General features: G+C 56.4%; 104 protein-coding genes, 1 tRNA gene and 2 pseudogenes (2 of these 107 running past the window's edge). 48 read left to right on the top strand and 59 right to left on the bottom strand.

Going from position 1 to position 115,343, the window contains the following annotated elements:
* The 4 genes from ACLPGZ_RS03900 to lysS all read left to right on the top strand — a co-directional run.
* Positions 1-547, top strand: the 3' end of a protein-coding gene (locus ACLPGZ_RS03900) for a methyl-accepting chemotaxis protein (RefSeq protein WP_239055489.1). The gene continues 1,163 nt to the left of window position 1, outside the view; only the last 547 of its 1,710 coding nucleotides appear in the window; its start codon lies off the left edge, out of view; its stop codon occupies positions 545-547.
* A 111-nt stretch (positions 548-658) separates the two neighbouring features.
* A protein-coding gene (gene prfB / locus ACLPGZ_RS03895; protein WP_115635138.1) for a peptide chain release factor 2 occupies positions 659-1,763 on the top strand; the annotation gives its coding sequence in 2 pieces (ribosomal slippage) (positions 659-739 and positions 741-1,763; 1,104 coding nt in all).
* A gap of 1 nt (position 1,764) precedes the next feature.
* Complete coding sequence (locus tag ACLPGZ_RS03890; protein ID WP_026482834.1) at positions 1,765-2,502, top strand: SDR family NAD(P)-dependent oxidoreductase; 738 nt, start codon at positions 1,765-1,767, stop codon at positions 2,500-2,502.
* Positions 2,503-2,513: 11 nt separating this feature from the next.
* Entirely contained in the window at positions 2,514-4,037 is a 1,524-nt protein-coding gene (gene lysS / locus ACLPGZ_RS03885) for a lysine--tRNA ligase (RefSeq protein ID WP_035268111.1), read from the top strand.
* A 199-nt stretch (positions 4,038-4,236) separates the two neighbouring features.
* Here the strand turns inward: lysS and ACLPGZ_RS03880 are convergent, their stop codons facing one another.
* The 8 genes from ACLPGZ_RS03880 to uvrB all read right to left on the bottom strand — a co-directional run bounded on the left by ACLPGZ_RS03880 (position 4,237) and on the right by uvrB (position 11,842).
* Positions 4,237-5,253 (bottom strand): Bug family tripartite tricarboxylate transporter substrate binding protein, encoded by a 1,017-nt coding sequence (locus tag ACLPGZ_RS03880; protein ID WP_239055488.1) that lies wholly within the window; start codon positions 5,251-5,253, stop codon positions 4,237-4,239.
* Between the two features lie 290 nt (positions 5,254-5,543).
* Positions 5,544-6,422: a methylglyoxal synthase gene (locus ACLPGZ_RS03875; RefSeq protein ID WP_026482837.1), complete on the bottom strand. Its 879-nt coding sequence runs from the start codon at positions 6,420-6,422 to the stop codon at positions 5,544-5,546.
* Between the two features lie 6 nt (positions 6,423-6,428).
* Positions 6,429-6,752: a HesB/IscA family protein gene (locus ACLPGZ_RS03870; RefSeq protein WP_003801383.1), complete on the bottom strand. Its 324-nt coding sequence runs from the start codon at positions 6,750-6,752 to the stop codon at positions 6,429-6,431.
* Between the two features lie 54 nt (positions 6,753-6,806).
* Positions 6,807-7,190, bottom strand: coding sequence for an iron-sulfur cluster scaffold-like protein (locus ACLPGZ_RS03865; protein WP_035268113.1), 384 nt, complete (start codon positions 7,188-7,190; stop codon positions 6,807-6,809).
* A complete protein-coding gene (locus tag ACLPGZ_RS03860) occupies positions 7,187-8,380 on the bottom strand; it encodes an IscS subfamily cysteine desulfurase (RefSeq protein ID WP_035268115.1) in 1,194 nt (397 codons plus the stop codon). The genes ACLPGZ_RS03865 and ACLPGZ_RS03860 overlap by 4 nt, the downstream gene beginning before the upstream one ends.
* A 33-nt stretch (positions 8,381-8,413) precedes the next feature.
* Positions 8,414-8,890 carry a Fe-S cluster assembly transcriptional regulator IscR gene (iscR, locus tag ACLPGZ_RS03855; RefSeq protein WP_021446710.1) on the bottom strand — a complete coding sequence of 159 codons (477 nt, stop codon included), beginning with the start codon at positions 8,888-8,890 and terminating at the stop codon, positions 8,414-8,416.
* A 141-nt stretch (positions 8,891-9,031) separates the two neighbouring features.
* Positions 9,032-9,523: a low molecular weight protein-tyrosine-phosphatase gene (locus ACLPGZ_RS03850; RefSeq protein ID WP_429640988.1), complete on the bottom strand. Its 492-nt coding sequence runs from the start codon at positions 9,521-9,523 to the stop codon at positions 9,032-9,034.
* A 297-nt stretch (positions 9,524-9,820) separates the two neighbouring features.
* Positions 9,821-11,842 carry an excinuclease ABC subunit UvrB gene (gene uvrB, locus ACLPGZ_RS03845; RefSeq protein WP_060185976.1) on the bottom strand — a complete coding sequence of 674 codons (2,022 nt, stop codon included), beginning with the start codon at positions 11,840-11,842 and terminating at the stop codon, positions 9,821-9,823.
* A gap of 84 nt (positions 11,843-11,926) precedes the next feature.
* On the opposite strand from uvrB, the gene ACLPGZ_RS03840 reads away from it, so the two are divergent.
* From ACLPGZ_RS03840 to lexA, 3 genes are all read left to right on the top strand, one after another.
* On the top strand, positions 11,927-13,129 hold the full coding sequence (locus ACLPGZ_RS03840; protein WP_239055487.1) for an amino acid aminotransferase: 1,203 nt from the start codon (positions 11,927-11,929) through the stop codon (positions 13,127-13,129).
* A gap of 71 nt (positions 13,130-13,200) precedes the next feature.
* Positions 13,201-13,761, top strand: coding sequence for a GNAT family N-acetyltransferase (locus ACLPGZ_RS03835; RefSeq protein ID WP_239055486.1), 561 nt, complete (start codon positions 13,201-13,203; stop codon positions 13,759-13,761).
* A 105-nt stretch (positions 13,762-13,866) separates the two neighbouring features.
* Positions 13,867-14,526 (top strand): transcriptional repressor LexA, encoded by a 660-nt coding sequence (gene lexA, locus ACLPGZ_RS03830; protein ID WP_026482844.1) that lies wholly within the window; start codon positions 13,867-13,869, stop codon positions 14,524-14,526.
* A gap of 441 nt (positions 14,527-14,967) precedes the next feature.
* Here the strand turns inward: lexA and lon are convergent, their stop codons facing one another.
* From lon to tig, 4 genes are all read right to left on the bottom strand, one after another.
* A complete protein-coding gene (lon, locus tag ACLPGZ_RS03825; protein WP_060185978.1) occupies positions 14,968-17,433 on the bottom strand; it encodes an endopeptidase La in 2,466 nt (821 codons plus the stop codon).
* Positions 17,434-17,706: 273 nt separating this feature from the next.
* Positions 17,707-19,008: an ATP-dependent Clp protease ATP-binding subunit ClpX gene (gene clpX / locus ACLPGZ_RS03820; protein ID WP_060185979.1), complete on the bottom strand. Its 1,302-nt coding sequence runs from the start codon at positions 19,006-19,008 to the stop codon at positions 17,707-17,709.
* Positions 19,009-19,108: 100 nt separating this feature from the next.
* Positions 19,109-19,762, bottom strand: a complete 654-nt coding sequence (gene clpP, locus ACLPGZ_RS03815) for an ATP-dependent Clp endopeptidase proteolytic subunit ClpP (RefSeq protein ID WP_021446711.1) — start codon at positions 19,760-19,762, stop codon at positions 19,109-19,111.
* A complete protein-coding gene (gene tig, locus ACLPGZ_RS03810) occupies positions 19,762-21,072 on the bottom strand; it encodes a trigger factor (protein WP_009459092.1) in 1,311 nt (436 codons plus the stop codon). The genes clpP and tig overlap by 1 nt, the downstream gene beginning before the upstream one ends.
* Positions 21,073-21,245: 173 nt before the next feature.
* On the opposite strand from tig, the gene ACLPGZ_RS03805 reads away from it, so the two are divergent.
* Together ACLPGZ_RS03805 and ACLPGZ_RS03800 are read left to right on the top strand one after the other, a co-directional pair.
* Positions 21,246-22,457 (top strand): CaiB/BaiF CoA transferase family protein, encoded by a 1,212-nt coding sequence (locus tag ACLPGZ_RS03805; protein WP_254003042.1) that lies wholly within the window; start codon positions 21,246-21,248, stop codon positions 22,455-22,457.
* A gap of 123 nt (positions 22,458-22,580) precedes the next feature.
* Positions 22,581-22,665, top strand: a tRNA-Leu gene (locus tag ACLPGZ_RS03800).
* Positions 22,666-23,193: 528 nt separating this feature from the next.
* On the opposite strand, the gene ACLPGZ_RS03795 is transcribed toward ACLPGZ_RS03800, so the two are convergent.
* Positions 23,194-23,322, bottom strand: a complete 129-nt coding sequence (locus ACLPGZ_RS03795) for a hypothetical protein (protein WP_268380419.1) — start codon at positions 23,320-23,322, stop codon at positions 23,194-23,196.
* Between the two features lie 809 nt (positions 23,323-24,131).
* On the bottom strand, positions 24,132-25,565 hold the full coding sequence (locus ACLPGZ_RS03790; RefSeq protein ID WP_239055485.1) for an MFS transporter: 1,434 nt from the start codon (positions 25,563-25,565) through the stop codon (positions 24,132-24,134).
* Between the two features lie 113 nt (positions 25,566-25,678).
* Here ACLPGZ_RS03790 and soxR point away from each other — a divergent pair, with 113 nt between their 5' ends.
* Positions 25,679-26,167: a redox-sensitive transcriptional activator SoxR gene (gene soxR / locus ACLPGZ_RS03785; protein WP_239055484.1), complete on the top strand. Its 489-nt coding sequence runs from the start codon at positions 25,679-25,681 to the stop codon at positions 26,165-26,167.
* A gap of 161 nt (positions 26,168-26,328) precedes the next feature.
* Here the strand turns inward: soxR and ACLPGZ_RS03780 are convergent, their stop codons facing one another.
* From ACLPGZ_RS03780 to ACLPGZ_RS03770, 3 genes are all read right to left on the bottom strand, one after another.
* On the bottom strand, positions 26,329-26,865 hold the full coding sequence (locus ACLPGZ_RS03780) for an AmiS/UreI family transporter (protein ID WP_239055483.1): 537 nt from the start codon (positions 26,863-26,865) through the stop codon (positions 26,329-26,331).
* A 379-nt stretch (positions 26,866-27,244) separates the two neighbouring features.
* Complete coding sequence (locus ACLPGZ_RS03775; protein WP_052159226.1) at positions 27,245-28,153, bottom strand: arsenic resistance protein; 909 nt, start codon at positions 28,151-28,153, stop codon at positions 27,245-27,247.
* Between the two features lie 104 nt (positions 28,154-28,257).
* Positions 28,258-28,500 (bottom strand): hypothetical protein, encoded by a 243-nt coding sequence (locus ACLPGZ_RS03770; protein WP_009455761.1) that lies wholly within the window; start codon positions 28,498-28,500, stop codon positions 28,258-28,260.
* Between the two features lie 131 nt (positions 28,501-28,631).
* Here ACLPGZ_RS03770 and ACLPGZ_RS03765 point away from each other — a divergent pair, with 131 nt between their 5' ends.
* Positions 28,632-29,057 (top strand): hypothetical protein, encoded by a 426-nt coding sequence (locus ACLPGZ_RS03765; protein ID WP_026482853.1) that lies wholly within the window; start codon positions 28,632-28,634, stop codon positions 29,055-29,057.
* Between the two features lie 34 nt (positions 29,058-29,091).
* On the opposite strand, the gene ACLPGZ_RS03760 is transcribed toward ACLPGZ_RS03765, so the two are convergent.
* Together ACLPGZ_RS03760 and ACLPGZ_RS03755 are read right to left on the bottom strand one after the other, a co-directional pair.
* Positions 29,092-30,015: a DNA/RNA non-specific endonuclease gene (locus ACLPGZ_RS03760; protein ID WP_239055482.1), complete on the bottom strand. Its 924-nt coding sequence runs from the start codon at positions 30,013-30,015 to the stop codon at positions 29,092-29,094.
* Positions 30,016-30,201: 186 nt separating this feature from the next.
* Positions 30,202-30,600, bottom strand: coding sequence for a DUF1090 domain-containing protein (locus tag ACLPGZ_RS03755; protein ID WP_083053741.1), 399 nt, complete (start codon positions 30,598-30,600; stop codon positions 30,202-30,204).
* A gap of 392 nt (positions 30,601-30,992) precedes the next feature.
* Here ACLPGZ_RS03755 and ACLPGZ_RS03750 point away from each other — a divergent pair, with 392 nt between their 5' ends.
* Positions 30,993-31,289 carry a hypothetical protein gene (locus ACLPGZ_RS03750; RefSeq protein WP_239055481.1) on the top strand — a complete coding sequence of 99 codons (297 nt, stop codon included), beginning with the start codon at positions 30,993-30,995 and terminating at the stop codon, positions 31,287-31,289.
* Positions 31,290-31,385: 96 nt separating this feature from the next.
* Here the strand turns inward: ACLPGZ_RS03750 and ACLPGZ_RS03745 are convergent, their stop codons facing one another.
* The 3 genes and pseudogenes from ACLPGZ_RS03745 to ACLPGZ_RS03735 form a co-directional block, all read right to left on the bottom strand.
* Positions 31,386-32,228 carry an SLC13 family permease gene (locus ACLPGZ_RS03745; protein WP_338001556.1) on the bottom strand — a complete coding sequence of 281 codons (843 nt, stop codon included), beginning with the start codon at positions 32,226-32,228 and terminating at the stop codon, positions 31,386-31,388.
* 90 nt (positions 32,229-32,318) lie between these two features.
* Positions 32,319-33,173 (bottom strand): annotated as a pseudogene (locus ACLPGZ_RS03740) (SLC13 family permease); the annotation flags it as partial.
* A gap of 154 nt (positions 33,174-33,327) precedes the next feature.
* Complete coding sequence (locus tag ACLPGZ_RS03735) at positions 33,328-34,134, bottom strand: sulfite exporter TauE/SafE family protein (RefSeq protein WP_009455740.1); 807 nt, start codon at positions 34,132-34,134, stop codon at positions 33,328-33,330.
* 106 nt (positions 34,135-34,240) lie between these two features.
* Between ACLPGZ_RS03735 and ACLPGZ_RS03730 the strand changes: the two genes are divergently transcribed.
* A complete protein-coding gene (locus tag ACLPGZ_RS03730) occupies positions 34,241-35,008 on the top strand; it encodes an AraC family transcriptional regulator (protein ID WP_239055479.1) in 768 nt (255 codons plus the stop codon).
* A 120-nt stretch (positions 35,009-35,128) separates the two neighbouring features.
* On the opposite strand, the gene ACLPGZ_RS03725 is transcribed toward ACLPGZ_RS03730, so the two are convergent.
* Positions 35,129-36,034, bottom strand: a complete 906-nt coding sequence (locus ACLPGZ_RS03725) for a hypothetical protein (RefSeq protein WP_009455739.1) — start codon at positions 36,032-36,034, stop codon at positions 35,129-35,131.
* Between the two features lie 869 nt (positions 36,035-36,903).
* Here ACLPGZ_RS03725 and dapD point away from each other — a divergent pair.
* The 4 genes from dapD to ACLPGZ_RS03705 are packed head-to-tail and all read left to right on the top strand — an operon-like array spanning position 36,904 to position 41,700.
* Positions 36,904-37,722: a 2,3,4,5-tetrahydropyridine-2,6-dicarboxylate N-succinyltransferase gene (gene dapD, locus ACLPGZ_RS03720; protein ID WP_026482863.1), complete on the top strand. Its 819-nt coding sequence runs from the start codon at positions 36,904-36,906 to the stop codon at positions 37,720-37,722.
* 2 nt (positions 37,723-37,724) lie between these two features.
* Positions 37,725-38,861, top strand: a complete 1,137-nt coding sequence (dapE, locus tag ACLPGZ_RS03715) for a succinyl-diaminopimelate desuccinylase (RefSeq protein ID WP_226349273.1) — start codon at positions 37,725-37,727, stop codon at positions 38,859-38,861.
* Complete coding sequence (gene prmB / locus ACLPGZ_RS03710) at positions 38,855-39,778, top strand: 50S ribosomal protein L3 N(5)-glutamine methyltransferase (RefSeq protein ID WP_429640987.1); 924 nt, start codon at positions 38,855-38,857, stop codon at positions 39,776-39,778. Before dapE ends, prmB begins: the two co-directional genes overlap by 7 nt.
* Positions 39,775-41,700: an ABC-F family ATP-binding cassette domain-containing protein gene (locus ACLPGZ_RS03705; protein ID WP_239055478.1), complete on the top strand. Its 1,926-nt coding sequence runs from the start codon at positions 39,775-39,777 to the stop codon at positions 41,698-41,700. The genes prmB and ACLPGZ_RS03705 overlap by 4 nt, the downstream gene beginning before the upstream one ends.
* Positions 41,701-42,043: 343 nt before the next feature.
* Here the strand turns inward: ACLPGZ_RS03705 and ACLPGZ_RS03700 are convergent, their stop codons facing one another.
* On the bottom strand, positions 42,044-42,685 hold the full coding sequence (locus ACLPGZ_RS03700) for a TetR/AcrR family transcriptional regulator (RefSeq protein WP_239055477.1): 642 nt from the start codon (positions 42,683-42,685) through the stop codon (positions 42,044-42,046).
* A gap of 85 nt (positions 42,686-42,770) precedes the next feature.
* On the opposite strand from ACLPGZ_RS03700, the gene ACLPGZ_RS03695 reads away from it, so the two are divergent.
* Positions 42,771-43,985: an arabinose transporter gene (locus ACLPGZ_RS03695; RefSeq protein WP_115635125.1), complete on the top strand. Its 1,215-nt coding sequence runs from the start codon at positions 42,771-42,773 to the stop codon at positions 43,983-43,985.
* Between the two features lie 117 nt (positions 43,986-44,102).
* Here the strand turns inward: ACLPGZ_RS03695 and ACLPGZ_RS03690 are convergent, their stop codons facing one another.
* The 3 genes from ACLPGZ_RS03690 to ACLPGZ_RS03680 are packed head-to-tail and all read right to left on the bottom strand — an operon-like array spanning position 44,103 to position 47,200.
* The gene (locus ACLPGZ_RS03690) at positions 44,103-44,486 is read right to left on the bottom strand and encodes a DUF4148 domain-containing protein (protein WP_239055475.1); all 384 of its coding nucleotides are present in this window, start codon (positions 44,484-44,486) and stop codon (positions 44,103-44,105) included.
* A gap of 42 nt (positions 44,487-44,528) precedes the next feature.
* Positions 44,529-46,055 carry an MFS transporter gene (locus ACLPGZ_RS03685; RefSeq protein WP_239055474.1) on the bottom strand — a complete coding sequence of 509 codons (1,527 nt, stop codon included), beginning with the start codon at positions 46,053-46,055 and terminating at the stop codon, positions 44,529-44,531.
* A 2-nt stretch (positions 46,056-46,057) separates the two neighbouring features.
* Positions 46,058-47,200, bottom strand: a complete 1,143-nt coding sequence (locus ACLPGZ_RS03680) for an HlyD family secretion protein (protein WP_060185989.1) — start codon at positions 47,198-47,200, stop codon at positions 46,058-46,060.
* Between the two features lie 98 nt (positions 47,201-47,298).
* Here ACLPGZ_RS03680 and ACLPGZ_RS03675 point away from each other — a divergent pair, with 98 nt between their 5' ends.
* The 3 genes from ACLPGZ_RS03675 to ACLPGZ_RS03665 all read left to right on the top strand — a co-directional run bounded on the left by ACLPGZ_RS03675 (position 47,299) and on the right by ACLPGZ_RS03665 (position 50,363).
* A complete protein-coding gene (locus ACLPGZ_RS03675) occupies positions 47,299-47,946 on the top strand; it encodes a TetR/AcrR family transcriptional regulator C-terminal domain-containing protein (protein ID WP_239055473.1) in 648 nt (215 codons plus the stop codon).
* A 23-nt stretch (positions 47,947-47,969) separates the two neighbouring features.
* Positions 47,970-48,347, top strand: a complete 378-nt coding sequence (locus ACLPGZ_RS03670; RefSeq protein ID WP_083053752.1) for a hypothetical protein — start codon at positions 47,970-47,972, stop codon at positions 48,345-48,347.
* Positions 48,348-48,470: 123 nt separating this feature from the next.
* Entirely contained in the window at positions 48,471-50,363 is a 1,893-nt protein-coding gene (locus tag ACLPGZ_RS03665; protein WP_239055472.1) for an alkaline phosphatase D family protein, read from the top strand.
* 32 nt (positions 50,364-50,395) lie between these two features.
* Here ACLPGZ_RS03665 and sorU read toward each other — a convergent pair whose 3' ends face one another.
* From sorU to purN, 6 genes are all read right to left on the bottom strand, one after another.
* Positions 50,396-50,707, bottom strand: coding sequence for a SorU family sulfite dehydrogenase c-type cytochrome subunit (gene sorU / locus ACLPGZ_RS03660; RefSeq protein ID WP_239055471.1), 312 nt, complete (start codon positions 50,705-50,707; stop codon positions 50,396-50,398).
* A 54-nt stretch (positions 50,708-50,761) separates the two neighbouring features.
* On the bottom strand, positions 50,762-51,982 hold the full coding sequence (gene sorT / locus ACLPGZ_RS03655; protein ID WP_239055470.1) for a SorT family sulfite dehydrogenase catalytic subunit: 1,221 nt from the start codon (positions 51,980-51,982) through the stop codon (positions 50,762-50,764).
* Between the two features lie 391 nt (positions 51,983-52,373).
* A complete protein-coding gene (locus ACLPGZ_RS03650) occupies positions 52,374-54,668 on the bottom strand; it encodes a UvrD-helicase domain-containing protein (protein WP_239055469.1) in 2,295 nt (764 codons plus the stop codon).
* Positions 54,665-55,891 carry a DesA family fatty acid desaturase gene (locus ACLPGZ_RS03645; RefSeq protein WP_026482877.1) on the bottom strand — a complete coding sequence of 409 codons (1,227 nt, stop codon included), beginning with the start codon at positions 55,889-55,891 and terminating at the stop codon, positions 54,665-54,667. Before ACLPGZ_RS03645 ends, ACLPGZ_RS03650 begins: the two co-directional genes overlap by 4 nt.
* 101 nt (positions 55,892-55,992) lie before the next feature.
* Positions 55,993-57,258, bottom strand: a complete 1,266-nt coding sequence (locus ACLPGZ_RS03640; protein WP_045931823.1) for an RsmB/NOP family class I SAM-dependent RNA methyltransferase — start codon at positions 57,256-57,258, stop codon at positions 55,993-55,995.
* A 173-nt stretch (positions 57,259-57,431) separates the two neighbouring features.
* On the bottom strand, positions 57,432-58,088 hold the full coding sequence (gene purN / locus ACLPGZ_RS03635) for a phosphoribosylglycinamide formyltransferase (RefSeq protein WP_026482878.1): 657 nt from the start codon (positions 58,086-58,088) through the stop codon (positions 57,432-57,434).
* A 49-nt stretch (positions 58,089-58,137) separates the two neighbouring features.
* Between purN and ACLPGZ_RS03630 the strand changes: the two genes are divergently transcribed.
* From ACLPGZ_RS03630 to rlmF, 6 genes are all read left to right on the top strand, one after another.
* A complete protein-coding gene (locus tag ACLPGZ_RS03630; RefSeq protein ID WP_009455719.1) occupies positions 58,138-59,103 on the top strand; it encodes a bifunctional riboflavin kinase/FAD synthetase in 966 nt (321 codons plus the stop codon).
* Entirely contained in the window at positions 59,093-61,933 is a 2,841-nt protein-coding gene (gene ileS, locus ACLPGZ_RS03625; RefSeq protein WP_239055468.1) for an isoleucine--tRNA ligase, read from the top strand. The genes ACLPGZ_RS03630 and ileS overlap by 11 nt, the downstream gene beginning before the upstream one ends.
* Positions 61,926-62,459, top strand: coding sequence for a signal peptidase II (gene lspA / locus ACLPGZ_RS03620; RefSeq protein WP_035268158.1), 534 nt, complete (start codon positions 61,926-61,928; stop codon positions 62,457-62,459). Before ileS ends, lspA begins: the two co-directional genes overlap by 8 nt.
* Before the next feature lie 20 nt (positions 62,460-62,479).
* On the top strand, positions 62,480-63,664 hold the full coding sequence (gene coaBC / locus ACLPGZ_RS03615) for a bifunctional phosphopantothenoylcysteine decarboxylase/phosphopantothenate--cysteine ligase CoaBC (protein ID WP_239055467.1): 1,185 nt from the start codon (positions 62,480-62,482) through the stop codon (positions 63,662-63,664).
* A gap of 72 nt (positions 63,665-63,736) precedes the next feature.
* Positions 63,737-64,198 carry a dUTP diphosphatase gene (gene dut / locus ACLPGZ_RS03610; protein ID WP_035268160.1) on the top strand — a complete coding sequence of 154 codons (462 nt, stop codon included), beginning with the start codon at positions 63,737-63,739 and terminating at the stop codon, positions 64,196-64,198.
* A gap of 136 nt (positions 64,199-64,334) precedes the next feature.
* Positions 64,335-65,330: a 23S rRNA (adenine(1618)-N(6))-methyltransferase RlmF gene (gene rlmF / locus ACLPGZ_RS03605; RefSeq protein ID WP_239055466.1), complete on the top strand. Its 996-nt coding sequence runs from the start codon at positions 64,335-64,337 to the stop codon at positions 65,328-65,330.
* Positions 65,331-65,449: 119 nt separating this feature from the next.
* On the opposite strand, the gene ACLPGZ_RS03600 is transcribed toward rlmF, so the two are convergent.
* Together ACLPGZ_RS03600 and ACLPGZ_RS03595 are read right to left on the bottom strand one after the other, a co-directional pair.
* A complete protein-coding gene (locus tag ACLPGZ_RS03600) occupies positions 65,450-66,094 on the bottom strand; it encodes a DJ-1/PfpI family protein (RefSeq protein ID WP_239055465.1) in 645 nt (214 codons plus the stop codon).
* 32 nt (positions 66,095-66,126) lie between these two features.
* Positions 66,127-66,869: pseudogene (locus ACLPGZ_RS03595) on the bottom strand (SDR family oxidoreductase).
* A gap of 731 nt (positions 66,870-67,600) precedes the next feature.
* Here ACLPGZ_RS03595 and ACLPGZ_RS03590 point away from each other — a divergent pair.
* Positions 67,601-68,341: a hypothetical protein gene (locus ACLPGZ_RS03590; protein ID WP_239055464.1), complete on the top strand. Its 741-nt coding sequence runs from the start codon at positions 67,601-67,603 to the stop codon at positions 68,339-68,341.
* 144 nt (positions 68,342-68,485) lie between these two features.
* Here ACLPGZ_RS03590 and ACLPGZ_RS03585 read toward each other — a convergent pair whose 3' ends face one another.
* The 11 genes from ACLPGZ_RS03585 to clpS form a co-directional block, all read right to left on the bottom strand.
* A complete protein-coding gene (locus ACLPGZ_RS03585) occupies positions 68,486-69,223 on the bottom strand; it encodes an ABC transporter ATP-binding protein (protein ID WP_239055463.1) in 738 nt (245 codons plus the stop codon).
* A complete protein-coding gene (locus ACLPGZ_RS03580) occupies positions 69,220-70,056 on the bottom strand; it encodes an ABC transporter ATP-binding protein (protein WP_009455710.1) in 837 nt (278 codons plus the stop codon). Before ACLPGZ_RS03580 ends, ACLPGZ_RS03585 begins: the two co-directional genes overlap by 4 nt.
* Complete coding sequence (locus tag ACLPGZ_RS03575) at positions 70,053-71,159, bottom strand: ABC transporter permease subunit (RefSeq protein ID WP_021446748.1); 1,107 nt, start codon at positions 71,157-71,159, stop codon at positions 70,053-70,055. The genes ACLPGZ_RS03580 and ACLPGZ_RS03575 overlap by 4 nt, the downstream gene beginning before the upstream one ends.
* The gene (locus tag ACLPGZ_RS03570; protein ID WP_021446749.1) at positions 71,156-72,088 is read right to left on the bottom strand and encodes a branched-chain amino acid ABC transporter permease; all 933 of its coding nucleotides are present in this window, start codon (positions 72,086-72,088) and stop codon (positions 71,156-71,158) included. Before ACLPGZ_RS03570 ends, ACLPGZ_RS03575 begins: the two co-directional genes overlap by 4 nt.
* A 128-nt stretch (positions 72,089-72,216) precedes the next feature.
* Positions 72,217-73,374: a branched-chain amino acid ABC transporter substrate-binding protein gene (locus ACLPGZ_RS03565; protein WP_035268173.1), complete on the bottom strand. Its 1,158-nt coding sequence runs from the start codon at positions 73,372-73,374 to the stop codon at positions 72,217-72,219.
* Between the two features lie 129 nt (positions 73,375-73,503).
* On the bottom strand, positions 73,504-77,277 hold the full coding sequence (putA, locus tag ACLPGZ_RS03560; protein WP_429640986.1) for a trifunctional transcriptional regulator/proline dehydrogenase/L-glutamate gamma-semialdehyde dehydrogenase: 3,774 nt from the start codon (positions 77,275-77,277) through the stop codon (positions 73,504-73,506).
* Between the two features lie 111 nt (positions 77,278-77,388).
* The gene (locus ACLPGZ_RS03555) at positions 77,389-78,003 is read right to left on the bottom strand and encodes a PqiC family protein (protein ID WP_009455706.1); all 615 of its coding nucleotides are present in this window, start codon (positions 78,001-78,003) and stop codon (positions 77,389-77,391) included.
* Complete coding sequence (locus ACLPGZ_RS03550) at positions 78,000-79,652, bottom strand: PqiB family protein (protein ID WP_060185999.1); 1,653 nt, start codon at positions 79,650-79,652, stop codon at positions 78,000-78,002. The genes ACLPGZ_RS03555 and ACLPGZ_RS03550 overlap by 4 nt, the downstream gene beginning before the upstream one ends.
* 10 nt (positions 79,653-79,662) lie before the next feature.
* The gene (locus ACLPGZ_RS03545) at positions 79,663-80,862 is read right to left on the bottom strand and encodes a paraquat-inducible protein A (RefSeq protein ID WP_115635107.1); all 1,200 of its coding nucleotides are present in this window, start codon (positions 80,860-80,862) and stop codon (positions 79,663-79,665) included.
* 93 nt (positions 80,863-80,955) lie between these two features.
* Positions 80,956-83,277, bottom strand: a complete 2,322-nt coding sequence (gene clpA / locus ACLPGZ_RS03540) for an ATP-dependent Clp protease ATP-binding subunit ClpA (protein WP_035268183.1) — start codon at positions 83,275-83,277, stop codon at positions 80,956-80,958.
* A 93-nt stretch (positions 83,278-83,370) separates the two neighbouring features.
* Positions 83,371-83,694 (bottom strand): ATP-dependent Clp protease adapter ClpS, encoded by a 324-nt coding sequence (gene clpS / locus ACLPGZ_RS03535; protein ID WP_026482895.1) that lies wholly within the window; start codon positions 83,692-83,694, stop codon positions 83,371-83,373.
* A gap of 165 nt (positions 83,695-83,859) precedes the next feature.
* Between clpS and ACLPGZ_RS03530 the strand changes: the two genes are divergently transcribed.
* Positions 83,860-84,105, top strand: coding sequence for a cold-shock protein (locus ACLPGZ_RS03530; protein ID WP_003801483.1), 246 nt, complete (start codon positions 83,860-83,862; stop codon positions 84,103-84,105).
* A 46-nt stretch (positions 84,106-84,151) separates the two neighbouring features.
* Positions 84,152-84,622, top strand: a complete 471-nt coding sequence (locus tag ACLPGZ_RS03525; RefSeq protein ID WP_060186000.1) for a DUF192 domain-containing protein — start codon at positions 84,152-84,154, stop codon at positions 84,620-84,622.
* Here ACLPGZ_RS03525 and pcaF read toward each other — a convergent pair whose 3' ends face one another.
* Positions 84,623-85,828: a 3-oxoadipyl-CoA thiolase gene (pcaF, locus tag ACLPGZ_RS03520; RefSeq protein WP_239055462.1), complete on the bottom strand. Its 1,206-nt coding sequence runs from the start codon at positions 85,826-85,828 to the stop codon at positions 84,623-84,625.
* 384 nt (positions 85,829-86,212) lie between these two features.
* Complete coding sequence (locus tag ACLPGZ_RS03515) at positions 86,213-87,034, bottom strand: acid phosphatase (protein WP_239055461.1); 822 nt, start codon at positions 87,032-87,034, stop codon at positions 86,213-86,215.
* A 254-nt stretch (positions 87,035-87,288) separates the two neighbouring features.
* Here ACLPGZ_RS03515 and bfr point away from each other — a divergent pair, with 254 nt between their 5' ends.
* A complete protein-coding gene (gene bfr, locus ACLPGZ_RS03510; protein WP_239055460.1) occupies positions 87,289-87,753 on the top strand; it encodes a bacterioferritin in 465 nt (154 codons plus the stop codon).
* 138 nt (positions 87,754-87,891) lie between these two features.
* Here bfr and sodB read toward each other — a convergent pair whose 3' ends face one another.
* Both sodB and xseA read right to left on the bottom strand, forming a co-directional pair.
* Positions 87,892-88,470: a superoxide dismutase [Fe] gene (gene sodB / locus ACLPGZ_RS03505; protein WP_009455685.1), complete on the bottom strand. Its 579-nt coding sequence runs from the start codon at positions 88,468-88,470 to the stop codon at positions 87,892-87,894.
* A 54-nt stretch (positions 88,471-88,524) separates the two neighbouring features.
* Positions 88,525-89,871, bottom strand: coding sequence for an exodeoxyribonuclease VII large subunit (gene xseA / locus ACLPGZ_RS03500; protein WP_239055459.1), 1,347 nt, complete (start codon positions 89,869-89,871; stop codon positions 88,525-88,527).
* A 425-nt stretch (positions 89,872-90,296) separates the two neighbouring features.
* On the opposite strand from xseA, the gene ACLPGZ_RS03495 reads away from it, so the two are divergent.
* The 10 genes from ACLPGZ_RS03495 (at position 90,297) to ACLPGZ_RS03450 (ending at position 97,911) form a co-directional block, all read left to right on the top strand.
* Positions 90,297-90,902: a MotA/TolQ/ExbB proton channel family protein gene (locus tag ACLPGZ_RS03495; protein WP_239055458.1), complete on the top strand. Its 606-nt coding sequence runs from the start codon at positions 90,297-90,299 to the stop codon at positions 90,900-90,902.
* Positions 90,902-91,306: an ExbD/TolR family protein gene (locus ACLPGZ_RS03490; protein WP_009455679.1), complete on the top strand. Its 405-nt coding sequence runs from the start codon at positions 90,902-90,904 to the stop codon at positions 91,304-91,306. Before ACLPGZ_RS03495 ends, ACLPGZ_RS03490 begins: the two co-directional genes overlap by 1 nt.
* Positions 91,303-92,382 (top strand): tetraacyldisaccharide 4'-kinase, encoded by a 1,080-nt coding sequence (gene lpxK / locus ACLPGZ_RS03485; RefSeq protein ID WP_239055457.1) that lies wholly within the window; start codon positions 91,303-91,305, stop codon positions 92,380-92,382. The genes ACLPGZ_RS03490 and lpxK overlap by 4 nt, the downstream gene beginning before the upstream one ends.
* The gene (locus ACLPGZ_RS03480; RefSeq protein WP_009455665.1) at positions 92,382-92,567 is read left to right on the top strand and encodes a Trm112 family protein; all 186 of its coding nucleotides are present in this window, start codon (positions 92,382-92,384) and stop codon (positions 92,565-92,567) included. Before lpxK ends, ACLPGZ_RS03480 begins: the two co-directional genes overlap by 1 nt.
* 1 nt (position 92,568) lies before the next feature.
* Positions 92,569-93,333 (top strand): 3-deoxy-manno-octulosonate cytidylyltransferase, encoded by a 765-nt coding sequence (gene kdsB, locus ACLPGZ_RS03475; protein WP_035268199.1) that lies wholly within the window; start codon positions 92,569-92,571, stop codon positions 93,331-93,333.
* A gap of 102 nt (positions 93,334-93,435) precedes the next feature.
* The gene (adk, locus tag ACLPGZ_RS03470) at positions 93,436-94,092 is read left to right on the top strand and encodes an adenylate kinase (protein WP_009455661.1); all 657 of its coding nucleotides are present in this window, start codon (positions 93,436-93,438) and stop codon (positions 94,090-94,092) included.
* A gap of 63 nt (positions 94,093-94,155) precedes the next feature.
* Complete coding sequence (locus tag ACLPGZ_RS03465; protein WP_060186008.1) at positions 94,156-94,920, top strand: 3-hydroxyacyl-CoA dehydrogenase; 765 nt, start codon at positions 94,156-94,158, stop codon at positions 94,918-94,920.
* 18 nt (positions 94,921-94,938) lie between these two features.
* Positions 94,939-96,492 (top strand): murein biosynthesis integral membrane protein MurJ, encoded by a 1,554-nt coding sequence (murJ, locus tag ACLPGZ_RS03460; protein ID WP_083053773.1) that lies wholly within the window; start codon positions 94,939-94,941, stop codon positions 96,490-96,492.
* Between the two features lie 56 nt (positions 96,493-96,548).
* Complete coding sequence (gene rpsT, locus ACLPGZ_RS03455) at positions 96,549-96,812, top strand: 30S ribosomal protein S20 (RefSeq protein ID WP_009455654.1); 264 nt, start codon at positions 96,549-96,551, stop codon at positions 96,810-96,812.
* Positions 96,813-96,969: 157 nt separating this feature from the next.
* The gene (locus tag ACLPGZ_RS03450) at positions 96,970-97,911 is read left to right on the top strand and encodes a 2-hydroxyacid dehydrogenase (RefSeq protein WP_203144872.1); all 942 of its coding nucleotides are present in this window, start codon (positions 96,970-96,972) and stop codon (positions 97,909-97,911) included.
* 55 nt (positions 97,912-97,966) lie between these two features.
* Here ACLPGZ_RS03450 and ACLPGZ_RS03445 read toward each other — a convergent pair whose 3' ends face one another.
* Entirely contained in the window at positions 97,967-98,281 is a 315-nt protein-coding gene (locus ACLPGZ_RS03445; protein WP_009455652.1) for a DUF3579 domain-containing protein, read from the bottom strand.
* A 252-nt stretch (positions 98,282-98,533) separates the two neighbouring features.
* Between ACLPGZ_RS03445 and argF the strand changes: the two genes are divergently transcribed.
* Positions 98,534-99,475, top strand: coding sequence for an ornithine carbamoyltransferase (gene argF, locus ACLPGZ_RS03440; RefSeq protein ID WP_021446751.1), 942 nt, complete (start codon positions 98,534-98,536; stop codon positions 99,473-99,475).
* A 239-nt stretch (positions 99,476-99,714) separates the two neighbouring features.
* On the opposite strand, the gene ACLPGZ_RS03435 is transcribed toward argF, so the two are convergent.
* From ACLPGZ_RS03435 to ACLPGZ_RS03405, 7 genes are all read right to left on the bottom strand, one after another.
* On the bottom strand, positions 99,715-100,422 hold the full coding sequence (locus ACLPGZ_RS03435) for a response regulator (RefSeq protein ID WP_115635094.1): 708 nt from the start codon (positions 100,420-100,422) through the stop codon (positions 99,715-99,717).
* Positions 100,419-103,088, bottom strand: a complete 2,670-nt coding sequence (locus tag ACLPGZ_RS03430; RefSeq protein WP_239055456.1) for a sensor histidine kinase — start codon at positions 103,086-103,088, stop codon at positions 100,419-100,421. The genes ACLPGZ_RS03435 and ACLPGZ_RS03430 overlap by 4 nt, the downstream gene beginning before the upstream one ends.
* Before the next feature lie 45 nt (positions 103,089-103,133).
* Positions 103,134-105,218, bottom strand: a complete 2,085-nt coding sequence (kdpB, locus tag ACLPGZ_RS03425; RefSeq protein WP_239055455.1) for a potassium-transporting ATPase subunit KdpB — start codon at positions 105,216-105,218, stop codon at positions 103,134-103,136.
* Positions 105,219-105,232: 14 nt separating this feature from the next.
* The gene (gene kdpC, locus ACLPGZ_RS03420; protein ID WP_239055454.1) at positions 105,233-105,907 is read right to left on the bottom strand and encodes a potassium-transporting ATPase subunit KdpC; all 675 of its coding nucleotides are present in this window, start codon (positions 105,905-105,907) and stop codon (positions 105,233-105,235) included.
* A 12-nt stretch (positions 105,908-105,919) separates the two neighbouring features.
* Positions 105,920-107,623 carry a potassium-transporting ATPase subunit KdpA gene (gene kdpA / locus ACLPGZ_RS03415; RefSeq protein WP_239055453.1) on the bottom strand — a complete coding sequence of 568 codons (1,704 nt, stop codon included), beginning with the start codon at positions 107,621-107,623 and terminating at the stop codon, positions 105,920-105,922.
* Between the two features lie 136 nt (positions 107,624-107,759).
* The gene (gene kdpF, locus ACLPGZ_RS03410) at positions 107,760-107,855 is read right to left on the bottom strand and encodes a K(+)-transporting ATPase subunit F (protein ID WP_022983188.1); all 96 of its coding nucleotides are present in this window, start codon (positions 107,853-107,855) and stop codon (positions 107,760-107,762) included.
* A gap of 76 nt (positions 107,856-107,931) precedes the next feature.
* The gene (locus tag ACLPGZ_RS03405; protein WP_239055452.1) at positions 107,932-108,684 is read right to left on the bottom strand and encodes a type 1 glutamine amidotransferase; all 753 of its coding nucleotides are present in this window, start codon (positions 108,682-108,684) and stop codon (positions 107,932-107,934) included.
* A 205-nt stretch (positions 108,685-108,889) separates the two neighbouring features.
* On the opposite strand from ACLPGZ_RS03405, the gene ACLPGZ_RS03400 reads away from it, so the two are divergent.
* The 6 genes from ACLPGZ_RS03400 to ACLPGZ_RS03375 all read left to right on the top strand — a co-directional run bounded on the left by ACLPGZ_RS03400 (position 108,890) and on the right by ACLPGZ_RS03375 (position 114,612).
* Positions 108,890-109,948: a LacI family DNA-binding transcriptional regulator gene (locus ACLPGZ_RS03400; RefSeq protein ID WP_239055451.1), complete on the top strand. Its 1,059-nt coding sequence runs from the start codon at positions 108,890-108,892 to the stop codon at positions 109,946-109,948.
* A gap of 149 nt (positions 109,949-110,097) precedes the next feature.
* Positions 110,098-111,060: an ABC transporter substrate-binding protein gene (locus tag ACLPGZ_RS03395; protein WP_238441787.1), complete on the top strand. Its 963-nt coding sequence runs from the start codon at positions 110,098-110,100 to the stop codon at positions 111,058-111,060.
* Between the two features lie 22 nt (positions 111,061-111,082).
* The gene (locus ACLPGZ_RS03390) at positions 111,083-111,889 is read left to right on the top strand and encodes an ABC transporter permease (protein WP_026482917.1); all 807 of its coding nucleotides are present in this window, start codon (positions 111,083-111,085) and stop codon (positions 111,887-111,889) included.
* Between the two features lie 7 nt (positions 111,890-111,896).
* Positions 111,897-112,709, top strand: a complete 813-nt coding sequence (locus ACLPGZ_RS03385) for an ABC transporter permease (protein WP_239055450.1) — start codon at positions 111,897-111,899, stop codon at positions 112,707-112,709.
* Positions 112,699-113,763 carry an ABC transporter ATP-binding protein gene (locus ACLPGZ_RS03380; protein WP_035268231.1) on the top strand — a complete coding sequence of 355 codons (1,065 nt, stop codon included), beginning with the start codon at positions 112,699-112,701 and terminating at the stop codon, positions 113,761-113,763. Before ACLPGZ_RS03385 ends, ACLPGZ_RS03380 begins: the two co-directional genes overlap by 11 nt.
* A gap of 15 nt (positions 113,764-113,778) precedes the next feature.
* Positions 113,779-114,612, top strand: coding sequence for a phosphodiesterase (locus ACLPGZ_RS03375; protein WP_239055449.1), 834 nt, complete (start codon positions 113,779-113,781; stop codon positions 114,610-114,612).
* 254 nt (positions 114,613-114,866) lie between these two features.
* On the opposite strand, the gene argG is transcribed toward ACLPGZ_RS03375, so the two are convergent.
* Positions 114,867-115,343 carry the 3' portion of an argininosuccinate synthase gene (argG, locus tag ACLPGZ_RS03370; RefSeq protein WP_239055448.1) on the bottom strand. It continues 858 nt past the right edge of the window, so 477 of the gene's 1,335 nt are visible here — the last part of the coding sequence; its start codon lies beyond the right edge, outside the window — the gene reads right to left on this strand; the stop codon is at positions 114,867-114,869.

Raw genomic sequence — 115,343 nt, 5'->3', positions numbered from 1 at the left:
CCAGACCAATATCCTGGCCCTGAATGCCGCGGTGGAAGCCGCCCGCGCCGGAGTCCATGGTCATGGCTTTGCGGTTGTTGCTGCCGAAGTGCGCAACCTGGCTTTGCGCTCCACCGACGCCTTGCAACAGATTTCCACCCTGATTTCCAGCTCAGTCGAACAAACCGAGCAAAGCTCGGCTGCCGCCCGAGGTATGGCGCAAGTCATGGCCAACACACAACACAAGGTCAATGAAATGCGCAGCATTGTGGCCGATATTGCCCAAGCCTCTCAGGAGCAGGCGACGCATATCGACTACGTGAACCAGGTCATGACGCGCCTGGACCAGCAAGGCCAGTCCAACCGCCAACTGCTTGAACACAGCGCCCACACCGCTCAGGAGCAGCTGGAGCAAACCACTTTGCTGGCCCAGGTGGTGGCGCATTTCAGCCTGGATAGCGATCTTTCCCAGCCCGATGCTCCCGCCCTGCCCGCCGCCCCCACGCAGCCTTCTTACCGATCCGTGTCCGCCTATCGCACAGCCACGTGCACAATGTCCGGTTCCTGAGCGGCCAATACGTGCCATAGACCTCCGATAAGGGTAAAATCGGAAGTTTGCCGCGCGCCGCCTTGCTGGCTGGCGTGGGTGGCACATCAAATATAGGAAAGCCGCTGAATCATGGAATCGGAACGACTTAATCAACTGGAAGCCCGCCTTGCCGATTATTCGGAGCGGGAAAATGCCTTACGGAGGTATCTTTGACTACGATGACAAAGCTCATCGTTTGCACGTAGTCAATGCCGAACTCGAGGATCCCAACGTCTGGAACGATCCTCAGCACGCTCAGGATCTGGGCCGCGAAAAGAAAAGTCTGGAAAACGTGGTGCATGTGCTGGACGCCTTGCACACGGGTTTGAAAGATTCGCAGGACCTGTTTGAGCTTGCCGCGATGGACGATGACGATGCCACTATCGCCGCCATCGAAGAAGATTGTGCCGCCATGGCCAGCCGTATTGAAGAGCTGGAATTCCGCCGCATGTTCTCCAACCCTGCCGACCCGCTGAATTGCTTTATGGATATTCAGGCCGGTGCGGGTGGTACCGAAGCCCAGGACTGGGCCTCCATGCTGCTACGCATGTATGTGCGTTATGCCGAACACAAGGGCTTCAAGGCTGAGATCCTGGAACAGTCTGACGGCGACGTGGCGGGTATCAAATCGGCCTCCATCAAGATTGAAGGCGATTACGCCTACGGTTTTCTGCGCACTGAAACCGGCGTGCACCGTCTGGTTCGCAAAAGTCCCTTTGACTCCTCCAACGGCCGCCACACGTCTTTCACCAGCGTGTTCGTCTACCCGGAAATCGACGACTCCTTTGAAGTCGAAATCAACCCGGCCGACTTGCGTATCGACACTTACCGCGCCAGTGGTGCCGGTGGTCAGCACATTAACAAAACCGACTCGGCCGTTCGTATCACGCACGAACCCAGCGGCATTGTGGTGCAGTGTCAGAACGACCGCTCGCAGCACCGTAACCGTGCCGAAGCCATGCAGATGCTGAAATCCCGCCTGTACGAGCTGGAAATGCGCAACCGCATGGCCGAGCAGCAGAAACTGGAAGACTCCAAGAGCGATGTGGGTTGGGGTCACCAGATCCGTTCCTACGTGCTGGACCAAAGCCGCATCAAGGACTTGCGTACCAACTACGAAAGCTCCAATACCCAGAAGATTCTGGATGGCGACCTGGATGCCTTTATTCAAGCCAGCCTGAAACAAGGTATTTAATATGCACACTTCCACGCTGACTGTTCTAAGCGGTGCCTCTCGCGGTCTGGGCTTGTCCCTGGCACGTCAGGCACTGGCCGCTGGCCATCAGTTGATCACTTTGGCCCGCAGCGAACTGCAACTGGATGCGCCCCAAGGGGCTCATCAACATCTGCAAGTGGATCTGGCCAGCGCGGAAGGCGCACAACAGGCTGCCAAGGCTCTGCAAGCCTTGATCAGCCAGACACAGGCTCAACGCTACGTCCTCATTAATAATGCGGGCACGGTTGATCCCGTTGGGCAGGCCAGCCACCTGCTCGATGCCCAGGCCATTACACAGGCGCTGCAATTGAATGTCGCCAGTGTCATGAGCCTGACCGCCGCCTTCTTGCAAGGCGCCCCCAAGGATGCCCAACGCCAGGTGCTCAATATATCCTCTGGTGCTGGCCGCAAACCCGTCTCGGGCTGGGCCGTGTACGGCTGCAGCAAGGCAGCACTGGATTTTTATACGCAAACCCTGAAGCTGGAGAATCCCGAGCTGGCCGTTTGCTCTCTGGCCCCTGGCGTGGTCGATACCGATATGCAAGGCCATATCCGTAGCCAATCCCGCGACCAGTTCCCGAACCTGAGCCGCTTTATCGACCTGCATCAACAAGGTCAGCTAAGCAGCCCGGACGATACAGCCGAGCGCATTTTGCGCCACCTGAACAGCCCGGATTTTGGCCAGCACGTCCTGGATGACATCCGCCACTACGAATAAGTACTGACACAATGACTGAACCGCTAGACACTTCCGCACCCGTCGTAGACGAAAACCGCCTGATCGCCGAGCGTCGTTCCAAACTGGACCGCCTGCGCGAAAACGGCATCGCCTACCCCAACGATTTCCGCCCTGACGCGCACGCTGCCGAGCTGCACAGCCAGTACGGCGAGCAGGACAAGGATGCCCTGGCTGCAACCAATAAAGTCGTGAAAGTAGCTGGCCGCATGATGCTCAAGCGTGTCATGGGTAAAGCCAGTTTTGCCACACTGCAAGATGCTTCCGGCCGCATCCAGATCTACCTGGACAAAGCCGCACTGGGCGAAGAAAACTACGCGGAATTCAAGGGCTGGGATATCGGTGACATCCTGGCCGTGGAAGGCACAGTCTTCAAAACCAATAAGGGCGAGCTGTCCGTACATGCTTCCAGCGTGCGCCTGCTGGCCAAGTCCCTGCGCCCCCTGCCCGACAAATTCCACGGTCTGGCTGACCAGGAATTGAAGTACCGTCAGCGCTACGTAGACCTGATCATGGGTGAAGACACCCGTCAAACCTTCCTGGCCCGCAGCAAGGTCATGAGCAGCCTGCGCCAGCACATGGCCCAGGCCAACTTCCTGGAAGTGGAAACCCCCATGCTGCACCCCATTCCGGGTGGCGCATCGGCCAAACCCTTTGTGACCCACCACAATGCGCTGGACATGGAAATGTACCTGCGTATTGCTCCCGAGCTGTACCTGAAGCGTTTGATCGTGGGCGGTTTCGAGCGCGTGTTCGAGATCAACCGCAACTTCCGTAACGAAGGCGTCAGCCCTCGTCACAACCCCGAATTCACCATGATGGAGTTCTACGCAGCCTACACGGATTACCAGTGGCTGATGGACTTCACCGAAAACCTGATACGCGAAGCCGCGATCAGCGCCCGTGGTACCGCTACCCTGCAGTACCAGGAACGCGAACTGGATCTGAGCCTGCCTTTTGATCGCCTGACCATTACCGGCGCCATCATGAAGTACGCTCCTTCCTACCAGATCGAGCAACTGGAAGACATCCAGTTCTTGCGTACCGAACTGGCTCGCCTGAAAGTGGACGTGAACTCGCCGCCACTGCGTGATGCCGGCCTGGGTGCCTTGCAACTGGCTCTGTTTGAAGAAACTGCAGAATCCAAGCTGTGGCACCCTACCTTCATCGTGGACTACCCCGTGGAAGTGTCGCCACTGGCACGCGCTTCGGACACCCAGGAAGGCATTACCGAGCGCTTTGAGCTGTTCATTACTGGTCGCGAAATTGCCAATGGTTTCTCGGAGTTGAACGATCCTGAAGACCAAGCCGCACGTTTCCAGGCCCAGGTTCAGGCCAAGGACGCTGGCGACGAAGAGGCCATGTTCTATGACGCGGACTACATCCGTGCGCTGGAATACGGCATGCCCCCTACAGGCGGCTGCGGTATCGGTATCGACCGACTGGTCATGTTGCTGACCGATAGCCCTGCTATCCGTGACGTAATCCTGTTCCCGCACCTGCGTCGCGAGGACTAATCAGTCTCAAGACAGAAAAACGCGCGGTCAAGACCGCGCGTTTTTTTATGCATCCTCGACCCCGCATACACATACACATACACATACACAGATACGCAGATACGCAGATACGCAGATACGCAGCTATTCTTCCCGGTCCCTGAACAAACCCCCGCTCCAATCTCATCATTAGCCAGCCCTACACTTGTAAGGGCAGACTTCATTCGGGCTTGATGCCAGCAGTTGCCGCCACTTTACGAAACAGGGCAATATCACGTGCCACGATCTGATCCAGAGACTCAGCCGAATCAGGCGCGATCACAAAGCCCTGCTCCTCCAATGGCTCAGCAAATTCGCGTGAACGCAGTACAGCCGTGATATCGCGATTCAGCACGGCAACCACCTCATCGGGCGTGGCACGTGGCACAAAGACGCCCTGCCAGCTTTCGATCACGAAATCAGAAACACCCAACTCATGAAAAGTAGGAACATCCGGTAAAACCTTCGAGCGCTCCGGCGAGGTCACCGCCAGAGGGATGAGCTCACGCTTCTGAATGTTCTGGATTGTTCCAGAGATATCAATAAGTGCTCCGTCAACATGCCCGCCCAGTATGTCCAACATAGCGGGGGCCCCTCCCGCGTAGGGAATGTTATTGGTTTGCGTACCCAAACGCTGGTTAAGCATCTCGACGGCCAGATGATAAATACTGCCGTAACCAATCGGCAGCGCTGCAGATACTTCGCCAGGCTGACGTTTAAGAAGTGCCACGTAGTCATCAAAGTGCTTAACGCCCAGACCGGGACGCACCACCAGCACCTGCGAATTAACAATAGTGCGGGTCACACCACGGACCTCCGTCTCGCTATAGGGCAGCTTGCGACCGAGGGCAGCGTTGATCGCAAGCTGATCGCCGCTAGACAAGAGGGTATGCCCGTTTGGGGCTGCACGAACTACCCGGTTGACGCCAAGGCTGGTGTGAGCGCCGGGCACATTATCCACGATCACCGTTTGTTGCCACAATTTGGCAAGATTTTGCGCGAGCATCCGTGCGATACGGTCAGCGTTGCCACCCGGATTCACCGGAACAACAATACGCACAGGCCCGGAGGGAAACGTATCGGCCTGCTGCGCACGTGCCGGAGCCGTGGCAAACATAGCACCCAGAGAAGAAACAGGAACACCAAGCCGGGCGGCGATACCCGCGCCGGTCACTTTCAAGATCATGCGTCGATTCAAGCCTACCTCCAGTATCCACAGACTGCCCCATTGATCGGGCGACATTGTGTTTGCAGTGCTTGCCAATCACGAACTGTAGTCTAGAGAGCCCCCATGCGCGAATCAAGCAGCCCCCGTCCCGACCGCTGCTAAAGCAGCTATCAACGACTTTCGCGCAGTCTGACAACTTGCTCAGCAACACGTCATGCCGAAACAAAAAAGGACGCTCGAAAGCGTCCTCTTTTTATTGCGAATCCAGGTTCATAGCTTCACCGTGTTGCACCTGTGCTGCGAGTACGATTTGCAGGCAATTAATCCACCGGCAAACGCATCACCGCCTGTGCCCATTTATGAGCTACCTCAGGCGAAGAAAAACACGAAGCCTTGTCTGCCACCACGCGCACCGCACGCTCCAGCAGCTGGATGTCAGCCTCGTGCTGACGCGCAACGTGCGGGTCTTCAAAGAAGATGACGCGTTGACAACGATTTTCCAGCACCAGCTCGGCAATTTGCGCATCGCCACCCAAAGGACCACTCAGGTAAGACTGAATCCAGGGAGTGTCCTTGGGCCAGCCTTTAGACCAGGCCAGCTCATTCAACAAGCGGCTTGTCGTCCCGGTTCCCACGCGTTGACCAAAGCGAGACAGCAGATCAAAGTGCTTGTCGGCAAACTCAATCATCTTATCCTTGAGTGCATCGTGCGCAATCATGGCCAAGGTTTGATTAGGGAAGTCAAAAATACGTTTGCAGCTGGAATCGGGCCACAAACCGCGGCTGACACGCTCCACTTCAATCCATTCAATTGCACCCATCAAGGTAGAAATGAAAGGACGGCCATGCGTGATGCATTGGCGCTTGAGCGCCAGTGCTTCCGGAAAAATGGAGGAAGGGTCTACCGGGTCAATCAGGTAAATGGCGCCATCAAAAGGCGGTGTACCATCCGGGCTTTGCGTGACCCGGGCCACCAGCTTCATCAAACCGCCATCACGACCATAGGGATAGCGAACCAGGCCGCCATAGCCTTCCAGCAGGCCCGACCGCTCGATGGCATTACAGGTACGACCGACCGTGTAAAGCTCAACTTCCAATTCGCGAATACCGCTGGCTGAGCGCCGCAACCACTGAAACAAAGCCGCATCTGCCGAATCATGGTGCAATTGATTGGCCGCCAAACCGAAACGTAATGACATGAGTTCCTACACGGTAAACGATTCGCCACACCCGCAGGAGGCTTTCTCGTTTGGATTGATGAACTTGAAACCTTCATTGAGGCCATCACGGCCATAATCCAGACGCGTGCCGTCAATAAAGGGCAGGCTTTTGGGATCAACAAACAGTTTAACGCCGTGCTCTTCAAACAGTTGATCGCCTTCAACCGGCTCATCAACAAAATCCAGCTTGTAGGCCAGACCCGAGCAACCGGTCAGACGTACACCCAAACGTAGCCCCAAACCGCCCCCGCGTTTTTTCAAATGACGCTGGATATGTTCTGCGGCGGGCTGAGTAAGAGAAATAGACATAATCTTTTCCTTTCTATAAACCTGAAAGAATATTCAGCCTTCAGGCTTGGACAACTAAAACGCGCCTTTGTTCTGTACCGAGGCAATAGCGGCCTGAACCGCCTCCTGGGCCAACAAAGCACAATGCACTTTGACCGGCGGCAATTCCAGCGCTTGCTGCACATCTGTAGACGAGAACTGAGCTGCCTGCTCCAGACTGCGGCCTTGCAGCCACTGTGTCGCAAACGAGGCGGAAGCGATGGTACAGCCACAGCCATAAGCCTTGAAACAGCTATCCTGAATCTGGCCCTGCTCCGATACCTTGAGCTGGATGCGAATCAAGGCCCCGGTTTCGTGACTTCCCGCTTCCCCTGTACCTACGTCAGCATCACTGCTGTTCATGACACCCACATGACGCGGGTGCAGGAAATGCTCCATGACAGCGTCACTATATATCATTGCGCGAACTGCTCCGAAGCAGGCTCGCTCCACAAGGGAGAGATGGCCCGCAATTGTTCAACCACACGACGGATGGCCGCAATCGTGTCATCAATATCCTGCTCGGTCGTGAAACGGCCCAGACTCAAGCGCAGGGAACTGTGCGCCAACTGATCACTACGACCCAGAGCCGTCAATACGTAGGACGGTTCCAGGCTGGCCGAGGTACAGGCCGAGCCACTGGACACTGCCAAATCTGTCAGAGCCATCATCAGAGCTTCGCCCTCGATGTGATCCACGCTGATGTTCAGGTTGTGGGGCACGCGCTGATCCAAGGTGCCATTCAGGAACAGATCAGGGATAGACTGCAGGCCGGCCCATAGACGATCTCGCAGCGCGGTGATGCGCTGATTGTCTAGGTCCATTTCCTGCGCAGCCAGTTCAAAAGCACGCCCCATGCCCACGATCTGATGAGTGGCCAGCGTACCGGAGCGAAACCCGCGTTCGTGGCCGCCACCGTGAATCTGCGCTTTCAGGCGCACCGCCGGTTTACGACGGATATACAAGGCACCGATTCCCTTGGGACCATAAGTCTTGTGGGCAGACATGGACATCAAATCCACCGGCCATTCCTGCAGATTGATCGCCACCTTGCCGGTAGCCTGGGCGGCGTCCACATGGAACAGCACCTTGTGCTCCCGGCACATTGCCCCCAGGGCCTGCACATCTTGAATCACGCCAATTTCGTTATTCACCAACATGACCGAGGCCAGGATGGTGTCGGGACGAATGGCTTGTTCAAACGCCTGAGGATCAATCAGACCACTGGGCAGGACATCCAGAAAGGTGACTTCAAACCCTTCGTCCTGCAAGGCCAGACAGGTATCCAGCACGGCCTTGTGTTCCGTACGGACGGTAATAATATGGCGGCCCTTGGACTGATAAAACTGCGCGGCACCTTTTAACGCCAGATTGATGGCTTCGGTAGCACCGGAGGTCCAGACAATTTCACGCGGCTCTGCCCCTACCAAAGCGGCAACCTGACGGCGCGCCTGGTCCACGGCCTCTTCCGCATCCCACCCATAGGGATGGCTGCTGGAGGCCGGATTGCCAAATCGTTCCGTCAACCAGGGAATCATGCTGTCGGCCACACGCGGGTCTACCGGTGTAGTGGCGGCATAATCCATATAGATACGCTGAGCGCGACTCATACAAAACTCCGGGTCAGTAGCGGATCTTGCCCACTACAAAGTACATTCTTCTGGCTGGCCGGCTTCCTGAGCGGCCAACTTGAGCTGACGCAGACGCTGCTGATCAACCAAGTCCTGTAGCGAGACAGAATCCAGATAATCGACCATTTTACGACTAAGCGTCGCCCAAAGCTCGTGAGTCATGCACTCGCCTTTCTGCCCGTTTGTGCCCTGCTTGCAATTACCCTTGCCACCGCATTGGGTGGCATCAACGGGCTCATCGACCGCAAACACAATGTCAGCAACGGTGATGTGGCGAGCCAGACGCGCAAGCGTATAGCCACCACCCGGACCACGCACACTATCGACCAGTTCATGGCGGCGCAACTTGCCAAACAACTGTTCAAGATACGAGAGCGAGATACCCTGTCGCTGGCTGATGCCTGCGAGCGTCACCGGTCCACTTTGCTGGCGCAGCGCAAGATCGATCATCGCGGTTACGGCGAAACGCCCTTTTGTCGTCAAACGCATGATAGTTTCCTTGCCAAAGGCGAAAGCGGCCGGACTGCCAACGGCAAATCCGACCAATTTGGTCCAGTATAGCAAATACAGGGGAAACTACCGTGCTTGAGCGTGTGTTTTTACACTTATACTGAAGTGTTATGTAGCCACTCAGGCAGCACGGTAATTGGGGACGCGCTTGCGAACCAGTTCGAACACGCCCTGGCAGGCATCTTCGATATAGTCCATGACCTTATTAAAGCCATCCTGGCCGCCATAATCAGGATCGGGCACGGTAGCCGCTTCATAGTCAGTGGCAAAGCGCATCAGCAGCATGAGCTTGTGACGATAAATGGGAGGACACATTTGCTGCAAGGCAGCGTGGTTTTCCCAGTCCATGCTCAAGATAAGGTCGAAGTTGCGAAAGTCCTCGCGCTGGACCTGTCGGGCCTGATAGGTAGAGATGTCATAACCGCGTTTACGAGCGGCTATCTGTGCGCGTGTGTCAGGATGCTCGCCAACATGAAAGCCATGCGTGGCGGCTGAATCCACCAAAATAGCCTCCGACAAACTGGCCTGGTCGACCAGTTGGCGCAAGACACCTTCGGCGCTGGGGGAGCGGCAAATATTCCCTGTACAGACAAACAGAACCTTACTCATAATGCGTCAAAGTCTGCGGGAAAACCCCAAATAAGGCAAGATGAAACCGGGGTGAAAACAGACCCCGAAAATCGCCTTGAAAACAGCAAATCCGTATCGTTTGGGAGCTGCCAATAAGAACCGGTCGCAGCTGCTTGAAGTTTGGAATAAACCAAAGGCGCAGCAACCTTTGCTTAGCGGATACACCACTTTCTCGAGATGAGATAAATCAAGCAATACACCCGAGTGATGAAAGCCGGTAGCAGAACGGTGTTTTTTCTGAGCTTTCGTCCAGCTTTAGTTGCAAATACACAACAATCATCAAGCCATCAGCAGTTTGGCCTTCAGTCTTTGCAACTTGTCGCGCGCGGCTGCCGCTTGCTCGAACTCCAGGTTGCGGGCGTGGTCCATCATCTCTTTTTCCAGACGCTTGATCTCGCGTGCAGCGGCCTTCTCGTCGCGAATCAACTCGTCCGGCACATCCTCGCGCAAGCTGGCAGTTGGATCCGAGGCAACAACACCATCAATCAACTCACGGACGGCCTTGTTCACGCCGCGCGGCGTAATACCGTGCTCTTCGTTAAAGGCGATCTGCTTGGCACGACGGCGCTCGGTTTCTTCGATAGCGCGGTGCATGGAGTCCGTCATTCTGTCGGCATACAGAATGGCTTTACCGTTCAGGTTACGCGCTGCCCGACCTATGGTTTGAATCAGGCTGCGCTCCGAACGCAGGAAGCCTTCCTTGTCCGCATCAAGAATCGCCACCAGAGACACTTCGGGCAAATCCAGCCCCTCACGCAGCAGGTTGATCCCGACCAGCACATCGAAGACGCCCAGACGCAGATCCCGGATGATCTCGGCCCGTTCCACCGTATCAATGTCCGAGTGCAAGTAGCGCACGCGAATACCGTTCTCTGACAAGTATTCGGTCAGATCCTCTGACATGCGCTTGGTCAGCGTCGTCACCAATACACGGTCTTCCTGCGCAGTACGCAGCTTGATTTCACCCAGCAAGTCATCGACCTGCGTGGTAGCCGGGCGCACCTCGATTTCCGGGTCCACCAGTCCGGTAGGTCGCACCACCTGTTCAACCACATTGTCTGCATGCTCTTGCTCGTAGGCAGCGGGAGTAGCCGACACGAACACGGTTTGCGGCATACGGCGTTCGAACTCTTCCAGTTTCAAAGGCCGGTTATCCATGGCCGAAGGCAGGCGGAAACCGAACTGCACCAGGGTTTCTTTACGCGAGCGGTCACCGCGATACATGGCGCCCAACTGCCCGATAGTGACGTGGCTTTCATCGATAAACATCAGGGAGTTACGCGGCAGGTAGTCGATCAGTGTCGGCGGCGGATCGCCAGGCGCTGCTCCTGACAAGTGGCGAGAGTAGTTCTCGATGCCTTTGCAAAAGCCCAGCTCCTGCAGCATTTCCAGATCAAAACGGGTGCGCTGCTCCAGGCGTTGAGCTTCAACCAAATGCCCTTCCCGTGTCAGAAATTCCAGACGCTCGCGCAGTTCGAGCTTGATGGTTTCAATCGCCCTCAACACGGTTTCGCGTGGCGTCACATAATGCGAGCTAGGGAACACGGTAAAGCGGTTCAGCTTCTGCACGACCTTGCCTGTCAGCGGATCGAACAACTCCAGCTCTTCAATCTCGTCATCAAACAGGCTGACTCGCAAGGCCAGCTCCGCGTTTTCTGCCGGGAAGATATCGACCACTTCACCACGAGCGCGGAACACACCCCGCTGGAAATCCAGGTCGTTGCGCTCGTACTGCATGGCGACCAGACGCGCCAGCAGCTCCTGCCGGGCAATACGGTCGCCCTTGCGCAAGGTCAGCACCATCGCATGATAGTCGCCGGGATTACCGATACCGTAAATGCAGGACACAGTGCCCACAATAATGGTGTCTGGCCGCTCCAGCAGGCTTTTGGTGGCCGACAAACGCATCTGCTCGATGTGTTCATTGATGGACGAGTCCTTTTCAATAAACAGATCGCGCGATGGCACATAGGCCTCGGGCTGGTAGTAATCGTAGTAAGACACGAAGTACTCCACAGCGTTGCGTGGAAAGAACTCGCGCATCTCGGCGTACAACTGCGCCGCCAGGGTTTTATTGGGCGCCAGAACAATGGCCGGACGCCCGGTGCGAGCAATAATGTTCGCCATCGTATAGGTCTTGCCCGAGCCCGTTACCCCCAAAAGGGTCTGGTACATCAAGCCATCATCAATCCCCTCAACCAACTGCTCAATCGCCGCAGGCTGGTCGCCAGCAGGCAAATAAGGTTGGAAAAGTTTGAAGGAACTCCCCGGAAATTCTTGAAAGGCAGGCTCAAATTTCATGCTAGACACACTTTAGGGTAAGCCCGTATTATCACATTAATGCTTTGTTTTTCTACCTTTCTGCACTAACGCCCCCATATCATCATGACATCGCTCTTCGAAACCGTCGAACTGGCTCCACGCGACCCTATTTTGGGTTTGAACGAACAATACAATGCCGACGAACGCAGCGGCAAAGTTAATCTGGGGGTCGGTGTTTACTACGACGATCAAGGGCGTATCCCGATTTTGCAGGCTGTTCAAAAGGCTGAGGAAGCCATGATGAGCAAAGCCGCCGCGCGCAGCTACCTGCCTATTGAAGGGATCAATACCTACAATCTGGGTGCTCAAACCCTGTTGCTGGGTGCCGACTCCCCCATCATTGCCGAAGGCCGCGCCTTGACCGTGCAATCCCTGGGCGGTACCGGTGCGCTGAAAATCGGTGCTGACTTCCTGCAGCAACTGCTGCCCCAGTCCGAGGTTTACATCAGCGATCCAAGCTGGGAAAACCACCGCGCCCTGTTCGAGCGCGCCGGCTTCAAGGTCAACACCTACGCTTACTACGATGCCGCTACGCATGGCCTGAACTTTGACGGCATGATCGCCTCGCTGCGCGCCATGCCGGCCCAGTCCATCGTGGTCCTGCACGCTTGCTGCCACAACCCGACCGGCGTGGACCCCAGCATGGAACAATGGGCCCAGATCGCCGAGCTGATCAAAGAACGTCAACTGGTTCCTTTCCTGGACATCGCTTACCAAGGCTTTGGCGCCGGTCTGGAAGAAGACGCCAGCGTAGTGCGTCTGTTTGCCAAGCTAGGCCTGTCCATGTTCATCAGCTCCTCGTTCTCCAAGTCCTTCTCGCTGTACGGCGAGCGCGTTGGCGCCCTGACCCTGGTTACTTCCAGCAAGGACGAAACTTCCCGCGTACTGAGCCAGGTCAAGCGTGTGATTCGCACCAACTACTCCAACCCACCCACACACGGTGGCAAGGTTGTGGCCACAGTACTGAACTCGCCTGAACTGTTCCACACTTGGGCGACTGAACTGGCCGGCATGCGTGATCGCATCCGCGAAATGCGCGCCCAACTGGTTGCCAAGCTGAAAGAGCACGGCGCTACCCAAAACTTTGACTTCGTGCTGCAACAGCGCGGCATGTTCTCCTACTCCGGCCTGACTGCCGAGCAAGTCGAACGCCTGCGCCAGGAACACGGCATTTACGCTGTCAGCAGCGGCCGTATTTGCGTTGCTGCATTGAACAGCCAGAATATTGACGTCGTGGCCAAGGCCATCGCTCAAGTCCTGAAGTAAGCTGTCCCTCAGTACAGCCCCAACGCCCTTCTTCGGAAGGGCGTTGTCGTTCCAGCCCTTGGAGCACTACCATGACAGACACGATTTCCCTGAACACCGAACGCCTACTCCTGCGCCCCTGGAAAGCTTCCGACCTGGAGCCCTTTTTCCGCTTGAACAGCGATCCCCACGCTCTGCGTTTTTATCCGGCCACCCTGGACCGTGAGCAAAGCGATGCCATCGCCCAGCGCAGCCAAAACCTGATCGACGAACATGGTTGGGGTCCCTGGGCAGTCGAGCTGAAAGAAAACGGGGCCTTCATTGGCATGGTGGGCTTGAACCGCCCTACCGCCGATCTGTACTTTCAGCCTTGCGTGGAAGTTCTTTGGCGTTTGCTGCCTGAGTACTGGGGCAAGGGCTATGCCACCGAAGCGGCACGAGCCTGCATGGACTTTGGTTTTGACGAACTGGGCCTGGATCAAATTGTGGCGTACACCGCTCAATTGAACTTGCCTTCGCAGACCGTCATGCAACGCCTGGGCATGACAGAGCAAGCTGGTACCTTTGATCACCCCGGTGTAGCGGCGGGCCACAAACTCGCCCCCCATGTGCTGTACACCCTGGACCGCAAGGATTGGCCCCAGTCAGCCTGAGCAGCCCGAAGGGTCAAAAATTAAGCCTTTAGGGCCCTCACCGCTTGCAAAAACGCCAACTGTAACGCACAATCTTTACTGTATATATATTCAGCAGACAATACTATGACCGCCAAGCTCACTGCACGCCAACAACAAGTGCTGGACATCATTCGTTCTGAAATCGAACGGACGGGTTTCCCTCCCACTCGAGCAGAGATTGCTCAGGTGCTGGGTTTCAAATCCGCCAATGCGGCCGAAGATCATTTGAAAGCTCTGGCCCGCAAAGGCGCTATCGAGCTGACTGCCGGCGCCTCGCGCGGCATACGCCTGCTCGGTACGGATACCCGCGAAAGTGCTGCTCCCAGCAGCAACGCATTGGCCAATCTGGCTGACGCCCTCTTGCTGCCCATTATTGGTCGCGTGGCTGCCGGTAGCCCTATTTTGGCCACCGAGCATATCGAGCGCGAGATTGGCGTCGCCCCTACCCTATTCACCCAAACGCCTGATTACCTGCTGCGCGTACGCGGCCTGAGCATGAAAGACGCGGGCATTTTTGACGGCGACCTGCTGGCCGTCAAGAAAGCCAGTGAAGCGCGTAATGGGCAGATCGTGGTGGTGCGCATTGGCGACGATGTCACCGTCAAGCGCCTGTCGCGCTCCAGCAATCAAGTGGTCCTCTTGCCCGAGAACCCGGACTTTGAACCCATCATCGTCACCGACCCGGATTCCCTGTCTTTGGAGGGCATTGCTGTCGGTCTGATTCGCACCAGCCCGCTGCATTAAGCTGTCCCTCTCTAGGCCACCAGAGCTGTTTTGTAAGGTTGGTGCTTCTGATAAGAGAAAAACCCCATGCACCAAACGGTACATGGGGTTTTTTATTGGTCCGAGTGCATGCTCGCTATACAGGTTTGAACAGATTAACGGCGATAGTCACTTTGACCATGATTTTCGCGGTATGTCTGCAGTTGCTGTCATGACTGCAATCGCGGGTATAGCCATACCTAGCCCCTACGTACCTACATGCCTACAGCACGAATTGAACAAACGTAAACCTCTCGCGCAAGCTTGTATCACCACCCGCGTCACCATCATCACCCAAAAGTCTGGCTCTCGTTGCAGTCACTATGACTGACTTCAAACGCACGATCAGTCTGGCCAAAATGTAAACAGGCTACCTTGAACCCAAGGCAGCCTGTTTCACTGCTTGCTGACTACTGCTGATGCTTAGTGCTTGAAGGACTCGGAACCCGCCCCAGCAGCACGCGTGGCTGCCAAGGCCTCAGCGGCCAGGCGAGCTACTTCTTCGTCGCTCAGGGGCGTTACAGCGTCTTGCAGGGCCACTTCCAGTACACGGTCAATCCAACGCACCGGGATGATCTCCAACGTGTTTTTCACGTTATCTGGAATATCGGCCAGGTCCTTGATGTTTTCTTCCGGGATCATCACGGTTTTGATGCCGCCGCGTTGCGCTGCCAACAGCTTCTCTTTCAAGCCGCCGATAGGCAAAACTTCGCCGCGCAAGGTGATTTCACCCGTCATGGCCACATCAGCACGAACCGGAATACCCGTCAGGCTGGACACGATAGCGGTCGTAATGGCGATACCGGCCGATGGACCATCCTTGGGCGTAGCGCCTTCTGGAAAGTGCACGTGCAGGTCACGCTTTTCAAACACGCTATTGGCAATGCCCCACTTCTGAGCACGCGAACGCACAACCGTACGAGCCGCTTCGACCGATTCTTTCATCACATCGCCAATCGAGCCGGTGCGCAGCACATTGCCTTTACCGGGCATATCCGCGACTTCGATGGTCAGCAATTCACCGCCCACCTCGGTCCAGGCCAGACCCGTCACCAGGCCAACCTTGTTCTCTTTTTCGGCCAGGCCGAAGGAGAAACGACGTACGCCCAGGTAATCGTTCAGATTCGCCGCATTCACGACCAAGGTTTCCTGGGTCAGTGTCTTGTTGCGAGCTGCACGCGTACCGGCTTGTGGATTGGCCACCAACAGCTTGCGAACAACCTTGCGGCAGATCTTGCTGATTTCACGTTCCAGGGAACGTACACCCGCTTCACGGGTGTAGTAACGCACGATGTCGCGCACGGCATCTTCAGTCACTTCCAGCTCGCCATCGCGCAAGCCGTTGTTCTTCATCAGCTTGGGCAAGAGGTAATCGAAAGCAATACGCACCTTCTCATCTTCGGTGTAACCCGACAGACGAATCACTTCCATACGGTCCAGCAGGGCCGGTGGAATGTTCAAGGTGTTGCTGGTTGCCACGAACATCACATCGGACAAGTCATAGTCCACTTCCAGGTAGTGATCCTGGAAGGTGTGGTTTTGTTCAGGGTCCAGAACTTCCAGCAGTGCCGAGGATGGGTCGCCACGGAAATCCGCGCCCATCTTGTCGATCTCGTCCAGCAGGAACAGCGGGTTACGTACACCCACCTTGCTCATGTTCTGAACCACCTTGCCCGGCATGGAGCCGATGTAGGTACGACGGTGACCGCGAATCTCGGCCTCGTCACGTACACCACCCAAAGCCATACGAATGAACTTGCGGTTCGTTGCCTTGGCAATGGACTGTCCCAGCGAGGTTTTACCCACGCCTGGAGGGCCAACCAAACACAGGATTGGAGCCTTCAGTTTGTCGACACGTTGCTGAACCGCCAGGTACTCGACAATACGTTCCTTGACCTTTTCCAGACCAAAGTGATCCGCATCCAACACTTCCTCGGCATTGCTCAAGGAGTTGTTGATACGGCTCTTTTTGCGCCAAGGCAGGCCAACCAGCGTTTCAATGTAGTTACGCACCACGGTTGCTTCGGCTGACATCGGCGACATCAGCTTGAGCTTCTTCATTTCCGATTCGGCTTTCTTGAGCGCTTCCTTGCTCAATTGAGCCTGCTCGATGCGTTTTTCCAGCTCTTCAACATCAGCGCCGTCTTCGCCTTCGCCCAGCTCTTTCTGAATCGCCTTGACCTGCTCGTTCAGATAGTAGTCGCGCTGGCTCTTTTCCATCTGCTTTTTCACACGGCCGCGAATGCGCTTCTCGACCTGCAAGATGTCAATTTCGCCTTCCAGTTGCGACAGCAGGCTTTCCAGACGCTCCAAAGCCTTGGGCGTTTCCAGCATGCCCTGCTTTTGTTCCAGCTTCAAAGGCAAATGAGCGGCGATGGTATCGGCCAGACGGCCAGCATCGTCAATCCCGGTCAGGGAAGTCAGAATTTCCTGAGGGATTTTTTTATTCAGTTTGACGTACTGCTCGAACTGACCCAGCACCGCACGACGCAGGGCTTCGGTTTCAGCAGCATCACCGGAGTCGCCGGGCACTTCGACCACCGAGGCCATGAAGTGGGTTTCGGCATCCTGTACCTGGGTGATTCGAGCGCGCTGCAAGCCTTCCACCAGCACTTTTACCGTGCCGTCGGGCAGCTTGAGCATTTGCAAAATACTGGCCGCACACGCAATTTCGTAGAGATCCTCGGGAGCGGGATCGTCCTTGCCTGCGGACTTTTGCGCCACCAACATAATGTTGTTGCCGGACTCCATTGCCAGCTCAAGGGCTTTGATCGAGCGAGGCCGGCCAACAAAAAGCGGAATCACCATGTGAGGGAACACCACTACATCGCGCAAGGGAAGCAGCGGCAGCTCAATAGGTTCCGTAGAAAGAATCTGGCTCGCAGACATAGTCATTTCCTATAAATGTCCTTAGACGCAAAAGGGAAGCCTGGGCTTCCCTTTCACGGTTTAACCTGTTGTAGCTCAGATTGTGGCGAATTTTGATATTTCAAGTAGGCCGAACGAACATTAGAACAGAACTTTACAGAGTTAAAGAGAGACAAGCCCTTATGCCTGGTGGTCTTCATAGGTCCACTCCTTTCTCTTTACCTTCGCCTGTCGCCCTGTCCCGCCTGCGCCTGTCCGACCAAAGCCAGACAGTGCACAAACGAGGAGATATCTCTAAGCTACTGCGTTTTTCAAGGGCGACTCAGTGTCACTGGCTTCACTATCGGACAAAGGACGACCCAAAATCAATTCGGGTTTACTCTTTCCGACAATGGCGTCCTTGGTCAGCACCACTTTGCTGACGTCTTTACGCGAAGGCAGTTCGTACATGGTGTCCAGCAGCGCTTGCTCGACAATACTGCGCAGGCCACGAGCGCCGGTACGACGCTTGATGGCACGCTGGGCCACCGCACGCAGGGCTTCGGGCTGAACTTCCAGCTCTACGCCTTCCATGCTCAGCAGCTTCTGGAACTGCTTGACCAAGGCATTGCGCGGCTCGGTCAAAATGCGGATCAGTGCGTCTTCGTGCAGCTCTTCCAGAGTGGCGACCACAGGCAAACGCCCCACCAGCTCGGGAATCAGACCAAACTTGATCAGATCCTCGGGCTCGGCCTCAGAGAATAGCTCACCCACGCCTCGTTCGGACTTGGCTTTCACGGAAGCAGAAAAACCGATACCGGATTTTTCTGTACGGTCGCGAATCACCTTTTCAAGGCCATCAAAAGCACCGCCCACGATGAACAGAATGCTGGTGGTATCCACCTGCACAAAGTCCTGGTTCGGGTGCTTGCGACCACCTTGCGGAGGCACCGAAGCGACTGTACCTTCGATCAGCTTGAGCAGCGCCTGTTGCACGCCCTCGCCCGACACGTCGCGGGTGATCGAAGGGTTATCCGACTTGCGGGAAATTTTATCGATTTCATCGATGTAGATAATGGCGCGCTGCGCTTTTTCCACATCGTAATCGCAGTTTTGCAGCAGTTTTTGAACGATGTTCTCGACGTCCTCACCCACGTAACCGGCTTCGGTCAGTGTGGTGGCGTCTGCCATCACAAAAGGCACATCCAGCATGCGGGCCAGTGTTTGAGCCAGCAGCGTTTTGCCCGAACCCGTAGGCCCGATCAGCAAAATATTACTTTTGGACAGTTCCACATCGTCACGGCCTGCCTTGCCGCTACGAATTCGCTTGTAGTGGTTGTACACCGCTACGGCCAAGGTGCGCTTGGGCATTTCCTGGCCAATGACATACCCATCCAGAAACTCTTTGATTTCCTGGGGGGTGGGCAATTCTTTACGTTCACCATCAGGAGTGGCGCCCGCAGCTTCGTCACGAATGATATCGGTACACAGATCAATACATTCGTCGCAGATGAACACGGACGAAGGTCCAGCGATCAGTTTCTTGACCTCATGCTGGCTTTTATTGCAAAACGAGCAATGCAGAACTTTCTCGTCGGCCGATTTCTTTTCGGACATAAATTTAAATTTCACTTCAGGATGGTAAAAGGACGGGAACAAGTCCCGCCCCCGAACAGCCATAGTACTGCGTCAGATCGATCCCTGTAGGGACAGATGATTACTCGTCACGAGTGTTCATCACCTTGTCGATCAGGCCATAGGCCACAGCGTCTTCAGCTGCCATGAAGTTGTCACGCTCGGTATCCAGCTCGATACGCTCGACAGGCTGGCCGCAGTTTTCGGCCAGGATCTTGTTCAAGCGTTCACGCAGGCTCAGGATTTCCTTGGCCTGAATCTGGATATCGGAAGCCTGGCCTCGCGCACCGCCCGAAGGCTGATGGATCATGATGCGCGAGTTAGGCAAGGCAAGACGCTTGCCCTTGACGCCCGAAGACAGCAAGAAAGCGCCCATGCTGGCAGCCATGCCGGTACACAATGTCGAGACTTCCGGCTTGACGAACTGCATCGTGTCGTAGATGGCCAGGCCTGCATAGACCGAACCACCGGGCGAGTTGATGTAGAGCGAAATATCCTTTTCAGGATTTTCCGACTCCAGAAACAGCAGCTGGGCCACAATCAGGTTGGCCGAGTTGTCATGAACCGGGCCCACCAGAAAGATGATGCGCTCGCGCAGCAGGCGGGAGTAGATGTCGTAAGACCGCTCACCACGACCGGACTGCTCGATCACGATAGGCACGTAGCCCAAACCCGTAGGGGCAACGGATTGCCCCCCATGCATTGAGGCGTAGAAGTCGACAAAGGTTGACGACATTAGTTGGTTCCCATGATTTGGTCGAACGCCACCTCCTCGTCGGACACCTTGGCCTGGGACAGTACGTGCTCGACGACGTTATCTTCGAGTACCACTGCCTCAATCTCGGCGCGACGCTGGCGATCGGACAAGTAGTAGGCCACCACTTGGGCGGGCTGTTCGTAGTTCTGGGCAAATTCTTCGATGCGGGCACGAACCTGTTCGGGCTTGGCTTGCAGTTCAGCAGCCTTGACCAGTTCGGAGACCAGCAGACCCAGACGCACGCGGCGAGTGGATTCTTCCTTGAAGGCCTCGGCAGGGATAGGCATCTTGTCTGCGTCAGGCACGCCGCGCTCTTTCAGTTCGGCGCGAGCCGAAGCGATGCGACCTTCCACGTCGTTGTCCACCAGAGCGTTAGGCACGTCAAATTCGCTGGCAGACAGCAAGGCGTCCATCACAGCGGATTTGTTACGGGCGTGCACACGAGCCTTGATTTCGCGTTCGATGTTGGCACGAATGTCGGCCAGCAAAGCGTCCACATCACCTTCAGCCTGACCCAGGGACTTGGCAAACTCAGCATCCAGCTCGGGCAGAACAGGCTGGGCCACGTCTGTCACGGTGATCTTGAATTCGGCAGTTTTGCCAGCCACTTCCTTGCCGGTGTAGTCGGCAGGGAATTCCAGAGGGAAGGTTTTGGTTTCGCCTGCTTTCATGCCGGCAACGGCAGTCTCGAACTCGGGCAGCATGCGGCCACGACCTTGCAGGTACTGGAAACCTTCAGCGCTACCGCCTTCAAAGGCGACGCCGTCAATGGTGCCCACAAAGTCCAGAGTGATGCGGTCATCTTCCTGTGCTTGGCGATCAGCGCTGGATTCGTAGTTGGCGCGTTGCTTGCGCAGCACATCTACGGTGCGCTGGATGTCTTCGTCGGTCACAGGCGTGTTGGCACGCTTGATTTCCAGTTTGGACAGATCAGGCAGAGCCACTTCTGGGTAAACTTCGAAAGTTGCGGTAAAGGCCATGGTGCCTTCAGCAGGCTCGCCTTCTTTGGCTTCCAGATTAGGAGTGCCGGCTACGCGCAATTTGGAGTCCTGGATCACTTTGTCCAGGGCTTTGCCGATTTCTTCGTTGATGGCGTCGTAACGGATACCAGGGCCGTGACTGCGCTCGACAACGGACAAAGGCGCTTTACCGGGACGGAAGCCCTGTACCTTGGCCGTACGAGCCACACGCTTGAGCTGGGCCTGGACTTGTTTTTCTACGTCGGCCACCGAAACGACCACATCGACTCGGCGCTCCAAGCCGGACAGAATTTCAACCTCGGGCTGCATTGAAGACCTATATTAAATTGAGTAATTGATAAGAGTAATCCGGCATTTTACCGGAAACTGGCACGGTAAATCCAAACAAACGTATTTTGAATCATAATTTCCTGTCAAGACAATACAGCCGTGCCGGACTATGATCCCTTACTTTACCTTCCCTACGCAAGACTGATATGCACATGAACTCCCCTTTAGGCGGCATCCGGGTCCTGGAACTGGGCCAATTGATCGCCGGCCCCTTTGCCGCCAAGATCCTGGGCGAATTTGGCGCGGACGTCATCAAGATCGAATCCCCCAAAGGCGGTGACCCCTTGCGTAAATGGCGTTTGCTGCATGACGGTAACTCGGTCTGGTGGGAGGTGCAATCCCGTAACAAGAAGTCTCTGGCCCTGGATCTGCGACAGGCGGAGTGTCAGGACGTGGTGCGCGCACTGGTAAAAGAATGTGACATTCTGATCGAGAACTTCCGCCCCGGCGCCCTGGAAGAATGGGGGCTAGGCTGGGAAGACCTGAAAGCCATCAACCCCGGTCTGATCATGTTGCGTGTATCGGGCTACGGCCAGACCGGCCCTTACAAGGACAAGCCCGGTTTCGGCGTGATTGGCGAGGCCATGGGCGGCTTGCGCCACCTTAGCGGTGAGGCCGGACGGCCGCCGGTACGGGTTGGCGTGTCCATTGGAGACTCTCTGGCAGCCTTGCATGGTGTCATCGGCATCATGATGGCCCTGCGCCAGCGTGAACAGAACAAGGGCGAAGGTCAATATATTGACGTGGCCCTGTATGAATCCGTGTTCAACATGATGGAAAGTCTGTTGCCCGAATACTCCGCCTTCGGCGCCATTCGGGAGCCTGCCGGCAGCAGCCTGCCCGGCATTACGCCCAGCAATGCCTACGTCTGCAAGGATGGCAAGTACGCCTTGATCGCCGGCAATGGCGACAGCATTTTCAAGCGCTTGATGAACGCCATTGGGCGCGCTGATATGGCTGACAATCCCGACTACGCGCACAATGATGGTCGCGCCCGAAATGCAGGCGTGATCGATGCCGCCATTGGCCACTGGGCCAGCGCTCTGGAACTGGACAAGGTACTGGAAATTCTGGACCAGGCTGGCGTTCCCGCAGGGCGGGTTTATGACATTGCCGATATCGCAGCAGATCCCCACTATCAGGCCCGTGACATGCTGCTGGACAGCAGTCTTCCAGACGGCACACCGCTTAAAGTACCCGGCATCGTTCCCAAGCTGAGCCACACCCCTGGCGCCATCTACCGCCCTGCTCCGCACCTGGGCCAGGACACCCAGGAAATCCTGGATAACCTGGGGATCAGCGCCGAACAACAAGCCGACTGGCAAGCACGCGGCCTGATCGCCAAGAACCCAAAACGCAAGTAAAACAAAGCAGTACAAAAGCACCTGGGGGCCAGTACAAGATGGCGCCTAATCTATTTGTTTTTCATACGGAGCAAGCACTTGCCGAGGATGAAAATCCAAGCTAGAATCTACTTCTTTCGTGCTGCGAACGTGGCGGAATTGGTAGACGCACCAGATTTAGGTTCTGGCGCCGAGAGGTGTGAGAGTTCGAGTCTCTCCGTTCGCACCAGAGCATGAAAACCGTTGATTCAGAAAAATCAATTTTAAGCAAAATCAACGGCTTAACTTTCATACCCTAACAGCTTTTAATAGCCTGTTTTCAAGTATTCAACATCGTAGGCCCCATAAAGGCCCCACGAATTCCTCAAAAAAACAAAAATAGCCACATCGCCTAGGTATTGAGTCCAGTTCAATGCTGTGAGCGATGCACATGACTGCGAGTGCGTCTATTGATTTGGTTCCCTTGTAATTGTTTGGCCGCTAATAATTGCCACTCAATCAACTCGCTGCACGTCTTGTATGGTTGCGTACGGAAGCTAGCCCATTCTCACAATCATTAGTTAAAGCTTGTCCGCGCTAACAAAGTTATTTTCAGGTAACAGCCCACCAAAGCTGCGCTATATAGATCTGATAAATCCAACGGTATTTACTGAAATCGACCTCGAGACAGCTGAGAAAAAGCACGTGCCGGGGGGGGCAGAATCGCAAGCCCCCCGCTGGGCACTGTGCTTTTCTCCTGAACACCTCTACTTAAACATCAGTTGTAGCGATCGTGCTTTCCAGGAAAGTCACTGGGCCAGCGCATGGGTTGCGGCTCGGGCTTGGGAGCCGGATCAGGACTTGGGCTGGGAGCCGGATTTGGGCTTGGCTTTGGATTGCGATTCATCCCCATCTTTCCTTTATAAAAAATCAATAATGACAATCATTCGCAAGTAATTATATTATCTAGTCACATTTGACAATAAATAACATTTATTCCTGTTTTTTACTCGATAACTACATTTTTCATGCATAAAGAGGTCATAAATTTGCCTTAAAGACCAATAAACCGAAGAATATTTGTTACTTTATGCTACATTGATGAGCTGAAAGGGAGTATGGACATCGTTCTATAGACGTAGGTCAAAGTCGGTTTGAAACCGGCCCAAGAGGAAGGGATCTTGTCGTCAGGGAGTCTCAGGGGAGGACTTCAACACGGCCAGCCAGACAAGACAAAAACCATGCCCTGCATAAAGAGAAAGTCGGCACAGAGATGGCTGGGCCACAACAAACAGCTTAGTGAAGCAGCAAGAGCAACGGGCACGTCACCTGATATTCCTACTATCAAGCCCGAAAGATTCCCCCCACCCCCTCATTTCCGAGCCCCACAAAAGAAAGCCTTGAAGCGCAGACACAAAAAAGCCGCCCTTGAAGGCGGCTTCCCGATTAAATCCGGAGCTTATTCCTGCCGATCGTGTTTACCCGGAAAATCGCTAGGCCAGCGCATGGGCTTAGGCTGCGGATCGGGTTTGGATACCTGATTAGTAAAGGGGGCACTATTCACAAGGCAACCTCCTTCATGAAAATTAAAAATATAGAACCAGGCTTCAATTGCACTAAATCTTATATCAATAAGAGCTAATTAATGGACGCTCTAGTATTAACCCTAGCAGAATGCTGAACAAATTAGCTGGCTCATAATTAATCAGACAGCATTCACGCCCGACAGTTCCTTGCCACTCCTATCCCTAACAGCGGTGCCACAGCAAAAATTCCAAATAAATAATAAGCCGCTTGACGCGTTCCCTCCACGCCACCGGGATCAATGAGTCCACCCGCATTGGCAATCATTCCAGCCAAGGCTGCTCCGCTTGCCGTTGCAAAGAGCTGAATGGTTGTAATCGATGCCCCCGCCAGTTCCTGCTCTTGGGCTGGCACTGCCTTGAAAACCCGCACCAGCAAATGGGGCCAAGCTACCCCTACTCCCACGCCTATCAAGGCCAGAGCCAGACAAATCGGTGCCAGAGCCAGGACGGAACCCGTACTGGTATCTGGCAGTAAAACAACAAGCCCCACCATACCCAGCAGTCCCAGGATAGGCCCAGCCATGATCGCCCGCGCAATGGCTTTTTCCCCCAGGCCCGAGCTGATAATTGCCCCTACCGTCCAGCCCGCCCCCATCAGCGCCGTGAAGTACCCCGCTACTAACGGGGACTGTTGATGCAAGACTTGCAGAAAAAGCGGTGCAAAAACTTCACCACTGGTCACCGTCAGCACTAACAAGGACATCAAGGCATAGAGTTTGGCAATTGCAGATCTGAACTGAAACGCCCCCGATGGCAGCAACTTGGTAGACGAACGTTTTTCCACTACCAGCAAAGCGACGGCCAACCCCCCCGCCAAGCCCAGGCCAAGCGCATTTTGCAGTACATCTGCCGAGGTACTACCGGCAGAGATCGCCAACACCGCCAGCGTCAACAACAGCAGTTGAATCACAGGAATAGCCACCTTGCTCACCGCCGCGGCATGTTGCTCGCGTTTGGGGAGGACTACTAATGCCAAAGCGGCAAAAAGTACGGCAATCAAGGCGACCGATCCAAAAGCCGCACGCCACATTCCCCACTGCGCAAACACGCCACCGACTGCCGGCCCGGCCAACGTTGCCACGCCCCACATCGCTGATACCAACGCCATGGCTCGAGGCCACAAGGGCTCTGCAAAAACCAGACGAATCATGGCGTACGCCAGAGCAAAGAGAAAACCACCGCCAATCCCCTGGACGAAGCGCCCGAACAGCAAAAGGGACATATTCGGCGCCAGCGCGCAAACAAGCGCCCCCACCGCAAAGATCAAGGCCGCGACGGCATAGCTGCCTTTAGGACCCGTCAAGGCCAGCAACTTGGGTGACAGAGCCGAACCCAGAATAGACGCCACGACAAACAGGGTCGTATTCCAGGCATATAAATCCAGCCCACCAATATCCCGCACAACCGTGGGCAAAATGGTGGTCACAATGTAGACATTGACGGCATGCAATACCACTCCACCGGCCAGGACGAGGGCACGCATGGCATTGGCCCCCGACAACAAAGCGCCCCACCCGGTCTGTACCCCTTGCCCGCTACGCGCGCAAGCTTGCTGATTCTTCATAAGATCTCGACTCATTCTTTTAAAAGTAGCCCTGCCGCTTGAAAAGCTTGCATAGGCAAGAGTGGTCTTTTATAAAACCTCATGTATAGATGAGGTCAAGAGATCCAAAAACCATGAGAATCGATACCAGCATCCCTCTGTCCGTGGGTGAAGTCGCCCGCCGCAGCGGGGTCACCATTGCAACCGTGCATCACTACGAAACCAAAGGTCTCATTCATGGCTGGCGTAGCGATGGTAACCAGCGCCGCTATCACCGGGATGTTCTACGGAAAATTGCGGTCATCAAAATTGCACAGCGCGCCGGCATTCGACTGGCTACCATCAAAACAGCCTTGGATGAATTACCTACTGGCCGGCCACTGAACGCAAAGGACTGGGCCACCTTGTCCACGAGCTGGCGGGATATGTTGAATGAGCGGATTCTCAGCCTGACACAGCTACGCGATGAGCTGGATGGCTGTATAGGCTGTGGGTGTTTGTCCATGACGGACTGCCCCCTTAGAAACCCGGGGGATCAGTTATCCCTGTCAGGCGCGGGTGCTGTGCTGCTTGATGCCGGACGACACAATCAGAAGCGGAAGAAAAGAGCGGGGGAAATCTGATCGCGCGGTTTGTGTGAAATCCAGGCTGAACACGCAGCGCATCAGGGTTGGAAATCAGCGAAAACCGACCCTTACTTCACTATGCCAGAAGGCATCAGGCAGCAAAAAGGCCCAGTTTTCACACCAGGCCTTTTTTACTTTCCAAGAAACGCCCTACTCTCTTAGATCACGCCCCAGAAATACAGCAGCGCGGGGAGCAAGGCTGTCAGCACCCCTTGCACGGCAGACACCAGCCCAGTCAGGCGGGCAATGGGTTTATTCAGCACCAGCAGCAAGAAGAACATGAACCAGAGCCCTGCCCAAGACAACCAGCTCAGGACTTGCCAGTAGTCAAAAATCCGCTCGGCTACGCTCATATTTGTAAGGGCGGCGGGAACAGCGATGCAGGCGACCACCAGGGAATACCAGCCCAAGGCACGCCCATCACTTCCTGTAAACGCGTTCACCCCTACCCAAAAATAGGTCAAAGCAAACAGGCCCAGATAAATGGCCGACAAGGGAGAGTACACGGTGCTATTGGCGGGGTTCAAGATATGGGACATGCAGATGAATCCCAGTACGGCCGTGAACAAGTTGACGATAGCAGCATCTTTGGCATCCACCAGCCTGCCAGCATGATGACCTTCAGAGTAAAAGAGACGAACACCATTAACGAACAGGCACAGGCCTGCAAACGCCAGAAAAGCGGCAACTAGCATTTTGAAGATATCCTAAGTAATAGAAGGCGGACACAGAACATGCCCGCAACATGATGTTGCACTCAAGGCTGAGGCGGAGCAGATCATAGAGCTTGGCTACACAATTGCCATGTGATTTTTTTTATAAGCTCTATAAGAAAAAAACGCGCAATTTTGCGGCGGTTTTCCAGTGAAAATTCTGGCTGAAAAGCGAGCGGTTTGCACAGGCATTAGCAGACAAACGCCCCCTTCTCCATTTTGGAAGCAGACTCAGCCCAGGACCAAACAAAGTCCCTTTTAATCAATGAGTTAAAAAATCATCGAAGCCTGGGCAAGGCCGCTACAAATGAGGTCTGGCAACTGACCAAACAATAAACAGCGTGCCTGCTCAAGAGCCCGCTCAAGCCTGTTCGTTTTGGCCCCAGCGAGCCAGCACACGCACATAAGCCAACTGTGCCAGTAGTTCCACCAAAGTCTGCGTCAAAATGATGGCTGGCAACAACGGCAAAGCCCCCGGAATCGCCAAAGCCAGAGGCAGCACCACCAAAGAATTGCGAGTTGCACTGCTGAAAGCCACCGCACGTCGCAACGGAACGGCCAGCCGCGCTTGCCGTGCCAGCGCCCAGCCGATGACAGGAGCCAGAATGGCAAACAGCGCATACACCGGCAACACTCGCCACAAGACATCCAGTGCAGGCTCCAGTTGTCGCAGAACAGCCGCCACGACGATGAACAAGACCAAAGCAGTGGCTGGAACGGGGGCCAAGCCCAAACCCGTTTTTATCTGCGTCCAACTACGGCTTTTACCCGCAAGATACTGGGTGGCCCCCGCCAGCAACAGCGGAATCAGAATCAGGTAAAAGAAAGCATTCAGAAACGGCCCGGCTTTGATGTACAAACCGAACTGTTCCCCCAAGGCCAATTTCAAAAACAAGGGCAGGAGCAGCATTTGCACAAGCAGCAGTACCGGCGTAGCGGCTAGAAGTGCGCGGGCGTCGGCACGACCTAATTGAGCAAAGGTCACGACGTAATCAATGCAAGGAGCCAGCAAGACCAACAACACGCCCAGGCGCAACATGGTGTGGTCTGGCAGCAAGGGCACCAGCGCAAAGACCAATAGAGGTATCAGGAGAAAATTGGCCAGAAGCAAAACGGCCAGAAAGCGCAGCTGGGTCAGCGCTTTGCCTAACTGGGCAATAGGCACCTGCACAAAGGTGACATACAACATGAAAGCCAGCGCTGGATTGATCCAGTCGACCAGACTAGCTGGCATCACCCAGACACTGGCCATCCAGGCGGCCAGCAACATCGCCACACAATAAATAGCGGTTTGCCGGCGCTCTAACACATCACGAATCACGGCCAGCACCTCGTTTGGCTGAACAACTCCGGCACTGCCGTGAGAACTCCCTTTTACAGACCGCTACGGCGCAAACGTGCGGCGGACTGACGGTTCAAATCTCGAGCCTCACGCTCGGCATACTCGCTTTCTCCGGCTTCGTAACGGCCCTCGTGCATGCAGGATTCACGGTCCCAGGTGCATTCATTAAAGAGTTTTGACACGGGGCCACCACCGGGCTTCGCGGAGGAACAAGCTGCCATCAAAGCGGCCAGACCGAGCACCGCGCAACTTTGAATCAGACGTCGAACCATCATTGTGTTTTCCCTACAAAAAATCTTTATTGCAATTACCGCGAATCGAAATCAGAACCGATCGCGGACAATAGGAACACTGTACCCTGAGCCTCCAAAGCCCGTCGATTCCCTTTCCTGATAATTTGCAATTTATGACTCACGAACAATTTTTGCTATTGGCCCAAATCTTGAATCTGACGCCCAATCCCGAACTGGAGCAGGAAGTCCGACATCCGGGCGCGCAAATCAGCACACAAGCACAACAGATCCTGACTCTACATCTCCAGCTGAAAGAAGCCTATGTCATTCACAGGCCCACTGCATTTCGAGTTGTAGTCAGCCATGACGATCTGGACCGTTTCCCAGGCGCCCTGGATTTGAAGCAAGGTATGCATGTACAGCTGGTTTCTTACACCAGCGAGCGCTACATCAGTGTTCGTATCACCCAACTGCCAGCCACCCCCAAGGCGTATTTCAGGGGCGTCGTCAGCGAGCAGAACATCAGTTACCACGTTTTCGAGGTCGGGGACAGCGTGTATTTTTCTGAAGATCAAGTCCACGCCATACTCAATAAATAAAACGGGCTAGTGCCCACACGCCAAGGTGTCTGCTTCAACCCGATCTTTTAAGACTGGTGTCAGGCAGCAAGTGCAAGCCTGTCCGTCTTACAAACTCCTCGTAGCTGATGGGTGGTCCAACACGAGTGGAAGCTTGGTTAGCCTGCCAATGTACCCAGGAGCGTCCTGTGGTGGCGTCATACACCAGCTTGAACAAATGACTGGGAACGGCAACCTGGCTGGAACCTATCGTCACGGCATTGCGCTCGTACACAGGTCCGGTGAACACATACACATTGCCTGCGGCACGCGCCACATATTTACGGGTATCGGCTTCGATCTTGTTCCAGGGGCCGGCGTTGTGAACCTGATTTTGCGGCACCATATTGGCCAGAGAAAAGCTCTGCGCCATGCTCTGCTCCGACGCCATATCCCCTGCCGGAGCCATATGCCCGCGCGAAAAGCCCGAGCCTCGATAGTCATTCAGCTCGGCCCGCTCTGCCTGCGGCAAACGGCCTTCAGCATAAAAACGATCCGTGCGCTTCAAGCCTTTGGCGGACTGAATCTGCTGACGATTCAGACGCTGGACGACAAACACCGGCGTCTTGGTTTGGCCGCTATGCAAAATCGCAAAAGAGCTGAAGCACAACTCTCTTTGCGTGTAAGCCATGGGCACGACAGGTCGCGAGCCGGGAAAGAACTGGGGGCAATGTGCAAAAGAGGTTTGAACATACCCCTCGACCGAGGCCGGGACAGGCACACTATCCTGCTGCGTCGCGCCTGGCCAACCCAAAGACACCAGAAACGGTTCAAGACTTTGCCAGTTCAGCCCTTGGGGATGAAGCCAGGCCGTTGCAATCCCGAAACTGGTCAGGGCCGCGGCAAGGACGGACTTCAGAAATCGGGACGGGTTTGCCTGCCCTGTCTTTTTTCTACTACTGGTTTTTTTAACGCTACGACCTGTACTTTTTCTGCTCATACCACTCTTGTTTTATGCTTGGTCGGCTTACATCATTGCGCCGACTGCACCTGTGATTATAAGCAGTCCTTTCAGATTCAAAAGAACGTGCCCCCAGTGGGAGCACGTATTTATTTCTGACTCCGGCTTTTTTAACGCGATCAATCGCCAGAACAGGAGAAGACTCAGGACTTGCGGTGACGCTTTTTACTGAGCACCCAGAGCCTGCAATTCTTTCAATTCATCTTGCAGTTGTGCCAATTTGGCACGATCACGTTCCAGTTTTTTCTCCAGCTTTTCCACCTTGTCTTGTCGCCCTTCAGCCCGTTTCTCGGCGATTTCATCCAGGCGCTCCTGGATATCCTCTTCCTGCTCGCGGATATCTTCCTGTACATCACGCAGCAAATCCGCGTCCCGGCAATGCATCTGCACATTGGCCAAGGCGCGCTCCAGGCCACGCTCTCGATGAACATTGCCATGCTGGCGAGCATAGTTGATCTGGTTCTGAATTTCGGCAGCCCGATACTGGCAAGCCGGGTTATCAGCCCAGGCGGGCAAGGCCATCACACTTAATACAGCACTCAAGCACCATACGGAACGTTTCATCCTTGTTACTCCTGCAGTGTTCATCCAGATAGCCATCATACAATCCAGACTCCAATTTACCTCAGGTGGACGATTGGAATAGACTTCGTCAATTTGTCACGAAAACGTGATTAAATTCGAAAATTCTTCTGTTTATGTCATATTCAAGTAACAAAATTGTCGCAAATTGTGCCGAGAAATTTACACAACTTGTCTTTAAGCATAAAACAGTTCAGTTACACTCGAAATCCTCATAAAGCAAACTTTTACTTTTAATCGTGTTCAACATCACCACCAGGAAACTGATTTTTTTCCTGTGCGCTGCTTTGATTGTGTTGTGGCTCTTTCCCTTTGCGCACGTCAACGAAAGTTTGCTCAACTCCTCCCAGGCGTATTCAGCCTAGCATACCAGTGTGCTCAACTCCTTGATGCCCTTATCCATTCTGGCCGTTGCCAGTCTGATCTGGGCAGAACGGGCGGTGTCCGCTTGTCTGGCCATGGCCGTCAACACCGTCTTGTTTGTACTGGCGATCAAGAATATCTGCGATACCGCGGACCGCTTCTCGCGGGTCTGCGGTATTGATATTTCTGTTTCCTATGGAGCCATGTTGTACGGACTGGGCATGGCCACCCTGTGGGTGCTGCTGCTGAGCTATCGCTGGAAAGGTCCCAAGGAACAATCCGGCCCCTCGGGTGACGCAAGCCTGTAATCAAGCTCCTCTCGTCCCTGCATCATCCGGATGGTCTGCGGGGCCGGTGAGGCCATGACCAGGGCTTCTTTTATTCTTGCCGTATAAGTAGCGGCTTCAAGCCGGATTGAAGGGCCAGAAAACGGGGATCAACAACACGCCCAACACCCAGAAAATCAGATTCAAGGGCAAACCCACTTTCAGGAAATCCACAAAACGATAGCCGCCTGCGCCATAAACCATGGTGTTGGTCTGATAACCCACAGGCGTGGCAAAACTGGTGGAAGCCGCGAAGGTAACGGCAATCAGAAAGGGAGTGGGATCGACGCCCATCATTTTCGCCGTGGACATTCCTATCGGTGTCAGCAAGACAGCAGCGGCGGCATTGCTCATGAACTCCGTCAGCATCAGGGCCATCAGGTAGACCACGGCCAACACGGTCAAAGGTCCAAAGGACTTCACCAGACCAACGGTATTTTCGACCAGAAACTGGGCCGCGCCGGTCTCGCTCATGGCCATACCCAAAGGCAGCAAGCCCGCCATCAAGATGATGATGCGCCAGTCTATGGCGTCGTACACATCATCTGCTTTCAGACAACCGGCCAGTGTCATGGCCACGGCACCGAACAAGGAGGTGATGCTGATAGGCACCCAGCCCAAGGCAGGCAACAAAATCACCAGGGCCATGGTGACCAGTGCAAACGGCGCACGCCAGCCCATTTCCTTTTCGGCCTCGCGCTCGGACAACACGATGATATTGCTGTCAGCCCGCAAATCGGCCGCCTCTGCGGCCGGAGTCAACATCAACAAGATATCGCCCACCTGCAAACGCACAGCACGCAATTGCTCACGCAAGACCTGACCACGGCGATGAATGCCCAGCACGGTGGCGTTCTTGTGCCAGCCCGCCCCCAAACTGCCTAAAGTACGACCACTGATACGCGAACGCGGCGCAATCATGACCTCGGTCAAGACCTGATCAACCTGCTCGAAAGACTGTTGTTCCAGCTTGAACTGGGGGTCTACTTCCAGACCCGCTTCTTTGCGCAGCTCGTCCAGCTTGGTCCAGTCTCCGCGCGCCAACAGCACGTCGTCCTGCTCGATCTTCTGCTCTCGCGGGCCCCACACTTTGGTATCGCCGCGCAACAGCTCCAGCACAAACACCCCGTATTGCTCGCCCAGCTTGGCATCGCCCACCGATTGGCCAATCAGGGAAGAATCGGGCATCACCCGAAGCTCGGTAATGTATTTTCCCAGCTCATATTGCTCGACCAACTCGCCGCCACGGGCATCGGGCAGTAGCCAGCGCCCTATCGTCAGCAAATAAAGACAACCCACAGCCATACAGATCACCCCCAAGGCGGTGAACTCGAACATGGTGAAACCGGGATGGCCCAGATCGCGGGCAATGGCATTGACCAGCAGGTTGGTAGAGGTCCCGACCAAGGTACAGACCCCGGCCATTTGCGAGACATAGGACAAGGGGATAAGCGCTTTGGAAGCCGACATGCCTATCCGTGCGCAGGCGGCCATGACGATGGGAATGAATACCGCTACCACCGCCGTGTTGTTCACGAAAGGAGCAATCACCGCCAGAACCAGAAACAACAGCAGCAGAAACTGCACAGGGGAGCGTGCCTTGCTCAGCAAATCCCCAATCCCGGACAGCGCCCCGCTATTTTGCAGCCCGGCAGCCAGCACAAACATGGCCGCGACGGTAACCGTGGCCGGATTGCTGAAACCACCCACGGCCTGCTCGGGAGTCACCAAACCCAGAATCGCCAAGGTGCTGAGCACCAGCAAGGCGATAGCATCTATTCGGAGTTTTTCTGTAGCAAACAAGACAATCGCGATTAAAGCCAGACCCAAGACCACTGCAATCTCTGTTGTCATGTTGCCCCACTCCTGTTTGTGCTGTGCTGCTCAGTATAGGGAAAAATGCAGCACACCAAGCACTGCATTTCGCCGCACTCAACAAAAAAACACAAGTTTTCAAAACAGGAAAAGTGAAGCCTTCAAGCTTGGAGAGATCGGTGGCGCAAGGCCCCCCCTGCAACGCTTAAACCAGCAGCATCACCAAAAACACCAGCCCCAACAAGGCGATATAGGCTTTGGCATGAATGCTGTCCGGGATCTTGCCGATCCAGCGCGAGGTGAAGCGAATCCCCAGCCAGGAGCCAATCACCAGCACCAGGCATGCGCGCAAGTCGATATAACCTGCATGCCAGGCCCCCAAGGAATCGGCATTCCAGGCCAGCATGGCGTAAGTCAGGCTCCCCACCACCGCCATCGGCAAGGACAAGGGGTTGGCTGCGGCCGTGGCAGCGGTCATGCTGGCACCGCGTCGACGCATCAGGGGGACGGTGATCACGCTACCACCGACACCCAAAAAGGCGGCAATCGCACCAATAATCACCCCGGCCCCAGCGCTACTGGCCTTGCTTAAAGGGCGCATGGTATTGCTGGACTCTTGGGTGAAGCCGGAACGAAACAGGCTATCCAGAATCGTCAGGCCCAGATACACCACAAAAACCCAACGTACCCAGGACCCGCTCAAGGCCATGGCTGCTGCCGCACCGGGAATCGCCCCCAAGGCGATGAACAGGAGCAAAGGACGCACTTGCCCCCAAGGCACAGTGCCCGCCTTGTGGTGACGCCAGGTAGACAGGCCAGCACCAAAAATCATGACGCAGGTGGAAGTGGCCACCGCAATATGCATGGCGGCCTGCCCCATCTGACTATCCACGCCATACATGCCAATCAGCACCGAATACAGCACGGGAACCACCACAAAACCACCACCGAAGCCAAACAGCACGGTGGTCACGCCAGCCAGCAAACCAAAAAACAGCAATAGAAAATACATAGCCGCCCATCAACACAGATGACAAAACCCAAGAATAGGTCGCCCTGTTTTGGCTGGCATGCTAAAACCGGTCAACAATACTTTCGTTTCGGCCAGAGGCTTGCTTATGCACAATGTACGACTGGATAGCGTAGATGCCACCCCTCGCCCCTTGCTGGCGATTGGCACGGACTACGCGCCGGGCACGCTGCTGGACTTTCATGTGCACCGACGGGCGCAAATGCTCTATGCCATGACCGGGCTGATGGAAGTCGCAACCGACGATGGCGCCTGGGTGATTCCGCCCTATAGCGGCGTGTGGATTCCAGCTGGCAAACGCCATCGCGTACGCATGCAAAGCGCCAGCACCCGAAGCTTATATATAGAGCCGGAAGCAGCACCTCGCAGCAGCACACACTGCGAAGTGCTGGTCATTACGCCCTTGCTGCATCACTTGTTGTTGGCCTCCCTGGCCTTGCCCGCTCTGTACGAGGAAGATGGCCGCGACGGCGCCTTGGCTCAACTGCTTCTGCATGAAGTCGGTTTGGCGCAAACCATGCCGCTCTTTGCCCCCATCCCTCAAGACCCATCCCTGGCCCAGCTCTGCAAAGACTTTTTAAGTCAGCCCAATATTCAAAGCACGCCAGAACAGTGGGCCGGGCAAATCAATAAAAGCCTGCGCAGTTTTACGCGCCTGTTCCGGCAACAAACCGGCATGAGTTTTAGTGAATGGCGTCAACAAGCCTGTCTGCTGGCGGCTCTGGCCAAGCTGTCGGCCGGCCAATCCGTCACACAGATTGCACTGGATCTGGGTTACGACAGCTCCAGTGCCTTTTCCACCATGTTTCGTCGCCGCTTGGGGCAAGCACCCAGCAACTTTATTCGTGTTCCTTGAAGGAACTGACCAGACAGCAACTTGATGGAAGCAGAAACAAAAAGGCCCCCGGAGCTCTGACATCCAGGGGCCTGCACTGCCCGCCTCAACTTATAAGCGGCCTGGCATCATGACTGGGGCTTAACGCGTGATACGCGCCCGTCCACCAATCGTTGCAGCCAGACTGGCCACGAAGGCACCTACCAGCAAGGACGCAAATGCCCACAGCGCGAAAGCAGCGGCAGCCTTGCGAGCAGTATCGGCCGCTTCACGAGCTTGCTGCTCCAGCTTGTCGGCTGTTTCCTTGGCTTGCTTTTGCACGGAGTCCAGGCGCTCCTTGGCTTGCTCGGGCGTCAAGCCGGTACGGTTGGCCACCAAACGCAGCAAGTAATCCTGATCCTGCTGGGACACCTCCCCTTCTTTGAGGCTGCGAGCCAGAATCCGGCTGACCTCACGTTCCGGGTTGCCAGTCTGAGCAGGTGCATTGGCAGGATCTGCCGGACGTAACAAGGTGTCGGTGAAATAGCCCAAACCAGGGCCTTGCGCCTGATCCTTGCCTGCCTGGCCTACGATGGCCGATGCCGCTCCCACTCCAGCCCCGGCCAGATTCGCCCCCGCCTGAGCCGTACCCGAGACCAGCGAGGCGACACCCGAGCCCAGCAAGAAGACGCTGACAACCGCACTCACGGCCCAGACCAGAAAACCATGCGCCGTATCGCGGAAATGAACTTCGTCACCGTGAACACCTGTCCAATTGGTACGCAGACGTCCAGTGACATAGCCCGCAATACCGTAGGCAATGATCTGCGTGACAAAAAGCCAGATAATCGTCCCGATAGCCATCGTGGTGCCTGAGGCCCCGTCATTACTCCACGGGGAAATCGCCATGAAACCCAGGCCGGTCCCACCTACCAGCAAGGTCACCGTCATGGCAGCGGCAATAACCGCGCCCCCGATGACAGCGCCCCAAGACACAGCGGAGTGCGAAGACTCCGCCACGGCTTGCGTCCCCAAACCTGCATCCGAACCAAATTGCGTTGTAGCCATGATGATTCCTTATTTCAGATTGTGATCGCACGCACCTTAGTGCCAAAACAGAGCCAGCAAAATGATGATAGGGATAGGAACTCCCAGAAGCCATAAAAGGATCGATCGCATAAGCCCTCCGTTTGAATGAAAAACAAGAACTGAATGCAGCAAAAAACACTTCACGATCATTCTAGGCAGATAAAAAATCGATAAATTTTATAAAATGTAAAAAGAGAAACCGAATCAAAGCGCATGACTGCAGGCCACCTCATTCTCAACATGGATAGACTCATGACCCTGGACGAAAAAGGGTTAAACCTTTTTTACATAAGCCCTACAGAGACAAGCGAGAAAAAAGCAGGCTATACGATCAGGCACCACACACCCGCAAACCAGGCCTCGCCCAAGAATTTCACACAAAGCTTGTATGGCAATACATGCTTATTTTTTATTATCTTGAAATACTTGATTACGTAGCTGATTGAATTGAGCAGCAGCAATAATAAATAAACAAAATAGCTGCGGTAAGAAAAACAAGGGTAAGTAGAAAAATAATTATCGAACCACAAGAAAAAAGAAAAACAACGTCAGAAATAAAGTAAACAGAAAAAACCCAATACAGAAATTGCAGACCTCCGCATTCACATCTGCACATGAAGTTCACTTGGCCAACACACCACCTTCCTGACCTTGCTGACAGACTGCATCCCACACGCATCTGTCCTCAAAAGCGACAAAGAAAGCCACAAAACCGTGCATGGAAGGGGCAGACTCGGTTATCCTGTTGCCTCCATTCAAGCTCGGCCGCTGCGGTGGTAAACCGCGCATCATGCGCCTTCTGTATCCCGATACTGCCAAAGACGGCCTGCATTCACAGAGCCTAGCCTATGAGCGACCTCCAAAGTCTGATCGAATCGGCGTGGGAACAGCGAGCTTCCCTCTCCCCCCAAGAACACAGCATTGAACTGCGCACGGCCATCCATACCGTGATCGAAAAGCTGGATTACGGTTCCCTGCGTGTGGCGGAAAAAATCGACGGACAGTGGCAGGTCAACGACTGGGTCAAGAAAGCGATTCTTCTGTCCTTCAGGATCAACGAAAACCGCGTCATGGCCAGCGAGCCCGCTCCCTTCTATGACAAGGTGCCTCTGAAATTCGAGCAGCACGACCAGGCTGCGTTTGCCCAGGCAGGCTTTCGCGCCGTTCCCGGTGCTGTGGTACGCCAAGGCGCCTATGTAGCCCCCGATGTCGTGCTGATGCCCTCGTTTGTGAACATCGGCGCTTATGTCGGTGAAGGCACCATGGTGGATACCTGGGCCACCGTTGGTTCCTGCGCCCAGATCGGCAAGCATGTTCACCTGTCGGGTGGCGTCGGTATTGGCGGGGTATTGGAGCCTCTGCAGGCCAACCCCACTATCATTGAGGACAACTGTTTCATCGGTGCCCGTTCCGAAGTGGTGGAAGGGGTCATCGTAGAAGAGAACTCGGTGCTGGCCATGGGCGTCTTCCTGTCGCAAAGCACCAAAATTTACGAGCGCGAAACAGGCAAGATTTACCAGGGCCGTGTCCCTGCCGGTTCGGTAGTGGTCCCTGGTTCCCTGCCTTCGGCCGATGGGCTGTACAGCCTGGCCTGCGCCATCATCGTCAAGCGTGTGGATGCCCGTACCCGCGCCAAGACCAGTATTAATGATTTACTTCGCGCCTGAACATGAGCACTGACAATTCTGTACTAGACACCCTCAAAGCCCTGATTGCCCGCCCCTCGGTCACCCCTGAGGACGCCCACTGCCAGCAATGGCTGGGCGCAAGGCTGGAGCAAGCGGGCTTTAGCCTGGAACATCTGCCCAGCGGCCCGGTGTCCAATCTGTGGGCCCGCCGTGGCACCCAGGCGCCCTTGTTTGTTTTTGCCGGTCACACAGACGTGGTTCCTACCGGGCCGGAAGCGGCCTGGGACTCGCCCCCGTTTGAGCCCACCGTGCGCGACGGTCAGCTGTATGGCCGTGGTGCGGCGGATATGAAAGCCTCGATTGCGGCCTTCATCCACGCAGTTGAGGAATTTACCCAGGCCCATCCTGAACACAAGGGCTCGATTGCCCTGCTGCTGACGTCGGATGAAGAAGGCCCCGCAACCGACGGCACCGTGCATGTGTGCCGTGTCCTGAAAGAACGTGGCGAACAACTGGACTACTGCATCGTGGGCGAACCTACCTGCTCGCGCCAATTAGGTGACACCATTAAAAATGGCCGTCGCGGCTCCCTGTCCGGCCACTTGATCGTAAAGGGTCGCCAAGGCCATGTGGCGTACCCGCAATTGGCCATCAACCCGCTGCATGTATTCGCCCCTGCGCTGCACGAACTGACAGACCGCATGTGGGACGCCGGCAATATCGATTTCCCGCCCACCAGCTTTCAGATTTCCAATATTCATGCCGGCACTGGCGCGGGTAATGTGATCCCCGGTCAGTTGGATGTGCATTTCAACTTCCGCTTCTCCACCGAGCAGACACCCGCCGGTCTGCAAGCCGAAGTGGAGTCCATCCTGCGCCGTCATCGTGTGGACTTCCAACTGGAATGGACACTGGGTGGCGAGCCCTTCCTGACAGAGGCCGGACCGCTAAGCCAGGCTCTTGCCAAGGCCATTGAAACCGAAACCGGCGTGGAAACCGATCTGTCCACGACAGGCGGCACCTCAGATGGCCGCTTTATCGCTAAAATCTGCCCTCAAGTGGTCGAATTTGGCCCGCTCAACGCCAGCATCCATCAAATCAATGAACACGTTGCTGTGGCTGATCTTGAGCCTCTTAAAAACATTTATCGCCGTACATTGGAATCCCTGCTTTGTTAAGCCCTTGCATCGACCATTCCTCCCTGCTGGAAGCCCAGCAGGAACTGCGCACCGTGCGCGACTTGTTGCGCTGGTCTGTCAGCCAGTTCAACCGCTGTCAGCTGGCCTTTGGCCACGGCAGTGACAATGCCTGGGACGAGGCCGCCTATCTGCTGCTGCACACCCTGCATTTGCCCCTGGACACGCTGGACCCGTATCTGGATGCCACCGTGCTGGAGTCCGAGCGCGCTGCCTATCTGGCCCTGGTCGCGCGACGCTGCAACGAGCGCGTGCCCGCCGCCTACCTGACTGGCGAAGCCTGGCTGCAAGGCCATCGCTTCCGCGTCACCGCTGACACCATCGTGCCGCGCTCTCCCATTGCTGAATTGCTGGCAGAGCAATTGCAACCCTGGATTGCGGACCCCGATGCCATCTACAACGCCCTGGATTTGTGCACTGGCTCGGGCTGTTTGGCTATTTTGACGGCACTGGCCTTCCCGCAAGCCCAGGTCGATGCCGTGGATCTGTCCGACGCCGCGCTGGAAGTGGCCCAGTCAAACATCGATGCCTTCGAGCTGAACGATCGCATGAGCTTGTACAAGAGCGATCTGCTGGATCAATTGCCGCCAAGCGCTTACGACCTGATCATTTGCAACCCACCGTATGTGAATGAGCAGTCCATGCAAAACCTGCCCAAGGAATACCAGCACGAGCCACAACTGGCCCTGGCTGGCGGCGACGATGGTATGGATCTGGTGCGTCGCATTCTGGAAGCTGCCCCCAACTTCCTGGCACCCGAAGGTGTGCTGGTATTGGAAATCGGCAATGAGTACGACAATTTCATCGCCGCTTTCCCGGAGCTGGAGCCGATCTGGCTGAGCACGGCAACCGCTGAAGACCAGATTCTCTTGTTAAGCCGGGAGCAACTGGCTCTGTGATACGCGCAACTGGAATTACGCTGCGTCGCGGCGTCAAAGTCCTGCTGGACAATACTGATTTCATCGTCAACCCGGGCGAGCGCCTGGGCATTGTGGGCAAGAACGGTGCGGGTAAATCCTCGCTGTTTGCCTTGCTGCAAGGCGAGCTGGATCTGGACGGGGGTGACCTGAGCATCCCCGAAGTCTGGGAAGTGGCCAGTGTGCGCCAAACCATTCCAGACCGTGACCGCCCTGCCCGCGAATTTGTTATCGATGGCGACGAGCGCTTGCGTGCCTTGCAGGAAAAACGTGCCAATACGCCCGACAGCGATGGCCAAGCCATTGCCGAACTGGAAAACGCCCTGATCGAAGCCGATGCCTGGTCCGCCCCCTCGCGTGCCGAGCAACTGCTGGCCGGTCTGGGTTTCCGCCCCGATCAGTGGATGCTGCCTGTGCGCGAGTTCTCCGGTGGCTGGCAAATGCGCCTGTCCCTGGCCCGCGCCCTGATGGCACCTTCTGACCTGCTCTTGCTGGACGAACCCACCAACCACCTGGACTTGGACGCCATGCTCTGGCTGGAACGCTGGTTGGGTTCCTATCCCGGCACGGTCCTGCTGATTTCGCACGACACCGAGTTTCTGGATGCCGTGGCCCGTTCGATTCTGCACGTGGATCAAGGCAAGCTGGTTCGCTACAAAGGCGGCTACAACGACTTTCTGGTGCAGCGTGCCGAGCGCGTACAACAAAGCCAGATCGCCTACGAGCGTCAAACCCGTGAAGCCGCGCGCCTGCAAAGCTTTATTGATCGCTTCAAGGCCCAGGCCACCAAAGCCAAGCAGGCACAAAGCCGCGTCAAGGCTTTGGCCCGCATGCAGACCGTGACGCTCTTGCGCGACGACTCAAGCGTTTCCATTCGCCTGCCCTCGCCCGAATACACACCCGACCCCTTGCTGACATTGGATCAAGCCGATCTGGGTTACCCCGGTCAGGACAAAGCCATTTTGAGCCAGGTCCGTCTGATGGTGCGCGGCGGTGCCCGTGTGGGTATTTTGGGGATGAACGGTGCGGGTAAATCCACACTGGTCAAAACCCTGGCTGGCAAGCTGGAACCTATCAAAGGCGAACGCCTGGAATCCAAAGGTCTGGTGATCGGCTACTTTGCCCAGCACCAGTTGGACTCCATTGACCCGGACTCCACTCCCCTGCAACATCTGGCGCGTCTAGCTCCGGATGTCCGCGAGCAGGAACTGCGTAATTACCTGGGCTCCTTCGGTTTCAGCGGTGATATGGTCACCAGCCTGACCGCCCCCTTCTCCGGGGGTGAAAAGGCGCGTCTGGCTCTGTCCCTGATTGTCTGGCAAAAACCCAATCTGCTTCTGCTGGACGAGCCAACCAACCACTTGGACGTGGATACCCGTGAGGCCCTGGCGACAGCCTTGGCTGATTACGGTGGCAGCGTGCTGCTGGTATCGCACGATCGCCATTTGTTGCGTTCTACCGTTGATTCTTTCTGGATTGTGGCCGATGGCCAGGTTCAGGAGTTTGATGGCGATCTGGAAGACTACCGCGACTGGCTGCTGGCCCGCAGCGCGCAATCGCGCTCGGAAGCTCGCCAGGAAGCCCGTGCCGATACAGGTGGCGAAGGCACAGACCGCAAGACGCAACGCCGTCAGGAAGCCGAACTGCGTCAACGGCAGGCCCAACAACGCAAGCCACTGGAAAGCCGCTTGAAGAAAGTGGAGTCAGCCATGGAGAAAGCTCAGCTGCGTTTGCAGGAACTGGATACCTTGATGCAGGACCCCGACTTTTACTCCGACAGCTACAAGGACCAACGCCCCGCCTTGATGACCGAACATGGTGAGCTCACCAAGACGCATCAAACGCTGGAAGAAGAATGGTTGGAAATTCAGGAAGCGATGGAAGAGATTGGGCGACAGGTCTAGGCCTATCGACTCCGTTCTGCTCGTAAACTCCTGAAAAAGAAGGCGCCATATCTACAAAGATTGGCGCCTTTTTGTTGGAAGCTCTTGATGGTCTGTAAAACGCACATCGAAGCCTTACGAGTTTGCTGACTCCTGGGTATCTGAGCCAGGACTATGAGCAGAGGATCTATACACTCGTAAACTTGGCTATGTCATCTCGTTCTTCGTTTTGCTGTATGCCATTCAGCACATACGTTTAGCCAAGGTGAGTCCGGCCAGCAAACAACAACAACAACAACAACAACAACAACAACAACAACAAACTCATGTGAGCCAAAACTCACTCGAGGACCGGCTCGACAACTCAGCTCCCTTCACCCCTATTCCCACAGCCCGCACAGCCCAAATATCCACACAGCAAGTCCACAATGGCCTCTTCCACCTGCTCCGGTGGATACGGCACACCGGGCGGAATGATCGCACCATGAATCAGGGACTCCAGACTTTGCATTACTACCCAGGTGGCTAAATCCAGATCCTGCGGGGCAACCTCGCTACGGTGCTCTTCCAGCAGTTGACGAATGCGGTCACGAATACTTTGATCAGCCTGGCTCTCGCTGGCTGGCGCATCAAAGAAAGGAAAATCCTTTTCCAGTACCCGATGCAATTCCGGGTCCACCCGATGCGCGGCCAACCAGGCTTTGACCAGATCACTCAAACGCCCCCGCAACCCCAGGGACTGCGTATCGGCCAGACTGCTTTCCATAGCCTGGTTCATTTGCAAAGCATGGCGTTCATGCAAGGCGGCAATCAGTGAGTCCTTATTCGGGAAGTACTGATACACCGAGCCCACGCTGACTCCAGCCACCTCCGCGACCACATTGGTATTGGTGCCAGCATAGCCACGCTCGGACAAAACGCGAGCCGTTGCCTCCAAAATCGCCTCCACCAAAGCCCGGGAACGGCTTTGACGCGGGATACGACGGGCTTGAGGGAGCGTTTGCATAAGGACTCCGAATGCGAGTTTTCGATGTGAGCAATTATTCATATTATCTCAAATATCGAGCAATTACTCATGTTTGGAGTGTTTCATGTCTGTACCCAATTCGGCGCAAGCCACCTCGAAGGCGCAGTCGCCACCTGCCGCCCATGTTTTTCTAACGCTACTCCCTATCACGCTGGCCGTGTTCGTCAGTTTTCTAAGTATCGGGCTGCCCCTGCCCGTACTGCCCTTGCATGTACACAATGCGCTGGCGATGAGTACGCTGGTCGTGGGCCTGGTTATCGGTGTTCAATTCGCAGCCGCTTTGCTCTCCCGTGCCTGGGCCGGGAATCTGGCTGATACACAAGGCTCCAAGCACGCCGTCATGCTGGGCTTGATGGTGATGTGCTTGTCCGGCCTGGCCTATCTGGCTTCGTTGAGCTTTGTCAGCACACCAACCCTATCGGTCTGGGTGCTGGTGATTGGCCGTATCTTGCTGGGCTGCGGTGAAAGCCTGATTGTGACGGGTGCCTTGAGCTGGGGCATCGGCCTGGTTGGCCCGCAAAATGCAGGCAAAGTCATGGCCTGGGTGGGTGTGGCCATGTACGGCGCCTACGCCGTCGGCGCCCCTCTGGGTGTTGTGGTGAACCAGGAGTACGGTTTTAACGGTATCGCCGTCGCCGTCACGCTGTTGCCTTTGATTTCCCTGGTGATGCTGCTTAAGACCCGCGCCACCGCCCCCACTGCGCTGCGTCGCACCCCTTTCTACCAAGTCCTGGGATTGGTCTGGGGCGCCGGTATGGGCTTGTTGCTGTGCAGTGTCGGTTTTGGCAGTCTGACCGCCTTTATTGCCCTGCTCTTTGCTGATCGCAACTGGGGCAATGCTTCGCTGGCATTCACTGCCTTTGGGCTTGCCTTCATTGCTGCGCGCATGTTCTTTGGTCATCTGCCTGACAAGCTGGGCGGGGCACGCGTCGCTTTGCTGTGCGTGCTGGTGGAAGCAGTGGGTCTCTTGCTGATCTGGGGTGCCCACAGCCCTGCGATTGCGTACCTGGGAGCAGCCTTGACCGGATGGGGCTATTCCCTGGCCTTTCCTGGTTTTGGTGTCGAGGCCGTACGCCGCGCACCACCCGAAAGCCGAGGTGTCGCCATGGGCGCCTATGTCGCCTTTCTGGACATTTCTTTGGGCATCACCGGCCCTGCCCTGGGCGCAGTCGCAGGAACCTGGGGGCTGGAAGCGATTTATCTGTTCAGTGCAGTGGTCGTTAGCTTGTCTGTACTGGTGGCGCTGCGTTTGATGCGTCATCCTATAGCCCAGGTTTGAAACCCGTTCCCGCAAAAGCAATTTCATAAAAGCAAAAGGGACTGAGCTTGCCGTTAGGCAGTCTCAGTCCCTTTTTAAACCTTAAACAAAATACCGCAAAGGCAGCTCAAGACAGCCTTATGGGGCTACATACAAAAGGCGGCCCTGTTTTCTGGCTTGTTCCAGCTCCTGCACAACCTGCTGACGCGTCTTATGAACACTGCCCGCAGGCAGGACTGGATATTCATCGTCTGCAAAATCCAGCAAACCGGCTTGTTGGGCCTCTTGCAACTCCTGAACCACCTGAGCGCGCGTTTTAGCCGGGCCTTGTGGAACTTTGGGGTAACCATGCGCAGCCACGCTGATCAGCCCCTGTTCCCGAGCTTGCTCCAGTTCCTGCACAACCTGGGCGCGACTTTTGCTGTAGCTCTGACCCTGCACCTGTGCAGTTCCGTCAGCCGCCCAAGCAGCGCTTGAAGCGATCAAAGCCGTGCAAGCCACTGTCCATAAACCTAATTTCATAATGAATCTCCTTGATTAAAAAAACCGCCTCTCCGCCAGGACCTAAACAGGTCGAGCAAAGGGAGGCGCAATGGGATTGGGGGGTGAAGAACGCAGCAGCACGGCCAGACACAAGGCCAGCAAGCTGCACCAAAACACCAGGTTGTAGGCGCTGATCTGTGCAGCGACCTGTGATTCACGAGCCAGAACGCGAGCCAAGGCGGCCACGCCGTCCGAAGCCCGCTCCATAACCAGAGGGTCACCCTCTACAAGATGGCTACTCAGACTGCTGCGGCTGATATCGCCTGCCATGCGCAGCCAGGTAGACACCAGCGTGGCGGCGGCAACAGGCGTAAAGACACGAGCAATGGGGACATACACACCCAAAGCCACTCCATGTTGAGGATTCAGATTGGTCACAAAAGCAGCAATCAACCCGATCAACATGGTGCTCTCGCCCACAGACTGCAAAATCAGGATCGAAACAAACTGCTCCACACGCCAGTCGTGGCTAATATGAGTTCCCAGCCAGGCGGTGAAGGCGATGATGCTTAGGCCGAGAATCATCATCAGGCGTGGCTCAAGACGTCGAGCCAGATAGATCGCCAGCGGAGTCGAGGCCAGGTAAGCCCCAAACGCAATCCAGGTGGCAGCACCCGCTTGCAGGGGCTTCAAGTCCCCCATCTGGGTCAGAAAGCTGGGGATCAGCAAAGACGTCGGTGTCATCAGCACGCCGAACAGGCAGGCAATAATCAGGCACACACGGATATTTCGATTGCTCAAAGCCATCAGGCTGGCAAAGGAGTTCTGCCTGCGCATGCCACGTCCTATGGCGGCCGCCACAAGCACCACGCCACCGAGCAGAGCAGAAACAACCAGACCGGAATCAGTCCAGCCCAGCCGTTCCGCGGACTCTATCCCGACAAAGGCCAGCACCAAACCCGTACAAAACAAGGCCATCCCGCCCCAATCGGCGTTTTGCAATTGGTCGCGATCTATAGGCGTCAACGGCATGGCTTTCCAGGCCAGAAACGCAATCACTGGCCCCACAAAAGCAGTGGGCCAATACACCCAATGCCAACTGAACTCCTCCAGTAAAAAACCGGACGTGCCATAGCCCGCATCCATGCCGGTTGAAACACGCAAGCTGTACGCTGCCATGACAGCCAGCCAAAGCCGAGGGTGCAAGCTGCGCAAAGCCAGGGACATCGTCAGTGGCAGGTAAATCCCCAGACAAAGTCCGGCCAGTCCGTGCAGGCTCAACAAGACGGGGTAATGATGGGCAAAGAAAGGGATCAAAAAGGCGGCCAAGCCCAACAGCAGGCTGGGCACCAGCAGTACCCGGGTCGGCCCGATTACGGTTGCCAGCCACGGCGCAATCGGCATGGAGATCAACTGCGCCGCATTCAAGGCCGTTCCCAACCAGGCCGCCTCCAGCACATCCAAGCCAAACTGGCCGCGCAAGTCCGGCAAGGCAGCGGAAAACAGACGCCCTTGCACGGTGGTCAAGACCGCGCCCAGGAAGATCGCCATCACGGTCAGGATGGGGCGTGCGGTTTGCGTATTAGCCATCAGCCTGGAGAACGTCATGGTCAGCCCTCCTGAGCCCGAACGACGGCCAGTTGACGAGTCTGTTTCAAACCCGGCATGTCATAAGCCGCAACGTGGGAACCCGCCGTGTCGATTCTGGCCTGTGCCGACATACCGGGGCGCAGACGCTCCAACTGTGCCTGGCCCGGCTCCAACTCAATACGCACCGGTATGCGCTGCACCACTTTGGTGAAATTCCCGGAGGCGTTATCGGCAGGCAATAAGGAAGACTCAGCCCCGCTCATGGGTGCAATCTCTACTACGCGCCCCCGCCAGCTGCCACCGGGCAAGCCATCCACGGTCAACTCCACCGGCTGCCCAGGCTGCACATGCGCAAGCTGCGTTTCCTTGTAGTTTGCAATGACGTAGGCCTGCTCCAGGGGGACGATGGAAACAATCTGCGTGCCCTGGTTCAACAAGCTGCCTACTTGCACATGACGCTTGTTCAAGACCCCGTCAAAAGGGGCCACAATCCGCGTATAGCCCAAATTGCGACGAGCAGACTCCAAGGCAGCTTCAGCCGATTTCAAATCAGCGGTACGAATCGCACGCTGCCCCTGCAGAACCTTCAGGGAGTTTTTCGCCAGCTCCACTTGCGCGGTAGCGGCCTCCCCTTGGCTGATTGCCTCATCCAGATCGGCCTGGGCGTTTTCATAGCCTTGCCGTGACAAGGCACCTTCCTTGACCAGCCTTGCCTGACGAGAAGGATTATTACGATATTGCCGCACGCGCACCTGCACGGAGCGCAGCTTGGCTTGCGCCTCTTTAATACGCGCCTGTTGCTGTGCAATTTCACCGTCCAGATTGTCCAGATGGGCCTGCGCCTTGGACTGTTCCGCCCGCGCTGCCGCCACGGCCAGCTCGTAATCGGCCGGATCAATCTGCGCAATCAGATCCCCCGCCTTGACCTGCTCATAATCCCCCAAGGGCAAGGCTTTCACGTAGCCCGAAACCTTGGCACTGAGCACCGCAAAGTCGGATTTCACGTAAGCATTCTGAGTGCTCTGTATACGGCGGCTACTGGTCCACTCGTTCCACTGCGTGGTCGCCAGAATCAGCAGCCCAATCATGGCCAGGCAGCCCAGCCAAGGAGCCAGCCGCAGGCCCAGCGCTTTGCGTTCCGTTGAAGTTGTTGAGGTGCTCATAACCGTATCCCTGCTCAATCAAAAATCAAAACCTAACACCGTTAGTCTATGAGCGAATGATACACTAACAGCGTTAGGTTGCAAATATCGGAGAGAACATGGCAACAAAAGCGCCCCGTATTCAACGTGAACACATCATCCAGACAGCGCTGGACTTGCTGGACCAGGAGGGGCTGGAAGGCCTGACTTTGCGCAAACTGGCTCAGGCCCTGAATATCCAGGCCCCCTCGCTGTATTGGCATTTCAATGCCAAGCAAGCCTTGATTGATGGCATGGCTGACGCGTTGGTAGAAAACATGGCGCGACACAGCCCAAGCAACCAAGCCTGGGATGAACAAGTTCGGCATCTGGGTCTGGAGTTCCGGCAGGCCCTGTTGCAAAGACGAGACGGCGCTCGAGTCTTTGCGGGTACCTATGTAGTCACCGACAATGTGCTGCGCACCAGCGAAGCCTTTTTGTCCGCTTTCATGCAGGCAGGCGCAGACAACCAATTTGCTGCCGAGGCCAGCTTTAGCCTGATTTACTACATTCTGGGTTTTGTCATGGAAGAACAGGCTCTGGGGCCTGGCAGCACATTGGACCTGTCTTTACGCAAACAGGCTTTTTTAGAATTGGCTCAAGAAAAGTACCCCAGCAACTGGCAGGCACGTGAGGCAATCTTTTCCGATGACTTTACGGGCCGTTTTATCACTGGCCTGAACCTGTTGATTGATGGTACAAAGCAGCGCATTCAAAACAAATCATAAACAGACATTCTCAGGACCCGCACATGCACGTTGCTACACAGGAATTCCCCCGTATCTGGATCTCGAACAGCGCCCCATCCAATTGGAAAGCGGAACTGGAAGCCTTGCTGGATCAAGGACAACGCTTTGTCTTGCTGACCCGCGAGCTGCCTGGTGCAGAGGAAGGCACGGACAAGGAGGAATTCTCGCAGTGGATCAAGGCCAACCGCAGCCGTCTGAGCGTGTCCTGTGCCGCCAGCCTGGTAGTTGTCAGCAATGCCTTGATGGCCTTTTCCTTGAATGCCTTTGTCGCCCCTTTGAGCGAAAAATTCGGCTTTCCAGTCCGCGTAGTGCATGAGGACGATCTGGACGCGCAAGTTACCGCTTTTCTGGCTGCCAGCCCGGAAGTGGCAGACAGCTAAGCAGTACGAGTTGCAACTTTATAGGCCCTACACTGTCCATTATCTTTTCTGATTTTGGCTGTCACCCGTTTGAGTCTCTCCCCACATCTCCCCACACTGCCGCCTGTACTGGCAGGCCCTCTTTTGCGTCGCCTCGATCCCCAACGCCTGGTGCTATGGCTGGTTGGCAGTTCGGCCTTGACCCTGGACCTGGTCCTGCAAGCAGAGGGTGCCGCTCCCCAGCGTATTTCGCTCAGTAGCGAGCACTGTCGCATCGTACAGTTGGGCAAGCAGGCCTTTATCCACTTTCTGGATGTACCGCTAACTACAGCCCTGCCCCAAGACACGCTTGTTCACTACGATTTGCTCGCCTCAATCGAAGGAGGACCGGAGCAAGGGATTGCTGATTGGGCTCCCCATCTGCTGCACCAGGGTCAAACCCAGCCCAGCTTTGTGCTGGCCAGCCGCGCTGACAATCTGATGTTTGGTTCCTGCCGCAAGCCTCATCACGCCGCACGCGATGGTTTGGCTCAGGCAGACACAGTCTTGAGCGAGCACATTACCCAGGCCCATGCCCGGCCTGCCTTGCTGATGCTGTCCGGAGATCAGGTTTACGCCGACGATGTGGCCGGTCCCATGCTGGCGGCCATTCATGCCTTGATTGAGCGGCTAGGCTTGTATGGGGAATATCTGGAAGGCGCCGTCGTCTCGGATAGCGAATCGCTTTACCGGCACCCCGCCAGCTACTACCGACGTGCGGATTTGCTGCCTGCCTTCAAATCCAACGAGGATCTGCGCGAGCGCTTTTTTGGTGGTGTGGAAAAACCGATTTTCACCACTGCCAACGCACACAATCACTTGGTCACGCTGGCCGAAGTCATGGCCATGTATTTGCTGGTTTGGTCCCCCATCCCATGGCAAATCATTCCAGAGCCTGAGCCTCCCCAATTGGAGCCCAAGCATCAGCAACGCTGGCAACGCGAGGCACTGGCATTGGAAGGTTTCCGTCAGGACCTGCCCCAAGCAGCACGCCTTCTGGCCCACGTGCAAACCTTGATGATTTTTGACGACCACGACATCACCGATGACTGGAATTTGTCCGCCAAATGGGAAAGCGTCGCCTATGGCCATCCTTTTTCACGGCAGATCGTAGGCAATGCCCTGATCGCCTATATGTTGTGTCAGGGTTGGGGCAACCGGCCCGAGGTGTTTGAGTCGGTGCTGAATACGGTGACCGCCTGGACCAGCCAGCCGGATGAGCATCAGCGTCTTGAACATGAAGCTCAAGATGCGTTGATCAAGGAACTGCTGGAGTTTCGCCAATGGGACTATGTGCTGCGCACCCAGCCTACGCTGATCGTGCTGGATACACGCACGCGCCGCTGGCATAAACGCCGTTTGCCCAGTCGCCCGTCCGGACTGATGGATTGGGAATCCTTGACCGAGCTTCAACACGAATTGCTGGATGAGCGCGCCGCCATCATTGTGTCGCCCACGCCCATGTTTGGCGTCAAGCTGATCGAAGTCATACAAAGCATTTGCACGTACGCGGGTTTTGCCCTGACGGTGGACGCCGAGAACTGGATGGCCCACAGAGGGGCTGCCAACACCATGCTGAACATCTTCAGGCACTCACGCACACCCGGAAACTACGTGATTCTGTCCGGCGATGTGCACTATTCCTTTGTCTACGATGTACAGGTACGCCATAGCGGGCACATTCCACATATATGGCAAGTCACCAGCAGCGGCATCAAGAACGAATTTCCGGAAGCTTTATTGAACTGGCTGGATCGGCTGAACCGCTGGCTCTACTCGCCGCGATCCCCTCTGAACTGGTTTACGCAACGCCGTGACCTGAGCATCAGCCCGCGTCTGCCGGATCAGCGCAAACAGGGGGAACGGGTATGGAATGGTTCCGGAATCGGCCAGATCTGGCTGGATGAGGAAGGTCGCCCCGCCCGCATCCTGCATCACAATGCCAACAAAAAGCCGCCTACCGAATTTCTGCCTCCGGATCAGGAGAAGAAAGGGTAAGGCGGCTAGCGTCTGGCTACAGCAGGTAGAACTTACTGACCCGCTACAGAGCTGACATAGGTGGCGACAGCATCACGCTCTTCGTCACTCATGGTTTGAGCAAAAGAAGGCATGGCACCCATGCCTTCTTTCATGACCTTCAGGATCTGTTCTTTGGAGGGCTGCAATTCGTCCAGATCGGGGCCGATGGCACCGGCAGAACCGGCATCGGCCAAGGTATGACAGACTGCACAGGCAATGGGTTTGGCGCCCCCGGTAAAAAGAACCTTGCCCTGATCATCAGCCTGGGCCTGGCCAGCAACACCAAACAAACAGGCAGCAGCAACAGCTAAGTATTTCTTCATGATTTCCTTCCAAACCCGCCCCAAGGTATCGGGGCGGTTTACGACATTCAATGCTTAAACAACCGTGACTGGCAGCATATGGTCGCGCCAGCTATTGTTCAGATAACCGTGGCTATTAGCCGTGCGCTCTTCAGGCTGAACCATTCCGGCTTCACTGGTCGCGCGGCTGGCGATTTCATATTGGCCGGGCTTCAGTTCCATACCCACTACAAATTGACGCCAGGCGTATTTGCCCAGATCCGGCCCCACAAAATTGGCTTTGACCCAGTTCTTGCCACCATCCACAGACACTTCCACCTGCTTGGCCGAGGACATGCCACCAAAGGCCAGACCTTGGATCTGCACCAGGCCAGCCTTCACATCTTCGCCAGGTTCGCCATTCGGGCTGGTGATCCAGGATTTCACCGGCATTTCCCACACCGATTCCTGATTCACATTGGTCTTTTCGCCCACAGGCGTCATGCGGTAGCTGTTTTGCTGAATGCTGGCCGCCGACTGATCCTTGCTGAAGGCCAGTTGCTTAATGTATTTCACGTTATTCACGCCGGTATAACCAGGCACGATCAGACGCAAAGGACCACCATGAGCCAAGGGGATGGGCTGACCGTTGATCTCCCAGGCAAGAATTGCATCATCAATGGCTTCCAGAGGCAGGGAGCGCTCCACCATGATGGTGTTGGGATCCAGACCTTCCGGGATCTCCTCCCCACCTGTCCCTGTCATGTACTTGGCGCCGTCTTCCATACCGCCCGTAGCTTCCAGAACCGCCTTGATAGGCACGCCCGTGAACACTACACAGCCTGCTGCACCCACGGTCCACTTGGTGCCGCTGGGTTTCTCAGGGAAGTAGGCACGACCATTACCCGAACACTGCAGCACCATGGGCACAGCCACCAGTCCCAGGCGTTTCAGTTCGGCGACGCTCATGTCTTTCGGGTTCTTCACACCCTTGATTGACAGTACCCAGGCGTCCGGATCAGCCACGATCTGCTCGGATGGGGGGGCCACGTTATTACGCACGAACAAGCGATCCAGCGGCGTGATCAAACCCGAGCCAAAAGCGCTGCGTTTGGTTTCAATAGTGTTGGCACTGTGCACGATCAAGCTGTCGGCATGTTTCCAGGATGCATAGGCTGGCAGGGCCTTGGCCTGCGTTTTTGCCTTTTCCTGAGCCAGTGCCGCTGACAAAGGAGTCAAGCTTGCTGTACCGGCCAGGGCCATCACCCCGCCCGTCGACAAAAGCATACGCCGGCGTGAGAGATTGCTAGGTTCCATGATCGCCTCCATGTGTGTTTGTTATCTGTAATTAATTTAGGCTTCGATTTTATGGGGGCACCAGCTTTATAACTAGAATCTATAACCCTTATATATAACGATCATATAGAGCTTTAAAGAAGGAAGACAAAAACGGGAAAGTCGCTTGAAACAAGGGTTTCCCTGCAATCTCTGTGTTTATCCAAAACGTGAAATAAGGTGAGAAATTTTTCCTGGGAGGCATCCGCGTCGAGCACGATGGAGAGTAAAAATGAAGGGCTTGAAATAAAACGGCTGTAAAAACTGCGGCTGTTTGAAAATTTCCATGACATAGGGCAGGCCATAAAAAAGCCCCCGGAGTTTCCGGGGGCCTTCAAACTGCGATTGACTGATTCAGTCGTTGCTTCGCTTTTTAGCTAACAGGATCCAGTTTGGCAATGGCCAGGGCCAGAGTCTTGCTGCCGACTTCACGAAACTGAATCAAGGCCTGGGCATCGTCACCCTGACCCGTCAGATTAATAATGGTGCCTTCACCAAAACGGTTGTGATGCACCCCCTGCCCCACACGGAAGGTCTGGCCATTCACTTCCAGCACGCTGGTGTGACTGCGACCGCCGTAAGGCTGGGCTGAATAGCTCTTGTCCTTGGACTCCCAGCTTTGACCACGACGGAAGGCCCCCGAACTGGCCTCTGACTGCACGGGTGTACTGGTATAGCGGGCCGACAACCATTTGATGTGTTGCTCCGGCAGCTCTTCCAGAAAGCGCGAACGCATGGCGTAACGCGTCTGGCCGTGCAGCATGCGGCTTTGTGCCAGGGTAATGTACAAGCGCTGACGTGCCCGCGTAATCGCCACGTACATCAAGCGACGCTCTTCCTCGATCCCACCGGGGTCGAACAAGCTGTTCTCATGCGGGAACAAACCCTCTTCCAGGCCGGTAATGAAGACCGCATCAAACTCCAGACCTTTGGCGGCATGGATCGTCATCAGCTGAATGGCGTCCTGGCCTGCCTGGGCCTGATTGTCCCCGGCCTCCAGAGAAGCATGGGTCAGGAAGGAGCCCAAAGGCGACATGGGAGCCAGCACGGAGGCAGTCGCTTGGTCCGGGTTCTGCATGGCCTGCTCGGACTCGCCCGCCACAGCTTCTGGGACTCGACCGGCTGGCAGCTCGGCAAAGCCTTCTTCACCCACAAACACCGTGGCTGCGTTGACCAATTCCTGCAAGTTTTCCAGTCGCTCGGCACCTTCGCGGTCGGCCTGGTAATGGGCCAGCAAGGTACTGTCGTGGACAACGTGCTCAATCAGCTCGGGTAAGGACAGGATCTGCGCCTGGCTGGCCATATCCTGAATCAGGTTCGAGAAACGCATCAGGCTGGCAGCCGCACGTCCTTGCAGGTAAGGAATGGCACGCAGCAAGCTGGTACCGCGCTCACGCGCCAGATCAGCCAGTTGCTCCACAGAGCGAGCACCAATCCCACGAGTCGGGAAGTTCACGACGCGCAAGAAAGCGGTGTCATCATCCGCGTTGTCCATCAGACGCAAGTAAGCCAGTACGTGCTTGATTTCCTGACGCTCGAAAAAGCGGTGGCCGCCATACACTTTGTAGGGCAAGCCTTGGGAAAACAGTCTGTGCTCAATCACTCGGGACTGGGCGTTGCTGCGATACAGGATGGCAATTTCACGGCGTGGCTTGTCTTCGGCAATCAGGGCGCGGACTTCGTCCACAATCCACTGAGCTTCCAGGGCATCCGAGGCCAGTTCGCTGATGCGTACTAACTCGCCTTCGCCACTATCGGTCCATAAATTTTTGCCCAGACGGCCGCTATTGTTCTCGATCAGCGCGTTGGCCGAATCCAGAATATGGCCGCAGGAACGGTAGTTCTGCTCCAGGCGTATCACATTGCCACGGGCATAGTCGCGCTCGAAGTCGGCCATATTGCCCACATTCGCACCACGGAAAGCATAGATGGACTGGTCATCGTCGCCCACGGCAAACATGCAGGCCTGATCGCCGGCCAAAAGACGCAACCAGCGATACTGCAGCACGTTGGTGTCCTGAAACTCGTCGACCAGAATGTGTTTGAAACGGCGCTGATAATGCTCGCGAATCGGGGCATTGCGGGACAACAGCTCGTAGGCACGCAGCAGCAGCTCGCCAAAGTCCACTACTCCTTCACGTTCGCACTGCTCTTGATAAAGCTGATAGAGCTCGATCAGGCGGCGGCGGTGAGGGTCGTGCGCTTCCAGGTCGCCAGGACGTTGGCCATCTTCTTTACAGGCGTTGATGAACTTCTGAATTTCCTTGGGCGGAAATTTCTCGTCATCCACATTATTGGCCTTGACCATACGCTTGATGGAGGCCAACTGATCTGCTGTATCCAGAATCTGGAACGTCTGCACCAGACCGGCATCACGGTAATGCATGCGCAGCAGGCGATTGCACAGGCCGTGAAAGGTCCCGACCCACATTCCGCGGGTATCGATAGGCAATAAAGAAGTAAGCCGCGTCAGCATTTCGCGCGCGGCTTTATTGGTGAAGGTAACAGCAGCAAGGCCATGTGGGCTGACCTGCCCGGTCTGGATTAACCAGGCCATTCGGGAGGTCAGTACACTGGTTTTTCCGCTACCCGCTCCGGCCAGCACCAGGGCATGGCCAGAGGGTAAAGTAACGGCGGCTCGCTGTTCCGGGTTTAAGCGATCCATCATGCCGCGTAGCGGCGCAGACGCAAGGCGAACTGCTCAAGACTTTCAATACCACTTTGCTGAGCGCGCTGGCACCAGGTGCGCAGGTCGGACAGCAACTGCTCGCTGGAGGCGCTGGAGCTTTCCCAGATACCAGCCAGTTCACGCTGCATGCGAACCAGGATGGACAGGCGGGAATCGCCAGCCGCTACGGTTTCCAGTTCAGCGCGCTGCTCGGGAGCCAGAACGTCGTCGCCGCGACCGATCCAGTCGTTGCAGCTTTCCAGCAGGGACCAGGAGCAATTCGGGTTGTCCTTGTTCACTTGTGGCTTCAGACGAGCGATTTCTTCCGAGGCCGTGGTTTTGATGATGTCCGCATAGCGGGCCAGAATTTCGTAGCGGTGAGTAATCACGCCCTGCAAGGTTGCCAGGCTAATGCCTTCCAGCGGAGCATTCGAAGGCACGCTAGGCTCCAGACGCAGCTTGGGAGCGACCTTCTTGACCTTGGCCAGACCCAGTGCCTTGAACACCGAGATATAGCACCAACCCAAGTCAAACTCGTACCATTTGCTGGAGAACTTGGCGGACGTACCGTAAGCGTGATGGTTGTTGTGCAGCTCTTCACCACCAATGATGATACCCCAAGGGAACACGTTGGTGCTGGTATCAGGGCTGGCAAAGTTGCGGTAACCGATAGCGTGACCCAGACCGTTCACCACACCGGCTGCCCAGAAAGGAATCCAGGCCATCTGGATAGCCCAGACAGTCAGACCCAGCAGACCGAACAGGAACAGATCAATACCCAACATGATGGTAATACCTAACATGCTGTATTTGCTGTACAGGTTGCGCTCGAGCCAGTCATCGGGCGTGCCGTGACCGAAACGCTTCAAGGTTTCAGGGTTGGTGGCTTCCTGACGGTACAGTTCTGCACCACGGAAGAACACCTGGCCCAGACCAAAGACCACAGGGGAATGGGGATCGCCTTCACGTTCGCATTTGGCGTGGTGCTTGCGGTGAATCGCAACCCATTCTTTTGTGACCATACCGGTGGTCATCCAGAGCCAGAAACGGAAGAAATGCATCAGCGCAGGGTGCAGGTCCAGCCCGCGGTGCGCCTGACTGCGGTGGAGAAATACGGTAACTGACACAATAGTGACATGCGTCACCGCCAGAATGACAAGAGTGAGCTGCCACCAAGACAGTTGCAGCCATCCGTCAGCAAGAAAAGAAAGAAACGATTGCATAGACCCTTTTAGACCTGATCTTTGTGTTAAGGGAAACCGGAAAAGTGTAGCCCACCTAACCAGTTAACAATAACACTATTTAAGGACGAACTTGCTTTAAATCAAGCACTTTCCGTGATTCGTTCAAGTGCCGCACCAAAGAAACAGTCGGTTTGGTGACGGTCCGTGCGCAGATTCAAATAAGGCCCCTCTAGCGCGAGGGCCGGACATTTATCCTTCAAGATTTCCCGGGCATCCAGCAGCTTGAACTCGGGATGTTTGTCCAAGAACGCCTGCACTTGCTGCTCGTTTTCTTCAGGCAAGAAACTACATGTTGCATAAACCAAACGACCTCCTGGTGCGACACAAGCCGCGGCTTGCTCCAGAATGTCGGCCTGCATCTGAGTGTACTGCTCCAGAGCTTGGGGGTGTTGACGCCACTTAAGATCAGGATTTCGACGCAAAGTTCCCAATCCACTGCACGGAGCGTCTACCAATACACGCTGTGCCTTGCCATGCAGGCGGCGAACTCGCTGGTCGCCCGCTTCCTGAATCACGACAGGCACCACATTGGACAGACCAGCACGGGCAAAGCGCGGTTTGGCCTTGTTCAAGCGGGTGGCCGACACGTCAAAGGCGTACAAACGGCCTGTGGAGCGCATCAAGGCGCCCAGCAGCAGGGATTTGCCACCGGCACCGGCGCAGTAGTCAATAACCATCTCGCCACGGCGAGGTTCCAGCAAGGCGGTCAGCAACTGGCTGCCCTCTTCCTGAATTTCCAGCTCGCCTTTCTCATACTGTGGCCATACTGCGACAGATGGGCGGCCTTCAATACGGATACCCCAGGGCGAAAACGGCATGGCAACCGGCTTGAAACGAGCCATGGGGCCGTTTTGCAGCTGACGCAACACAGTATCGCGCTCGGCTTTCATGGGGTTGACGCGCAGATCCAGCAAGGCCTGCTCGTTCATGGCGGCCATCAACTTGTAGGAATCGGGAATCTCTTTCAGACGCTCTTCCAGCCACTCGGGCAGGCTCAGACGCACGCCAACCGGCAGACCGTCCACATTCAGGGCGCGGATATGGCCCAGCCACTGGCGCTCTTCTTCCGTCAGCCCCAAAGACAGGGATTCCTGACCGATAGCCGTAGACAGGCCCAGAATGGCCAGACGACGGGTAGATGGGCCTACGCCGCTTTCCGCCCAGTTACGGTACTGACGCAGGTGGCGCAGCACATCAAACACGGCCTCACGGATCTCGGCACGGTCACGCGAGCCCATTTTGGGGCGTGTACGCGCCCAGCGTGTCAAGGCCAGGTCGGCGGGGTGCTTCCACTGCAAAACTTCACCCAGGGCGCTGGAGACCTGCTCCAGACGGCGCTGTGCCATCGCGCCCGGCTCGGGTGGACCCGAGGGTTTGTCACGGCGTGCTGCATAAGGGCGACCACGCGCTCCGGACTCGTTACGTTGGGCAGACGAGGACGGGCGCTTGCGGTCCGAGCGGCCGCGGGATTGTTGGTGATCAGACATGAATATTCAAAAATTCCAAATAGCCCGCTCAATCAGGCGGGGAAATAAAAGCCGCGATGCGCAAGTCCGGCAACCTCGACACGGCCATCAGCCTGCAAACGCACCCGTCCCTCGATCAGCCAGCGTACGGCCTCGGTATAGACGTGGTGTTCGGTTGCCAAAACGCGCTCTGCCAGAGTCTGTGCATCATCGTCGTGCAGGACGGGCACGATACTTTGGGCAATGATGGGACCATCATCGAGCACAGGGGTCACAAAATGCACCGAGCAGCCGTGAAACTGCACGCCCGCGTCAAGTGCCTGTTGATGGGTATTCAAACCGGGAAAGCTAGGAAGCAAGGATGGGTGTATATTGATGAGCTTGCCTGCATAGTGCTGAACAAAATCGGTGCTCAGGATGCGCATGAATCCCGCAAGTAGAACATAATCTGGCTGGTAGCGGTCGATCACGCGTGCCAAAGCCTGGTCAAAGGCTTCACGTGTTGCAAATTCGCGATGCGAAACCGTCTCGGTAGGCAGCCCTTGACGCTGCGCCCATTCCAGTCCGGGCGCATCGCCCTTGTTAGAGATGACCGCCTCGATACGGCCATTTAAGCCCGCTGTCTTGATCAGTTCGCCTATGGCCTGCAAGTTGGAGCCCCGGCCTGAAATAAGCACAACAAGGCGACAAGGTAGGGTGGAATCGGTCAAAATCCTGTTTCCCGAGAAATAACGAATCCAAAATTGTAAACTCTCGCTTGTGAAATCTGATCTAAAACTCTATCGCTCTCTGCCGCGGCGCAACAGCACGGCCCGCAGCGCTGTCACCATTGGCAATTTTGACGGGGTCCATCTGGGCCATCAGGCCATCTTGCATCGCGTCAATGAAATGGCGCGTCAGCAGGACCTGAGCTCCTGTGTAATGACCTTTACGCCCCACCCGCGCGCCTTTTTTGCGCAACGCGGCCAACGGCCCGAACTGATCCCCACGCAGATCAGCGGCCTGCGTGACAAGGTCGAAGCCCTGCATCAATGCGGCATTGAACAAATTTATCTGGCCCGCTTCAATCAGGCCATGGCCGATATGTCGGCAGCCACCTTTATTGACGAGATTCTGGTCCAGGGTCTGAACACTGGCTGGCTGCTGGTGGGCGAGGATTTCCGCTACGGCCACAAACGGGCCGGCGACATTGAAATGTTGCGCGAAGCGGGCAAGCGCCATGGCTTTAGCGTCGAGACTCTGCACGATGTGGCCGATGCCGATGGCCGCCGCATCTCCAGCTCGGAAGTGCGCACCGCCCTGGCCGTGGGCCAGCTGGACCGCGCCCGTGCCCTGCTGGGCAAACCCTTTCATATTAGTGGTCATGTCATTCATGGCCAGAAACTGGGCCGGGACATTGGCTACCCGACCCTGAACGTGCGTGTTCCCGAACACTGTGCCGCCCGCTCCGGCGTGTACGTGGTCCGGGTGCACGGACTGACCGGACAGGCTCTGCCCGGCATTGCCTCCTTGGGGGTACGCCCAACCGTCATAGACCAGGGACGGCTGCTGTTAGAGGTGCATTTACTGGACCAACGCCTGGATGCTTACGGTAAACTTGCCCGTATAGAATTTCTGGAATTTGTCAGGGACGAGGAAAAATTCCCGGACCTCATCACAATGATCGCCGCCATCGACAACGATGCACAACGCGCTCGCGACTACTTTGCTTCAAATGGACTATAAAAACTCTCTCAATTTGCCCGACACTCCCTTTCCCATGCGTGGTGACCTCGCCAAACGTGAGCCGGGCTGGATTAGCCAGTGGGAAGAAAACAAAGTCTATGCAGCAATTCGGCAAGCCAGTGCCGGTCGTCCCAAATTTATTTTGCACGACGGCCCTCCCTATGCGAACGGCGACATTCACATTGGCCACGCGGTCAACAAAGTTCTGAAAGACATCATCGTCAAAAGCCGCAATATGGCGGGCTTTGACGCGCAATACGTGCCCGGCTGGGACTGCCACGGCATGCCCATTGAAGTTCAGATCGAAAAGAAATACGGCAAGAACCTGCCTGTGGCTGAAGTTCAGGCCAAGGCGCGCGCCTACGCGCTGGAACAGATCGACAGCCAGCGCAAGGACTTCAAGCGCCTGGGCGTGCTGGCCGACTGGGAGAACCCTTACCTGACCATGAATTTCAGTAACGAAGCCGACGAGCTGCGCGTACTGTCCAAGATCATGCAAAAGGGTTTCGTGTTCCGTGGCCTGAAGCCCGTGAACTGGTGTTTTGACTGTGGTTCCGCCCTGGCAGAAGCCGAGGTTGAGTACGCCGATCGCACCGACCCGTCCGTGCACGTGGCCTTCCCCTTCGCGCAAAAAGACAAGCTGGCCGCTGCCTTTGGCGTGGACAGCGTGGACGATGGCGCCATCGTTATCTGGACCACCACCCCCTGGACCATCCCTGCCAACCAGGCACTGAACGTACACCCTGAAATCAGCTACGCCCTGGTCAAGCTGGACAGCCCACGCGCCACCGGCTCCATGCTGATCGTGGCCGAAGAGCTGGTGAAGTCCTGCCTGGAGCAATGGGGTCTGAGCGGCCAGGTCGTGGCCACCGCTACCGGCGAAGCCCTGAACCTGATCGAATTCAACCACCCTCTGGCTCACGTGGACGCAGGCTACCAACGCCGCTCCCCCGTGTACCTGGGCGACTATGTCACCCTGGACAGCGGTACGGGCGTGGTGCACTCGGCCCCGGCCTACGGTATTGAAGACTTTATCTCCTGCAAAGCCCACGGCATGAAGGACGACGACATGCTCACGCCCGTGATGGGCAATGGGCATTACGCCGAGAATCTGCCCCTGTTTGGCGGCCAGATGATCTGGAAGGCCAATCCGCAAATTGTGGGAGCCTTGCAGAACGCCGGCACCTTGCTGAAAACCGAACAGCACCCGCACAGCTACATGCACTGCTGGCGTCACAAGACGCCCATCATCTACCGTGCCACCAGCCAGTGGTTTGCCGGTATGGATAAGGAAAACAGCAGCGGCCGTACCCTGCGTGAAATGGCGCTGGAAGCCATTGATAACACCGAGTTCTACCCCTCCTGGGGTCGTGCCCGCCTGCATGCCATGATCGCCAACCGCCCGGACTGGACTTTGTCGCGTCAGCGCCAATGGGGTGTGCCCATGGCTTTCTTTGTGCACAAGGAAACGGGTGAACTGCACCCCCGCACGCCCGAGCTGATGGAACAAGTAGCCGAGCGTATCGAAAAGAGCGGTATAGAAGCCTGGCAAAACCTGGACCCACGCGACCTGCTCGGTGACGAAGCCGATCTGTACGAGAAAAACCGCGACACGCTGGACGTGTGGTTTGACTCGGGCACCACACACGCTACCGTGCTGGGCGGCAAGGATCACACCACCCACGGCTCGCACGCTGACAAGCTGCAATGGCCTGCCGACCTGTACCTGGAAGGCTCGGACCAACACCGTGGCTGGTTCCACTCGTCCTTGCTGACGGGCTGCATGCTGTATGGCCGCGCACCCTACAAAGCCCTGCTGACCCACGGTTTCGTGGTGGACGGCAATGGCCGCAAGATGAGCAAATCGCTGGGCAACATCATCAAGCCGCAAGAAATTGCCGACAAGATGGGTGCCGAGATCATGCGCCTGTGGGCCGCCTCTACCGATTACTCGGGCGAGTTGTCCATCTCCGACGAAATTCTGAAGCGTGTTGTGGAAGGCTACCGCCGTATCCGCAATACCTTGAAGTTCCTGCTGGGTAACCTGGCCGACTTCGATGTCACCCAACATGCTGTGCCTGTTGATCAACTGACCGAAATCGACCGCTATGCTCTGCAAATGACCGCCGACATGCAGGCCGAGTTGCTGGAGAACTACAAGCGCTACGAGTTCCACCCCATCGTGGCTCGCTTGCAGACCTTCTGCTCCGAAGACCTGGGCGCGTTCTATCTGGATATTCTGAAAGACCGTCTGTACACCACGGCTAAAGATGGCCAGCCACGTCGCTCGGCTCAAACCGCGCTGTATCACCTGACACAGACCCTGCTTAAGCTGATGGCTCCTATCCTGTCTTTCACGGCAGAAGAAGCCTGGCGCGACATGCACGGCGGTTCAGTTCCTAGCGGCACCATCTTCACCGAACTGTTCCATGTCCTGCCCGAGCAAGGCGAACAATCGGCACTGAGCAGCAAGTGGCAACGCCTGCGCGCCATCCGTGCCGACGTGATGCGCCGCATTGAAGATGTACGTAGCACCGGCGCCATCGGTTCCTCCCTGGCGGCCGAGATCGACATCTATGCCAACGGTCAGGATCTGGAATTCCTGCAATCTCTGGGCGAAGATCTGCGCTTCATGCTGATCGTCTCTCGTGCCGATGTGCATGCGGGCGAAGGCGATTTGCGCATCGACGTTACCCCTACCGAACAGGCCAAGTGCGAGCGTTGCTGGCACCACCGCCCTGACGTAGGCCAGAGCGCCGAGCACCCCACCCTGTGTGGTCGTTGCGAGGACAATCTGTTTGGCGAAGGCGAAGTGCGTCACCATGCCTGATAAGGACATGGCCCCTTCTCCCGGCCAGGCCCGACTGCCCTCGCGGCAGTTCTGGGCCTGGATTGGTCTGGCCGCCTTTATTGTCGGCTTGGACCAATGGACCAAACAGTATTTCGACAGCAACCTGTTCTATCAGGAACGTTGGAATATCCTGCCCTTTTTTGATTTCACCCTGCTCTACAACCCCGGCGCGGCGTTCAGCTTTCTGGCCGGTGGTCAGGGTTGGCAGCGCTGGTTCTTTGTCGGCATCGCAGCCGTTGCCACGGTATTTATCGTGACCATGCTGCGCCGCTCGGCCAAACAACCCTTGTTTTGCCTGTCGCTTAGCCTGATTCTGGGCGGTGCCATCGGCAACGTGGTGGATCGCCTGATGCACGGGCACGTGGTAGATTTTCTGCTGTTCTACTGGAATCAATCCTACTTTCCGGCCTTCAATATTGCCGACGTCGCCATCAGCTGCGGCGCTGCCCTGTTGGTGCTGGACGAGTTCATGCGCATGCGCCGCAACAAACGACAGCGCTCCTGAGTCTGTAAGGATCATGTCCTATGCTTAGCAATAAAAAACTGGTGTTTGGCATCACCGGCGGCATCGCTGCTTATAAAACCGCCGAACTCTTGCGTCGCAGCCAGGACCTGGGTGCCCGGATTGATGTCGTCATGACCGAATCGGCCACGCGCTTCATCAGCCCGGTCACCTTTCAGGCCTTGTCGGGCCGTACCGTCTACACCGATTTGTGGGATGCGCGTGTTCCTAACAATATGGCCCACATCCAGCTTAGCCGGGATGCGGACGCCATCTTGATCGCCCCCGCCAGCACCAACTTCATGGCCAAGCTGGCCCACGGTCTGGCCGACGACTTGCTCAGCACCCTTTGTGTAGCGCGTGGGCACTGCCCCCTGCTGATCGCCCCAGCCATGAACCGAGAAATGTGGCTGCACCCGGCCACCCAGCGCAATGTCGAACAACTGCGCCGTGACGGTGTGCACATTCTTGGCCCCGGCAGTGGCGACCAGGCCTGTGGTGAAACCGGCGATGGCCGCATGCTGGAACCTGCCCAATTGCTGGCAGAGCTCACGTCCTTCTTTCAGCCCAAGCTGTTGGCGGGCAAACGCGTCCTGATCACCGCTGGCCCAACCAGCGAGCCGATTGACCCAGTGCGCGTCATCAGCAACCGTTCCTCCGGCAAGATGGGTTACGCCATTGCACGTGCGGCTCAAGAAGCCGGTGCACAAGTGACTCTGGTCTCCGGCCCCGTTGCACTGGAAACGCCCTACCAGGTACGTCGCATCAACGTAGAAACCGCCCGTCAGATGCACGCCACCGTCATGTCCCAGGTGGATGATGCTGATATCTTCATCAGCGTTGCAGCGGTAGCGGACTGGTACGTCAGCAATGCCAGCGACATCAAGATCAAGAAGACGTCCGAACAAGCCACGCCGGACCTGCAATTCAGCCCCAACCCCGACATTCTGGCCGAGGTTGCCGCACTGACGAACGGTCCTTTCTGTGTAGGCTTTGCCGCCGAGACAGACAACTTGGTCGAGCACGCCCAAGCCAAACGTCAACGCAAGAACGTACCCTTGCTGGTCGCCAACCTGGCCCAGCGCGCCATGAACGCCGACGACACCGAACTGGTGCTGTTTGACGAGCAAGGCCATATGCAATGGCCCGCCCAGGATAAACTGCTGGCCGCACGCCAGCTGATGCAAAACATCGCCCAGCGGCTTTAATCCCTTTTCTCTTTTATGATGACGGGCAGCGCTAAAGCAGGTGCGCTGCCTCTTTTTTTCAGGATACCGTCTATGCATCGCCGTATTGAAGCTCGCATCGTCAATGACTTGTTGGGCACGAGCATCGAAGCCCCCAGCTACGCCACGGATGGCTCCGCCGCCATGGACCTGCGCGCCTGCCTGAGCGAAGCCGTTACCCTGCCCGCTGGCGGCCGTACTCTGGTTAAAACCGGCTTGGCCATCAATATGATGGACCCTGGCCTGGTCGCCATCGTCGCCTCGCGTTCGGGCCTGTCCCTGAAACACGGTGTGCGTGTTGCCCAAGGCATTGGCGTGATTGATGCCGACTACCACGGCGAGATTGGCGTGATTCTGGCCAATGACAGCGATCAGGATTACGTGATCCAGCCCGGCGAACGTATCGCCCAGCTGATGTTCCAGCCAGTGGTGCAAGTAGCGCTGCAGTTTGTGAACGAGTTCTCTACCGAGACCGAGCGCGGTACAGGTGGTTTTGGTAGCACGGGCAAGAACTAAGCATTAAAGCTAGGGAAAGATGCGATGCAAAATGCCTTGGTGCAGCAGGTATCGCTCCTTCCTTAGTCCTGACACTTTGCTTTAAAAGCGTACTAGCGCCACGACTCAGACTTACCCAGGCCAATTTCGGATTTCAATGCCCTCTCCCAAAAAAGGTAATTCCAACACTGAATTACCCACTTCAAACAAAACGGCGGCTCAGCTCCACCCACGCAACCGCCATCAGGGCCGTTACGACTTTGATGCTCTCATCGAAGAAACGCCCGAACTGGCTGCTTTCGTTTTTGTGAATCCCTACGGTGATCAAAGCATCAACTTCGCTGATCCGAATGCCGTCAAAACCCTGAACCGTGCTCTTCTGAAGAGTTTTTACGGCATAGCGCGTTGGGATATTCCTGCCGATTACCTCTGCCCCCCTATTCCGGGCCGGGCCGATTACGTGCACTACCTGGCCGATTTACTGGCCAACAGCAATAAGGGGAGCATTCCCCGTGGTGAGGCAGTACGCGTCCTTGATATTGGCGTAGGCGCAAATGCGATCTACCCATTGATCGGCCATACCGAATATGGCTGGCAGTTTCTAGGGTCCGACATAGACGCTGATGCGCTGACTTCTGCACGAAGCATTATTCACGCGAACCCGGGCTTATCGGCTGCAATCAAATTGCGCCAGCAAAAATCACCCAGACATATTTTCAAGGGCCTGTTAGGCGCGAATGATTACTTTGACCTGACGCTCTGCAACCCGCCCTTCCATTCATCGCAGGAAGAGGCAGTAAGCGGTAGTCAACGTAAATGGCGTGGTTTGGGTAAGGCCGCGCCCAAGCAGAATGCTCCCGTGCTGAACTTTGGTGGACAGAATACGGAACTCTGGTACGAAGGCGGCGAGGCGCTTTTCATCCGCCGCATGATAGAAGAAAGTGTGACCGTAGGCGGGCAAGTGCTTTGGTTCAGCACCTTGGTGTCCAAAGCATCGAACGTACCCGGAGTGTTGAATGCCTTGAAAAAGGCCAAAGCGGTTAAGGTCAAAACCGTAGAAATGACGCAGGGACAAAAACAAAGCCGCTTTGTCGCCTGGACTTTTCTGGACGCTGCAGCACAAGAGGCGTGGCGCAACGAACGCTGGAAATAGGTTCGTATCAAGTGGGGATGCTCGATACGCTGATGGCATTAGCTGCAATCAGCTACCCACGCTAAGACCCACGACTCCTGAACCTTTCACCCAACAACTACGCCCAGAAAACACCGGCCCTAGCGCGCAAACGGATCAATCGTCGGATCACTATTCCAGACATACTCAGTCCAATGCGCGATGCTTTCGGCTTGGTCACGGTTATAGAGCTTCTCGACCAGGGCCAACGCCATATCCGTCCCCGCTGACACACCCGAGGATGTGACGTACTTGCCATCAAACACCCAGCGGGCCTGCTTTTGCCAAAGCACATCTCCATCCTGAGCCACCGCAAAATCAAACGCCAGCTTGTTAGACGTAGCCCGACGTTGCTTCAGAACACCCGCCTTGGCTAATAAAGCCGCCCCCGTACACACCGACACCGTCCACTGCGTTGCCTTGTCCTGCTTTTGAATGAAAGCCAGCATGGCAGGGTTATTAATTTCACTACGCGTTCCCATGCCTCCGGGAACCATCAGAATGTCGAACTGCGGGGCCGTCTCGAAACTATAAGCGGCCTGTGTCTCTATCCCTTGAGACGAACGCACCAGCCCACCCTGCTGAGACACCATGACCATCTCGTAATCCGGCATCCCACCCCACATTTCGACAGGCCCGAACACATCGAGGGTTTCAAACTGATCAAATAGCACAATACCGATTTGTTTTTTTGTTGTGTTCTCTGCTGCGCTGGTGGATGTAGCCGATGCTGCCGTACCGCTCATGATGTGCCCCTTCATGGTTGAAACTTAATAACTTAGATCGTAGCTCGTACTAAACCACCATCAATAGATAAATTCTGACCCACGATAAAACCTGCGGCCTCACTGCACAAGAAGGCACATGCAGCACCAAACTCAGTAGGCGTTCCAGCTCACCCTGCTGGTACTGAGGCAATCAACGCCTCTGCCACAGGACCCAACTCCCGCAAGCGATCCGTCATGATGGTGCCGGGCAACAAGTTATTAATCGCCACGTTATGCTGGGCTACTTCGCGAGACACACTGGCAACGAAACCAGTCAAGGCCATGCGGCAGCGGTAGATAACTCAAGGTTGGTCACTGGCTAACGAACGGAAACTGAAGTGATGTTAACGACGCGGCCAAAGCGGCGGCTCACCATGCCTGGCAACGCAGCCTGGATTAGCTCTACCGCTACCAGGAAATTTTGCTCCAGCGCGGATTGCCAGTGCTTGGTCTCCAACTGAGCAAAAGGCATAGACGGAGGCCCGCCGGCGTTGGTCACCATAATGTCGATATCCGAGCACGCGGCAGCTACGGCTTGTCTACCGGCTACCTGAGAAAGATCGGCGGCTATCCATTTAGCTGCGGCACCGGTAGAGGCTTCAATCTGTTTGGCGGCTTCTTGTAACTTGTGTTCGCTGCGCGATACTAGAGTGACCTGTACGCCTTCAGCGGCTAGCGCCTGAGCACAAGCCAAGCCTAAACCACTCGACGCTCCACAGATCAAGGCACGTCGTTCGGCAATTCCTAAATCCATTTTTTATTCTCCTGGGCGGGCCTGTACAACGGAGTCGGTCACATAGGAATGCACTCTGAGCCCGCTGCCTTTTCGGACTGCACAAGCTAGCTTTATCTACATAGTTACCTGTCGGCTACATTCTATAGTTGTATGATAAAGGTTTGCAGCTTCCCACAGTCCGCTCAAAACCCCTAACTGCTATTCGCACCGCATAAACCTACTAACTAGTAGCTATCTCTACAAAAAACAAAATATTGTCCAATGCTACTGAAGCATCAGATTACTCTCCTTAAGGGCCTTTAGAACCTCTATGCAATTACTGACATTTTTAAAAAAATAGGAACGATCCAATTTTCTATTTATTCGATGTAGAGACACATTTCTTTTTTTTAGTTACTATTCTGTCTACTTGCGGCCATCAGCTATCATTTGATCATCGGTCGTAGCATTACTCCCAACAACTTTTTCTATCAAAATTTTAGGTTTGTCTAAGACAGTTTGCCTGTAATTGCTCACTTTAAAAATTAGAGATAGATTCATTTTTATAAGAACAACGAAAATTTTTCGTTGTTGTATAAATCCAGTTATTGCCAGACCACTTGCTGTGCGCATAGATATCAATTAGAATACTCTTAGACTTGTGGCCGAATATGGTAAGGCACTGTGGAGCAATCCACGGGTTCCCGGTTCGATTCCGGGCAGGTAAAGAGCATTTGAAAAGACAGTGTTTTTTACCTGCATGGAACGACATGGATAGAAAGCAGCAACTTGAAGTATTTCAAGCCCAAACAAAGAACCTAAGAGTTCTCGAACAGGGTTGGAAGCACATTAAACGCGGAATTCACCGCGATCTCCTAGCAAACAACAAGACATCTGTTGAGCTACAGACAAAGGTCTTGGCTCTAATTTATTGCGCGTGGTCTGAAGCTGCATTTTCCAAACTAATCCACACGCCACATTGCTTTGAACTAGACGAAATTCGTCAGATCAAGGCGGCTGGGAAGCATGGCAGCATCGTTACCGCATGGGAAAAATGCGTTGCACTTGCACTGCGGAAAATTCAATCGAGAAATGGAAACTACGTTCCAAACGTAAGACAAGAGCTCAACCGCTTTATAAAAACCTACATTGAAACGCCGAGCCAGATTCGCAACAAAGTGGCACACGGCCAGTGGCAAGTTGCGCTTAACAGCAAGAACACAGAACAGAACCCTAGCTTAACTGTTTCGCTTGCAAACCTGGATTTGGTAAAACTCGATCTTCTAAAGCAGGGTTGCGAAGGTCTGTGTCTCATCGTAGAAGCGTTAGTAGAGTCTCCAGAAAAAGCATTTCATCGCGACTACTGGACTCTTTTGTGCCAAGTTAAGGAGCAACTGACCATGGCTTCCCAATTTACACTTGCTCAAAAAACACAGTTGCTTATGAAAAAGCGAGGATTGGCGGGAGACATAACACTACGCTCAACCAAACTTGTGCAAAAAGCAGCGTAGGCCGATTAACTCCGCATTATCAAATGACCGCAAGGGGCCAAAGCAGACACCGGTACATTAATCTGAGCTACTTAATAACATTCAGCACAAAAAAAGCCAATCAACCCAAAGCTGATTGGCTTTTTATCCAAACTTGAATCCTACCTACGCCGCAAAATCCTCTTCCCCCAAATAAGCCGCCCTCACCTTCGGATCATGCAGCAACTGCGCAGCCGGGCCTTCCAGGATAATCCGCCCTGACTCCATCACATAGCCTCGATCTCCCAGCTCTAGCGCCAAGCGCGCATTCTGCTCGATCAACAAAATCGTTACACCCTCTTTAGCAATCGTCTGGATCAGCTCAAAAATCCGTTCGACCATAATCGGCGCCAAGCCCATTGAAGGCTCATCCAGCAGCAACAATGAAGGCCGGGAAATCATCGCCCGTCCCATTGCCACCATCTGCTGTTCCCCACCAGACAAAGTCCCTGCCGATTGCTTCTTACGCTCAGCCAGTCGCGGGAACAGGGTATAGATACGCTCGATATCCTGGCGGACTTCGTGGTGGTCCTTGCGGGTATACGCCCCCATGGCCAGGTTTTCTTCAATCGTCAGTTGCGGAAAAATCCCCCGCCCTTCCGGCACCATGACCACACCACGACGTACCAGCTGGTGCGATGGAAGGCCGACGATGCTTTCGCCTTGATGTTCGATCTGCCCTGCAGCGGCGGGCACCAGACCTGTGATGGCTCGCAACGTGGTGCTTTTACCGGCGCCGTTCGCACCGATCAGACAAACCAGTTCGCCCTTGCCCACTCGCAGATCCAGGTCGCGTACCGCCCGGATGCCGCCATAAGCTACATCCAGACCCCGAATATCCAGCATCAACGGTTCTGTGCTCATGCCTTTTCCTCTTCAACGGTAATGCCCAGCTCTTTGGCTGCACCTGCGCCCAGATAGGCTTCGATCACGCGTGGGTTATGTTGGACTTCGGCGGGTTTGCCTTCGGCCAGGACTTTGCCGTATTCCAGCACCAGAACTCGATCACACAGGCCCATGACCAGCTTCATGTCGTGTTCGATCAGCAGGACGGTAATGCCGTCGCCACGGATTTTTTCTATCAGCTGGCGCAGGACTACTGTCTCAGATGGGTTCATACCGGCAGCGGGTTCGTCCAGAGCCAAGAGCATAGGATCGGTTGCCAATGCACGGGCGATTTCCAGGCGACGCTGGTCACCGTAAGACAAGGACCGAGCAATCTCATTAGCGTGCTGGGCAATGCCTACGTAATCCAGCAGCTCGTAGGCTCGGGCCTCGATCTGTTCTTCTTCCTGACGGGTAGCGCGGTTACGCAGCACCGCCCCCAGCACGCCAGCACGGGTGCGGACGTGGCGGCCGATCATGACGTTTTCCAGGGCAGACAGGCTGCCGAACAAGCGGATGTTCTGGAAGGTACGCGCAAAGCCGGATTCAGCGATTTGATGGGGTTTGCAATCAGTCAGGTTGCGACCGGCGAAGGTGCAGCGGCCCGACTCGGGGATGTACAAGCCTGTCATCACGTTGAACAGCGTGGTTTTACCGGCACCGTTCGGGCCGATCAGACCGTAGATATCGCCCTTGCGAATGCTGAAGCTGACTTCAGACAAGGCCTGCAAACCGCCAAAGCGTTTGGACAAGCCTTCTGCCTGCAACAGCACCTCGCCGTCTTTTACTTGTTGGTTCATGCTCAGACTCATGCTTGCACCTGCTTCATTTTGCGTTCACGACGGCGCACTGCAGAGGGCCACAGGCCTTCTGGGCGATAGATCATGACCAAGACCAGGGCAAAGCCGAACAAGAGCATACGGATGCCGTCCGGGTCCAGAATCACGTCGCCGAACACGCTTTGCTGCAGAGGTACGACGACGGAGCGCAGCAGTTCGGGGAAGACAGATAGCAGCAAGGCACCCACAATCACACCGGGGATATGGCCCATGCCACCCAGCACCACCATGCACAGCACGGAAATGGACTCGGTCAGGCTGAAACTCTCCGGGCTAACGAAGCCTTGCATGGAGGCAAACAAGCCACCGGCCACGCCACCAAACGTTGCACCCATGGCAAAGGCCAGCAGTTTGACGTTACGGGTATTGATCCCCATGGCCTTGGCGGCGATTTCATCTTCGCGGATCGCTTCCCAGGCACGGCCAATGCGGGAGTGCTGCAGACGCACGCAGATGAACACAATCAGCAGCGTGATCAGCAGGAGCAGGTAATAGTATTTTTCTGGCCCGGTTATCCGTATGCCAAAGAGGGTCTCCGCCTTGCCGAAGATGAAATCACCAATCTTGAAGGTATCGACCCGGTTGATCCCTTGTGGGCCGTTGGTGATGTTGACCGGCGCATCCAGGTTGTTCATGAAGATACGGATAATTTCACCGAAACCCAGGGTCACAATGGCCAGGTAGTCGCCCCGCAAGCGCAGAACCGGGAAGCCCAGCAGCACACCAAATACGGCGGCCAAAGCAATACCGGCTGGCAGCACCATCCAGAACGGTAGGTGCAGGCCAAAATGCGGCGATGCCAGCATGGCCCAGACGTACGCCCCTACCGCATAGAAAGCGATATAGCCCAAGTCCAGCAGACCAGCAAAACCCACCACGATATTCAGGCCCAGGGCCAGCATCACGTACAGCAAGGCAAAGTTCAGGGTGCGGATCCAGCTTTGTCCCGCCATGCCCAGCACGAAGGGCAGAATAGCCAGCACCACACCAATCAGCAGCGCACCGACCCAGACTTTAGCGGGCGTTGCGGGGCGCTGTTTGGAGCCAGCGCCACTTAATGTTTGATTCAGACTCATGCGCGATCTCCCACACGTTCACCCAACAGGCCCGAGGGACGGAAAATCAGCACCAAGATCAGCACGATAAAAGAGAACACATCCTGATAGTTACTGCCAAAGACCCCATTGGTCAGGTCGCCGATGTAGCCTGCGCCCAAAGCTTCGATCAAGCCCAGCAGCAAGCCACCCAGCATGGCGCCACCCAAATTACCAATGCCACCCAGAACGGCGGCGGTAAAGGCTTTCAGGCCCAGCATGAAGCCCATCGTGTATTGGGCGACGCCGTAGTAAGTCACGATCATCACGCCTGCGACGGCAGCCAGAGCCGAGCCGATCACAAAGGCAGCGGAGATCACGGTATTGATGTTCACGCCCATCAAGCCAGCTACTTCGCGGTTCTGGGCGGTTGCACGCATGGCGGTGCCCAGACGGGTGCGGTGCACCAGCACCATCAGTCCGGACATGATCGCAGCGGCACCACCGATAATCAGAATTTGCAGCAAGCTGATGCGCGCGTCGCCCAGCTGGAACACCATGGGTTCAATAATGTGCGGGAAGCTCAGGTAATTGCGCCCCCAGATCATCATGGCCAGGTTCTGCACAATAAAAGACACACCAATGGCGGTAATCAAGGCGGCGAGACGAGGCGCACGACGCAAGGGACGATACGCATAACGCTCGGCAGTCCAGCCTATGCCCATGCAGACGGGGATAGCGGCCAAGAGGGCCAGCCCCACCATCAACCAGGCGGACAGGCCTGCCGGGTCCGCGCCGACCAGCGATAACACCACTGTCGTGGCCAGCATCGCCCCAACCATGACTACATCACCATGCGCAAAATTAATCAGGCCAATAATTCCATACACCATGGTGTAGCCCAGCGCCACCAAGGCGTAGACACTGCCCACGGTCAGGCCATTTATTAGTTGTTGTATCAGGATTTCCATAGATTGGGACTCGTGGTCATTGCTCCCTGCCCCGGCGCACGGCGATAGAACAGGGAGCGTGGGCCTGCCAAACACAGGCCACGGTAAAGATGAGCCCCGAAGGGCTCAAACTGCAGGATCAGAGACGCTTAGTTAGCCTGGCTGACCATGGTTTTAACCATCGTCCACTTGCCATCTTTAACTTCGTAGATGGTGACGGCGATTTCTTTCAGGTCGCCGTTCTGGTCGTAGGCAATGTTGCTGCTGGTGGCGCCGTTGCGTTTCAATGCGGCCAGTTTGGGCAGGTAGTCTTCTGCTTTGGAAGAACCGGCTTCCTTCATGGCGGTGATCATGTTCCAGGCGCCGTCGTAGGCATACGGAGCGTAAACACCGGGTTCCGCCTTGAAGCGTGCCTGGTAGTCCTTGGCAAACTTCTCGCCAGCCGCCATGGTGGACAGAGGAACACCTGCCAGGGAGGCGTAGGTGCCGTCAGCGGCTGCACCGGCCAGACGCAGGAAGGTGTCGCTGCGTGTCATTTCACCCGACACCAGCGGAGCCTTGATGTCCAGTGTCTGCATCTGACGCTTCATTGGACCGGACTGCGCATCCAGACCACCGAAGAAGATGGCATCAGGCTGCTTGGACTTGATATTGGTCAGAATGGAGGTGAAGTCATTGGCTTTGTCCGTGGTGTATTCACGGGCCACAATCTGACCACCTGCTTTTTCTACCGCACGGGCAACCTGGTCAGTCAGACCTTGGCCGTAAGCAGTACGGTCGTCGATCAAGGCTACTTTCTTGGCAGCCAGATCCTTGACGATGAACTGACCCACAGCGGCACCTTGCTGGGTGTCGCTGGTCATCATGCGGAAGGTGTTGTCGTAACCTTGCTGGGTGTACTCAGGCGAGGTTGCCATGGCGATCTGGGGGATGCCCGCGTCGTTGTACACACGCGAAGCAGGAATCGTGGTGCCCGAGTTGAAGTGGCCCAATACGCCATCAACACCGTCATCCACAATTTGCTGAGCCACCTGAACCGCCGTACGCGGGTCAGCCTGGTCATCCTTGGCCACCAGTTCAAAACGGGCGGTTGCGCCATCAATTTCAATTTTCTGGGCATTGGCCTCTTCCAGCGCCAGCACCAGACCATTGCGCATGTCTTCACCGTAGTGAGCCTGCGGGCCGGTCAAGGGGGCGGAAAAGCCCAGCTTGATTACCTTGTCAGCGGCAAAAGCAGGACTCGCTGCCAATGCACCAAAAACCGCGGTCGAAACCAAGGCCAATTTAAAGCTCGTGATGGACTGCATATTGTTCTCCTTCGTTTTTTAATATAGCCGCGCTACATGTCGGCCCGTGCCGTGAGAATGAACGCAGGGCCGCCGCTCCAGGTGAAATGTGCGACCAAACGTGTGCATAGAAATGGGTGCCATCTGATGTCAACCGACCATCATCAAACTGGCATTGCCCCCAGCTGCCGCTGTATTGGTACTGACCGAGACTTCGCGCAACAAACGCTCGACGAGGTAAGTCGCGCCCCCCTCCAATTCCTGCGTCAACAGCCCTTGAACCCCAACAATGGGGCCACGGCGTTCAGCCACTTGTCCCAATACTTGCCGGAGTTCGTCGCTGTCGCCTTCAAACAAAACAGCATCATAATCTGCCTCACCCAAATCGGACATGGCAATTTGCTCGGCAGGCGCGTCCTGCCAGCCACCCAGACCCAAACGGTCCAGCAAGATGGCCTGATTGCCGCTGCGTGCGCAGGCCTCGCGCTGAGCTTGCCAGCCGTGCACGCTGACAGGCATGCACAGAACGCGACCTCGTGGGTGCAACTGATAAATATTGGACTCACCTGTCGGACCAGGCAAGACCGCGCCCTGCTCCTGCCAAGCTTGCAAAGGCAGGTTCTGCGGGCAACGGCTAAGCAGTCGGCGCAGGTACAAGGGGCCGCCTGCTTTGGGGCCTGTACCCGATAAGCCCTCACCACCGAAAGGCTGTACGCCCACCACCGCGCCCACCATATTGCGATTCACATAGACGTTGCCGGCGTGAATGCGGGAAACGACACGCTCCACGGTTTCATCCAGACGGGTGTGAACGCCAAAGGTCAGTCCGTAACCACGTTCGTTGATCTGATTGATCAGGCTGTCCAGCTCGCTACGCTTGAAACGCATCACGTGCAGAACGGGACCGAAAATTTCGCGTTCCAGATCCTTGACCTGCTCGATCTCGATAATGGTCGGCAAGACAAAGGTACCTGTCAGGCTGCGGCTTTGTTCACTTTGCGTGATACGGAAACCAGCCTCGCGCATGGCGCTGATGTGCTCTTCGATACCGGAGCGGGCTTCTTCATCAATCACCGGACCTACATCCGTGCTGAGCAGGTCGGGATTGCCCACGCTCAGCTCCTGCATGGCACCGTTGAGCATGTTCAGCACACGCTCGGCCACATCTTCCTGAATGCACAGCAGCCGCAAGGCGGAACAACGCTGACCGGCCGAGTCGAAAGCAGAATTCAGCACATCAAACACCACCTGCTCAGGCAAGGCTGAGCTGTCGACCACCATGGCGTTCAAGCCACCGGTTTCTGCAATCAGCGGGACGGCCTGACCGTCTGCCGTCAGGCGTTTAGCCAATTGACGATTCAAGCCCATGGCAACGGCGGTCGAGCCGGTAAACATCACAGCATTAACCTTCTCACTGGCCGCCAACGGCGCGCCCACGGATGGGCCATCACCAGGCAGGAGCTGCAAGGCACCGGGAGCAATCCCTGCCTTGTGCAGCAGCTCGACAGCGGCCGCCGCAATCAGGCAGGTTTGTTCAGCAGGCTTGGCCAGGACGACGTTGCCTGCAGCCAGAGCCGCCGAGACCTGACCCAGGAAAATAGCCAAGGGGAAGTTCCAGGGGCTGATACACAGCACCACACCGACGGGACGATATTCGTCATTATCAAAGTCGCGCAGAACCTGTCCGGCGTAGTAACGCAGGAAGTCCACGGCTTCACGCACTTCGGCAATCGCATTCGCATAGGACTTGCCGGCCTCACGCACCAGCAGGCCCATCAAGTCCTGCATATTGTCTTCCAGCAGTTGGGCGGCTTGCTGCAGGGCGGCGGCGCGTTCTTCTACCGGCGTGGCCTGCCAGATTGGTGCATAGTGGCTGGCGGCGTCCAAAGCCTGCTCCACATCCTGTGCCGTGGCAAACATGACCTGCCCCACTACATCCTGATGATTAGCTGGATTACGCACAATCGTTGCCTTGGACTCGTCCCAGACCGGATTGCCCTGCCCCAGGATAGGCTGAGCCTGACGTGGCAAGGCAGCGGTTTGCATCAAGGTAGCGGCCAAAGAACCCAGGCGGTGCTCGTTGCTTAAATCCAGGCCAGCCGAGTTCAAGCGCTGCTCCGCATCCCAGTACAACTGGCGCGGCAACGGAATCTTGTCATGTGGTCGACCCAAGGGTTGCAGGCTCAGGGCCTGAGCCACGGGGTCGGCAATCAGCTGCTCCATGTTCACATCTGCATCGCCAATCTGATTCACGAAAGAGGTGTTGGCACCGTTTTCCAGGAGACGACGCACCAGATACGCCAGCAAGGTTTCGTGAGAACCAACGGGTGCATAGATACGGCAAGGACGGTTCAGCTTGCCGTCCTTGATCGGGCCGACTACCTCGTCGTACAGGTCCTCGCCCATGCCGTGCAGGCACTGGAACTCATATTGGCCGGTGTAGTAGTTCTGGCCAGCCATCACATAAATAGCAGCCAGGGTTTGCGCATTGTGTGTCGCAAACTGCGGGTAGACGGCTTCTGGGGCCTGCAAAAGCTTGCGAGCGCAAGCCAGGTAAGACACGTCCGTGTGCACCTTGCGGGTGTAGACGGGGTAGTCTTCCAGGCCATCAACCTGAGCACGTTTGATCTCCGAATCCCAGTAGGCGCCTTTCACCAGGCGCAGCATCAAGCGGTGACCGCTGCGGCGGGCCAGATCAATCAGATAATCAATAACAAAAGGCGCGCGCTTTTGATAAGCCTGCACCACAAAGCCAATGCCGTTCCAACCTGCCAAAGACAGGTCAAAGCACAGCTTGTCCAGCAGATCCAGGGACACTTCCAGGCGGTCTGCTTCTTCGGCGTCAATATTCAAGCCCACATCATAGTGATGCGCTAATTGTGCCAAGGACAACAAGCGCGGGAACAACTCCCGCATGACGCGATCACGCTGGGAACGGCTGTAGCGTGGATGCAGCGCGGACAGCTTGATGGAAATGCCGGGGCCTTCGTAAATCCCACGACCCTGGCTGGCACGACCGATCGCGTGGATGGCCTGCTCGTAAGCCTGGTAGTAGCGCTGGGCGTCTTCCGCTGTCGTCGCGGCCTCGCCTAACATGTCGTAGGAATAACGGAAGCCCAGCTCTTCAAACTTGCGGCTATTGGCCAGTGCCGAGGCAATGGTTTGGCCAGTCACGAACTGTTCGCCCATCATGCGCATGGCAACGTCCACGCCTTTGCGGATCAAGGGCTCGCCGCCCTTGCCGATCATGCGGGTCAAGGCGGAGGACAAATTCTTTTCACTATTTACACTGACCAGGCGCCCCGTCAGCATCAGGCCCCAGGTGGCGGCATTCACAAATAGCGAGGGGGACTCGCCCATGTGTGCACGCCAGTCGCCGTGGCTGATTTTGTCGCGAATCAAGGCATCGCGTGTCGCGCGGTCAGGGATACGCAACAAGGCCTCGGCCAGACACATCAGGGCAACGCCTTCCTGGCTGGACAAGGAGAATTCCTGGATCAAGCCTTCTACGCCGCCGCCACGGCGCTTGGCGCGCAAGGCTTTAACCAGACGAGCGGCCAACTCCTGGGCACGCGCACTTTGAGAAGAACGCGCTGCACTTAACAGCAAGGGCAGACAGTCGGTTTCTGGACGGCGGTAGGCGGCGGTAATGGCAGCGCGCAACACACTTTGCGGTTGCACATCCTGCGCAAAGCCGTAAAACGGGATGGAAGGCATGAGTACACCTTCTTCGGCGGCTTCGGAATCACCCCCGCTTAGCAGCGCTAATTCGCTGGGCAACACACCGCGCTCGATTCCTTCGATATAGGACAGCAAGGCCTGCTTATGCAGCCAATGCGGGGTGCACTGCAACTGATCCGCCGCACGCCGCAGGCGCTCGCGCAGTTCTATATCGACTTTAATCCCTAAGGTTGTGCTCGCCATGCTTCTTATCCCGGTTACGCTTTGTTGACTGCGATAAGCCGAAATAATACTGACGGTTAACCTAAATTCGTATTCAGGTTAACCCGCACAGAAAAAAGTTAACCAAAAGGGTTAACTGACGCAGAGCATGGCTTTGCTCAGGTTAACCGGGACAGGTTTACCTTGCATTTGTGCAGCCAGTGCGTCCGCCCAGCGCTGCTGCAATTGACGATGCGCCTGCACCAGCTCTGGCACAGAGGACGCAGGCTCGGAGTCCAGCCAGCGGCATTGCTGGACCTTCCCCTCAAAGCCAACTGGCGTCAGTGTCCAGCTCAACTCCAAGGTAGCGCGTTCGCCATAGACAGATTCGAAGCGCTGTACCAGCACATCGATCTGCCACAGCGGTGTTTTCGGAGCAGCGCTGGCCAACTGGGGAACGCCCAGGCGATCCTGCAAACCAGACGCCAAAGCCAGGGACATTTCATCAGGTAAAGGTGAGGCCCACTGGCTATCGTTGAGCAGGTTGACCTGCCCGCCCGCTGTCTGCGTCAGTACAAAGGAGCGGCGATCCAATTGAGCAGGCACATCCATGCGTCGCAGCTGAAAGCCCTTCCACACTTGCGTGGAAGGAGCCGCAGCCGCCGGAGCGGCATTGGACGCTTGCAAGGTGTAGTAAGTGGGCGTGGTCGAGGCGCAAGCCGTCAGCAAACCGGCGAACGCCACGGGAATCAGAAAACGAGACATCATGGCGCAGGCTCCGGCAGCACGTCAGGGGAACGACCTCGCAGGACCGCCGAGGGCTGGCTTTGCAAGGTATCGCTTAAATCACGCAGGGATCGCAAGGAGCGTTTCAGCTCGCTCAGGGTTTGATCCACAGAGGTATTGAAGGAAGAATCCGAATCCAGCATGGCGCCCAGTTTCTGAACAGCGGCATCCATGGACTTGAGAGCGCCATTGAGCTGCGGCACCGTCGTCTTGTCCAGTTGCTTGAGCACCTGCCCCAGCTCCGTGAGCCCGCTTTGCAGATTCTTGCCGATCTGATCGAACGGGATAGCAGCAATCTTGGTAACGATGTCGCTGACCTGTTCCTGCAAACGGTCGAAGTCGCCCGCAATGACGGGCACCACCAATGGCTTGGCGTTTTCATCGAAGTCCGCTTCAGGCGCTTTGTCGAAGAACTCCAGGGCAATGTACTGCTGGCCCGTAATCAGGCTGGCAGGACGCAATTGACCACGCAGACCACGCTCAACCATCGGTTTGAACAAGGCGCTCATTGGATCTTTCTCGTCCGGTCTAGCCTCCACCACCCGCTCGTACAGGCGGCCAAAACGCTGCGGATAGATACGTGCCTTCACCAGGGCAAAGAAGCGCTTACGCTCAAAATCAAACTCCAGATCCACATCGTAGACCTGCCCCAGCTCCAGGCCCCGGAACTCCACCTTGGACCCCGGCACCAGGCCACGCACGGACTGATGGAAATGGAAGCGCAATTCAACCGCGGGACCATCCGGCTCAGCCATCGCGCGCTCTTGTGTGGGGAACAGTTCGTATTGCGAATCGGCCTGAGCAACATCCGTAGGCTCGCCTTCCATCTGATCAAAGGCCAGACCTCCTGCCAAGGCAGAGACCAAGGAATGCGTACGCACATTAAAGCCGGTGGAATCCAGCGACATATTGACGCCGCTGACGTTCCAGAAGCGCGAGCCCTGCGTCACGAATTTGTCGTTAGGAGCATCGACAAACACCTGCACACGCACGCCATTACCTTCTTCGTTCAGCTCATAACTGCTGACTTGCCCAACCTGTATACCCTTGTAGTACAAGGGCGAACCCAGATCCAGCGAGCCCAATTCGGGCGCAGTCAACACGTAACGCTTACCGGCACGGCCACTGGTTACTTCCGGCGGACTTTCCAGGCCCACAAAGTCCAGTTGCTCGCCTTTTTTATTCACTTCAAAAGGCGCGTCCACACCGATATAAACACCCGACAACAAGGTGCCCAGACCGGAGACCCCGCTTAAGCCCAAACGCGGGCGCACCACCCAGAAACGCGTGTCTTTTTGGGTAATGAACTCGGAGCCATCACGCTCGAGCTGCGCCGTGACCAAAACCCCTTTTCGATCCGGAGACACCTGAATGTCCGAAATCGTACCCACATCCACTTCGCGATAACGTAGCTTGGTTTGATCCACGGCCAAACCCTCGGCTGAGTCAAAGCTGATCGTGATACGCGGTCCGGTCAACATCCAGTTTCGCAGCACCAAAGACGCCCCCACCACGGCGGCGGCTATGGGCAAAATCCAGATCCAGGAGAATCGGGATCGCTTGGCAGGAATCAGTCTAGGCTGCGCGGGCTCGGTCTGACCGTCAGGCTGATTAGTTGTAGGATCGTGCACCTTGTTTCCTTCAGGAAGTCGCCTGTGAGGCAGGCGGAGAGGGCGTAGTTTGCGGTTCTATTATTGGTTCTTCGTGGGTATCCTGGTCCCAGCCTTGGCGAGGGTCGTAGCTAAGCGCGGCCAGCATGGTCAAAACCACCACCATGCCAAAGCTCAAGGCCCCCGCTCCAGGAATAATCTGCGACAAGCCTGGGAAGTTGGCCAGTGCTGCCATCAGAACCACCACGAATACGTCCAGCATGGACCATTGCCCAATCAGCTCGACCATGTCGTAAATGCGATTGCGTTGACGCTGTACAGCATTGCCACGCCAACGACGCCCCAACAAAAGAATCATCAAAGCCAGGAGTTTGGTGATGGGGACCACAATACTGGCAATGAACACAATCAATGCCAAGTCCCAGGAACCCAGTTGCCAGAGTTCAATGACCCCACCCAGAATCGTATGCGCGCTACTGCCTAAAATGCTGCGCAGCTCCATGACAGGCAGGACATTGGCGGGAATATAGAACACGCAGGCCGTCAACACCAGAGCGGCCACTCGTGTGCGGCTATTGGGCTTGCGTTTATGCACAGTTGCACCACAACGATCACAGTCCGGTTTCTGACTGGACTGCACGAAGCCACAGTGGGTACAGGCACTCCAGGTTGGATACTCTTTCAAGACCTGCCGGGTCGAAACCGGCACCAGATCACGATCCTCTGCCCAGCGCCACAAGCGCCCCGCCGTAATACGGCTCAAGCCGGTCAGCAGGAAGGTCAGAGCAAAAAAGGCGTACAGACCTGGCGCAATCGTCAAATGCCCGATCCCGGCAAATTTCACCATGGCCACAATCAAGCCCAGGAACAGCACAGCCGTCATGGACCAATGCTCCAGATGGCTCAAGGCCCGCAGCCCAATACCGAAATCGCCCGGCAAGGGTTTCTCTCGGGCAATCAGGCCCAAGGCCCAGAACTGGAAAATCAGTTGAAACAGCGGCAGCCAGAATCCCACCAACCCCGCCATGACGGACAAGCCCCAATACCCCTGCTGCCAGATCAGCAACAGGGCTTTGGGAAACGTGGGCGACACTGTTTTACCCGCCATGCTCAAATAGACAACGGGAAACAGATTGGCAATCAGAAAAAGAATAAAAACCGCCAAGACCAGCGCTTGCCATTCACGTGGTGAAAAGCGGCTGTGGCGGTAAAGTTCAGTATCGCAACGCACACAACGAGCGAGCCCCGCTCCTTGAACGGGGACTCGCTCGTGTACGGTGTCACAGTGCGTACAGACGATTAAGGGGCGCGATGCCCTCACGGCTTAGTCGACTAATTCCGGCTCGGGACGCGAAGAGGCCTTGCTACCGGGCTCATCAGGTCCTGAAGAAGGATATTCCAGTACCACCTCGCCGTTCTCGTCCAGATCCACCTCGACCTGACCACCATCGACCAGACGACCAAACAGCAGCTCGTCGGCCAGGGCACGGCGAATAGTGTCCTGAATAAGCCTGTGCATGGGGCGGGCACCCATGGCTGGGTCGAAGCCCTTGGCAGCCAGATGTTCGCGCAAGGCGTCCGAGAAGGACACTTCGACGCGTTTCTCGTGCAGCTGGTTTTCCAGCTGCATCAGGAACTTGTCCACCACGCGCAGGATAATGTCGCGCGACAAAGGCTTGAAGCCAATGATCGCATCCAGACGGTTACGGAACTCTGGCGAGAAGTGACGCTTGATATCCTGCATTTCATCACCCGAGCGCTGGGGCTGGGTAAAGCCAATGCTGGTCTTGTTCAGCGCTTCGGCTCCGGCGTTGGTGGTCATGATCAGGATGACGTTGCGGAAATCAGCCTTGCGACCGTTGTTATCCGTCAGCGTGCCGTGATCCATCACTTGCAGCAGGATGTTGTAGACGTCCGGGTGCGCTTTCTCGATTTCGTCCAGCAGCAGCACGCAGTGCGGCTGTTTGGTAACGGCTTCGGTCAGCAAACCACCCTGGTCGAAACCGACGTAACCAGGAGGAGCACCGATCAGGCGCGACACGGTGTGACGCTCCATGTATTCGGACATGTCAAAGCGCAGCAGCTCTACACCCAACACAAAGGCCAACTGACGCGCCACTTCGGTTTTACCCACGCCGGTCGGGCCGGAGAACAGGAAGGAACCAATAGGCTTGTCAGGCAGACCCAGGCCAGAGCGCGCCATCTTGATGGCAGCTGCCAAGGCGTCAATGGCTACATCCTGACCAAACACCACCGATTTCAGATCGCGGGCCAGGGTTGCCAGCTTGTTGCGATCATCACTGGAGACCGTCTGGGGCGGAATGCGTGCAATACGCGAAACCGTTGCCTGGATGTCGGCCTTGCCGATAACCTTTTTCTGCTTGGAACGTGGCAGCAAGCGCTGCGCTGCACCGGCCTCGTCGATCACGTCGATGGCCTTGTCCGGCAAAAAGCGGTCGTTGATATAACGGGCGGACAACTCCGCTGCCGCCGTCAGGGCCGCTGCCGAGTAACGTACACCGTGGTGCTCTTCGAAATTGGACTTCAAACCACGCAGAATCTGGATGGTTTGCTCCACCGTCGGCTCTGCCACATCGATTTTCTGAAAGCGACGCGACAAGGCGTGGTCTTTTTCGAAAATTCCGCGGTATTCCGAGTAGGTGGTCGCACCCAGACACTTGAGCTGACCGGAGGACAGCGCAGGCTTGAGCAGGTTGGACGCATCCAGCGTACCGCCCGAAGCCGAGCCGGCTCCGATCAGGGTATGGATTTCGTCGATAAACAAAATGGACTGTGCCGTTTCCTTGAGCTGCTTGAGCACCGCCTTCAGGCGTTGCTCGAAGTCGCCCCGATATTTGGTACCGGCCAGCAAGGCACCCATATCCAGCGCGTAAACACGCGCTTCGCTAAGAATATCCGGGACGTCACCACGCTGAATGCGCAGCGCCAAGCCTTCGGCAATCGCGGTTTTACCCACGCCAGCCTCCCCGACCAGCAAGGGGTTGTTCTTGCGGCGGCGGCACAGCACCTGGATGACACGCTCCACTTCCTTTTCACGGCCAATCAAGGGATCAATGCGACCCAGGCTGGCTTCGGTATTCAGGTCTGTAGCGTACAGATCCAGAGGGGACTTCTGGGCGTCCGAGCGCGTGTCGGCTTCCGCAGCAGCGGCGGCCTTGGGTGGCTCGGGGGCAGCAGGTTCCGGATTGGCCTTGGTGATACCGTGCGAGAGGAAATTGACGACATCCAAGCGCGAGACACCTTGTTGCTGCAGGTAATACACCGCATGCGAGTCTTTTTCCCCGTACATCGCCACCAGCACATTGGCACCGGAAACCACATTTTTACCGGAGTTGCTGGACGATACGTGCATGATGGCACGCTGTATCACACGCTGAAAGCCCAGCGTGGGTTGGGTATCGACCTCGCCTTCACCAGGGAAAGTGGGCGTATTTTCATTAATGAATTTACGCAGATTCTGGCGCAGTGCATCAATATCGGCAGCACATGCTTTCAACACTTCCAGCGTGGAGGCGTTATCGAGCAGGGACAACAGCAGATGCTCTACCGTGATGAATTCATGGCGCGCGGCACGAGCCTCGACAAAGGCCATGTGTAGACTGACTTCAAGTTCTTCGGAGATCATGCTTCCTCCTACACGGCAAGAGTAAAACTAGGGGTTAAAGCTATTCTATGACTAATTTGCCTGATCTGAACAATACGGTAAACCATTAAATGGTCAAGCATCAGGCACCGGCTCCATCACACACTGCAAAGGGTGCTGTCGCGACTGCGCCAGTTGTCGCACAATTTCCACCTTGGTGGCGGCAATGTCGCGTGGATACACACCACAGACCGCCCGACCCTCGTAATGTACTTTAAGCATAAGCTGTTCGGCCTGCTCCGGGGTCTTGGCAAATACCCGCTCCAGTATATTCACCACGAACTCCATGGGTGTGTAGTCATCGTTGAGCAAGATGACCTGATACATGGGTGGTGGGGCAAGCCGCGCGGATTGGCGCTCTACCGTTGTGGCGCCTTGCTTATCGATCTCAATGGCCATAATACAGAACTAGGTGCTTTCCATAGGTTGACTGGGGGGAACAAAATTCAGCATCATCCGACTGATCGTGTCAACTTCACAATAAAAAGTGAGGTGCCGCGATCACAGGCCCAGGGAGGGGCCGAAAAAAGTATCAACCATACACTAAGTTGAGAGGCAGCAAGCATGTCGGAAACTACCACCACCGCAGGCACTGGAGACAATCAAAAACTATCCGGGACCGTTAAGTGGTTCAATGATGCCAAAGGCTTTGGGTTTATTACACCCGATAACGGCGGCGAAGATCTCTTCGCTCATTTTTCATCCATTCAGATGAACGGGTTCAAGACTTTGAAAGAAGGCCAGAAAGTTCTGTATGAAGTCGCCCAAGGCCCCAAAGGCAAGCAGGCACTTAATATTACTTCGCCTTAAGATCTCTTGCGCTCTCGATTCTAACAAAAGCAGGTTCGCAACACACATGCAGTATCGCACTACGACTACGGGGCCTGCGCGCCCTGTTTTTTTTGCCTGTCTTCTGGCAGCGCTTTGTATTAGCGCCCCGGTCCAGGCGGATGAGACTCTTCCCACCCTGGCACTATCCCTGGGTTCCAAACAAATCCAGGCTGAAGTGGCCGATCGCGACGAGACTCGTGCACAAGGTTTGATGCATCGAGAAAGCCTGGCCCCCGATCACGGCATGTTATTCGTATTCGAGCAAAGCGGAATGCCTTGCTTCTGGATGAAGAATACGCCTCTGCCGCTGGATATCGCCTTCATTACTGAAGAAGGCACGATCACCAATATCGAGGCCATGCAACCCTTTGATCTTCAATCCCACTGCCCGGTGCGACCTGTGCGCTATGCCTTGGAGATGGAACAAGGCTGGTTCAAGCAAGCAGACAAAAAGGCCGGTGAGACAATCACCGGCCTGCCTGCCCTGCAACCTTAGTTAGACGCGCTCAAGAATCAAAGCCACGCCCTGGCCGACACCAATACACATGGTGCACAGGGCGTAGCGTCCGCCTGTGCGATGCAATTGGTTGATAGCCGCAATCGCCAGACGCGCACCACTGGCACCCAGAGGGTGACCCAGCGCAATCGCGCCCCCGTTCGGGTTCACGCGAGGATCGTTATCAGCCAGACCCAGCATGCGAGTCACCGCCAGACCTTGAGCGGCAAAGGCCTCGTTCAGCTCGATCACATCCATTTGATCCAGAGTCAGACCCGCCAAAGCCAGCACCTTCTGGCTGGCAGGTGCCGGGCCAATACCCATGATGCGTGGCTCCACACCAGCAAACGCCATGGCCACCACACGAGCGCGCGGAGTCAGGCCTTGGGCTTCGACGGCTGCCTTGTTGGCAACCAGCAGCGCGCAAGCACCATCGTTCACACCCGAGGCATTGCCCGCGGTCACGGTACCATCGGCACGCACGACAGGCTTCAAGCGAGTCAGGGACTCCAGAGTCGTGGCACGTGGGTGCTCGTCCTTATCCACCACAATGGGGTCGCCCTTGCGCTGGGGAATGATCACAGGGGTAATTTCTTCAGCCAGAATGCCGGCTTCCTGGGCAGCGGCCGCACGCAGCTGGCTATTCAGGGCAAACACGTCCTGGTCTTCACGGGACACATTGAACTGCTGAGCCACGTTTTCAGCCGTTTCGGGCATGGAATCCACACCGTACTGCTCTTTCATGGCTTTGTTGATGAAGCGCCAGCCAATCGTGGTGTCATAAATACCTGCGCTGCGGGAGAACGCCGTTTCAGCCTTGCCCATGACGAAGGGAGCGCGGCTCATGCTTTCCACACCACCGGCCAGGATGAAAGAGGCATCGCCAGCGCGAATGGCACGAGCAGCCGAACCAATCGCGTCCAGGCCCGAACCGCACAGACGGTTCAAGGTCACGCCAGGCACGTCCACGGGCAAACCGGCCAGCAGAGCGGACATCCGCGCCACGTTGCGGTTGTCTTCACCCGCCTGGTTGGCGCAGCCGTACATCACATCATCCAGCTTGCTCCAATCGACTTGGGGGTTGCGCTTCATCAGCGCGGCAATAGGCACCGCACCCAGGTCATCCGCCCTCACAGCGGACAGCGAACCGCCATAACGTCCGAAAGGCGTACGAATTGCGTCACAAATAAAGGCGTCCTGACTCATGAAATTCACCCTGATATCTTGAATAAAATCACGCGAGAGCACTATGAAGAGCGCTCGAAATCTACTGTTTTGATAGTAGCGCTTGAGTACAGCCGGGTTTTTTCTGGTGATTCAGCATGTCCGCAGTGCGGTCATTTTAGCGCGTCCAGTCCCGAACGATCTGGCGGTCTACGCGCCAAAGCGCCTGGTACAGTGACAAGCCGAATCCACACCAGGAAAAAGCTTATTCAATTCTCATACCCGCAACGCCAGGTAATCACGGCATTAAGAAAACAAGGCGCCCTCGCACAGGAAAGCAGACGGAAGCCCTCTTTCCTGCACTCAAACCAATATGAGGGCGCTCGTTTTTACAATCGCCAGCCGAACTACCCACTCAAAGCAGCGCTAGAACGGTTCGGAGCAATTAAGCGCTTGACCACTTGAAGCAACTTTCGCTTGTGCCAATTCTAGTCGGGCGGCCAGGATGTCAGCCTGGAAGGCCTCCTCACTCTGCACACGAGCCACCGCGGCGGCGCCTATCACACGCCCCGCCTCCACATCACTTTGCCAATGTACATTACAAATGACACGGCTTTGACCGAAAGACAGGCCACGAGCCAGCAACTCATTACTTCGTTCGGGGCTGATCTGCGCCAACACTAGTGCCCATGCCCAGCCAGCAGCCGCATGGCCCGAGGGATAGGAACCATCATTGCGCAAAAACTCCTCATCCGCTGGCGTGCATGTATCTTCATTATGAAGATCGAAAGGACGCACCCGCTGATACTTGTTTTTGGCTCCGTAAGTGGATAGACCCGCATCAGGCAACAAGCGACGCATCATCTGATAAATAACCGGCGTGCTCTCTTGGTCGATTTGAACTCCCAATGCGCACGAATAATTCTGAGCGGGCCGTGGAAATACCAAGTCTGCATCTTGTTTAGCCAATGCCCAGCGAGCTGACCCTTTTAGCTGCCCGGCAGCCCGACGCGCTTCTTCATCCCGGGCAAAGGCCGCACTATCTGCAGCCGGCGGCGGATCGAGGAGCATCACACTATCAGGCAGTTCAGTTTGGTCCAAGTAACCAGCCACCCGCTTGACGGAAGAGTGACTTTCCTTGACTTCCAAATGTGTAGAAGGCTGAGCGCTCAACTGACCCGCCGACAAAACCAAGACACTGCCCACCAGGCCCAACAAGGCAGGACGAACACGCAAAGCAGCAGACATAGCAGACCTCGACTAAAGGAGCAAAAAGCCCCGGTTTCGGAAAACGCCAACGGCCGCGTGTGGAGCTCTTGACCCGGCTGAGACCGGTAAACACTGAAGCTGCACCCCGGCACGATTGGAAGACAATCCGCGATCTTGCCATTGCAGCCGCCAAACTGAATAGCGTGCTTGCCATTTGGTGCCACAGATCAAGCACCCTCATGGCCTGCTCATGGCATACTTCCCCCGTTGACATCCTCTACAGGCTCATCACCATGCAAGGCAACCCCGAAGTCCTCGACTATCTGAATCAACTGCTGCGCGGCGAACTCGCAGCGCGCGACCAGTACTTTATCCATTCCCGCTTTTACGAGCATCTGGGTTTCACGCAGCTTTACGAGCGCATGAACCACGAAATGGAAGAAGAAACACAGCACGCTGACGCCCTGATACGCCGCATCCTGATGCTCGACGGTATTCCCGACATGCGCCCCAATGCGTTTGAACCCGGCAAGGACGTGGTCGGCATGTTGCGCAAGGATCTGGAACTGGAATATGAAGTTCGCGCGGCTCTGCAAAAAGGCATAGCACTGGCAGAATCCGCCAGCGATTTCGTGACACGCGACATCATTCTGGCCCAGTTGCGCGACACGGAAGAAGACCACACCTACTGGCTGGAGAAGCAATTGGGCCTGATCGAAAAAGTGGGCCCGGAAAACTACCAGCAATCCCAGATGTAAGGTCTTCAAAAACAAGGCATGGCCGCACACGCCCTATGACTTGTTTTCATTGAAGCCATAAAAAAACCGCCAGCATGCGCATGGCGGTTTTTTATTGGCGGGTAGCCCTCCGATGAGCGCTACCCTCAACCAGGACGATTAACCCAGGTTCTTGGCGGCAAAGTCCCAGTTCACCAGATTCCAGAAAATTTCCAGGTACTTGGGACGGGCATTGCGGTAGTCGATGTAGTAGGCGTGTTCCCACACATCACAGGTGATCAGGGCGACGTCGTCGGAAGTCAGCGTCGTGCCAGCGTTGCTGGTGTTGACGATGTCCAGGGAACCGTCGGCCTTTTTGACCAACCAGGTCCAGCCCGAACCGAAGTTGCCAACGGCAGACTTGGTGAAGGCTTCTTTGAAGGCGTCAAAGCTGCCCCATTTGGCGTTGATGGCATCAGCCACTTTGCCGGTAGGAGCGCCGCCGCCGTTAGGGGACAGGCTGTTCCAGTAGAAAGTGTGGTTCCAAACCTGAGCAGCGTTGTTGAACACGCCACCGGAGGATTTCTTGACCACATCTTCCAGGGAAGCGTTTTCAAATTCGGTGCCAGCAACCAGATTGTTCAGGTTGGTGACGTAAGCCTGGTGATGCTTACCGTAGTGAAACTCCAAAGTTTCCTTGGAGATATGTGGCTCAAGGGCGTTGAGTTCGTATGGAAGAGCTGGAAGAGTGAATGCCATTTCAATTCCTTCTAAAAAAAAACCGTGTTTGGTATCCAACAAGGACGACGCAGCCTAGAGCAGATCGTGCGTGCGCACCACATCCACCGACACATGACCGCGACTCAACTCGACATCGAGTCGTTCACCAATCTTTAAGTCTAACGCATTTTTTACAACTTTCCCCTCGCTATCCCTGACTATGGCATATCCACGATTGATGATAAGGCGCGGGGACAAGGCTTGCAGCGTTTGCTGGGCCGCGGCCAGGCGCTGGCGACGCAAAACCAGCGCATGATCCAGACCTTTTTCCAGCCGTTGGAAAAGCATATTCAGATTTTGCTGTCTTGACGTCAGCTGAGGAATGCTGCGCTCCAAACGCGCCCTCAAGGTAGTCAGGCGCAACGCAGCAGTATCGGGGACGCTGCGAGCCACACGTTGCAGTCTTTGGGTGAGATGATCCAGACGTTGCTGCTGCTGGGCCAGGCGTTGATGCGGAGAGACCAATTTGGCTACCGCCCGATCCAGACGCAGAGAGGCCCGGTCCAGATGACGCTGCACACCGTGGCTCAACGCGCCCATGCGCGCAAACACCTGTTCCAGTAACTGATCGCGCCCCAGACAGGCCAGTTCGGCGGCGGCGGTTGGCGTGGGTGCGCGCAAGTCAGCTACAAAATCAGCAATGGTGAAGTCTGTCTCGTGCCCCACCCCACTAATAATAGGGATAGGACTGGACGCGATCAGACGCGCCAGACCTTCGTCGTTAAAAGCCCAGAGATCTTCCAGACTTCCGCCCCCACGCACCAGCAAGAGCGTATCAACCTCGGCCCGCTCAATCGCGGTTTCCAAGGCTTGCCGCAGTCGCGGCGGTGCCTCAGCACCCTGAACCGGAGCCGGGTAAATAATAAGGCGAACATGGGGGGCGCGCCGTTCCATGGCAGTGAGCACATCACGCAATGCAGCGGCGGCCAGAGACGTGATAATGCCGATGCTGCGCGGCAAGGTGGCAATAGGACGCTTGCGTTCCGGCTCGAACAGGCCTTCGCTTTGCAACTGCCCCTTCAGACGCAGAAACGCTTCGTGCAAATCCCCCAGGCCAGCGCGGCGCATGCCTTCGACCTGAACCTGAAAGTCGCCACGTGCCTCGTACAAGGTGACCGAGCAGCGAAACTCGAAGCGCTCGCCCGCACGCGGCACAAAGCCGACGGCCTGGGCACGCCCCCGAAACATGACGGCACGAACCGCGGCCTTATCGTCCTTGATGGAAAAGTACCAATGCCCCGAAGCGGCCTGGGTAAAGTTCGACACCTCACCACTGACCCAAACCACGGGCATATGCTCATCCAGCAATTGGCTGACACGGCGATTCAACTGTGCCACGGTCCATACCGCAGGTGCTCTAGATTCTTGATAATGCATCATATTCTTTGTTTTTGACTCGCCCCGAACTAGTTTTCCACCGCTCCGTATCCACAACTGTCATGCTTTTGTCAAATAGACGCCAAGACAATGGCTTCCGTTGAACACCTGATGCAGCACTTTATCGAAAGCGGATAAGCCATTGAAATTAAAGACTATTTATAAAAACATCAAGATGGTCGAAAATTAGCCAGAGAACCTCTAAACCACCGCCCGAGCCACTATGGGATGTTTTATACACAGAATTATCCACAGTTTTTGTGGATAGTTTTAGCACTACACCTATTACTTCAAATACATCAGGGGTTTGGCCGTGCTTTGTGGGAAAAGACCGTAAAGTGTACCGCGCTCGCGCCGGAACATTCCCGCAATGCGGACAGGGGCTCTACAATAAGCGCTGATTTACTTCGTGACCGGATAATAGACTCGTGCTTACTTTGATCCATGCCGCTGGCTGGCCTGTCTGGTTCCTGCTGGCCTGCTCCATTCTTGCCCTGGGTTTGATCCTGGAGCGTCTTTTAGCCCTGCGCAGCAAACGAATTCTACCGGCCGGACTGGCACGCCAGATCAGCGAGCTGACGGCCCAGAACCGGATTCAGGACGAGTCCCTGCCCCGCCTGTACGATAACTCCCCTCTGGGTCGAGTATTAGCTACCGTACTGAAAAACCGCCACCAAACTTCCGCCGTGCGTGAGTCTGCGGTCGAAGCAGAAGGCAAAGACATCAGCTACCAATTGAACAAGTACATTCCGGCACTGGGCACCATTGCCGTGATCGCCCCTTTGCTGGGCCTGTTTGGTACGGTTATTGGCATGATCGACATTTTTGCCGCCTATGACCCCGCCGGTGGCGACCCCAGCCTGATTGCCCGTGGCATTTCCGTGGCCCTGTACAACACCGCCCTGGGGATTCTGATTGCCGTCCCGGCCATGATCTTTCACCGCTACTTTCGCAGCCGTGCCGACTATCTGCTTCACTGCCTGGAAACGGAAGCGGGTGCGCTGAATCGTCTGTTGGCTCAGAGGGCCGTCTGATGCGCTTTCGCCGAGCCCAAGACCAGGACACGCTGGAACTGAATCTGGTGCCCTTGATAGATGTTTTGCTGGTGGTGCTGATTTTCCTGGCTGCCAGCAGCACCTTCGTGCGCTATCGCCAGTTGGATGTTTCCTTGCCCCAGGCTCAAGCCCAGGCCGCCCAGACCACAGAACTGCTTTTGGCCATCAGCCAGGACGGGCGCTACGCCTTGAACGGTATGTGGCTGGATGCCAGCAGTGGCTCTCCCCTTAGCCACGCCTTGTCGAGCGAAAAGACTGACGAAAACAGCAGCCTGCTGATTCTGGCCGATGCCCAAGCCCCCCACTTCGCGGTGGTGCAGGCTATGGAGGCCGCCCGTCAGGTTGGCATTCATCGCATTCACTTTGCAACCCAGGCCCCATGAGCGTGCGCGTCCGCCTGACTCATTGGCTTCACCAGCAGTGGCAGAAAAAAGGCTGGTTCAGCCTTGTGATGTGCCCGCTTTCAGCGCTGGCTGCGCTCTTCGTACAGCGCAAGCAGCAACGCTACGAGCAAGATCCCGCCGCATCCTACCGCAGCCCGGTGCCGGTGATTGTGGTGGGCAATATCATCGTGGGTGGCGCAGGCAAAACCCCCGTCGTCCTGGCTCTGACCGAGCAATTGCGCGCCCTGGGATGGACACCCGGCATTGTCAGCCGAGGTTACGGGGTAGAGATCGGCCCCAGCCCGCGCGTAGGCCAGGGCCAATTGGCCGCCGAGCAATTTGGCGATGAACCTGCTCTGATTGCCGCCCAAACCCGGGCCCCCATCGCCGTTCACCCTCGCCGTGCGCTGGCGGCCCAGGCTTTACTCAAGAAATTTCCGGCAGTCGACCTGATTATTTCGGATGACGGCCTTCAACATCTGGCCTTGCAACGCGATATGGAAGTCGTGGTACAGGATGCTCGCGGTGTGGGAAATGGCTTGCTGCTGCCAGCGGGACCATTGCGTGAAAGCCCCGAGCGCCTGCGTCGCGTGGACTGGCTGATCAGCCAGATTGTGGCCGACCAAACGCCGCCTTCCACTCCTCAACCCGCCGAGCCTGGCCGCGCCCTGAGCATGAGCCTGCGTCCTTATCAGCTGGAACACCTGAGTTCGGGCCGTCGCCTGAGCTGGTCGGACTGGTATCAGGAATACGGCCAGCAAGAACTGCAGGCGCTGGCCGCCATTGGCCAGCCCGTCCGTTTTTTCACGATGCTGCGCGCTTGTGGTCTGCATCTGAGCCAGACTTTCCCCCTGCCCGACCATGCCGCCTTGCAAGCTCAGGACTTTCAGGCCCTGCATGAGGGGCCGGTACTCATTACCCGTAAAGACGCCGTAAAATGCCAGCACCTGAACGACCCACGTCTGTGGGTTGTGGATGTCCAGCCCGTGTTTTCACGCCCGGACTGGATTGCTGAACTGGATAGCCTGCTGCGCGAACGGCGCTCAACCTCACCCACATTACCCGGAGTTCAATAATGGAAGCTCGCCTACTCGAAGTGCTGGTCTGCCCCTTGTGCAAAGGCCCGCTGCGCCACGACCGCGAACAGCAAGAATTGGTCTGCAAGGCCGACAAACTGGCCTTCCCCATTGTGGACGGCATCCCTACCATGCTGATCAACGAAGCACGTCAACTGGACGCGCAGGAACCTTCCAGCAACTGATATGACTTTTTCCGTCATCATCCCTGCCCGCCTGGGTTCCACCCGTCTGCCCAACAAACCGCTGGCCGACATTGCAGGCCAACCCATGATCGTGCGTTGCGCTCAACAAGCCGCGCAAAGCGGGGCGCGTCAGGTCTGGGTGGCGACGGACTCACCGCAAGTGCTGGAGGCTGTCCAGGCGCATGGTTTCAATGCCTTGCTGACCGATGCAGAACACCCGACCGGCACCGACCGTCTGGCCCAGGCCGCTCGCCTGCTGGAGCTGTCCGAGGACGAGATCGTGGTCAATGTGCAAGGTGACGAACCCCTGATTCAGCCCGAACACATCAATGCCGCCGCCAAGCTGCTGGCACGCAGCGAACAGGCCGACATTGCCACGCTGGCCGCGCCCATCAAGAACGCCGAGACACTCTTTAACCCCAATGCCGTCAAAGTGGTTTGCGACCTGCAAGGCCGCGCCCTGTACTTTTCCCGCGCTCCCATGCCCTGGGCCCGCGACGCGCTGGCCGGTGGCGAACAGGTACTGGCCGACGGGCTTCCCGCATTGCACCATATTGGCCTTTATGCCTACCGAAATCGCTTCCTGCAGCAGTACGCCCAGCTACCTCGTGGGCCACTGGAACACTTCGAGTCTCTGGAGCAACTGCGAGCCATGGAAAACGGCTTCCAGATTATGGTTCACCGCCTCCAGGAGATTCCTGCAGCCGGGGTAGACACCGAACAAGACCTGGAAAGAGTACGCGCTCACTTCGCAAATCGGTTATAAAAGATCTTTTTTCTGCTCTATCCGAATAAAAAATGCGCTAAATATGCTGCAACGCATCATACTGAAGCGAGAATCGGATCGACGCATTTCCTGGAGGAATTCATGCGACTCATACTGCTCGGGCCCCCTGGTGCCGGCAAAGGCACTCAAGCTGCTTTCATCACCGAGAAATTTGGTATTCCACAAATTTCCACGGGCGATATGTTGCGTGCCGCTGTCAAAGCCCAAACCCCGCTGGGTGTAGAAGCCAAAAAAATCATGGACGCCGGCGGCCTGGTTTCGGATGACCTGATCATCGGCCTGGTACGCGATCGCCTGCAAGCAGCCGACTGTGAGCCCGGCTACCTGTTCGACGGTTTCCCACGCACGATTCCCCAGGCCGATGCCTTGAAGGATGCCCAGGTCAAACTGGACTTCGTGATCGAGATCGACGTTCCTGAAGAAAGCATTATCGAACGCATGAGCGGCCGCCGTATCCACGCAGCCAGCGGTCGTAGCTACCACGTCACCTTTAATCCACCCAAAACCCCCGGTGTGGACGATGTGACGGGCGAACCCTTGCTCCAGCGCGACGATGACCGCGAGGAAACCGTACGCCACCGCTTGTCTGTCTATCGCGAGCAGACCCGCCCTCTGGTCGATTACTACTCGCAATGGTCAGCCACCGGCGACCCAGAAGCTCCGGCCTATCGCAAGATTTCCGGCGTGGGCAGCGTCGATGAGATCCGCCAGCGCATTGTGGACGCCCTGGCAAGCTAAGTAAGTCAAGATTCAGCCGGCCCCAAAAGGGCCGGTTGTTTATTATCCAAGGGAGACAAGCTCATGCAAATCAATAACAAGACTTTTATTGTCACCGGCGGCGCATCGGGTCTGGGCGCAGGCACCGTACGTATGCTGGTTGAAAACGGCGCCCGCGTGGTGATCGCCGATATTCAGGACGAGGCCGGTGAGGCTCTGGCCAAAGAGCTGGGCCAACTTTATCAGCGCTGTGATGTTACTTCCGAGCAAGATGCCCAGGCCGTCGTGGATCTGGCTTGCCAGGACAGCGCCCGCCCCCTGTTCGGACTGATCAACTGTGCCGGCGTGGCTCCCGCCTCGCGCACGGTAGGACGCAATGGCCCGCACACGCTGGACCTGTTCCAGAAAACCGTCATGATCAACCTGGTCGGCACCTTCAATATGTGCCGCCTGGCCGCTGCGGCCATGGGCAGCAACACCCCCGAAGCCTCGGGCGAGCGTGGCGTGCTGATCAACACCGCTTCGGTAGCCGCCTATGATGGCCAGATTGGCCAAGCCGCTTACGGTGCCTCCAAAGCCGGTGTAGTCGGTTTGACCCTGCCTCTGGCCCGCGACCTGGCCCAGACCGGCATCCGTGTCATGACGATCGCTCCCGGCATCTTCGGCACCCCCATGATGTTTGCCATGCCTCAGGAAGTTCAGGACTCCCTGGCGGCCAGCATTCCTTTCCCATCGCGCCTGGGTCGCCCTGAAGATTTCTCCCAACTGGTGCAGAGCATCATCAATAATGAAATGCTCAATGGCGAAACCATCCGTCTGGATGGCGCTATTCGTATGGCACCAAAATAACTTTCTGTATCGGCTCCAATGGGTTTGTTTCGCTCGGCGGCCACAATTAGTGGCCTGACGCTGCTGTCTCGTATCACCGGACTGGCACGCGATATTCTGATTGCCCGCGCCTTTGGGGCGGGCCCGCTCACCGACGCTTTCTGGGTGGCATTTCGCATTCCCAATCTGCTGCGACGCCTGTTTGCAGAAGGAGCGTTTTCACAAGCCTTTGTCCCAATCCTGGGGCAGGTGCGCAAGGAGCACGAGCAGGACAAGGTCCAGCAATTGCTGGACCGCGTCGCCCTGCTGCTGACCTTTGCTGTCATGCTGGTCACTGCCATTGGCATTGTTGCGGCCCCCTGGGTCGTCAGTGCCATGGCCAGTGGCCTGACCGCCCCCGAGCGACAAACCGAATTTGGTGCCGCCATCACCATGACGCGCATGATGTTCCCCTACATCATCTGCATGTCGCTGGTGGCTTTTGCCTCTGCGGTACTGAACACCTGGAGCCGCTTTGCGGTTCCGGCTTTCACTCCTATCCTGCTGAATCTGTCCATGATTGGCGCCAGCCTGTTTCTGGCCCAGCATATGGAAACACCCATTTACGCCCTGGCCGTTGGGGTGATGGTGGGCGGTCTGGCCCAATTGCTGGTGCAATGGAGCGCATTGGCTCGTCTGGGCCTGTTGCCACGATTCTCGCTACGACTGGGTGAAGCGCGCCGCGACCCTATCGTGCAGCGCATTCTTAAACAGATGCTGCCCGCCATTCTGGGCGTTTCTGTTGCGCAGATTTCCCTGCTGATCAATACCAATATCGCCACTTGGCTGCAGTCCGGCAGCGTGACCTGGCTGTCCTTTGCCGACCGTCTGATGGAGTTCCCCACTGCCCTGCTAGGTGTGGCACTGGGCACGGTCTTGCTGCCCAAGCTGTCGGCCGCCCATGCCGGCAAGGACGACAAGAATTACAGCGGCTTGCTAGACTGGGGCCTGCGCCTGGTCCTGCTGCTGGGCCTGCCTGCCGCCCTGGGCATGGCCTTGCTGTCCGACGGCCTGGTCGCCACCCTGTTTCACTACGGTGCGTTTGCAGCCGCTGATGTTGCCCAGACCAAATTGGCAGTCGGTGCCTATTCGGTTGGTCTGGTGGGCCTGCTGGCCATCAAGATTCTGGCCCCCGGTTTTTACGCCCGCCAGGATATTCGTACACCGGTGCGCATTGCCATTGCCGTCCTGATCATTACCCAGCTCTTTAACCTGGTACTGGTGCCTACCTTTGCCCATGCCGGGCTGGCCTTGTCGATTGGCCTGGGTGCCACCGTCAATGCGCTGACCTTGCTGGTCATGCTGCGAAAGCGCGGCATTTACCAGCCCAATCATGACTGGTTACGTTTTTTCCTGAAGATTATTCCTGCCCTGGCTGCTCTGGCCGCCGTCCTCTTGCTGGCTGACCGTTATATCGACTGGATCAGCCTGGGAGCCACGCCCCTGCTGCGTGTGCTGTATCTGGGCGGCGTGTTGCTTGCCAGCGGCATTTCCTATTTCGGCATGTTGTTTATCGTAGGCATTCGCCCCTCTTACTTTACAAAGCGGGCTTAGTATCCTAGAATAATTGTCTTTGCCGATTAAACTTTAAAACTTAGGCTTTATTAAAAATGGCTAATTCCGCACAAGCACGCAAGCGCGCCCGCCAAGCAGTGGCTCGCAACAAACACAACGCCAGCATCCGTTCCATGCTGCGTACCGCTATCAAGCGCGTTCGCCAGGCTATCGAAGCCGGTGACAAAACCGCTGCTAACGAAGTATTCCGCAAAGCGACCAGCATTATTGATCGCGTTGCCGACAAGAACATCATTCACAAGAACAAGGCTGCCCGCCACAAGAGCCGCCTGTCTGCTGCTATCAAGGCCCTGGCCTGATTGCTGAAGATTTTTAATGGTTTAATCGGCTCTGGCCTAAAAACCAGTTAGAAAGGGGGTGCTTAGCACCCCTTTTTTATTAGCCACAAAACCATTGCCTGAACATGCAGGCCAATCATGCTAAGTTATGGATTTGCTTTTTCATTAGCGAGTCCCCATGACACGTCCCATCGTGCTGCAACTGGCATCTTTGGCCCAGCACCCTTCTTTTGACGAAATCGACCGTCATTTCGAGCGCATTGTCCTCCAGGACCTGAACCAGCTCTCTGCCCAGCAGATCGAACGCGTACAGGTACTCCTGACCAGCGCTGTCACTGCTACCCCCGCTTCCTTGATGGACCGCCTGCCTGCTTTGAAAGCGATTTGCAGCGTAGGGGTAGGCTACGACTCCATCGACGTACAGGCCGCCAAACAGCGCGGTATTCAGGTCAGTACCACTCCTGATGTTCTGAACGATTGCGTGGCCGATATGGCCTGGGCCTTGATGCTGGATGCGGCTCGCCGTGTGACGGAATCGGATCGCTACGTGCGTGCTGGTCTGTGGGACAGACCCAATGGTTTCGGGCTTGGGACACGGGTCAGCGGCAAGAAGCTGGGCATTGTGGGCCTGGGACGCATTGGCCAGACCATTGCCCGCCGCGCCAGTGGCTTTGATATGGAACTGCGCTATCACAACCGCCGTCCACGTCACGATGTGCCCTGGCACTACGAGCCTTCCCTGATCGAACTGGCCCATTGGGCAGACATCATGGTGATTGCTGCCGTCGGTGGCGATGAGACACGGGGGCTGATCAATATAGACGTGCTGAACGCCTTGGGTCCCAAAGGGATTCTGGTCAATATTGCCCGCGGCAGCGTGGTCGATGAAAGCGCACTGATTGCCGCCCTGCAGGAAGGACGACTGGGCTCTGCCGGGCTGGATGTGTTCGAAAATGAACCCCAGGTGCCCCAGGCCTTGCGCGATCTGAACCAGGTCGTTCTGGCACCGCACACGGCCAGTGCAACGCACGAGACACGCGAAGCCATGCTCTCGCTGACGCTGGAAAATGTATTGCAGTATCAAAAAACCGGCAAAGTACTGACACCACTTGCCGTGTAAAAAACAAGTCGCCTACCGTTTTAGCGGTGGCGACTTATTGAATGAGCTGTCTGAATCAGGAATCGACAGGGTCCATATTGTCGGGATCAATGCCGCTGGTTTTTAAATTATTATCATCGGCAAAGCCACAGACGAATTTCCAGGCCAAAGGTTCAAGCTCTCGCAGGCGCGCATCCACCACCACACATCGCACGCCGTCAATCAATCGCGGCACCACATAGGGCGAATAAGTCAGATGACCACCCATCGCCCCAGCGGGACGAAACTGGGACATTACACCGGCCAAGCGTTCTGCCCAATCACTGGGACGAAAGCGCTGATCCTGCCGGGTCACACCATGGATTACAAGTTGCTTCACTGGCTCTGTCATAACAATTAATCGCTCATCGTGCAGTTCAGGTATGCTGCACCTTTTCCTTTCTCGCCACGCATTGTATCCGATCGCGGCCACGCAAAGCCCGGGATTCAATAAATTAGCCGCTTGACAATTTATTGCTAATCATTACTTTGCCCTCTCGCTTTATTCCAAAACCAAACGGTTTCCCCTTCCCCGCCACAGACCGGCTTTGCTCTTAATAGCCGGACAGGTTAAGATGGCTTTCTTTATCCGCAGGATTTTTTTATGGATGCCATCGTGCAAGCAGGACCGCTTCGGCACTTTCTGCAATTTCGCGACTTTTCTCACGACGAAATTTTATATGTGCTGGAACGCGCACGCCTGATCAAAGACAAGTTCAAACGCTATCAGCCGCACCACACATTGCACGACCGCACCCTGGCGATGGTTTTTGAAAAAGCCAGCACCCGTACCCGTGTTTCGTTTGAAGCCGGCATGTATCAGTTGGGCGGTTCGGTCATTCACCTGACCACCACCGACTCGCAGCTGGGCCGCTCCGAACCTATTGAAGATACCGCCCGCGTGGTTTCACGCATGGTCGATATCGTCATGATTCGTACCTTCGAGCAGACTCGTCTGGAGCGCTTTGCCTCCCACTCGCGGGTGCCGGTCATCAATGGCCTGACCAACGAATTTCACCCTTGCCAGATTCTGGCCGACATCTTCACCTTTATCGAACACCGTGGCGATATCAAGGGCAAGACCGTGGCCTGGATTGGTGACGCCAACAATATGGCCTACACCTGGCTGCAAGCGGCGGAAATCCTGGGCTTCACCCTGCATGTGTCGGCCCCTAACGGCTACCACCTGGAGTCGGATCGCACCGGCAACCCGGATTCCAGCATTCTGCGTGAATTCGACGACCCACTGGAAGCCTGCAAGGGCGCGCACCTGGTCACCACCGACGTGTGGACCAGCATGGGTTACGAAGACGAAAACGAAGAGCGTCGCAAAGCCTTTGCTGACTGGTGTGTGGATCAGGAAATGATGGATGTGGCCGACCCAGAAGCCATCTTCATGCACTGCCTGCCCGCTCACCGTGGCGAGGAAGTAACCGGCGAAGTCATTGACGGCCCACAAAGCGTGGTCTGGGACGAAGCCGAGAACCGCTTGCACGTACAGAAAGCATTGATGGAGTTCCTGATTCTGGGGCGTCTGGAAGCCTGAGTACTTCTACCCGGAGCAGACTTTGCTCAATGACATAAAAAGGGGATACGTCGTATCCCCTTTTTAATACCGGATCGCTTCACATGCCTATCCAAATGTGATTCACATAATCCCTTTGAATATACGTTCCAAACTGGCGTACTGCTGATCCTTTAACCGCCAAACTCAAGTCCTCAAAGCGTCAGGCAATGCGATAAGCAATCTCAAGCAACACCGCCCACATCAACACCAGATTCGCTTTACTCCTGGATTTCCAAACCCGCCAAACGATAGCCAACCTGCAACTCAGTCAGTAAATACTTGGGTTGTGCCGCATCCTCTTCCAGCTTTTGGCGCAGCTGCATCATGTACACCCGCAGGTAATGAGGCCGATCGGAATACGCCGCTCCCCAGGTTTCATGCAGCAAGTGTTGATGGGTCAGCACCTTGCCATGCCCCCGAATCAAGGCCGTCAGCAAACGAAACTCGATAGGCGTCAAATGCACGGCCTCCCCGTCCCGCGTGACCTCGTGGGAGGCCAGATCCACCTGCACACCCCCAAAGCGAACACTCGAAGAAGCCGCCTGACCATTCGGGACCAGTTGGGAGCGTCGCAGCAAGGCTCGTATCCGGGCCAGCAGTTCCGGCACGCCAAAGGGCTTGACCAGATAATCGTCCGCCCCGGCATTCAAGGCCGCTACTTTTTCTTCCTCTCGTTCACGCGCCGACAGCACCAGAATGGGCGAATACACCCAGCTGCGCAGATCGCGGATCAAGTCCTTGCCATCCCCGTCCGGCAAGCCCAAATCCACAATCATCAAATCAGGACGGCGGGTTGCCGCATCCATGCGCGCCTGCGCCAGCGTGCTGGCCTCGATCACGGACATGCCTTCCTGCTCCAAGGCAATTCGCACGAAACGACGAATATTGGATTCGTCCTCCACGATCAGTATCTGGGCTTTGTTCATGTCAGTAGCTCGTCACCATCCATACGGGGAACCGGTTTCCAGGGCAGGCGAATCTCGAAGATCACCCCATGAGGCAAACGCGGCTTGGCGCTGATCGTACCACCATGTGCGGCAATAATCGTGCGGCACAGGCCCAGACCCAAGCCCACACCTGCCACAGAGGACTCTTTCTGCCCCCGAGTAAACGTATCGAACAAGCGCTCGGGATCACCGGGCGGCAGGCCTGGCCCGTCATCACTGATCATTAAATACATGGACTGACCAGAACACAGGCCGCGCAGGGAAATCGTACTGGTGACGGGCGTATATTTGGCGGCATTATCCAGCAGATTCGTCACCACTCGCTCCAGCAAAACACCATCCACCTCGATCAAAGGCAGGTCGGCCGCAAACTCGGTCACCACCTTGCGAGGCTGCAAAGCCGCTGAGCAACGGGCAACGGCAATCCCCACAATCTCGCCCAGGGCATGCCATTCCTTATGCAACTTCACCCCTTCGCTTTGCATACGCGCCAGATCCAGCAGGTTGGATACCTGGCGGCGCAATTCGTCCGATTCAATGCGGATCGATCGGGCAATATCCGTGCGCTCGGTTTCACTCAAGCCTTTGGGCTGCTCCAGCGTTTCTGCCAGGCCTCGAATCACAGTCAAGGGCGTGCGTAAATCGTGCGAGACAGCGGATAGCAAGGTATTGCGCATTTTCTCCCCCTCCATGCGCAGCACCGTATCCTGAGCGATTTCCACATAATGAATTCGCTCCAGAGCCTGGGCCAAGGTAAAGCAACAAGCATCCAGCAAGCGCCGTCCATCCGGTGTCCTCAAGGAAGCGGCTCCGCCGGACTGCACCACCAAGACCCCACGCGGGGCCATGGGGCCTTTCAAGGGCAGATACAGGGCACTGGCACCGCTCAGGGTTTCAGTGCCATTACCGGCGGCTTCCATATGATCAAACACCCACTGCGCCACCGATAGCTCTACAAAGCCTGTATGACGAGTCGCTACCAACTGGTTTTGCTGATCCGGCACCACCAGTACCACCTGCATCTCGAACAAAGGTTCCAGCGTATCGCGGCAGACCGCCAGGACTTGTTCCAGGGCCAAGGCTCCGGCCAAGTCCCGGCTGACACGAGTCAATGCCGCAGCACGGCGTTCACCATCACGGGCAGCCCTGGCTTCGGCCTGCAGCTTGGCAGCCAGTTGGCCAATAATCAGCGCCACTCCCAGCATGACGCCGAAGGTAAAGACATATTGGGTATCCGTTACCGAGAAGGAATAACGCGGCTCGACAAAAAAGAAGTCGAAAAACGCCACTGACAGCAAAGAAGCCCATACCCCCGCCAGTCGTCCCAAACGCAGGGCAATAAAGACCACAGTGATCAGGAACAGCATGATCACGTTGGAGAGCTCGAAAAAGGGCAAGAGCTTCTCGGCCAGCAAGGTGGTCACAACACAAATAATGGACGCAATCGACAAGGCCTTGCCTTGTGCCATGGGTTGTTCCAGCTCCAGGGGCCGTATGGGCCGCTGTACCGTATCCATACGCAGCAGCAGCAAACCAATTTCAGGGTTGCTGCGCGCCAGGCGCTCGGACAGGCGAGTGCGCCAGGGCCAGATAGATCGCGCTGACGAGTTTCCCAAAATCAGCTTGGTCGCATTGCGTTGACGGGCATAGGCCAAAATCGTATGCGCCACATCCTGCCCGGCAATATTGGCAAACTCGGCTCCGGCATGCTGAGCACTGGCCGCCAAGCGCACCAGTGCTTCCTGCGCCTTGATCTGCCCGCTTTCCTGCGGCGTATCCACATGCAGCACAATCCAGGGCGTCTGCAATTGCTGGGCCAAGCGCGCCCCCTCCCGAATCAGAGCTTCCTGGGCGCTATCGGCACTGACGCATACCATCAGTAACTCACGTGTCGGCCAAACTGTCCGGATCGCATGGGAGATCCGATACACATGCACGTCCGCATTGACCCGATCCGCCACCCGGCGCAAAGCCAACTCACGCAGAGCAATCAGATTGCCGCGACGAAAGAAGTTCTGACGCGCGTGGGCCACCGAGTCGGCCAGATACACTTTGCCCGCACTCAGACGAGACAAGAGATCATCCGGCGGCAGATCCACCAGCAAGACATCGGCCGCCCGATCAAAAATCCGGTCTGGCACCGTCTCCCGAACCCGTACCCCGACAATGCCGCCCACCACCTCATTCAGGCTGTCCAGATGCTGCACATTGAGCGCGGTATACACATCAATGCCCGCATCCAGCAATTCCTCCACATCCTGCCAGCGCTTGGCGTGTCGACTGCCTTCAATATTGGAGTGCGCCAGCTCGTCCACCAGCAGCAGCTGATAACCCGAGGCCAAGGCGGCATCCAGATCAAACTCCGTCACCACCCGCCCCTGACGTTGATACTCCTTGCGGGGCAGCACGGGCAAACCGTCAATCAGAGCCTGGGTTTCCTGGCGGCCATGGGTTTCCACAATCCCGATAGCCACGGACACGCCCTCGGACTGGCGTTGATGCGCCTCCTTGAGCATGGCGTAGGTTTTCCCTACGCCCGCACAAGCGCCGAAGAAAATCTTGAGCTGCCCGCGACGAGGCTGGTGCGGATCTTCGCCAATCACCTGCAGCAGCTCATCCGGGTCCGGCCTATCCTCAAGTGACATGAATCTGCGCACTCCATCCAGAAAATTGCTATTGATCTTACGCTCTTATCCAAAAAACGGCGTCAGCAGCAAATCAATCAGCTTGATGCCTATGAAAGGGGCGATCAGCCCTCCCAAGCCGTAAATCAGCAAGTTGCGTTTCAGCAAACGGCTGGCCGGTTCGGCCCGATACTTCACACCCCGCAAGGCCAAAGGAATCAAGGCGATGATGATCAAGGCGTTGAAAATGACTGCCGACAGGATGGCGCTAGCCGGACTATGCAGTTGCATCACATTCAAGGCACCCAAAGCAGGATACGTGACCACAAAAGCCGCAGGAATAATCGCAAAGTACTTGGCCAGATCATTGGCAATGCTGAAGGTGGTCAGGGCACCGCGCGTCATGATCATCTGCTTGCCCACTTCCACCACACGCAGGAGCTTGGTGGGATTACTGTCCAGATCCACCATATTGCCGGCCTCTTTAGCTGCCTGGGTGCCGCTGTTCATGGCCACGGCCACATCGGCCTGCGCCAGAGCAGGCGCATCATTCGTGCCGTCGCCAGTCATGGCAACCAGGCGACCTTCATCCTGATAGCGCCGAATCAATTGCAGCTTGTCCTCGGGCGTGGCTTCGGCCAGATAGTCATCCACCCCGGCTTCGGCCGCAATGGCAGCGGCGGTCAGCTTGTTGTCCCCGGTAATCATGACAGTCTTGATGCCCATGGCGCGCAACTCGGCAAAGCGCTCCTTGATACCGCCTTTGACGATATCCTTGAGCTCCACCACACCCAGCACCTTATTACCTTCAGTGACGACCAGCGGTGTGCTGCCCCGGCGAGCGACCTCATTGACCAAGGTGTCCAGTTCGCGAGGAAACACGCCGCCCAGGGACTCGATATGGGAGCGCATGGTATTTGCCGCCCCTTTACGAATCTGACGACCCTCGATATCAATGCCGCTCATGCGTGTATGGGCGCTAAAGGCAATGGTCTGCGCACCTTGCAATTCACGACCACGCAAATTGAAAAGCTGCTTGGCCAGCACCACAATGGAGCGTCCTTCGGGGGTCTCGTCCGCCAACGATGCCAATTGGGCTGCGTCTGCCAAGGCCTGTTCCGATACCTGCGGCGCAGGCAAAAAGGCCGAGGCCTCCCGATTACCCAGCGTAATGGTGCCTGTCTTGTCCAGTAGCAGAACATCCACGTCTCCCGCCGCCTCGATAGCGCGGCCCGAGCTGGCCAGCACATTGGCTTTCATCATGCGGCTCATCCCGGCGACACCTACCGCCGACAGCAAGGCACCGATGGTAGTCGGAATCAGACACACCAACAGAGCAATCAAGGCGGTAATCGTAACGGGCGAACCTTGTCCGGTCAGCACCGTCGCAAAGCTGGAGAAAGGCAGCAAGGTCACGCACACCAGCAGAAAGATCAGCGTCAGGGCAACCAGCAAGATATTCAAGGCAATCTCGTTTGGCGTCTTGCCGCGCTTGGCGCCCTCCACCATCGCAATCATGCGATCCAGAAAAGCCTCACCCGGTTTGGCGGTGACCCGCATCACGATCCAGTCAGACAGAACACGGGTTCCCCCCGTAACAGAACAAAAGTCGCCCCCCGATTCCCGGATGACCGGCGCCGATTCACCCGTAATGGCGGACTCGTCTACCGACGCTGCCCCCTGCAGCACTTCGCCGTCAGCCGGAATAATCTGGCCCGCTTCAACCAGCACATAGGCACCGGGCAGCAGTTCGTCGCTGGGGACAGGCCAGGCGCGGCTATCACGGGCGGGGTCTTTCAGAACCTTGGCCATGACCCGCTTGCGCGTAGAACGCAGCGCGTCGGCCTGCGCTTTACCACGCCCTTCTGCCACGGCTTCGGCCGCATTGGCAAACAGGACTGTAAACCACAACCAGGCTGCAATAGACCAGATAAATCCAGCGGGGGCCTCACCCTGCCCCATCAAGGCCTGAATGCCCAGCAAGCTGGTGACGATACTGCCCAGATACACCACACACATCACCGGGTTCTTGAACTGCACCCAAGGCGACAATTTCTTGAAGGCTTCCTTGCACACCGTGCCCCAGGGTACGGCCTGAAATGCCGTCGAACGCTCGGCCTCTTGCGGGGCTTTCAGATCAGTAATAGACATAATGACACCTGCTCCTAACGCACTGCGGGCTGGGCACGCTTGGCCATGTCCAGCGCCAGATTAAGCTCCAAGACCTGCACGCGTGGCTCGCCCAGCACCCCGAATTGACGAGCACTGGTATAGCGATCAATCAGGACCTGGACCTGAGCCAGCGGCATACCGCGCACTTTGGCGATACGAGCGGCCTGCAAACGGGCGTTGGCCACCGAAATATGCGGGTCCAAACCCGATGCCGACGCTGTGACAGCATCTACAGGCACGGGAGCATCCTCTGCCAAACCGTTCATCAGGCGATATGCCTTGCTGCGTTCTGCCACAGCCTCCAGCAAACTTTTGCTTAATACCCCCTGATTGCTGGCACCACTGGCCGCCGCGTTATAGGGCTGCGCAATGCTCTTGGAAGGGTCAGCCGGATCGGCTCCCAACGTCGCGCTGGGACGCCCATGGAAATACTCGGGCTGACTAAAATACTGACCAATCTGGCGTGAACCCACGAGGCGGCCGTCACGCAGAATCAGGCTGCCCTTTGCCTGCTCCGGGAACAGGGCGGTGCCGATAAAGGTCGTGGCCAACGGGTAGGCAATGCCCGTCAACAGCATAAAAAACAAGGCGGACAGCAGCACGGGACGCAACAAGCTTTTCATCGTCGGTGCCGCCGGTGTCGAAACCATAAATTGATGGGTAGACATGACAGTCAATCCTCAAAAAGTAATGCCATCGAGCATCAACAGGTGCTCCACAATCGGGCCCAGCGCCAGTGCAGGCAAGAAAGTCAGCCCGCCCACCACCAGAACCACGAAAATCAACAGGCCGGTGAACAAGGGGGTGGCCGTCGACAAGGTGCCTGGTCCGGCAGGAACCGCTTTCTTGGCAGCCAGCACACCGGCCAGAGCCAGCAGGGGCAGCAGGGTCAGATACCGCCCCACCAACATGGCCAGCCCTATCGTTGTATTGAAGAAAGGGGTGTTCGCGTTGAAACCTGCAAAGGCGGAACCGTTATTCGCCGTACCCGAGGTATAGGCGTACAGAACTTCGCTGAAACCATGCGGCCCCATATTGGACAGACTGTCCATGGTGGAGGGCAGCACGCTGGCCAAGGCCGTAAAACCCAGAATGCTGAAGGCATGCGCCAGCATGGCCAGCATCACGTACTTCATCTCCCGCGCCTCGATCTTCTTGCCCAAGAACTCCGGGCTGCGCCCTATCATCATGCCCACCAGAAACACCGTCAGAATGGCGTAGCTGACCAGGCTGATAAAGCCCACACCTATCCCGCCAAACACGTTGTTCAGCATCATTTGGGCAATCGGCACCAGGCCACCCAAAGGAGTCAGCGAAGAGTGCATGGCATCGACCGAGCCGGTAGTCGCAGCCGTGGTCACGGTGGCAAACAAGCTGCTTTGCGCCACACCGAAGCGCAGTTCCTTGCCCTCCAGATTGCCACCGCCCATCGTGCTGCTTTGGGTTTGGTCCACCCCCAGGGAAGTCAGCAAAGGGTTGCCTGCCTGTTCGGCGCTATAAATCAGGGACAGAAAACCGATGAACATCACCAGGAAGGCCGCAAAGAAAGCCCAACCCTGGCGGCGACGAGCCAGCATGGAGCCAAAGGCGTAAGTCAGGGCCGAGGGCACCAGCAACATGCTGAGCATATGCACGGTATTAGTCAGCGGCGTAGGGTTTTCAAATGGATGAGCCGCGTTCATACCAAAGAAGCCGCCCCCATTAGTCCCCACGTGCTTGATGCTTTCAAGGCTGGCTACTGGCCCCAGAATTATCTGCTGCTTGAGACCTTCCAGCGTATTGACCACGGCATCCGAGCTCAGTGTCTGTGGCATACCCTGCCAGATATACAGCAAGGCCAGCAGGAAGCTGCACGGCAAGAGCAAGCGATACAAGGAGCGGGTGAAATCCACCCAGTAGTTGCCAATATCGGCCGAGCTTTTACGGCTTAAGCCACGGATGAAACCTCCTGCCGCTGCCAGACCCGTTGTGGCACTGATCATCATCAGAAAGGTGATGGCCGCCATTTGGGAAAAATTGGACAGACTGGATTCACCCGAGTACGCCTGCCAATTGGTATTGGTCGTAAAAGACACAGCCGTATTAAAGGCCAGGTCAGGCGTTTGCGCGGCGCGCTGCAGGCTGTCGCCGGGAATCCAGCCCTGCACCCGCAAAAGAATATATCCCAGAAGCAACATGGCGGCATTGCTCAACAAGAGCGCCAGACCATATCGCTTCCAGGACATTTTCTCTTCAGGATTTACGCCCAGCAGCCGATACGTGCCACGTTCGATCAGGCTGTGATTGGGGCTACTGAAAAAATGGGCAATCCATTTACCCACCACCACTAACAAGACCGTAGAGACGGCCAGAATAACTAGAAACTGCATCAGATCGTCCAGCATGACAGCTCCTCTTACAGCTTCTCAAGACCAAGAACAAATCCGGTCGCCATCGCAAAGAACGCGAACAGCACCGCTAAAAATAGAAAATCACTCATATGCACACCTGTTCCCACAATGAACACTTGCTGGCCTGAACTTAGAATTTTTCGGCCTTGAGCAAGGCATAGAACAAATAGATAAACAGCCCCAGAGAAATCCCTCCTGCCAGAACCGTAAAAAAGGACGCACTCATCCCGAACTCCTGATCAATGCTGACTTGCAGCAGACAGAGAAAGTCTAGGAGTGGCGGCATAAATTCAGAGCAGTGTTTACTGGCCCGCGTATAAAGACGGCATATGGATTTGGGCCAGGGCGACACCGGCACGCTCCAGCAACTGATCTGTCCAGCGTTGATAAGTCTGTCTGGCAATAAGGTGCAAAGTGCTCAGGTGCTGATCCAGGCCCAACAAGATATGTTCTGCATCCTGGGCCGCCGGACCGTATACCTGCTCCAACTCGCAGCGGCCGTGATCACACCACTGACGGATGCTGTCGGCAGTCACTTCCAGGTGGCCTTGAAAGGCCCAATGCGGGCCCAGGCAGAAACCTTTATTCAGGCAATGAGGGCCGTATAAAGTCCGGCTGGCCCCCGAGGGAATCTGGAAGGTGTCGTAATGCCAGTTGAACAGCATGGCACGCCTGGGCAGGCCCATGACACGCCGGGCGTAGGGACTGCTCCAGACCTGGCCCCAGCCTATGTTCGGATACGGATTGCGCTGCACGCGGGCCCCCAGGGAACGCGCCAGCAGTTGTGCCCCGAAGCAATGCCCCAGAACCGGAACATGACGCTGAACCGCATCCTGCAACAAGGCATGCTCCAGCTCTATCCAGGGCAAAAGATCATTGACACTGCGATCACTGCCCAGCACCACCACCCCGCTGTAATCACGAGCCGACACGGGCGCCCGGCCATCCAGCGGCGACATGCACAAGTGATAGGGAAGACCGTGTCTCTCCAGATGATCCAGCAGCACCCCCGGCCCTTGCGTGACCTCGTGCTGCAAAACAAGAATGGGTTTCATGAGATGAAAGCCTGACCACGCAGGCCTGTTGTTCAGGAGAACTCACTGTAGAACTGGCCGTATCAAGACCAGGATCTGTTTGCGATCAGGCTCGTATAAGTGGCATCAAGGTGCTTCCTGCAGCACACAAAAAACCAAGACCGTCATTTGCCTGACATATGCCTTTGCTCAAATGTAATCGTTTTCATTTTGACGGCTGGGTGTCATGGCCAACATAGGAATACTGGATGTCGCCAGAGCAGCACAGGTATCGGTTGCGACGGTCTCGCGCGTGCTCAATGAGCCGGAAAAGGTGGGTGAGAAAACCCGCCTGCGCGTGCAAGCCGCGATCGACGCACTGGCTTATGAGCCCAATGCCTCGGCACGCAGTCTGCGCAGCCAGCGCAGCCGAGTCATCGGCGTGGTATTGCCGACCTTGCTCAACCCCGTCTTTGCCGAGTGCCTGAAGGGCATCGCCGATACCGCAGCCCGCGGCGGCTATGCCATCCTGCCCTTCTTTACCGACTACCACCTGGAACGTGAATCCCAGGCAGTGGCCTTGCTCCTGGCCAGCAATGTGGAAGGCATTGTGCTGGTGGTCTCCAACCCGGCTCACTCTCCTGCTTTAGTTCGGCTGAGCAAGACACGCTGTCCCTACGTACTGGCGTACAACCTGCATCCCGAGCATCCTTGCGTCACCGTCAACGGCGAGCAGGCCATGATTGAATTGATCGGCCACTTGGCAAGGCAAGGGCATCGCCGCATTGCCATGGTAAGCGGTCATCTGCACGTTTCTGATCGCGCCCAGCAACGCAGCCGTGGCTATCTGAAAGGAATGGACAAGGCTGGCCTGGTGCCCATGCCACTGCTGGAAGTGCCTTTCATGGATCAAGGAGAGCAAGCACCGTCTTCTGAGGACGTGCATCTTGCCAGCGTCGCCCGACTCTTGCGCCAACCGGAACGCCCCACAGCCATGATTGGCTCCAACGATCTGATTGCCATTCGCTGTCTGCGCACGGCACAGCAGATTGGCCTGCAGGTTCCCAACGATATCAGCGTGATCGGCTTTGACGGCATCGCCCTGGGCGCTGAACTGTTTCCACGCCCGGCCACCATCGCACAGCCCAATGAAGAAATTGGTCGCCAGTGCATCGGCCTACTGCTGGAGGCGGTAGCCCAGCAAAAAACGGTTCCCGCGCAGGCCTCGGTTCTGCTGCCCTACACCTTCAACCCGGGCGAGTCCTGCGCCCCTGCCCCTTGTTCACCACGGGCGCATCCAGGATGAAGCCCCTTTCCTCTGCGGGACCCGCTCCCGCCCCCCTGCGTTCAAGCCAATCCCGGCTTTTTCCTGACACCACTGACTGACTGGAGTGATCGACCATGAAACATATGCTGAGTACATTGGCTTGCCGCGTGGCACTGCCCCTGGCCCTGATGACCGTGGGAAGCGCCGCCGCTGCGCAGACGGCCATTTGCTACAACTGTCCACCAGAATGGGCCGACTGGGCCAGCCAGATCGAGGCCATCAAGGCGCACACCGGCATTACCGTCCCGCCCGATAACAAGAACTCCGGCCAGTCCCTGGCCCAGTTGGTTGCCGAGTCCGCCAACCCGGTCGCCGATGTGACTTATCTGGGCATCACCTTTGCCATTCAGGCCCAGAAAGAAGGCGTGACCCAGGCCTACAAACCCCAGGGCTGGGAGCAGATTCCCGAAGGGCTGAAAGACCCGCAAGGCCATTGGTTTGCAATCCACTCCGGCACCATGGGCATCATGGTAAACAAGTCGGCCCTGGGCAATGTGCCGGTGCCTGCCTCCTGGAACGACCTGCTCAAGCCCGAGTACAAAGGCCTGGTCGGGTATCTGGACCCCTCATCGGCCTTCGTGGGCTACGTGGGTGCCGTTGCCATCAACGAAGCCCTGGGCGGCAATATGGACAACTTTGATCCCGCCATCAACTGGTTCAAGGCCCTGCAAAAGAACAATCCCATTGTTCCCAAGCAAACCGCCTATGCCCGCCTGATTTCCGGCGAAATCCCCATCTTGCTGGACTATGACTTCAGCGCCTACCGCGCTCAGTACAAGGACGGCGAGGACGTCGCTTTCGTGATCCCCCAGGAAGGCACGATTGTGGTGCCGTATGTGATGTCCCTGGTCAACAAGGCTCCACACACCGAACAGGGACGCAAGGTGCTGGATTTTGTGCTGTCCGAGCAAGGGCAGTCCATCTGGGCCAATGCTTTCCTGCGCCCGGTTCGCAGCAGCGCCATCAGCAAGGAAGCCCAGTCGCGCTTCCTGCCCGACAGCGAATACGCGCGTGCCAAGGCCATCGACTATGAGCGCATGGCACAGGGTCAAAAACCCTTTGCCGAGCGTTATCTGGCAGAGGTCCGCTAAGCGGTCCATGTGGAGTTAGCGTATGCAACGCAAATACCTGCTGCCCTTGTGCTCGGCCCCTGCCGTCGCTTTCTTTGCCGCATTCTGGCTCTTGCCCGCGGTACAGCTTCTGGCCCTGCCCGCACAAGAAGGCATGCACACCTACTGGGTCGTGCTGACATCGGGGCGGTACTTGCAGGCCTTGCTGCAAACGCTGCTCCTGTCCGCCATCGTGACCCTGGCCACCTTGGTGCTGGGTGCCATGGTCGGCATCGTGATGGCTCGCTATCGCGTGCCGGCCAAGCGCCTGCTGCTCTCCCTGATGACGCTGCCCCTGTCCTTTCCTGGCGTCATCGTGGGCTTTTTCATTATCTTGCTGGGCGGTCGGCAGGGGCTGCTGGCCCAGATCGGCCAGGATCTGGGGCTGGGGCGAGTGACCTTTGCCTACGGCCTGCTAGGTTTGTTTCTGGCCTATCTGTACTTTTCCCTGCCCCGCGCCATTGCTACTTACACCGCAGCCGCCGAATCCATAGACCGCAATCTGGAGGAAGCCGCGCGCTCCTGTGGAGCCACACGCTGGGACATTGCCAGAGATGTCTGGATACCGGAACTGGCTCCCACGTCCCTGTCTTGCGGTGCCATTGTTTTTGCCACCTCCATGGGCGCTTTCGGTACGGCCTTCACCCTGTCCAGCCGCTACGAAGTGCTGCCCATCACGATCTATAACGAATTTACCAACTATGCGAATTTCACCCTGGCGGCCAGCTTGTCCATTTCCCTGGGGCTGCTGACATGGTTTACCTTGTGGCTGGCCCGGCGTCTGGTCCGCGATCCCTCGGTCGTTATTTGAGGACATCATGACACTGAAAACGGCTTCAAACCCCCATCGCCCTGCCCCCCTGCTTCTGGCTGTCACTGGACTGACCGTGCTGTTCCTGCTCGGCCCCATTCTGGTTTCCGTGCTGGCCGGGCTGGTCAACAATTATCGTATCGGACTGAAAAGTGGCCTGACCCTGAAATGGGTGGAGCACGTCTGGGCCAACTACGGCAGCACAGTCTGGCTATCCCTGCAGCTGGCGCTGCTTTGTGTGCTGGCTGTCATTATGCTGAGCGTCCCCTGTGCCTATGCCCTGGCACGCAGCCGCTCCCGTCTGGCGCGCAGCTTTGAAGAACTGCTGACCTTGCCAGTGGCGGTCCCCGGCATGGCCTCGGCCCTGGCCCTGCTGCTGGCCTATGGCTCCTTGCAAGGCTTTCGTCAAAGCTTCTGGTTCATTCTGGTGGGCCACATTGTGTTCACCCTGCCCTTTATGGTGCGTACGACCACAGCAGCTCTGCAAAAACGCAGCCTGATCGATCTGGAAGAAGCGGCCCGCTCGCTGGGAGCCAGCTTTACGCAAATCTTTTTCGGCATCCTGCTGCCGGCCATCCTGCCTGCGATTGTGGCTGGCAGCCTGATGGTCTTCACCTTGTCGCTGGGCGAGTTCAACCTGACCTGGATGTTGCATACGCCACTGACCCGCACCTTGCCCGTGGGGCTGGCCGATAGCTACGCCTCCATGCGTATCGAGGTGGGCTCGGCCTATACGCTGATTTTCATGCTCGTCATCTTGCCCGTGCTGTGGGGGCTGCAGACCTTGGCGCGCTTGCTGGAGAAACACTATGGAAAATAAACACATACCGGTGCGTATCGAACACTGCGCCAAAACCTATGCTGATGGCACACGGGGATTGCATCCCAGCACTCTGGACATCGCCCCCGGTGAGGTCATGGCTTTGCTGGGGCCCTCGGGCTGCGGCAAGACCACCTTGCTGCGACTGATCGCCGGCCTGGAAATGCCCGATGCCGGCAGCCGCATTCTGTTCGACGGCCAGGACGTCACCCATCTGCCGATTGAAAAGCGTGAGGTCGGCATGGTGTTTCAACATTACGCCCTGTTCCCGAACATGACGGTGGAAGCCAATATCGGCTATGGCCCGAAAATCAAGGGCATGGCTCTGCCTGCACGGCAGAAGCTGGTGGGTGAGCTGGTCGATCTGATGCGCCTGAACGGTCTGGAAAAACGCCAGCCCTCCGCCTTGTCGGGTGGGCAACGACAACGCGTTGCCATCGCACGTGCCATTGCCAATCAACCCCGCGTTCTGCTGCTGGACGAGCCGCTGGCCGCCCTGGATGCCAAGCTGAAAGTCTCCTTGCGCGACGAGCTGGCCGAGCTGCTGCGACGCCTGCGTATCACGGCCATTCATGTGACCCACGATCAGCAGGAAGCGTTTGCCATTGCCGACCGTCTGGCCGTCATGCACGAAGGCCGCATCATTCAGATTGGCGATGGCGAAAGCCTGTACCGCCATCCGGCCCACCCTTTTGTCGCTACCTTCCTCGGGCGGGTCAACGTCCTGCAACGCAGCGAACAAAGCCTGCTCAATAACGAGATCCGTCTGGCAGACCTGAGCCTGACTTGCCCCGAGACCTTGCGCGGGGCGCAGGAGTTACTGGTTCGCCCGGAAGACATCAGCGTTTGCATGGATACACCCAGCGGCTGGGCACGTGCCAAAGTGCGACAACGCAGTTTTATGGGTGGACGGGTGCAACTGACCCTGGACGTGGACGGACAAGCCCCTCTGACTGCCGAGGTAGACCGTGATCACGGAGCCGTCCTTGGCAGTACAGTGGGAATTCACATCAACCCCGGCAAGCTGATGCCCGGTACCGTGCCACTCTCTTAACACAAACGGATAACGATGCTGAAAACATTACTGATTCAAATGACGGACCCGCATATTCGGGAAGAAGGCCGGCTGGCTTATGGCCGTCTGAATACCGCCCCCTATCTGCAGGACGCCATCAACCACGCTCTAGCCCTGCCACAGAAACCGGATGCCCTGGTGTTGACGGGCGATCTGACCGACTTTGGTCGACCACAGGAATATGCGCACTTGCGCCGCTTGCTGGCACCGCTGGGCTCCATCCCGGTGTATTTGTTGCCGGGCAACCATGATGACCGCCAGCAACTGCGCGAGAGCTTTCCCGAACATACCTATCTGGGTAAGGCCGGGCCCGTTTGCTACAGCGTGGACATTGGAGAGCTTAGACTACTGGCCCTGGACAGTGCGGTATTGGGAGCCAGCGCGGGCAGTCTGGATCAGGAACAACTGGACTGGTTACGTACCGAGCTGGCCCAACAGCCTGAGCGCCCTACCATCATTGCCCTGCATCACCCTCCTTTCAACACCTTGATCGGCCACATGGACAAGATAGGCCTGCTGCAAGGAGCAGAACAACTGGAAGCGATTGTGCGCCGACACAGCAATATCGAACGTGTGATCAGCGGACATTTGCATCGCAATATCCAGATCCGTTTTGGCGGCACCATTGCCAGCACCGCCCCATCGGTGGCGCATCAAGTCTGTCTGGATCTGGCTGAAAATGCAGCATCGGCCTGGACACTGGAACCACCCGGCTATGCCGTTCATGCGCTGGACAGCCTTGGCCAGATCGTGACCCATACTGCCACCGTCGGCCAATTCGACGGCCCCTTCGCCTTCCATGAGCCAAGCGGGAAACTGATCGACTGATTGGATGCACGGCGTACACCAACTGCTGCTTGGCCTTGATGGTCTCGTCAAACCAAGTTGACTATAGGTCCCTCTTTGCTAGCTCAAGGCAGTAGCAAACACTGACAGCATTGAGCAAAGCCGTTCAAGAACGCTAGGTCCATCCCATAAAAAAAACACCCCAATATCGGATTCAACCAATATTGGGGTGTTTTGATACTGCTGCTTCAGATCAAGAGGGCTGCCCAGAGCCACCCCGATCTGCAAGCCATGTCTTACTTCTTGCTGTCTTTCAGCTGAGGCACAGCCGAACCAGCGGCAGGAGCCAACAGGCCAGCCTGGGTGTAGGTGAACAACTTGTCGCGGGTGTCCACGATGTCCAGGTTACGCATGGTCAACTGACCGATACGGTCGCGTGGCGAGAACATGCTGTCCACTTTTTCCATGCTCAAACGCTCGGCCTTGTAAGTCAGGTTAGGCGAGACGGTGTCCAGAATGGAGTAGTCGTTACCGCGGCGCAGTTCCAGTGTCACTTCGCCAGTTACGGCACGAGCCACCCAGCGCTGGGCGGTTTCACGCAGCATGATGGCTTGTGGGTCAAACCAGCGGCCTTGGTACAGCAGACGGCCCAAACGCAGACCGTTGATGCGGTACTGTTCGATGGTGTCTTCGTTGTGGATGCCGGTAACCAGACGCTCGTAAGCAATGTGCAGCAAGGCCATGCCGGGGGCTTCGTAAATGCCACGGCTCTT

The sequence above is a fragment of the Alcaligenes sp. Me129 genome (assembly GCF_050487245.1).
In the GTDB taxonomy this organism is placed as follows: Bacteria; Pseudomonadota; Gammaproteobacteria; order Burkholderiales; family Burkholderiaceae_B; genus Alcaligenes; species Alcaligenes phenolicus.
This window is presented reverse-complemented; position numbering and strand designations above follow the sequence as displayed.

Bases quoted from the DNA above. Each gene is read 5' to 3' on its own strand.
- ACLPGZ_RS03405 (WP_239055452.1), bottom strand. From the start codon at position 108,684: ATGAAACCCATTCTTGTTTTGCAGCACGAGGTCACGCAAGGGCCGGGG.
- ACLPGZ_RS03875 (WP_026482837.1), bottom strand. From the start codon at position 6,422: ATGTCATTACGTTTCGGTTTGGCGGCCAATCAATTGCACCATGATTCG.
- ACLPGZ_RS03575 (WP_021446748.1), bottom strand. From the start codon at position 71,159: ATGAGTCTGAATCAAACATTAAGTGGCGCTGGCTCCAAACAGCGCCCC.
- ACLPGZ_RS03580 (WP_009455710.1), bottom strand. From the start codon at position 70,056: ATGAGTCTGAGCATGAACCAACAAGTAAAAGACGGCGAGGTGCTGTTG.
- clpS (WP_026482895.1), bottom strand. From the start codon at position 83,694: ATGGCCATTGAGATCGATAAGCAAGGCGCCACAACGGTAGAGCGCCAA.
- ACLPGZ_RS03870 (WP_003801383.1), bottom strand. From the start codon at position 6,752: ATGTCTATTTCTCTTACTCAGCCCGCCGCAGAACATATCCAGCGTCAT.
- ACLPGZ_RS03490 (WP_009455679.1), top strand. From the start codon at position 90,902: ATGCGCTTTCGCCGAGCCCAAGACCAGGACACGCTGGAACTGAATCTG.
- sorT (WP_239055470.1), bottom strand. From the start codon at position 51,982: ATGGAACCTAGCAATCTCTCACGCCGGCGTATGCTTTTGTCGACGGGC.
- xseA (WP_239055459.1), bottom strand. From the start codon at position 89,871: ATGATGCATTATCAAGAATCTAGAGCACCTGCGGTATGGACCGTGGCA.
- lysS (WP_035268111.1), top strand. From the start codon at position 2,514: ATGACTGAACCGCTAGACACTTCCGCACCCGTCGTAGACGAAAACCGC.
- dut (WP_035268160.1), top strand. From the start codon at position 63,737: ATGCATCGCCGTATTGAAGCTCGCATCGTCAATGACTTGTTGGGCACG.
- kdpA (WP_239055453.1), bottom strand. From the start codon at position 107,623: ATGCTGGACGATCTGATGCAGTTTCTAGTTATTCTGGCCGTCTCTACG.
- tig (WP_009459092.1), bottom strand. From the start codon at position 21,072: ATGCAGCCCGAGGTTGAAATTCTGTCCGGCTTGGAGCGCCGAGTCGAT.
- ACLPGZ_RS03700 (WP_239055477.1), bottom strand. From the start codon at position 42,685: ATGCAAACGCTCCCTCAAGCCCGTCGTATCCCGCGTCAAAGCCGTTCC.
- ACLPGZ_RS03385 (WP_239055450.1), top strand. From the start codon at position 111,897: ATGACACTGAAAACGGCTTCAAACCCCCATCGCCCTGCCCCCCTGCTT.
- lspA (WP_035268158.1), top strand. From the start codon at position 61,926: ATGCCTGATAAGGACATGGCCCCTTCTCCCGGCCAGGCCCGACTGCCC.
- ACLPGZ_RS03570 (WP_021446749.1), bottom strand. From the start codon at position 72,088: ATGGAAATCCTGATACAACAACTAATAAATGGCCTGACCGTGGGCAGT.
- pcaF (WP_239055462.1), bottom strand. From the start codon at position 85,828: ATGAGTCAGGACGCCTTTATTTGTGACGCAATTCGTACGCCTTTCGGA.
- ACLPGZ_RS03435 (WP_115635094.1), bottom strand. From the start codon at position 100,422: ATGAACAAAGCCCAGATACTGATCGTGGAGGACGAATCCAATATTCGT.
- kdsB (WP_035268199.1), top strand. From the start codon at position 92,569: ATGACTTTTTCCGTCATCATCCCTGCCCGCCTGGGTTCCACCCGTCTG.
- ACLPGZ_RS03890 (WP_026482834.1), top strand. From the start codon at position 1,765: ATGCACACTTCCACGCTGACTGTTCTAAGCGGTGCCTCTCGCGGTCTG.
- ACLPGZ_RS03735 (WP_009455740.1), bottom strand. From the start codon at position 34,134: ATGTATTTTCTATTGCTGTTTTTTGGTTTGCTGGCTGGCGTGACCACC.
- ACLPGZ_RS03640 (WP_045931823.1), bottom strand. From the start codon at position 57,258: ATGGCACAGCGCCGTCTGGAGCAGGTCTCCAGCGCCCTGGGTGAAGTT.
- murJ (WP_083053773.1), top strand. From the start codon at position 94,939: ATGGGTTTGTTTCGCTCGGCGGCCACAATTAGTGGCCTGACGCTGCTG.
- uvrB (WP_060185976.1), bottom strand. From the start codon at position 11,842: ATGAAATTTGAGCCTGCCTTTCAAGAATTTCCGGGGAGTTCCTTCAAA.
- ACLPGZ_RS03755 (WP_083053741.1), bottom strand. From the start codon at position 30,600: ATGAAACGTTCCGTATGGTGCTTGAGTGCTGTATTAAGTGTGATGGCC.
- putA (WP_429640986.1), bottom strand. From the start codon at position 77,277: ATGGCGAGCACAACCTTAGGGATTAAAGTCGATATAGAACTGCGCGAG.
- lexA (WP_026482844.1), top strand. From the start codon at position 13,867: ATGACCGCCAAGCTCACTGCACGCCAACAACAAGTGCTGGACATCATT.
- ACLPGZ_RS03430 (WP_239055456.1), bottom strand. From the start codon at position 103,088: ATGTCACTTGAGGATAGGCCGGACCCGGATGAGCTGCTGCAGGTGATT.
- rlmF (WP_239055466.1), top strand. From the start codon at position 64,335: ATGCCCTCTCCCAAAAAAGGTAATTCCAACACTGAATTACCCACTTCA.
- ACLPGZ_RS03525 (WP_060186000.1), top strand. From the start codon at position 84,152: ATGCAGTATCGCACTACGACTACGGGGCCTGCGCGCCCTGTTTTTTTT.
- clpX (WP_060185979.1), bottom strand. From the start codon at position 19,008: ATGTCCGAAAAGAAATCGGCCGACGAGAAAGTTCTGCATTGCTCGTTT.
- ACLPGZ_RS03555 (WP_009455706.1), bottom strand. From the start codon at position 78,003: ATGATGTCTCGTTTTCTGATTCCCGTGGCGTTCGCCGGTTTGCTGACG.
- clpA (WP_035268183.1), bottom strand. From the start codon at position 83,277: ATGATCTCCGAAGAACTTGAAGTCAGTCTACACATGGCCTTTGTCGAG.
- ACLPGZ_RS03790 (WP_239055485.1), bottom strand. From the start codon at position 25,565: ATGAAGAATCAGCAAGCTTGCGCGCGTAGCGGGCAAGGGGTACAGACC.
- ACLPGZ_RS03865 (WP_035268113.1), bottom strand. From the start codon at position 7,190: ATGATATATAGTGACGCTGTCATGGAGCATTTCCTGCACCCGCGTCAT.
- clpP (WP_021446711.1), bottom strand. From the start codon at position 19,762: ATGTCGTCAACCTTTGTCGACTTCTACGCCTCAATGCATGGGGGGCAA.
- ACLPGZ_RS03465 (WP_060186008.1), top strand. From the start codon at position 94,156: ATGCAAATCAATAACAAGACTTTTATTGTCACCGGCGGCGCATCGGGT.
- ACLPGZ_RS03670 (WP_083053752.1), top strand. From the start codon at position 47,970: ATGCACGTTGCTACACAGGAATTCCCCCGTATCTGGATCTCGAACAGC.
- ACLPGZ_RS03795 (WP_268380419.1), bottom strand. From the start codon at position 23,322: ATGAATCGCAATCCAAAGCCAAGCCCAAATCCGGCTCCCAGCCCAAGT.
- sodB (WP_009455685.1), bottom strand. From the start codon at position 88,470: ATGGCATTCACTCTTCCAGCTCTTCCATACGAACTCAACGCCCTTGAG.
- coaBC (WP_239055467.1), top strand. From the start codon at position 62,480: ATGCTTAGCAATAAAAAACTGGTGTTTGGCATCACCGGCGGCATCGCT.
- ACLPGZ_RS03725 (WP_009455739.1), bottom strand. From the start codon at position 36,034: ATGGCTACAACGCAATTTGGTTCGGATGCAGGTTTGGGGACGCAAGCC.
- kdpC (WP_239055454.1), bottom strand. From the start codon at position 105,907: ATGTCTACCCATCAATTTATGGTTTCGACACCGGCGGCACCGACGATG.
- ileS (WP_239055468.1), top strand. From the start codon at position 59,093: ATGGACTATAAAAACTCTCTCAATTTGCCCGACACTCCCTTTCCCATG.
- ACLPGZ_RS03805 (WP_254003042.1), top strand. From the start codon at position 21,246: ATGAACTCCCCTTTAGGCGGCATCCGGGTCCTGGAACTGGGCCAATTG.
- ACLPGZ_RS03585 (WP_239055463.1), bottom strand. From the start codon at position 69,223: ATGAGCACAGAACCGTTGATGCTGGATATTCGGGGTCTGGATGTAGCT.
- ACLPGZ_RS03590 (WP_239055464.1), top strand. From the start codon at position 67,601: ATGGATAGAAAGCAGCAACTTGAAGTATTTCAAGCCCAAACAAAGAAC.
- lpxK (WP_239055457.1), top strand. From the start codon at position 91,303: ATGAGCGTGCGCGTCCGCCTGACTCATTGGCTTCACCAGCAGTGGCAG.
- ACLPGZ_RS03680 (WP_060185989.1), bottom strand. From the start codon at position 47,200: ATGAGCACCTCAACAACTTCAACGGAACGCAAAGCGCTGGGCCTGCGG.
- kdpB (WP_239055455.1), bottom strand. From the start codon at position 105,218: ATGTCTATTACTGATCTGAAAGCCCCGCAAGAGGCCGAGCGTTCGACG.
- dapE (WP_226349273.1), top strand. From the start codon at position 37,725: ATGAGCACTGACAATTCTGTACTAGACACCCTCAAAGCCCTGATTGCC.
- soxR (WP_239055484.1), top strand. From the start codon at position 25,679: ATGAGAATCGATACCAGCATCCCTCTGTCCGTGGGTGAAGTCGCCCGC.
- ACLPGZ_RS03860 (WP_035268115.1), bottom strand. From the start codon at position 8,380: ATGAGTCGCGCTCAGCGTATCTATATGGATTATGCCGCCACTACACCG.
- ACLPGZ_RS03760 (WP_239055482.1), bottom strand. From the start codon at position 30,015: ATGAGCAGAAAAAGTACAGGTCGTAGCGTTAAAAAAACCAGTAGTAGA.
- ACLPGZ_RS03600 (WP_239055465.1), bottom strand. From the start codon at position 66,094: ATGAGCGGTACGGCAGCATCGGCTACATCCACCAGCGCAGCAGAGAAC.
- ACLPGZ_RS03395 (WP_238441787.1), top strand. From the start codon at position 110,098: ATGACCGTGGGAAGCGCCGCCGCTGCGCAGACGGCCATTTGCTACAAC.
- sorU (WP_239055471.1), bottom strand. From the start codon at position 50,707: ATGAAGAAATACTTAGCTGTTGCTGCTGCCTGTTTGTTTGGTGTTGCT.
- ACLPGZ_RS03650 (WP_239055469.1), bottom strand. From the start codon at position 54,668: ATGATGGATCGCTTAAACCCGGAACAGCGAGCCGCCGTTACTTTACCC.
- dapD (WP_026482863.1), top strand. From the start codon at position 36,904: ATGAGCGACCTCCAAAGTCTGATCGAATCGGCGTGGGAACAGCGAGCT.
- argF (WP_021446751.1), top strand. From the start codon at position 98,534: ATGGATGCCATCGTGCAAGCAGGACCGCTTCGGCACTTTCTGCAATTT.
- lon (WP_060185978.1), bottom strand. From the start codon at position 17,433: ATGTCTGCGAGCCAGATTCTTTCTACGGAACCTATTGAGCTGCCGCTG.
- ACLPGZ_RS03515 (WP_239055461.1), bottom strand. From the start codon at position 87,034: ATGTCTGCTGCTTTGCGTGTTCGTCCTGCCTTGTTGGGCCTGGTGGGC.
- ACLPGZ_RS03675 (WP_239055473.1), top strand. From the start codon at position 47,299: ATGGCAACAAAAGCGCCCCGTATTCAACGTGAACACATCATCCAGACA.
- iscR (WP_021446710.1), bottom strand. From the start codon at position 8,890: ATGCGTTTGACGACAAAAGGGCGTTTCGCCGTAACCGCGATGATCGAT.
- rpsT (WP_009455654.1), top strand. From the start codon at position 96,549: ATGGCTAATTCCGCACAAGCACGCAAGCGCGCCCGCCAAGCAGTGGCT.
- ACLPGZ_RS03400 (WP_239055451.1), top strand. From the start codon at position 108,890: ATGGCCAACATAGGAATACTGGATGTCGCCAGAGCAGCACAGGTATCG.
- ACLPGZ_RS03780 (WP_239055483.1), bottom strand. From the start codon at position 26,865: ATGCTAGTTGCCGCTTTTCTGGCGTTTGCAGGCCTGTGCCTGTTCGTT.
- ACLPGZ_RS03765 (WP_026482853.1), top strand. From the start codon at position 28,632: ATGACTCACGAACAATTTTTGCTATTGGCCCAAATCTTGAATCTGACG.
- ACLPGZ_RS03450 (WP_203144872.1), top strand. From the start codon at position 96,970: ATGACACGTCCCATCGTGCTGCAACTGGCATCTTTGGCCCAGCACCCT.
- ACLPGZ_RS03695 (WP_115635125.1), top strand. From the start codon at position 42,771: ATGTCTGTACCCAATTCGGCGCAAGCCACCTCGAAGGCGCAGTCGCCA.
- ACLPGZ_RS03685 (WP_239055474.1), bottom strand. From the start codon at position 46,055: ATGACGTTCTCCAGGCTGATGGCTAATACGCAAACCGCACGCCCCATC.
- ACLPGZ_RS03835 (WP_239055486.1), top strand. From the start codon at position 13,201: ATGACAGACACGATTTCCCTGAACACCGAACGCCTACTCCTGCGCCCC.
- ACLPGZ_RS03445 (WP_009455652.1), bottom strand. From the start codon at position 98,281: ATGACAGAGCCAGTGAAGCAACTTGTAATCCATGGTGTGACCCGGCAG.
- ACLPGZ_RS03775 (WP_052159226.1), bottom strand. From the start codon at position 28,153: ATGTTGCTGGCCGCCTGGATGGCCAGTGTCTGGGTGATGCCAGCTAGT.
- ACLPGZ_RS03690 (WP_239055475.1), bottom strand. From the start codon at position 44,486: ATGAAATTAGGTTTATGGACAGTGGCTTGCACGGCTTTGATCGCTTCA.
- ACLPGZ_RS03530 (WP_003801483.1), top strand. From the start codon at position 83,860: ATGTCGGAAACTACCACCACCGCAGGCACTGGAGACAATCAAAAACTA.
- ACLPGZ_RS03730 (WP_239055479.1), top strand. From the start codon at position 34,241: ATGCACAATGTACGACTGGATAGCGTAGATGCCACCCCTCGCCCCTTG.
- adk (WP_009455661.1), top strand. From the start codon at position 93,436: ATGCGACTCATACTGCTCGGGCCCCCTGGTGCCGGCAAAGGCACTCAA.
- ACLPGZ_RS03645 (WP_026482877.1), bottom strand. From the start codon at position 55,891: ATGCAATCGTTTCTTTCTTTTCTTGCTGACGGATGGCTGCAACTGTCT.
- kdpF (WP_022983188.1), bottom strand. From the start codon at position 107,855: ATGAGTGCGTCCTTTTTTACGGTTCTGGCAGGAGGGATTTCTCTGGGG.
- ACLPGZ_RS03380 (WP_035268231.1), top strand. From the start codon at position 112,699: ATGGAAAATAAACACATACCGGTGCGTATCGAACACTGCGCCAAAACC.
- bfr (WP_239055460.1), top strand. From the start codon at position 87,289: ATGCAAGGCAACCCCGAAGTCCTCGACTATCTGAATCAACTGCTGCGC.
- ACLPGZ_RS03480 (WP_009455665.1), top strand. From the start codon at position 92,382: ATGGAAGCTCGCCTACTCGAAGTGCTGGTCTGCCCCTTGTGCAAAGGC.
- ACLPGZ_RS03565 (WP_035268173.1), bottom strand. From the start codon at position 73,374: ATGCAGTCCATCACGAGCTTTAAATTGGCCTTGGTTTCGACCGCGGTT.
- ACLPGZ_RS03375 (WP_239055449.1), top strand. From the start codon at position 113,779: ATGCTGAAAACATTACTGATTCAAATGACGGACCCGCATATTCGGGAA.
- ACLPGZ_RS03390 (WP_026482917.1), top strand. From the start codon at position 111,083: ATGCAACGCAAATACCTGCTGCCCTTGTGCTCGGCCCCTGCCGTCGCT.
- ACLPGZ_RS03745 (WP_338001556.1), bottom strand. From the start codon at position 32,228: ATGATTGCGCCGCGTTCGCGTATCAGTGGTCGTACTTTAGGCAGTTTG.
- ACLPGZ_RS03840 (WP_239055487.1), top strand. From the start codon at position 11,927: ATGACATCGCTCTTCGAAACCGTCGAACTGGCTCCACGCGACCCTATT.
- ACLPGZ_RS03770 (WP_009455761.1), bottom strand. From the start codon at position 28,500: ATGATGGTTCGACGTCTGATTCAAAGTTGCGCGGTGCTCGGTCTGGCC.